The following is a 110,636-nucleotide window of genomic DNA, read 5'->3' as shown; positions in this document are numbered from 1 at the left end:
CTTGGCGGCCAGGAGGTCGGCGGAAATGTCTTCCTGCAGCTCCATGACGTAGCGGCGGCGTTCCTCCCGCACCTCGTCCGGCAGGGCGCCGGGCAGGTCGTTGGCGGTGGCACCGTCCACCGGGGAGTAGGCGAAGCAGCCGACCCGGTCCAGACGGGCCTCTTCCAGGAACTGCAGCAGTTCCTCGAATTCGGCCTCGGTCTCGCCGGGGAAGCCGGCGATGAAGGTGGAACGGATGGTGATGTCCGGGCAGATGGCGCGCCAGGCACGGATCCGCTCCAGGTTGTTCTCGGCGCTGGCCGGGCGTTTCATGGCCTTGAGGATGCGCGGGCTGGCGTGCTGGAAGGGCACGTCCAGATAAGGCAGAATCTTGCCCTCGGCCATCAGGGGAATCAGGTCGTCCACGCTGGGATAGGGATAGACGTAGTGCAGGCGCACCCAGATGCCGAACTCGGCCAGGGCCTCGCACAGCTCCTTGAGCCGGGTCTTGACCGGGCGGCCGCCGACGAAGCCGGTGCGGTATTTCAGATCCACGCCGTAGGCGCTGGTGTCCTGGGAAATGACCAGCAGTTCCTTCACCCCGGCCTCGGCCAGGGCCTTGGCTTCCTGCAGCACGTCGCCGATGGGGCGGGAGACCAGGGGGCCGCGCAGGCTGGGAATGATGCAGAAGGTGCAACTGTGGTTGCAGCCTTCGGAAATCTTCAGGTAGGCGAAATGCTGGGGCGTCAGGCGGATGCCGGCCTCCGGCACCAGGTCCATGAAGGGGTCGTGGGGCTTGGGCAGGTGGCTGTGCACATGGCCCATCACCTCCTCCGCCGCATGGGGGCCGGTGACGGCCAGCACGGACGGGTGGGTGCTTTGGACGATGTCGCCCTTGGCGCCCAGGCAACCGGTGACGATGACCTTGCCGTTTTCGGTGAGGGCCTCGCCGATGGCGTCCAGGGATTCCTCCACCGCGGCGTCGATGAAGCCGCAGGTATTGACGATGACCAGGTCGGCGCCGTCGTAGGAGGAGGAGATTTCATAGCCTTCTGCCCGCAGCTGGGTCAGGATGCGCTCCGCATCGGAAGAGGCTTTGGGGCAACCCAGACTGACGAAGCCGACAGTCGGGGTTTGCAGGGGGCTACGGGTGGGAGTATTGCCGGATGACACTTAAGCTTGCTTTCCTTGATCGATTCACTCGCCCTTCCGGTCGTCCGGCTGGGCGCCGGGGAACTGGAAGCCGGTGAACATGTTGCGGGTCTGGCTCTGCAGTTGGTCCTGCATCTGCTGGAACATCTTTTTGCTCTGGTCCACATAGGCGGACATCATGCTTTGCATGGCCGGCCCCTGGAAATTCAGGAACTGGGCCCACAGGTCCGTCTGGGCCTGAACCTGGTTGGCTTCGCCGTAGAGGGAGCGGGACTGCTCCTGCAGCTTGGCCTGCACGTCGGCGAAGGCCTTGATGTTGGTTTCCAGGTACTTGCCCAGCATGCCCTGCATGGCATTGCCGTAGTAACGAATGATCTGGGCCAGCAATTCGGAGGAGAACAGGGGCATGCCGCCGGATTCCTCTTCCAGGATGATCTGCAGCAGGATGCTGCGGGTCAGGTCCTCGCCGCTCTTGGCATCCACCACCTTGAAGTCTTCGAAGCGCAGCACCAGTTCCTTCACATCCGCCAGGGTGATGTAGGCACTGGTTTTGGTGTCGTAGAGTCGGCGGTTGGGATACTTCTTGATGAGGCGGGCTGGTTCCGTCATGGGGCGGGCTCCGGTGCGTTGAGTGCCAAAAAGAGGTCTGGCCGATATTTTTATATTCAACCCGGGCGTCCCGGATCGGCTATCTGGCGGATTATACAGAAAAAACAAGCCCCGCCGGGGCGGGGCTCCAGGTGCAGCCTTGCGGCCAGACGATTACTGGTAGTACAGGCCACCGTTGATGTTGAGGGTGGCACCGGTGACGAAGCCGGCCAGTTCGGAGGTCAGGTACACCACGGCGGCGCCGATTTCCTCGGGCTTGGCCAGGCGCTTCATGGGCACGGAGTCGATGATGCCCTTGAGGATGTCCTCGCGGATGGCGGTCACCATCTTGGTGGCCACGTAGCCCGGGGCGATGGCGTTCACGGTGACGCCCTTGGCGGCGAATTCCTGGGCCAGGGCCTTGGTGAAGCCGATGACGCCGGCCTTGGCGGCGGAATAGTTGGTCTGGCCAGCCTGACCCTTGACGCCATTCACGGAGGAAATGTTCACGATGCGACCCCAGCCCCGCTCGCCCATCTTGGCGGCGACGTGGTGGGTGACGTTGAACAGGCTGTTCAGGTTGGTGTTGATGACCGCATCCCACTGGCCCTTGTCCATCTTGACGAAGAACTTGTCGCGGGTAATGCCGGCGTTGTTCACCAGGATGTCGATGGGGCCGGCCTTGGCTTCGGCTTCGGCGATCATGGCCTTGGCGGACTCATAATCGGAAACGTCGCCCGGCACCAGGACGAAGTCCTTGAAACCGGCTGCTTCCTGCTCGGCCAGCCACTCTTCCTTTTTGTCGAATTCGGGGTGGTAGGCGGCAACGACCTTGTAGCCTTCCTTGGCCAGGGCCTGGCTGATGGCGGTACCCAGGCCGCCCAGGGCGCCGGTGACGAGTGCAACTTTGCTCATAGCTCATCCTTCCTTGTAGTCATGGGGTAAAAGTTGTCAGGACGGGAGCCCCCTCCCCCGCCCCGCTGCATTTCTTGCGGTTGTATCAGATGTAGGTGTCAGGCCGCCTCAGACGGCCTTTTCCTTGACGTAACGGCCGGGGGCCGGTTCCAGCGGCTTGTAGCGGGCATTGCCCAGTTTGCTGCGGGCCGCCACCTCGCCGCCGGCGAACTGCTGCAGCCAGGCGCTCCAGTCGGACCACCAGCTGCCCTTGTGTTCGGTGGCGGCGGCCAGCCAGGAATCTGCATCCAGCTTCTGGTCGCTGCCGCTCCAGAAACTGCGCTTGTTCTTGGCGGCCGGATTGACGACGCCGGCGATATGGCCGGAGGCGCCGAGAACGAAGCGGGACGGGCCGCCCAGCAGGCGGGTGGATTGGTAGGCGGTCTGCCAGGGCACGATGTGGTCTTCCCGGGCTGCCAGGATGTAGCTGGGCATGACCACCCGGCCCAGATCCACGCGCACGCCGCACATTTCCAGCTTGCCCGGGATGCGCAGGCTGTTGTTCTGGTACAGGTTGCGCATGTACCAGCAGGCGAAGGGACCCGGCAGATTGGTGCTGTCGCAGTTCCAGTACAGCAGGTCGAAGGCGTCCGGCTTCTTGCCCTTCAGGTAGTTGTTGGCGACGTAGTTCCACACCAGGTCGTTGGCGCGCAGGGCGGAGAAGGTGGAGGACAGCTCCTTGGCCGACAGCAGGCCGCCCTGGCCGATCTGGCTTTCCTTCAGGGCGAGGAAGTTGTCGTCGATGAGCAGGCCGATCTCGCCCGTGTCGGAAAAATCCAGCAGGGTGGTGAGCAGGGTCAGGCTGGCCACCGGGTCCTCGCCGCGGGCGGCCAGCACCGCCAGGGCGCTGGAGAGGATGGTGCCGCCGACGCAGAAGCCGAGGGCGTTGATCTGATCCACCTTGCAGACGCTGCGCACGACCTCGATGGCGGTGATGGCGGCCTTCTCCAGGTAGTCCTCCCAGGTGTATTTCTCCAGGTCGGCCTTGGGGTTGCGCCAGGAAACGAGGAACACCGTGTTGCCCTGCTCCACCGCATAGCGGACCAGGGAATTCTCCGGCTGCAGGTCGAGGATGTAGAACTTGTTGATGCAGGGCGGCACGATCAGCAGGGGCCGCTTGGCCACCTTGGGCGTCAGGGGCTCGTACTGGATCAGCTGCATCAGCTCGTTTTCAAAGATCACCTGGCCGGCGCTGGTGGCAATGTTCTTGCCGACTTCGAAGACGCTTTCGTCGGTCATGGAGATACGGCCCTTCTCCATGTCGGCGATCAGGTTCTGGATGCCGGCGGTGATGCTCTGGCCCTTGCTTTCCACGGCCTGCTTGATGAATTCCGGATTGGTGGCGGCGAAATTGGCGGGAGAGAGGGCGTCGATGTACTGGCGGGCCATGAAGCGCAGGCGGTTCTTGGCCTTGTCGTCCTCCTCCGGCACCGCTTCGACCACCTGGCGCAGGAAGCTGGAATTGAGCAGGTAGGCCTGGCGGATGTAATCGAACATCGGCGTTTCCGACCACTCGGGGGCATTGAAGCGGCGGTCGCCCGGCTGCGGCTGGACGGCGAAGCCGGGTTCCTGGCCCTGGCGTTTGGCCAGCATGGCGGCCCACAGGGCGGCATGCTGCTTCAGGTATTCCTGGTGCAGGGCCTGCATTTCCTCGGGGCTGGGCAGCTTGAGGGGCGGCAGGGTGCCGGCGGGCGGCGGCGTCATGCCGGGTTGTTTCGCCAGGAAGGCGAAGAAATTCTGGGCCAGGGTCTGTCCGGCAGAAACGAAATTTTGCATCGCAGGAAGGAGGTTTTCCGGCTGGCTGACCATCTTGTATGAAACTCCTGAGGGGCGCGGAATGGCTCGGCGCGCGGAGGACGGGGAAGGAGCGTTTGATTCTGCTTGGCTGCCTGATCCCTGTCAATGACCAGGGGATAGCGAGGATCGCGGGAGGGCTTCCGGGAGAAGTTAAGCCCCCGCGCTGACAGGCGACTTACAGACAGATGAAGGATTGGTTGCAGCGGGCCGGGAAGCGATGGCCGGGCCCGCTATAATGGCGCCCATGTACATCATCGCCATTGGCTGGCTCTACGTCATTTTCATGATGGCCCTCACCGAGGCCAGCATCGTGGCGGGAGTCGCAACCTTCTTTTTCTACGGGCTGCTGCCCACCGCCCTCATCCTCTATCTGGGCGGCTCCAAGGTCAGGCGGCAGCGCCGGGCCTGGCAGGAGTTGCAGGAGGCAAAGCGCCAGGAGGCCCTGGCCGGGCAGCCGTCCGCCTCAGGCGTGGCCGGCGATCAGCTCCCGGGCCAGCCAGATGGAAAGGATGCCCAGGCCGATCAGTGACACCTGCTGCAGGGTGGCCTTGAGTTCGGGCCGCTTGTGCAGGCCGGGAATGAGGTCGGCCACGGCCACATAGAGCATGCTGGCAGCAGCCAGGCCGAGCAGGGACGGCACCCACTCCTGCAGGGACGACAGGGCGAAGTAGGCCAGCAGGGCCCCCACCAGGGTGGCCAGGCTGGACAGCAGGTTGAAGGCCAGGGCCTTGGCCCGGGAATAGCCGGAATGCAGCAGCACCAGGAAATCACCCAGCTCCTGGGGAATTTCGTGGGCGATGATGGCCAGGGCGGTGACGATGCCCAGCTGGGTGTCTTCCAGGAAGGCGGCGGCGATGAGGATGCCGTCCACGAAATTGTGGAAGGTGTCGCCGATCAGGATCAGCAGGCCGGAACGGCCGTGGTCGTGGGCCGGCGGATGGGCGTCGTGGGCTTCGCAGTGATGGTCGTGGCAGTGGCGCCACAGCACCAGTTTTTCCAGGACGAAGAAAATCAGGATGCCGCCCAGGATGGTGGCCGCCATGGTGTGGGGATCGCCATGTTCCAGGGCATGGGGCAGGATTTCCAGGAACACCGCCCCCAGCAGGGCGCCGATGGCGTAGGAAATCAGGTGGGAGACGCTGCCTGCCCCCAGGGTGAAGGTCACCAGACCGGCGGCAATGACGCTGAGGGCGCCGCCGAGGAAGCTGGCGGTGATGATCCAGCCAAGGGTACTCATGGTTTTCCAGGCAAGGGAAGAAGGTGGGGAAAATTCGGGGAGGGGCGGATTATACGCCCTCCCCTCCGCCGAATCTTATTGATACCCCAGATATCGGGGAATGCCGGTGGCCAGTTCGGGAACAAAGGTCACCAGCAGCAGGGCCGAGAGCATGGCGCCCACCATCCACAGCACCCAGGGCACCGTATCCTCGATGCGGATGCCGGCAATGCGGCTGGTGACCATCAGGTTGATGGCCATGGGCGGCGTGAACTGGCCGATGGCCACGTTCATGGTGAGGATGACGCCGAACCACACCGGGTCCCAGCCAAAGTGCAGGATCACCGGCAGCAGGAAGGGCATGAAAATGAAGAGGATGGAAACGGCGTCGAGGAACATGCCGGCGATCAGCAACAACAGGGTCACCGCCAGCAGGATGGCCGTCTCGTTGCCGGAAAGCCCCACCAGCCAGCCGCCCAGGGCCTCGAAGGTGCCCAGGGTGCTGCCGGCCCAGGCGAAGACGCTGGCCAGGGCGATGATGAGCATGACCACGGCGGAAACCTCCGCCGACTCCACCAGCACTTCGTAGATGTTCTTCCAGTTGAGGGTGCGGTAGATCACCAGGCCGACGAACAGGCCGTAGAACACCGCCACAACCGCCGCTTCCGTCGGCGTGAAGGCGCCGGAACGCATGCCGCCGAGAATGATCACCGGGGCCAGCAGGCCCCAGCTGGCCTCCTTCAGGGCCGACCAGAAGGACTGGCGCGCCTCTCCGTCCTGCAGGCCGGCGACGCCGAAGCCGTGGCGCACCGACAGCCACCAGGCCGGCAGCATCAGGGCCAGGCCGGCCAGGAGGCCCGGGATCAGGCCGGCGGCGAAGAGGGCCGGCACCGAGGCCTGGGGCACCAGGACGCTGTAGAGGATGAAGACGATGGAAGGCGGGATGAGAATGGCCGTGGAGCCGGCCGCAGCAATGACGCTGGCGGAAAAGGCGGCCGGGTAGCCGGCCCGGGCCATGCTGGGAATCATCACCGTGGCCACCGCCGCCGCATCCGCCGGGCCGGAGCCGGAAATGCCGCCCAGCACCATGCACACCAGAATGGCGGCCAGGGCCAGGCCGCCGCGCCGCTGGCCCACCAGGGCCACGGCAAAACGCACCAGGCGCAGGGCCACGCCGGAGCGCTCGAAAATCATCCCGGCCAGCACGAAGACCGGAATGGCCAGCAGCGGATATTTGGCGATGCCGGTATAGACGCTGGTGGGCAGGGACATCAGGCCCAGGTCGCCGAAGAACACCACCGCCAGGCCCGCCAGGCCCATGGCCGTGCCCAGGGGCACGCCCAGGAGCATCAGGGCGAAGAAGGAAAGAAAGAGCAGCCAGCTCATGCCCGCCCTCCCCGCCGGCGCCACAGCAATAGGAACAGGCGCAGCACGATCAGGGCCGACAGCAGGGGCAGCCAGGCGCTGTACCACCACTGGGGCAGGCCCAGGCCGGGAGAGGTGACCTCGAATTCGAAATCGTCGTAGGCCATGCCGTAACCCAGCCAGGCCAGGAGGCCGAACATGGCCACATTGGCCAGCCACTCCAGGGCCGAACAAAGCCGGCGTCCGTTGGCGGAAAGTCTGTCCACCAGCAGGGTGATGCGGATGTGGCGGCCGTCGGCGAAGGCGCCGGCCGAACCGAGCAGGGTCAGAACCAGCAGCAGGAAAACGGAAAACTCCTCGGTGAAGGCGAAGGAGGCGTTGGTCAGGTAGCGCACCAGCACATTGGCGAAGGTGATCAGGCACAGCAGGGCCATGCAGCCCGCCGCCAGGGCCCGTTCGATGCGGGCAGTGGGGCGGGAGGGGGGATTCTGTTGGTCATCCATCTTGTTGTTCTCGTCAAAAACAAGATCGCCGGCCCGGGCCGGCGATCTTGCAGGCACAGGGGAAAAGGACCTACTTGCCGGCAGCGATGGCGGCCTCGGCCTTTTTCACCAGATCCTTGCCCACGGTTTCGGCCCACTTGTCGTACACCGGACGGGTCAGGTCCTTGAAGGCCTTGCGCTGCTCGGCCGTCAGCCGGGTGATGGTGACGCCGTTCTTCTCGATGTCCTTGAGCAGGGCATCGTCGCCGGGGCTGACGCCCTTGCGCGCCGCCACCAGGTTCTCCGCCGCCGCCTGTTCCGCCGCCTCGCGCACCGCCTTGCGGTCCGCTTCGCTCCAGTTGTTCCAGACGTTGCGGTTCACCACGAAAATCAGGGGATCCGTCATGTAGCCCCACAGGGTCAGGTGTTGCTGGCCCAGGGTGTGCAGCTTGGCCGCATTGAACACGGAGAGGGGATTTTCCTGGCCGTCCACGGCCTTGGTGGCCAGGGCCGGCTGGGCATCGGCCCAGCTCATCTGGGTGGGATTGGCGCCGAGGGCGGAGAAGGCATCGATGAAAATGGGGGAACCGACGACGCGGATCTTCATGCCCTTCAGGTCCGCCGGGGTACGGATGGGGTGCCGGGAATTGGAAAGCTCGCGGAAGCCATTCTCGCCGTAGGCCAGGGGCACCACGCCCTGCTTTTCCAGCACGGCGAAGAGGTCCTTGCCCACCGGCCCCTTGATCAGGGCATCCAGGCTCTTTTCATCGGGCGTGAGGAACGGCAGGGAGAACAGGTTGAGCTGCTTCACCTGGGGCGACCAGTTGATGGAGGAGCCGATGGCCAGGTCGATGACCCCCTGGCGGATGGCGGAAAACTCCCGGGTCTGGTCGCCGCCCACCAGGCTGGTGCCCGGGTAGAGCTTGATGTTGATGCGGCCTTCGGTCTTCTGCTTGACCAGTTCGGCCCAGCGTTCGCCGGCCTTGCCCCAGGGAAAGGCGGGACCGAGGACGGTGGACAGGCGGTATTCGGACTTGTAATCGGCGGCGTGGGCGACGCTGTGCCCCAGGGGCAGCAGGGCCAGGGCCAGGGATGCGGCGGCGACGAGTTTTTTCATTGTTCCTCCGGTAGTTTTTATGATGATGCAGCGGAGGCAGTGTAGGGAGCGTTGTTCGCCACGGTCAAGGTGCAACGCACCAAGGCCCCCGGCTCAGGGCTCCAGCCAGATGAGGGAGGCCATGCGGCCGCAGACCCGGTCGCGACGGTAGGAAAAGTAGCTGGCGGCGTCGCCGACCGTGCACAGGCCGCCGCCGTGGATCTCACGGACGCCGGCTGCCTGCAGGCGCAGGCGGGCCAGAGCGTAGATGTCGGCCAGATACTTGCCGGTGGAGGCGCCGGGGACGAAGGCCTGGGACGCCCGTGGATCGGCCTTCTCGAAGGCATCCCTCACCTCAGGCCCGACTTCAAAGGCTTGGGGGCCGATGGCCGGCCCGAGCCAGGCCAGGAGCCGCTCCGGGGCCACCCCCATGGCAGCCACCGTGTTTTCCAGGACACCGGCCGCCAGGCCGCGCCAGCCGGCATGGGCAGCGCCCACCACGGTACCGTCCCGGTCGCAGAGCAATACCGGCAGGCAGTCGGCAGTCATGATGGCGCAGACGCTGCCGGGGCGCCGGGCCACCACCCCGTCGGCCTCCCGCCCGGTGGTGGCGCTATCGGCGTCGGCCACCCGGTTGCCGTGCACCTGCTGCAGCCACAGGGGCTCGCCCGGCAGGCCGGCCCGCAGCAGGGCCCGGTTGGCCGCCACATGGGCCGGCGCATCGCCCACGTGATCCCCCAGATTGAGGCTGGCATAGGGAGCCGGACTGACGCCGCCGCTGCGGGTGGTCTGCAGGCTGCGCACCCGGGGCGGGGCTGGCCAGTCGGGAGCGAAGCCGGGCAGGCTATTCGTCGGCTTCGTCATCGAAGTCTTCGTCTTCCAGGAGTTCGGCGCCCTCTGCTTCCAGCACCTCGACCTCCTCCTCGTCCTCCCAGTCGTCGCCCCACTCCTCCGCCCAGGCTTCTTCCTGGCGCTGGCGGCGCAGGGTCTTGATCTCGTCCCATTCGCTGCGCAGCGTCTTGAGCAGGGCTGCCATGTCGTCGGGCACCGGGGCGTCCCACTGCATGGGTTCCCGGGTCAGGGGGTGGATCAGGCCGAGGCGGTAGGCATGGAGCGCCTGGCGGGGGAAACGGACCCCGGCGGTCTTGCCCTTGTTGTAAACCGCATCGCCCACCAGGGGGAAACCCAGGGCCGCCATGTGCACCCGGATCTGGTGGGTGCGGCCCGTCTCCAGGCGGCACTGCACCAGGGTGCAACGCTCGAAATGCTCCAGCACCGTGTAATGGGTGCGGGCCTCCCGGCCATTGTGCTGGACCACGGCCATCTTGGTGCGCTGGGTGGGATGGCGGCCGATGGGCGCATCCACCGTGCCGTTGCGGTTGAGATAGCCGACCAGCAGGGCCCGGTATTCCCGCTTCACGGTGCGGGCCTGGAGCTGGCGCACCAGGTCGGTCTGGGCCTCCAGGGTCTTGGCCACCACCATGAGGCCGGAGGTGTCCTTGTCCAGGCGGTGCACGATGCCGGCCCGGGGCACCTGGGCCAGCTGGGGCGTGTGGTGCAGCAAGGCGTTGAGCAGGGTGCCGCTCCAGTTGCCGCTGCCCGGATGCACCACCAGGCCGGCCGGCTTGTTGATGATGAGGATGGCTTCATCCTCGTACACCACAGGAAAAGGAATGTCTTCCGGCGTCTCGGCCGCCAGCTTCTCGTCCTGGACTTCCTCCAGGTTGAGGAACTCGCCGCCCAGCAGCTTGTGCTTGGGCTCCTGCACCGGCTGCCCGTTGAGGGAGACCCGGCCTTCCCGGATCCAGGTTTGCAGGCGATTGCGCGAATACTGGGGCAGCAGTTCGGCCAGCACCTGGTCCAGGCGGCGGCCGCCGGCATCGAGGGGCACGAATATGGGCGACCCGGCGCCGCAAGCGGGGGATGGAGACGGAGATGACATGGGCTTTGCGCTATAATCGGCCGCACTCATTTCGGCGGGCGCCTCACTTCGGCGCGCCTTGGCTTTCGTTTTTGGACTGTTCATCATGCGTAGTTTACCGGCTTTAGCTCTGATTTTCGCCGCTTTGCTCTCCCTTTCCGGTTGCGGCCTGCTGCCGGAACAAAAGGACGAGACCGCCGGCTGGTCCGCCAACAAGCTCTACACCCAGGCCAAGGAGGCCATGAGCGAGGGGTCGTGGGACAAGGCCGTGAAGTATTTCGAGAAGCTGGAATCCCGCTATCCCTACGGCCGCTACGCCCAGCAGGCCCAGATCGAAGTGGCCTACGCCTACTTCAAGTCCGGCGAAACGGCCTCCGCCATCGCCGCCTGCGACCGCTTCGTCAAGCTGCATCCGGACCACCCCAATGTGGATTACATCTACTACCTGAAAGGCCTGGTCACCTTCAACGAGGACCTGGGCATGATGGGCCACGTCAGCATGCAGGACCAGACGGAGCGCGACCCCAAGGGCATGCGCGAGTCCTTCGACGCCTTCAAGACCCTCTCCAGCCGCTTCCCCGACAGCAAATACACCCCCGATGCGGTGCAGCGCATGAAGTACCTGGTCAGCGCCATGGCCGCCAACGAGGTGCATGTGGCCCGCTACTACATGAAGCGCAAGGCCTATGTGGCCGCTGCCAACCGGGCCCAGAGCGCCATCAAGAACTACCCGGACGCCCCGGCCATCGAGGAGGCCCTCTTCATCATGGTCAAGGCCTACGACGAAATGGGCATGATCGACCTGCGCGACGATGCGGAGCGGGTGATGCGCAAGAACTACCCCAACAGCGTCTATTACACCCGGGGCCTGAACCGGGTCGAACCCTGGTGGAAGCTCTGGTAAGCCATGGCTGAAAACGAAAAGGCCGGGAATTCCCGGCCTTTTTTATTGCCATCCGGGGGGCGCCCCCTTAAATGGACTGCTTGATCGCCAGCAGGGCCTGGTTGCGCAGGGTGCGCAGCAGGGACAGCTCCTTTTCCGGGATGACGATGTCTCCGGCACCGTCCTTGTCGGCATAGATCATGGCCACCGGATTGCCCTTGATGGTCAGGGGGAAGAGGACGAAGGTTTCCGAGGTCAGCACCTTGCGGAACCAGTCCGGGATGCGGGGCTTGATCTTGGGGTCGTTGGTGTCGCTGATGAGGATGTCCACACCCTTGGAAATGGCGGCGTGGAAGATGTCCGGCGAAAAGCTCAGGGGAAAGCGGAACTGCCGGGCGATCTCCGTGGCGTCCGGACCGAAGCCGAAACGGCCCTGCATGGTGTTGTGGCGGGCATCCTTGATGCACAGGATGACCCGCTTGAAGCCCATGGCCCGGTACATGGTTTCCAGGATGATGCGCAGGATGTCGTTCAGCTTGTATTCCTCCACCAGGGTGTTGGAAATGTCCTGAATGCCGGCGGTGAGGATGGCCTGGGCCGTCGCCGAATCCGGCGCCTGCCCCTCGCCCACCACCGCGGCGGGCAGCAGCTCGCCGCCCAGCTGTTCGCTGAGGATGGTGCCGGCCATGCTGGAATCGTCCTCGCCGGCGGCCGAGGCGGCCGGCTTCTCCCCCATCCATTCCCGCAGTTGCCGGCCGAAGGCGGTCTGCTGCAGGTTGAGGCGGATGATGCTGGCGAATTCCTTGACCTGTTCGATGGACTTCTCGATGGTGCTGCGCAGGTCCCGCTCTTCCACCTTGACGCTGTCGCCGAAGCGGGCCGCCAGCTTCTTCAGTTCCCGGGCCCGCTCATCGGGGCCGGCCTGGGCGATGATCAGGCACAGCTCGTTGGCATAGGCCGCCAGCACCCGCAGCTTGTCCTCCGGGGTGCTGGGCAGGCGCACATTGCCGCCAGGCAGCTTGCGCATGCTGTTGACGATCAGGGGCGGGAAGCCCCAGGTACGGGCGACGCCGATGCCCAGTTCCTCGTAGGACATGCCCAGCACCTGCAGGGAGGCGGCCTCCTCGCCGATCTCCTTCTGCCCCATGAGCTTCTTCACTTCCTCGCTTTCCTCGGGGAAGTAGTACTGGCACAGCAGGCGGCCCAGGTTGTGGAACATGGCGCAGATGAAGGCCTGCTCCACATCCCGGGTGCTGGTCAGGGTGCCGATGTCCTTGGCCAGGATGCCGGCCAGATTGGCCCGCAGGAACTCGTCCTTGAGCTGGGCCGCATTGGACTTGTTCTGCAGGTGCTCGAAGAGGAGCACGGTGATGGCAATATTGCGCACCGCATCGAAGCCGAGCACGATCACCGCCCGGGACACGGTGCTAATGTTGCCGCCGCCGGCCTGCCGGTAATAGGCCGAATTGACCAGGCGCAGGATCTTGTTGGTGAGGGCGAAGTCCTTGAGGATGGTCATGGACAGCCGGGCGATGCTCTCCGTCTCGGAAGTGGCGATCTTGTTGATGGCGCTGACCGATTCGGAGAGGGCGGGGAAATCGCTCTTGTGCCGCATGCGCCGCAGCAGGAAATCCAGGGTGCTCTGCTTGCCGCCAGTGGCGGCGCCCTCCTCCTCCACCGGGTCCAGGTAGCTATCCAGGGCCTGCAGGAACTGGGCGACGGATTCGTAGCGGTTGAGGGGATTGCGCGCCGTGGCCTTGTACAGCACGTCCACGATGCGCTCATCCAGGCTGACCTCGCTTGGCAGGCGCAGATCCTCCTGGGTGATGCGCCGCATCACCTGGAAGGGATCGCTGCCCTGGATGGCGCGGCGGCCGGTCAGCAGCTCGTAGAGCACCAGGCCGGCGGCGAAGATGTCGCCCCGCACTCCCACCGTACGCGATTCGATGTACTCGGGCGCCATGTAGGCCGGGGTGCCGGTGAAGTCGCCCTGCTTGCTGTCCAGGTCCTCGATGCGGGCGGCAATGCCGAAGTCCATGACCTGGGGAATGCCGTCCTCGTCCAGGAGGATGTTGGAAGGCTTCAGGTCCCGGTGGATGATGCCCTGTTCGTGGGCACAGGCCACCGCCTCCAGGATGGAGCGCATCAGGGTGACGGCCTTGACCGGAGAGAGGGCCCCCGCATCCTTCAGGTACTGGGCCAGGTTCTTGCCGGGTACATACTGGAAAACCAGGTAAAGATCGCCGTCTTCTTCGCCCGCCTCGAAGATCGGTACGATATTGGCATGTCGCAGCTGGCTGACGGTACGCGCCTCCGCCAGCAGGGCGGCATTCTGGGCCGCGTCGGGGCGGGAAAAGTGCAAGGTTTTGATGGCGATCTCGCGCTCCAGCTGCGGGTCATACGCCAGGTAAACCACACTTTGGGCTCCCCTACCCAGTTCGCGCCGGATTTCGAAACGTCCGATCTTTTGCAGTGCCATGTCGGCCCCCTTGATATTTGTCGGCCATTCTAGCCGCTCCGTTGCCTCCCGGACATGGACTAATTCACTGCGGCGCCCAGCCCGGTCATCCAACTGACGGATTTTTCATTAGAATCCGGCCATGTCCGGGAATTCCCGGTACGACAATAATCATAGGTTACGCCCCCCATGCTCTACGACCTGCACGAATTCCAGCACTCCCTGCTGACCCCCCTGCGCCTGTGGGCCGAAACCACCCAGCAGCTCTTCGCCAACCCCTTCTCCGCCCTCTCCTATCTGCCGGAAAGCGCCCGCATCGCCGCCGGTTCCGAGCTGATGGCGCGCCTCATCCGCCGCTACGACAAGCCCGCCTTCGGCCTCGACCGCACCACGGTGGAGGGCCGGGAGGCGGCCGTCAGCGAAGCGGTGGCCGTGCACAAGCCCTTCTGCAATCTGCTCCATTTCGTCCGCCAGAGCGGCCAGGCGGCGCCCAGGGTGCTGCTCTGCGCGCCCCTTTCCGGCCATTACGCCACCCTGCTGCGGGACACGGTGCGGGCCCTGCTGCCGGACCACGACGTCTATGTCACCGACTGGATCGACGCCCGCCAGGTCTCCCTGGCCCACGGCCCCTTCCGCTTCGACGACTACGTCAGCTATATCCAGGACTTCATCCGCCACCTGGGGCCGGAGGTCCATGTCATCTCCGTCTGCCAGCCCACCGTGCCGGTGCTGGCGGCCATTTCCCTGCTGGCGGCCGACGACGATCCCTGCCAGCCCCGCTCCATGACCATGATGGGCGGCCCCATCGACACCAGCATCAATCCCACGGCGGTGAACGACTACGCCAAGAAGCACACCCGGCTGTGGTTCGAGACCAAGGTCATCACCCGGGTGCCGACCAAGTACCCGGGCGCCCTGCGCCGGGTCTATCCGGGCTTCCTGCAGCACGCCGGCTTCGTTTCCATGAACCAGGACCGGCACGTGGACGCCCACCTGGACTTCTACAACCACCTGATCGAGGGCGACGGCGATTCGGCCGAGGCCCACCGCAAGTTCTACGACGAATACAACGCGGTGATGGACCTGCCGGCCGAGTACTACCTGGAAACCCTGGAACGGGTCTTCCTCAACCACTACCTGCCGGAAGGCCGCCTGGTGGTGCACGGCCGGACGGTGGACCCGGCGGCCATCCGCCGTACCGCCCTGATGACCGTGGAGGGGGAACTGGACGACATTTCCGCCCCCGGCCAGACCCATGCCGCCCACGACCTGTGCGCCTCCCTGGAGGCGGCCCAGCGGGCCCACTTCCTCTGCCCCGGCGTCGGCCACTACGGCATTTTCAGCGGCCGCCGCTGGCGCGAAGTGATCTATCCCCAGGTGCGCGACTTCATCCGCCGCCACCAGGGCTGAGCCAGCCTAGCCCGCCGCTCCGGGCGGGGCCACCTCCCGGCACCACAGCAGTTCCGGGGTGGTGTCCGGGGTGCCGGCATCGCCTTGGGCAACGCCGAACAGGACGGCGTTCTGGCCCATGTGGCGCCCCAGGGCCAGGGCCAGTTCCCGGTCCAAGACCGGCGCCGTGACGAAAAAGCCGGCTTCCGCCGGCCATTGGCCATCGTCGGCCAGGTTTTCCGCCGCCAGGGCCGGCAGGCCCAGGCTGTGCAGCAGCCCGGCCAGGGCCCGCTGCCGGGCCAGATTGGCAGCCTCGCCGAGGGGCTCGGAGGCCGGATTGCTGGCAGTCACCACCATCCAGGCCCGTCCGCCCCGGGCCGCCACATAGGCCGCCAGGGCGGGGCACGCCTCGCCCACCCGCAGATCCACGGCCCCCTCGGGCAGCCAAACCCGGTAGGTGGTGGCCCGATAGGCGGCCTCCAAGGCAGCAGGGACGGGGCTTTCGGCCATGCCTGCCCTACTCCTGGCTATCCTCGGACACTTCCAGGCTCTCCAGCCCGGAAAGCAGGCCGGACGCCTCTCCCGAAGGCAGGGCCTCCACGCTCTTCAATTTGCGCTCGATCTGGCGGGTACGCACTTCGGCGGCGCCGATGCTGTTGGTGGCCTGCTCCAGCTTCTTCTTGGTGGCCGCCAGGGCCTCGCCGAACTTGCCGAACTCGGTCTTCACCGCCCCCAGCACCGACCACACCTCGGAGGAGCGCTTTTCGATGGCCAGGGTGCGGAAGCCCATCTGCAGGCTGTTGAGCATGGCCGTCAGGGTGGTGGGGCCGGAGAGGGAAACCCGGTATTCCCGCTGCAGCATCTCCGCCAGGCCCGGCCGGCGCAGGGCCTCGGCGTAGAGGCCTTCGATGGGCAGGTAGAGCAGGGCGAAATCCGTGGTGTGGGGCGGCTCCACGTATTTCTCGCGGATGCTCTTGGCCTCCAGCTTGAGGCGGTTTTCCAGGGCCTTGGCGGCCTCCTCCACCCCGGCCGCGTCGGCCCGCTCCTGGGCGTCCTGCAGCTTCTGGTAATCCTCGATGGGGAACTTGGCGTCGATGGGCAGCCACACCGGCGCATCGGCCAGACCGTCGCCCTTGCCCGGCAGGCGGATGGCGAACTCCACCCGGTCGTTGCTGCGGGGCCGGGTGATGACGTTGGTGGCGTACTGCTCCGGCGTCAGGATCTGCTCCAGCAGGTTGGACAGCTGCACTTCGCCCCAGGAGCCCCGGGTCTTGACGTTGGTCAGCACCTTTTTCAGGTCGCCGACGCCGGCGGCCAGGGTCTGCATTTCCCCCAGGCCCCGATGCACCTGCTCCAGCCGGTCCGAAACCAGCTTGAAGGATTCGCCCAGGCGCTGTTCCAGGGTGGCGTGGAGCTTTTCGTCCACGGTCTTGCGCATCTCCTCCAGCTTGCCGGCGTTGTCCGCCTGCAGGGCCACCAGCCGCGCTTCCACCACCTGGCGCAGCTGCTCGAAGCGCTGGTCCAGGGCCTGGGAAACCTGGGCCAGCTGCTGGGCGAAGGCTTCCAGGTGCTGGCCCTGGGTCTGGCCGAACTGGCCCACCTGGGCGTTGAGGGATTCGGCCAGGCGGGCCAGGCCCTGGGCCTGGGCCTCCCGCCCCTGGTGGGATTCGGCGGCGGCCTCCTGGCGGCTGCGGGCCAGCTGCTGGGCGAACACTTCCAGCTGCTGGGCCTGCAACTGGCCCAGCTGGCCGACCTGGCTGCCCAGGGCCTGGGTCAGGCGCACCAGGGCCTCGCTCTGTTCCTCCCGGCCACGCCGGGCTTCCAGGGCAGATTCCTGGCGGATGGCCGCCAGTTCCTCGCGCAGGGCCCGCTCCTGCCGGGCCAGGGCACCGTCCACGGCGGCGAACTGGGGCGCCAGGGCCAGGGCGGCATCCTGCCGCTCGCGGCTGCGCAGGAGAAGAAGCACCAGACCGCCGAGAATCAGCAGGGCGAGGACGGTAAGAATCAGCAACAGGGTGTCGGTCATGAAGGTTCCGAAAAAATGCAGACAGGCGGGAATCGCCATTTTACTCGGCCCGGGACCTGGTTCGGGACGAACGTGACGGAATGCGCCCCCCGGAAGCAGGCCAAAGGGATAAAATGCACCACTGATTCCACTCACCCGCCCGGGCCGTACAAAAACAATATGAAAACCCTTGTCGTCGAGGACGCCAAAACCTCACTGGCTGTGGTTTGCCACCATCTGGAAAGACTCGGCAACATTCCGGTTCCGGCGTCCTGCGGCGCCCAGGCCATCGAACTGTTCCAGTCCGAACGCCCCGACCTGGTGCTGCTCGACGTGGTCCTGCCGGACATGGACGGCTACACCGTGGCCCGGCGCATCCGGGACCTGGAAAAGCCGGGCGAATGGACCCCCATCATCTTCCTCACCGCCATGAGCGGCGACGCCGACCTGGAAAAGGGCATCGCCGCCGGCGGTGACGACTACCTGCAGAAGCCGGTCAGCGACGTGGTGCTGCGGGCCAAGATCCGCGCCATGCAGCGCATCGTGCAGATGCGCCACTCCCTGCTGGTGCTGACGCGCAAGCTGGATGCGGCCAACCAGGAGCTGAAGCGCCTCTCCGCCGTGGACGGCCTCACCGGTGTGGCCAACCGCCGCATGTTCGACGAGGCTCTGGAACGGGAATGGCGCCGCTCCATGCGCCAGGGCACGGAGCTGGCCATCGTCATGTGCGACGTGGATTTCTTCAAGAAATTCAACGACACCTACGGCCACCAGGCCGGTGACGAATGCCTGAAGAAGGTGGCTTCGGCCATGGCCAAGGCCATGGAGCGGGGCGGCGACCTCCTGGCCCGCTACGGCGGCGAGGAATTTTCCATCATCCTGCCGGACACCAAGCTGGGCGGCGCCGCCTTCGTCGCCGAGCGCATGCGCCACAGCGTGGCCCAGCTGAAGATGCCCCATGCCGGTTCCCATCACGGCCAGGTGACCATCAGCTGCGGCGTCTCGGCCTTCGTCGCCAGCCCCGAAACCAGCCCGGAAGCCCTGCTCCTGGCTGCCGACCAGGCCCTCTACCAAGCCAAGCAGGCCGGCCGCAACCAGGTCTGCCGCATGTCCACCGCCCCTGCTCCCTGCCCAGCTCCATGAGTCAGCGTCACCCGAAAATTCTCATCGTTGATGACAACGATGTCATGCGCGCCCTGCTGCGCGGCATCCTGCGCAACGAGGACTACCAGGTGGTGGGCGAGGCCCGCAACGGCATCCAGGCCCTGGAAATGGTGGAGCGCATGACGCCCGACGTGGTCTGCCTCGACGTCATCATGCCGGAAATGAATGGCCTGGAAACCCTGAAGACAATCAAGCGGGACTTCCCCCAGGTGTCGGTGATCATGATCACCGGCAACGCCAGCAAGGAAAACGTCCAGGAAGCCCTGGAACTGGGCGCCAACGGCTTCGTGGTCAAGCCCTTCAACGCCGCCAAGGTGCTCGAGGCCCTCAGCCGGGCCTGACCTCCCCCTGACCTGCCGCCGCCCGGCGCAGGGTCAGAAGTGGTTCTTCCACTCCCGCAGGGCGGCAAACACCGCCACTTCATCCGTCAGCGCGTGGCCCGCCTGCCTTTCGGCACTGGCCCGCACTTCCGCCTCGCCGCAGCGCAGGAAGGGATTGGTCGCCAGTTCCTCCGCCAGACAGAGGGGCACGGTGGCCTGCCCGGCCTGGCGCATGGCGGCCACCTTCCGCACCCGCTCGGCCAGGGCCCGGTTGCCCGGTTCCACCGCCAGGGCGAAATCCAGGTTGGCTGCCGTGTATTCGTGGGCGCAGTAGACCGCAGTCTGGGGCGGCAGCACCGCCAGGAGGTCCAGGGAATGGGCCATCTGGGCCGGGGTGCCCTCGAACAGCCGCCCACAGCCGGCGCCGAAGAGGGTGTCGCCACAAAAGAGTACTGGCGCCCCTTCCCACTGGCCGTAATAGGCCAGGTGACCCCGGGTATGACCCGGCACGGCGAGCACCTGCAACTGCAGGCCCAGGTCGGCGAACTCCAGGCGCTCCCCACCCCGCAGCGGCTCGCCGACGCCTGTGATAGACTCCGCCGCCGGTCCCAGGACCCGCACCCCGTCGCCCGCCAGGGCGGCAACGCCGCCGCTGTGGTCGGCATGGTGGTGGGTGAGCAGGATGGCTTCCAGCCGGAGTCCTTCCCGGGCCAGGAATGCCTGCACCGGTGCGGCATCGCCCGGGTCCACCACCAGGGCCCGGTCGCCGCGCTGCAGCAGCCAGATGTAGTTGTCCTTGAAGGCCGGAATGGCCGAGATGCCCCGCAGGGGCGCGCAAGCAGGTAGACTAGTTTCCATACACGCACTATTGGCGGACCGCGTTCCCATGTCAATTCCCGGACTCGATGCCTGGCTGCAATCCCCCCAGGGGAGCTACGTACTCGAATGGGAGCAGACCAAGATCGATGCCCTGGTGGCGGACATCTTCGGCTTCCACGCCCTGCAGCTGGGCCTGCCCCAGGTGGACTACCTGCGGGACAACCGCATTCCCCTGCGCCTGAAGGCCGGCGAGTCCGGCCTGGTGGATGTGCGCTGCGACCTGCGCCAGCTGCCCTTCGCCAGCGCCTCCCTCGATCTGGTGGTTTTGCCCCATGTCCTGGAATTCCTGCCGGACCCGCACCAGATGCTGCGGGAAGTGGAGCGGGTGCTGATTCCCGAAGGGCAGGTGGTCATCGCCGGTTTCAACCCCCTTTCCCTGTGGGGCCTGCGCCGCTACCTGCCGGGCCAGCGGGAGGGTCTCTTCCCCTGGAACGGCAACTATCTCTCGGTGCTGCGCCTGAAGGACTGGCTGGCCCTGCTGGGCTTCGAGGTGGACCGGGGCAATTTCGGCTGCTACGCCCCGCCCTTCGAACAAAGCAAATGGCTGCAGCGCTGCCACTTCATGGAGCCGGCCGGCGACCGCTGGTGGGGCTTTGCTGGCGGCACCTACCTGCTGCGGGCGGTGAAGCGGGTGCCGGGCATGCGCCTGGTGCTGCCGGCCTGGAAAGAACGCAAGGCGCGGGCCAAGGCCCTGGCGCCCATCACTCAGAAGGAAGCGAACGACAATGGCCAATGAGGCAACTGTGGAAATCTATGCCGACGGCGCCTGCAAGGGCAATCCGGGGCCGGGCGGCTGGGGCGTCTTCATGCGCGCCGGCGCCCACGAGAAGGAACTGTGGGGCGGCGAACGGGATACCACCAACAACCGCATGGAGCTGACTGCCGTCATCCGCGCCCTGGAAGCCCTGAAGCGGCCGGTGCCGGTGAAGCTGTACACCGACTCCAAGTACGTGCAGCAGGGCATCAGCGCCTGGATCCACAACTGGAAGCGCAACGGCTGGCGCACCGCCGACAAGAAGCCGGTGAAGAACGCGGACCTGTGGCAGGAGCTGGACGTGCTGGCCAGACAGTTCCAGGTGGAGTGGACCTGGGTAAAGGGCCATGCCGGCAATCCGGGCAACGAACGGGCCGACGAGCTGGCCAACCGGGGCATCGAGGATCTCCGCCAGAGCGCCTGAAGCCCCTTATTCAACGGATTTGATCTAGGCGGCAGATAAACCGGCCGCCCTTGCCTAACATCGGAAACGTCATGCGTCAGATATTTCTAGATACGGAAACCACGGGCCTGGAGCACAAGCAGGGGCACCGCATCATCGAAGTGGCCGGTGTGGAGATGGTCAACCGCCGTCTCACCAACCGCCATTTCCACAAGTACATCAACCCGGAACGGGCCATCGACGAAGGCGCCCAGGCGGTGCACGGCATCAGCCTGGAATTCCTGGCAGACAAGCCCAAGTTCGCCGCCATCGCCGCTGACTTCCTCGACTTCATCCGCGGCGCCGAACTGGTGATCCACAACGCGGCCTTCGACGTGGGCTTCCTCAATGCCGAGCTGGCCCGCCTCAAGCTGCCGCCCGTCGGCGAGGTCTGCTCCGGGGTGGTGGACACCCTGAAGATGGCCAAGGAGATGCACCCGGGCAAGAAGAACAACCTCAACGCCCTGTGCGACCGCTACGAGGTGGACAACTCCCACCGCACCCTGCACGGCGCCTTGCTCGATGCGGAGATTCTGGCCGAAGTCTATGTAGCCATGACCCGGGGTCAGGAAAGCCTGATGATCGACCTGGGCCAGGCACCGGCCGCCGCCGCGGAAATCGCCATGAGCACGGGCCAGCGCCGCCCCACCCGGGTCCTGCGGGCCAGCATCGAAGAACTGGCCGCCCACGAGCAGGTGCTGGCCGGCATCAACAAGGAAAGCAAGGGCAAGTGCCTGTGGGCGCCGCCCCCGGCCGAGCCTCCCGCCGCATGAGATTTCTCCGCCGTTGTCCCTGCCTGTGGCTGGCCGCGCTGCTGCTGGCCGCCACGACCGCGACGGCGGCTCCGCTCCCTCCCCTGCAACCCTGGATCGACGCCACTCCCGCCGGTGGCGTCCTGGTGCCGCCACCGGGCGTCTATGCCGGGCCGGTACGCATCGACAAGCCCCTGCATGTGGATGGGCAGGGCAAGGTGACCATCGACAATGGCGGCCACGGCACCATCCTCAGTCTCAGGGCCAGCGGCGCCAGCCTCAAGGGGTTGCGCCTGGTGGGCAGCGGCGATTCCCACGACCAGCTGGATGCAGCCATCAGCATCGAAGGCCACGGCAACCTGATCGAAGGCAACGTGATCGAGGCCAGCCTCTTCGGCATTTCCCTCAAGCAGTCGGACCACAACATCCTGCGCCGCAACCGCATCCGCTCCTTCAACGTGGATTCGGCCGACCGGGGCGATGCCCTGCGCCTGTGGTATAGCGCCGGCAACCTGATCGAGGATAACGACATCGCCCAGACCCGGGACCTGACCATCACCAACGCCCCGCGCAACCACTTCCGCCGCAACACCATACGGGACAGCCGGCGCGGCATGAACTTCCTCTTCGCCAACCGCAGCCGCATCGAGGACAACGTGCTGGAGCGCAACTCCACCGGCATCGTCATCATGAATTCGGAAGGCGCCATCCTGCGCCGCAACCGGGTCCTGCACGCCATGGACGCCTCCGGCGCCGGCATCGCCCTGAAGGAGACGGCGGCCATCCTGGTGGAAGACAACGACATCATCCATTGCGCCGTCGGCATCATGGCCGACTCCCCTTCCCATCCCCTCAACCGCATCGTCCTGCACCGCAACCGCCTGGCCCACAACGTCACCGGGGTCAATTTCTACGGCGAACGGGGCGGCCACATCGCCATCGCCAACCGCTTCGAGAACAATCTGTGGCAGGTCATGGCCAGCAATGCGGGGGACCAGCAGAACGACTTCTGGCTGGGCAACTACTGGGACGACTATCAGGGTTTCGACCGCAACGGCGACGGCTGGGGCGACACGCCCCACGAGATTTACGCCTACGCCGACCGCATCTGGATGGATACGCCGGCGGCCCGCTTCTTCCGCAATTCGCCGGTGCTGGAGATGCTGGACTTCCTGGAAAGGCTGGCGCCCTTCTCCCACCCCACCCTGATCCTGCAGGACCCGAAACCGCGCATCCTGCGCGGCAAGAGCTGAGGCGCCCTAGAACAGGCTCGCCACCACGTCCTGGTCCCGCTTGGCCAGGCGCTCCAGGCCGTTCAGGACCTCCTTCGAGGCGCCATGGTCCCGGGCGTGGGCGAGAAAGCTCTGCACCGCCTTTTCCAGAGGGTAATCGGAAGTCTGCCAGTCATGGTTGAACTGGCTGGCCAGGAGCCGCTGGGCCGTCAGCTTGCCGCTGCGCATGGGCACCAGGGTCACCTGCTGGCCGTCGTGGCGAATCACCACGGCCATGGTCAGGGCCTGATTGGTGACGATCAATTGAGGTCTTCCTTTTTCGGCAGGGGCAGGCGGAAGACACCGATCCCCTCCTCCTCCAGTTCGGCGAATTCCTCGTCCGAAGCCTGGCCCCGGATGGAGCGCCGGGGTGCTTCCTCGTTGTGCATCTTGCGGGCCTCCTCGGCAAAGGCCGAGCCCACATCGTCGCTGACGCTCATGAGGAAATCCACCACCTGGCGATAGGCAGTCAGAGGCGAAAGGGAGGTCTCCACGGTCGCAGGCGGAGCCTCAGCCGCCGGCGCCGCCACTTCACCGCCCTGGGCCAGGTGGATGCCGGCCGGGATCTTGCGGATCTGGTGGGAATTGCAGTGGGGACAGGTGACCAGGCCCCGTTCCTGCTGGGACTGATAGTCCTCGGCGGATCGGAACCAGCCTTCAAAGCGGTGCTCCTGCTCGCAGGAGAGTTCAAAGATGATCAATTGGGTGCCAGGCGTCGTGGTGCCCGGGACGGGACTTGAACCCGTAAGCCTTGCGGCGGCGGATTTTAAGTCCGCTGTGTATACCAATTTCACCACCCGGGCGGATGCGAAAGGCAGGATTATAGCGGCTTCCCGCCGGGCAGGGCAGCCAGAACGCCAAACGGCGAGGCTTTCAGGCCTGGGTATCGATGATCCTGCCGGTCACCTGCCCTTGCCCGTTGACGACGGGGGACGGCGCTTGGGCCGGGTTCTGACTGCCGCCCTTGTCGCCGGCGACCGGTGCCGCGGGCTGGGACTGCAATCCCAATCTGGCGGCCAGATTGGTGCGCGCCACGATGGCGAACATATTGCCGTTGCTGATCGGTTTGATGCCCATGGGAGACTCCCGCCGACGCGTCTACCTAACTGTAGATGATGCAACGGGAAAGTGCGGGAAGAGAATCGGCACGGGGAGAAGCTGCGGCGGAAGCCTGAATGCAAAAAGGGCAGTGCTTGCGCACTGCCCTTTTCAATTTGGAGCGGGAAAAGAGTCTCGAACTCTCGACCTCAACCTTGGCAAGGTTGCGCTCTACCAACTGAGCTATTCCCGCATGAAGCTTTTTACTGCCGGCCGGACATCAATCCGGCCTTGGTGAAACTGGAGCGGGAGAAGAGTCTCGAACTCTCGACCTCAACCTTGGCAAGGTTGCGCTCTACCAACTGAGCTACTCCCGCGTATTACTTTTCAACCTGGAGGCGCGAGCCGGAGTCGAACCGACCTACACGGATTTGCAATCCGGTGCATAACCGCTTTGCTATCGCGCCAGAAACATTCTTACTGCTGCTGAAGAAAGCGGTCAGCTCTCTCCTGGAATTCTGGAGCGGGAAAAGAGTCTCGAACTCTCGACCTCAACCTTGGCAAGGTTGCGCTCTACCAACTGAGCTATTCCCGCGTCGTGTTGATCAGTGCTGCAATCAACGAGGTCCGCATTATAAGGCCTTTCGCGGGCCTGTCAACAGTTCTGCGACGGCAATTATTTTTCCGCGTGCTGGACGATTTGCGGCCAGGCCATGCGCATGTAGTAACCCATGGACCACAGGGTCAGCACGGCGGCGATATAAATCAACCACGTACCGGCGGCCATGACGTCGATGCCGGCCACCGGCTCCTGCAGCAACAGCAGGGGAATAGCGGCCATCTGGGCGGTGGTCTTGATCTTGCCGATCATGGACACGGCCACGCTTTTCGAGGCGCCGATCTGGGCCATCCACTCGCGCAGGGCGGAAATGGTGATTTCCCGGCCGATGATGACGGCGGCGATGACCGCGTTGGTGCGATCCAGCTGCACCAGCATGATGAGGGCCGTGGCCACCATCAGCTTGTCCGCCACCGGATCGAGAAAGGCGCCGAAGGCCGAAGTCTGGTTGAGGGCCCGGGCCAGGTAGCCGTCGAACCAGTCGGTGAGGCCGGCCACGACGAAGACCAGGGTGGCGATCAGGTTGCGCTCCTGCAGGCTGGCCCAGGATTCGGGCACGTAGTAGATGCCGATCAGCAGGGGGATCAGGACGATGCGCAACCAGGTGAGAAGGATAGGTATGTTGAAGGGCATTCAGTGCAACGCCGAATAGATTCGTTCCGCCAGATCCCGACTGATGCCAGGCACTTCGGCCAGCCGGTCCACGCTTGCGCCGGCGATGCCCTGGAGTCCGCCGAAATGGGCGATCAGGGCCTTGCGCCGGGTCGGGCCGACCCCGGGGATTTCCTCCAGGGTCGAAGTCCTGCGGGCCTTGCCGCGCTGGGCGCGGTGTCCGGAAACGGCGAAACGGTGGGACTCGTCGCGGATTTCCTGGATCAGGTGCAAGGCCGGGTGTGTCGAGGGCAATTGTAACGGCTTTCGCCCGTCGGGAAAGATCAGTTGTTCCAGCCCGACCTTGCGCTCCACGCCTTTGGCGACGCCGATCATGGGCACATGGGCCAGCCCCAGTTCCTCCAGGGCGCTGTAGGCGACGCCGACCTGGCCCTTGCCGCCGTCGATGAGGATCAGGTCCGGGCAGACACCCTCCCCCACCGCCACCTTGTCGTAGCGCCGGGAGACGGCCTGGCGCATGGCGGCGTAGTCGTCGCCCTTCTGGATGTCACGGATGTTGTAGCGGCGGTATTCGGACTTGCGCATGCCGTTGCCCTGGTACACCACACAGGAGGCCACGGTGGCTTCGCCCTGGGTGTGGCTGATATCAAAGCACTCGATGCGCTGCGGCAGCTCCGCCAGGCCCAGGGCTTCCTGCAGGGCTTCCAGGCGCTGCCCCTGCATGGACAGGGTGGCCCGGCGCGAGGCGATGGCGATGCGGGCGTTCTGCACCGCCATTTCCACCCACATGCGGTGAGCCGTCTGGCGCGGCTCCTGGATCGGCACCGGCCGCTCGGCCAGGGCCGCCAGGCTCTCGGCCGCCTCTTCGTCCGCCGGCGGCACATTGACCAGGATGCGGGCGGGAATGGGATGCTCCCGGTAATGCTGGTCGAGGAAGGCGGCGATAGCCTCGGCCGGCTCGCAATCCGCCGCATTCTTGGGAAACAGGGGCTTGTCGCCCAGGTGCTGGCCGCCGCGGATCATGGCCAGGTTGAGACAGAGCATGCCCGACTCCTGCACCGCCACCACCACGTCCGCATCCTCGTCGCGACCGCTGTCCACGTACTGTTTTTCCTGGATGCGGCGCAGGCCCTGGATGCGGTCCCGCAGCACGGCGGCCTGTTCGAAGGCCAGGGCCATGGAGGCCTGTTCCATGGCTTCGGTCAGGCGCTGGATCACCTCGTGCTGCTTGCCCTTGAGGAACATGGCGGCCAGCTGCACGTCCTTGGCGTAATCCTCGGCGGAGATAAGGCCGACACAGGGACCGCTGCAGCGGTGGATCTGGTACAGCAGACATGGCCGGGAGCGGTTGGCGAAGACCGAATCCTCGCAGGTGCGCAGGTGGAAGGTCTTCTGCAGCAGGTGGATGGAGTCCCGCACCACCGAGGCTGCCGGGAAGGGGCCGTAGTAGTCGGCCTTGCGGTCCGGGGCGCCGCGGAAGAAGGCCAAGCGCGGGAATTGATCCCGGGTCAGCTGTACATAGGGGTAAGACTTGTCGTCCCGGAAGAGGATGTTGAAGGGCGGGTCCAGGCTCTTGATGAGGTTGTTTTCCAGCAGCAGGGCCTCTGCCTCGGAGCGGGTCACGGTGGTATCGATGCCGCAGATGCGGCTCACCATGAGGGCGATGCGGGGGCTGGAAACGGTGCGCTGGAAATAGGACGAAACGCGCTTCTTCAGGTTCTTCGCCTTGCCGACATAGAGCACCTTGCCCTCGGCGTCGAGCATGCGATAGACCCCCGGCAGGTCCGTCAGGGTCGCCAGGAAGGTCTTGGCGTCGAAGGCCGGCGCTGCCGGCCCGGCCGCCGGGGCCGTTGCTTCCGGAGACTCGCTCATGGCGTCCTCAGCCGAGCCGGTCCAGCTTGTCGCGGATGGCGCCCACCACGGCCTCGAAACCCTCGGTGGTGAGGCGCCCGGTGCGGGTGTTGTAACCGCTGCAGTGGTAGCTGGTGAACGTCTCCACGCCGCCGGGCAATACATGGCGCACGGCATGGCCGAAGGGGTAGTCCTTCACCTTCAGGCCGAAGGTGCGCAGCACCGCCTGGTGGGCCACGGCGCCCAGGATGAGGATGGCCTGCAGGTTGGGCATGCTGGCGATTTCCTGGCCCAGGTAGTCGTTGCACTGGCGGATTTCCACCGGCAGGGGCTTGTTCTGGGGCGGCAGGCAGCGCACCGCGTTGGTGATGCGGCAGTCCTTCAGCTCCAGGCCCGTATTGGCCCACCCTTCCGCATTGAGGGGCCAGGCCTCGGTGGCGAAGCCGAACTTGTGCAGGGAGGGATAGAGCAGCTCCCCGGCGATGTCGCCGGTAAACGGCCGACCGGTGCGGTTGGCACCCCGTTCCCCGGGGCCCAGGCCCACCACCAGCAGGCGGGATTCCAGGCTGCCGAAGGACGGCACCGGGCGGGCATGCCAGTCCGGGTCCCGCTGGCGGATGGCGGCCAGATGGGCGGCCAGGCGGGGACAATCGGTACAGTCGGTGGAAAAGGTCTGGGGCGGGGCAAGCATGGGGAAAAGGGTCCGTGACAACGAGGCGGAAAGGCTGAAATGGTACCATGCGGCCCCATGGAAGCCCCCGCCCCGGCGCCTCTGGCGCCCGCCCGCCCCAGCCTGTCCTGGGATATTTTCTGCACCGTCGTGGACAACTACGGCGACATCGGCGTCTGCTGGCGCCTGGCCCGGCAACTGGCGGCGGAGCACGGCTTTGCCGTGCGCCTGTGGGTGGACGACCTGGCCAGTTTCGCCCGCCTCTGCCCAGAGCTGCAGGTGGAACGGGATTGCCAGACGGTGGCCGGCGTCACCGTGCAGCGCTGGGCCGGCGATTTCGCCCAGGTGGCGGCAGCCCAGGTGGTGGTGGAAGCCTTCGCCTGCGAACTGCCGGAAAACTACCTGGCCGCCATGGCCCGGGCGCCCCGGCCGCCGGTGTGGATCAACCTGGAATACCTGACGGCGGAGGACTGGGCCAGCCACTGCCACGGCCTGGCCTCGCCCCACCCGCGCCTGCCCCTGCTCAAGTACTTCTTCTTCCCCGGTTTCGACGTCCGTACCGGCGGCCTGCTGCGGGAACGGGCGCTGATCGGCCAGCGGCAGGACTTCCAGGCCGATCCCCTGGCCCGAAAGGCGCTCTGGCAGCGCCTCGGCGCCACCCCCACGGCGGCGGAACGGGTGGTGTCCCTCTTCTGCTACGGCCACCTCCCCGTGGCAAGCCTGCTGGACGCCTGGGCCCAGACCCCCTCCCCGACCCTGTGCTTCATGCCCCTTGGGCCGGCCCTGCCGGAAGTGACCGCCTGGAGCGGCGGCCGGCTGACCCGGGCCGGAGACCGGCTGCAGGTGGGCGCCCTGCGCCTGGTGCTGATGGACTTCCTGCCCCAGGCCGACTACGACCGGCTGCTGTGGGCCTGCGACCTCAACTTCGTCCGCGGCGAGGATTCCTTCGTCCGCGCCCAATGGGCCACCCGGCCCCTGGTATGGCAGATCTATCCCCAGGAGGAAAACGCCCACGAGCCCAAGCTGGAGGCCTTCCTCGAAGCCTACAGCGAGGGCCTGGAGACGGCCGCGGCCCAGGCCCTGCGCACCTTCTGGCGCGCCTGGAACGGTCTCGACCCCGCCCAACCCGGAGCCTGCTGGCCCGCATTCGAGCGGCAGCTGCCGGCCTTGCTGGCCCATGGCTGCCAATGGAGCGATTTGCAGGAAAATCGCCCTGACCTGGCGGAATCCTTGGCGCGTTTTTGCCGAAACAAGCTATAATCACGCGCTTTATTTTTGGCTTGGGCTTTCGGGTCGCGTTTTAACTTCTTGCGCCCCCTCGCTTCCTTGGCCAGACCCTCAAATTATTTTCCGCAGGATTGACGATGAAGACCGCCCAAGAACTCCGCTCCGGCAACGTGATCATGGTGGGCCCCGAAGCCCTGGTGATCCAGAAGACCGAATACAACAAGTCCGGCCGCAACGCTGCCGTGGTCAAGATGAAGATGAAGAACCTGCTGACCGGCGCCGCCAGCGAAGCAGTGTACAAGGCCGACGAAAAGTTCGAAGTGGTCCAGCTGGATCGCAAGGAAGTGACCTACTCCTACTTCGCCGATCCCATGTACGTCTTCATGGATGCCGACTACAACCAGTTCGACATCGAAGCCGACAACATGACCGACGCCCTGAAGTACCTGGAAGACGGCCTGGCCTGTGAAGTGGTGTTCTACAACGAGAAGGCCATCTCCGTCGAACTGCCCAACTCCGTGGTGCGCGAAGTGACCTACACCGAACCCGCCGTCAAGGGCGACACCTCCGGCAAGGTGCTGAAGCCCGCCAAGATCGGCACCGGCTTCGAGCTGATGGTTCCCGCCTTCGTGGAAATCGGCGACAAGATCGAAATCGACACCCGCACCGACGAGTACAAGAACCGCGTGAAGTAATCCTTCCCCGGGTTCCAGCAAAAAGGGCTGCCGCGGCAGCCCTTTTTCTTTGCCCTCCGGTTGCGGCCATTTCCCCATGCCGGCCCGGGGCGCCTATTCCAAGCCGCTCTCCGACATGGCATCGCCGCAGCCCCCGCCCCGCCTGCCTGTCAGCCCACCCGGCCTTCAGAAATCCTGCCGCACCCGCCAGTAGCTGGCAAAACGGGGCAGGCCCGTAGCTGTCAGTTCCCGATAGCGGTAGGTAATCAGGGCCCCCACGGGCGGCGGCTGACGCCGCTCTGCGGCGGAAAAGCCGGTGCCCAGGCTGAACCGGCGGCCATCGGGCATCTCCACCCGCAGCGCCCCCAGCATGCCGGCGTAGCGGCCCTTGCCCGGCAAATGGGCCACCACTCGGGCCTCCGCATCGAGCCAGGGTTTCACCTTGAGCAGCACCTCGCTGCGGCCGGTGACATAGGGCGCATCGGCCCGATGCAGCATCAGGCCTTCGCCGCCGCCCCGCCGCACTTCCTCCAGCCGGGCCAGCAACTGAGCCCTGTTCGCCAGGCGGAACTGCTCCACCGTCTGCAGCCAGGGCACCCGGGCGCCGGCCACCAGCGCTTGCAGGCGCTGCAACCGCTCGCTGAAAGCGCCCTCCCCGCCCGGCAGTTCGAACACCATGTAGCGCACCTGCCGCCATTCGGCATCGTCCGGCAGTTCCCGCCGCACCGTGGCCGAGAGCCGCTCGAAATGGCCGCGCCCGGCCCACAATTCCCCATCCAGGGGCGTGGCCGGCAGTGCCGCGACAAACCAGGCCGGCGCCGCCACCGGGCGGCCGCTGCGAAAGCGCAGCACCTGGCCGTCCCAGACCGCCCTGACCCCGTCCAGCTTTTCACTGACCCAGTAGGCGGCCACGTCCTCCTGGCCGGTGTAGGTTTCGGCCAGGAGCAGGGGCGGCGGCGGAACGGTGGGGGACTGGGCCCACAGCGGGCTCCAGCCAAGGGAGAGAAGCAGGAGCAGCAGGCGGCGGATCATGGTGAATGCTCCCGCCTGGCTGCCCGGTTTCAGGCGAGGCGCCCGGCGGCGGCTACGCCGCGCTGGTAGACCGGATCGGCCTGGAGGTCGGCCCAATCCGGAGCAGGCTTTTGAGGCAGCAGGCGCTGCACCCGGGCGGCCCGGACCGGGTCCAGGGACGGCTGCCAGCGCTCCAGCAACTGGCCCACCGCTTCCGGCGCATTGCACACCAGCAGCATGTCGCAGCCGGCGCTCCAGGCGGCCTGGGCCCGGGCCACCACATCACCGGCGACGGAGGCCCCTTCCATGGACAGGTCGTCGCTAAAAACGACGCCGTCAAACTTCAAGTTGTTTCTCAGATAATTAATCCAGTAATTTGAAAAACCTGCGGATTTTTGATCAACTACCGGGTAAATCACGTGGGCCGGCATGACCGCATCCAGGGCCAGGCGACGGAAGGGTTCCATGTCGGCCAGGAGCTTGTCCCAGTCCCGCTCATCCACCGGAATGGCCACGTGGGAGTCGGCCTGGACCCAGCCGTGGCCGGGGAAGTGCTTGCCGCAGCAACCCATGCCGGCCAGTTGGAGACCCTGGATCAGGGCGCCGGCCAGTTGCACCACGGCTTCCGGCTGGCGGTGGAAGGAACGGCTGCCGATCACCGTGCTGCGGCCGTAGTCCAGGTCCAGCACCGGAGTGAAGGAGAAATCCACGCCCCGGGCCCGCAGCTCGGCGGCCAGCACATAGCCCAGGTCCTGGGCCGCAGCGATGGCCTCGCCAGGCGCCGCATCCCACAAGGCGCCCAGCTTGCCCATGGCGGGAATGGCCGTGAATCCTGGCCGACAGCGCTGCACCCGGCCGCCTTCGTGGTCGATGGCAATCAGCAACTGGGGACTGCGCAGGGCCTTGACCTCGGCGCAGAGGGCACTGAGCTGCTCCGGGCTTTCGTAATTGCGGCTGAACAGGATGAGGCCGCCCACCAGGGGGTGGGTCAGGCGTTCCCGGTCCAGATCGGTCAGGGCCAGGCCCTGGATGTCGATCATCACCGGGCCCGGGGGCAGTTGTCGGGGAGCGTTCATGGCTGGGTCTGTTCCAGAATGACGAAGGCGACGGCGTAGTCCTGCTCGTCGCTGAGGGAAAGATGGGCCACCAGCCGGCGCTCGGCCAGCAGGGCGGCAACGGCCGGGGCCAGTTCCAGGACCGGCTTGCCCAGGGCATCGTGGCCGACGCCGATGGCCGGCAGCAGCACCGGGGCCCGGATGCCGGTACCCAGGGCCTTGCCGAAGGCTTCCTTGGCGGCGAAGCGCTTGGCCAGGAAACGGGTCTGGCCGGCCTCGGGCAGACGGGCGAATTCCTCCCGCTCCGCCGGAGTCAGCAGTTTGTCCAGACTGCGCTCCCCGTGGCGGGCGTAGAACTCGCCGAGACGGGAGACAGCGACGATGTCGGTGCCGATGCCGTGGATCATGTATTTTTAGCCACAGAGGACACAGAGATCACCGAGAAAAACGAAAGCACATAGTTTATTGACCTGAATGCTGAGACCTGAGCGATGAGTCGTCCCGCCGGGTTTGCGCCGGAGACGGTTCACCCTCTGTGTTCTCTGTGCCCTCTGTGGCTTCGCCTTTACCGCCCCGCCGCACCGAGCAGCAGCTGCTTCATCTCCCGCACCGCTTCCCGCAGGCCGACGAAGACGGCGCGGCTGACGATGGCGTGGCCGATGTGCAGCTCCTTGATGCCTGGCAGGGCGGCGATGGGCTGGACGTTGTAGTAGTTGAGGGCGTGGCCGGCGTTGAAGCGCATGCCGAGGCCCCGGATGGCTTCGCCGGCCGCCCGCACCTTGGCCAGCTCGGCCAGCACGGCCGGGCTTTCCTCGTCCCGCCCCTGGTTGTAGAAGGCGTGGGCGTAGGGGCCGGTGTGGATTTCGCAGACCTTGGCGCCGATGCGGGCGGCCGCTTCCACCTGGGGCAGTTCGGCATCGATGAAGACGCTGGTGACGATGCCGGCATCGGCCAGGCGGGCCACCACGTCCTTCAGGCGGGCTTCCTGGCCGGCCACATCGAGACCGCCTTCGGTGGTCACCTCGTGGCGGCCTTCGGGCACCAGCATGGCCATTTCGGGCTTGAGGCGGCAGGCGATGCCCACCATTTCGTCGGTGGCCGCCATTTCCAGGTTGAGCTTGATCTGGGTGGTGAGCTTGAGGCGCTCCACGTCCTGGTCGCAGATGTGGCGGCGGTCTTCCCGCAGGTGCACGGTGATGCCGTCGGCCCCGCCCAGCTGGGCTTCCACGGCGGCCCACACCGGGTCCGGTTCGTAGGTGCGGCGGGCCTGGCGGATGGTGGCCACGTGGTCGATATTGACGCCGAGTTCGATGCTCATGGTGTTAAACCTCAATATTCCTGCTGCAAAGTGTCGACTTCAGGGTAGCCGCCGAGAAGCGTCTGCCTCAGAGTTCCTGCAACTCCCGGAAAATCTTCCGGGTCTCCAACTGCTTGCCGTCCAGGTAATGGGCCATCAAAGCCCGCATCAGCTGCTTGGCCTCGGCCAGGGAACGGGTATCGGAAAAATCCTCGTGGGCCAGGTCCAGCAGGGTCTTGCCCGACACCGAGAGGGTCGAATCCCCGGGCCGGGACAACCGTACCGGCCCCCGCTCGATCTGGTAGGCATAGTGGCCGGCGCTTTCCACCGCCCTGCCCTCCGCATCCGTGGCCAGGGTCAGGCCATAGCCCAGTTCCTGCAACAGGGATTTTTCGAAGCGGCGCAGGTCCGCCTCCTGCACGCCGTCGGCAAAGCAGCGCAGGGTTTCGGCATAGGCGGCGTAGAGGGCTTCGTGGGCGTCTTCCCGGGGCAGCAGGTGCAGCAGCAGCTCGTTCAGATAATAGCCGCAAAAAAGGGCGTGGCCGGCCAGCAGCGGCTGGCCGCCCTGCCATTCGGCCTTCATCAGGGTCAGCACTTCGCCCTTGCCTGCCCAGGAGACCTCCAGGGGCTGGAAACCCAGCAGCAGGCCGCGGATGGCGGAACGAGGCCGTCGGGCGCCCCGGGCCAGCAGGGCCACCCGGCCGAAATCCCGGGTGAAGGCCTCGACGATGAGGCTGGTTTCCCGAAAGGGATAGGTATGGAGGACGTAGGCGGGCTGGCCGTCTACCTTTTGCCGTTGCATGGCGAAAGCCCGAAGGGGAGGAAAAGACGCTTACTCGTAGCCCAGGCTGCGCAGCAGGCGCTCGTCGTCGTTCCAGCCGGACTTCACCTTGACCCACACTTCCAGGTAGACCTTGCCGTCGAACAGCTTTTCCATGTCCTGGCGGGCCTCGGTGGCGATGCGCTTGATGGTCTCGCCACCTTTGCCAATGACGATGGCCTTGTGGCCGTCCCGGTCCACCACGATGGCGGCGTAGATGCGGCGCAGGTTGCCCTCCACCTCGAACTTCTCGATTTCCACCGTGGTGGAATACGGCAGTTCGTCGCCCAGCAGGCGGAACAGCTTTTCCCGGATGTATTCGGAAGCCAGGAACCGCTCGCTGCGGTCGGTCAGCTCATCCTCGGCAAACAGCAGTTCTTCATGGGGCAGATACTGGCGGGCTTCGGCCAGCAGTTGCTCCAGCTGCTTGCCCTTGGTGGCGGAAACCGGCACCACGGCGGTGAAACTGCGCTCGGCGGTGACTGCGGCCAGGAAAGGCAGCAGCTTTTCCTTCTCGGCGATCTTGTCCACCTTGTTCACCACCAGGATCACCGGCCTGTCTTCCGGCAGCAGCTTGAGCACAGCCTTGTCCTTGGCGTCGAAACGGCCGGCCTCGACCACGAACAGCACCACGTCCACATCCGCCAGGGTCTGGGTCACGCCCCGGTTCATGGCCCGGTTGAGGGCGTTGGTGTGTTCGGTCTGGAAGCCCGGGGTGTCGACGAAGACGAACTGGGCATCGTCGTTGGTGAGGATGCCGGTGATGCGGTGGCGGGTGGTCTGGGCCTTGCGGGAGACGATGGAAATCTTCTCCCCCACCAGGCGGTTGAGCAGGGTGGACTTGCCCACGTTGGGGCGGCCGACAATGGCCACGTAGCCGGAACGGATTTGCTTTTCGGTATTCATGCTTTGAGTTTCTCCAGAGCCCGCGAGGCGGCCTCCTGTTCGGCAGCGCGGCGACTGCTGCCCTGACCTTCGGTTTGCAGGGCGGCAGAGGCAACCTCGCACAGCACCCTGAACTGCTGCAGGTGGGCCTGGCCGTCGGTGGCCGCCAGGGTATAGACCGGCAAGGGCTGGCGCCGCGCCTGCAGGTATTCCTGCAGACGGGTCTTGGGGTCCTTGATCGGCTGATCGGGAGCGATGGCGTCCAGCTTGGCCGTAAACAGGTTGCCCACCACGACCTTGGCACGGTCGAAGCCCGCATCCAGGTAAACGGCGCCAAACAGGGCTTCCAGGGCATCGGCCAGGATCGACGGGCGGGTATGGCCGCCGCTCTTCAACTCCCCTTCTCCGAGCCGCAACTGTTCCCCCAGATCCAGCCCCAGGGCCAGTTCGTGGAGGGTATCCTTCTTCACCAGATTGGCCCGCAGCCGGGACAGGTCGCCCTCGGGCAACAGGGGGAAACGCTCGAACAGGAGGTGGGCGACGACGCAGTTGAGGATGCTGTCGCCGAGGAATTCCAGGCGCTCGTTATGGGGCGAACTGTGGCTGCGGTGGGTCAGCGCCGTGCGCAGCAGGGAGGGATCGGCAAATTCATGGCCCAGGCGACGGGAAAACGCGGCCTGGGGAGCCGTCAAACGGATTTTTTCAGCCACCCTTGCCCTTGCTGCTGCCCTGAAAATCGATATACAAGCTCACCGGACCTGCCAGGGGGATTTTTTTGGCATAGGCGAAGGAAATGACGAGATCGCTGCCGTCCTTGCTGATGTCGAGATCGGATCCTTTGATGACGTCGATGTAGCCGACCTCGGCCCGCTTGTCGAAAGCCTTGCGGATATCGCTCACCGTGGCGCCGGCCAGCTGGCTGTCGGCGGTCATCGCCTTGATGTTCTTGACGATCGACACATACTCGATCACCGGCGGCACCACCTTCATGCCGGTGATCAGGACGAGAACGATGATCACACTCCACATCAGCAACCCGGAAAGACTCACCCCCCGTTGATGCTTACTCAGCATTGCGCTCTCCCGTAACTCAGTTGAAACGGCCGATGCGGCTCAGGTCGTTGAAATTGAACCAGATGAAAAAAGCCTTGCCGACGATGTTCTCGTCGGGGACGAAACCCCAGGCCCGGCTATCCCGGCTGTTGTCCCGGTTGTCGCCCATGACGAAGTAGTGTCCCGGCGGCACCGTACAGATAACGCCCGCGTTATTGTAAATACAATTCTCCCGGCCCGGAAACTGGGAGGCGTCGCGGATGAAGGCCGGCGCATCGTCGTCGTTGAGGAAGCGGTGGTCCACGGCCCCCAGGACTTCGCTGTACTGCTTGGAGTAGTACAGCCGCTCCGAATGCAGGAAATCGTCCTGGGGCTGGATGTCCAGGGGCTTGCCGTTGATGGACAGGCGCTTGTTCTGATAAGCCACCTTGTCGCCCGGCACCCCGACCACCCGCTTGATGTAATCCAGGGACGGATCCTCAGGGAAACGGAACACCATGACTTCGCCGCGCTGGGGCTGGCTTACCTCGATGATCTTCTTGTTGATCACCGGCAGGCGGATGCCGTAGGTGTATTTGTTCACCAGGATGAAATCGCCCACCAGCAGGGTCGGAATCATGGAGCCCGAGGGAATCTTGAAGGGCTCGACCACGAAGGAGCGCAGGCCGAACACCACCAGGATCACCGGGAAAAAGCCGGCACCGTATTCCACCCACCAGGGGTCCTTGGCTCCGGCCGGGCGCCGCTTGGCCAGCCACAGGGAATCCACGGCCCAGATGGCGCCGCTGGCCAGCAGCAGCAGGAAGAGGATCAGAGCGAAATTCAAGACGATGTCCTTTACTTGCTATCGACGCGCAGCACGGCGAGGAAGGCTTCCTGGGGAATCTCCACGCTGCCCACCTGCTTCATGCGCTTCTTGCCGGCCTTCTGCTTCTCCAGCAGCTTCTTCTTCCGCGTGATGTCGCCGCCGTAACACTTGGCCAGCACGTCCTTGCGCATGGCCTTGACGTTTTCCCGGGCAATGATGTTGGAGCCGATGGCGGCCTGGATGGCCACTTCGTACATCTGGCGCGGAATCAGCTCGCGCATCTTGGCTGCCAGTTCCCGGCCCCGGTAGGGGGCGTTGGCCCGGTGCACGATGATGGACAGGGCATCCACCTTTTCGCTGTTGATGAGGATGTCCACCTTGACCACGTCGGCAGCCCGGTATTCCTTGAACTCGTAGTCCAGGGAGGCATAACCCCGGGAGACGGACTTCAGCTTGTCGAAGAAATCCATCACCACTTCGGCCATGGGCATTTCATAGACCAGCTTCACCTGGCGGCCGTGGTAGTGCATGTCCACCTGGTTGCCGCGCTTGGCGTTGCACAGGGTGATGACGCTGCCCAGATAGTCCTGGGGCACAAAAATGGTGGCCGTGATGATGGGTTCGCGGATTTCATCGAACTTGCCCACTTCCGGCAGCTTGGAGGGGTTCTCCACCTGGACCACGGAACCGTCCCGCATCACCACTTCATAAACCACGGTGGGCGCGGTGGTGATCAGGTCCTGGTCGAATTCCCGCTCCAGGCGCTCCTGCACGATTTCCATGTGCAGCAGGCCGAGGAAGCCGCAGCGGAAGCCGAAGCCCAGGGCCTGGGAGACTTCCGGCTCAAACTGCAGGGAAGCATCGTTGAGGCGCAGCTTCTCCAGGGAGTCGCGCAACTGGTCGTACTGGTTGGATTCCACCGGGTAGAGGCCGGCAAACACCTGGGGCTTGATTTCCTTGAAGCCGGGCAGCGCCTCGGCGGCGGGACGCTCCACCAGGGTGACCGTATCGCCCACCTTGGCGGCATGCAGCTCCTTGATGCCGGAAATGATGAAACCCACCTGCCCTGCCCGCAATTCGTTGCGCGCCAGGGACTTGGGGGTGAACACGCCGACCTGTTCGCACAGATGCACGGCACCGGTAGACATCAGGCGAATCTTGTCCTTGGGCTTGAGCACCCCGTCCACGACACGGACCAGCATCACCACGCCGACGTAGTTGTCGAACCAGGAGTCGATCAGCAGGGCCTTCAGCGGCGCCTCGGGGTCGCCGACGGGAGGCGGGATCTTGGCGATCACCGCTTCCAGGATATCCTCCACCCCCAGGCCGGTCTTGGCCGAAGCCAGGACGGCGTCCGTGGCGTCGATGCCGATAACGTCCTCGATTTCCTGGCGGGCACCATCCGGGTTGGCCGACGGCAGGTCGATCTTGTTCAGCACCGGCACCACCTCCACCCCCAGGTCCAGGGCCGTATAGCAGTTGGCCACGGTCTGGGCTTCCACGCCCTGGGAGGCATCCACCACCAGCAGGGCGCCTTCGCAGGCGGAGAGGGAGCGGGAGACTTCATAGGAGAAGTCCACGTGCCCCGGGGTGTCGATCAGGTTCAGGTTATAGACCTGGCCGTCCCGCGCCTTGTAACTGAGGGCGGCCGTCTGGGCCTTGATGGTGATGCCACGCTCCCGCTCCAAGTCCATGGAGTCGAGCACCTGGGCTTCCATTTCCCGGTCGGAAAGGCCGCCACAGAGGTGGATGATGCGGTCGGCCAGGGTGGATTTGCCGTGGTCGATGTGGGCGATGATGGAAAAATTGCGGATGTGTTGCATATGGTAAAAAGGGTGCTGTGCAGCACCCTTTTGAATTTGGCCGGAAAGCGCGGATTCTAGCGGATTTTGGCCAAAACTTCACGGACTGCTGCCTCGTCCAGGAAGTAGTGGCAAATCTCTTCGCCGCCATGCAGCAACACGGGCACCAGTTCGCCCCAGCGCTGCTCCAGGGACTCGTCCTCGTCCACATCGATCACCTCGACGGCGGCGCCGTATTCATCGGCAATCGGTGCCAGGGCCGCCTCCATGTCATGGCACAGATGGCAATAGACCCGCCCCAGGAGCTGCAGGACAGGCCTGGTCTGCAGCATCGGCTCAGTTGCCACCATTGAGCCCCTTGACCGTGACGAAGGTCTGCATGTCGCCCCGGCGGATGAGCAAGGTCACGTTGGCACCCTTGTCGAACTGGGCCAACAGCCGGTTGAACTGCTCCGTCGAACGCAGTTCGCTGGTAACTCCCTTGCTGATGACGGCCAGGATGATGTCCCCGGGCCGCAGCTCGGAGCGGGCCGCAGCACCCCGCACGTCCTCGACCAGCAGGCCGCCGGCCACCTTCAGCTCACGCCGCTGCTCGGCCGACAGCTCGGACACCACCAGACCCAGGCGATTCACCTGGGGCTCGACAGCCTTGCCTTTCTTGGCCGCCTTGCCATCGGCTTTGTCGTCCGCCGGCATTTCGGCCACGGTCAAGGTCAGGTCCCGGGCTGCGCCCTTGCGCCAGACCTGCAGGGACACCCGGGAACCGGGTCGGGTGGCGCCCACCAATCGCGGCAGGTCGCTGGAAGCGCCCACGGCCTTGCCGTCGAAACGGAGGATCACATCGCCCGCCTCGACCCCGGCCTTTTCCGCCGGACCACCCGGTTCCACCGCATTGACGATGGCGCCGGCGGGCTTGGCCAGGCCGAAGGAATCGGCCAGTTCCTTGGTCACTTCCTGGATCACCACACCGATACGCCCCCGGCTGACCTTGCCCGAAGCCCGCAGCTGGCCCTGGATGTCCATGGCCACATCGATGGGAATGGCGAAGGCAATTCCCTGGTAACCGCCGGAGCGGCTGTAGATCTGGGAATTGATGCCCACCACCTCGCCCTTCATGTTGAACAGGGGGCCGCCCGAATTGCCGGGATTGATGGCCACGTCGGTCTGGATGAAGGGAACGTAGTTCTCCTGGGGCAGGGAGCGCCCCTTGGCGCTGACGATGCCGGCCGTCACCGAATTGTCAAAGCCGAAAGGGGAACCGATGGCCACCACCCACTCCCCTACCCTCAGCCCGGCCGGATCACCGAAGCGGACCGCGGGCAGGTTGCTGGCCTCGATCTTGATCAGGGCCACGTCGGTGCGCTTGTCGGCGCCGATCACCTTGGCCCGGAATTCCCGCTTGTCGGTCAGGCGCACGGTGATTTCGTCGGCCTGATCCACCACATGGGCATTGGTCAGCACGTAGCCGTCGCCGCTGATGATGAAGCCGGAACCCAGGGACTTGCTCTCGAATTCCCGGGGCACGGCGCCGCCGGGCTGCCCCTGGCCGAAGGGGCCGGAAGGACCGAAGCGGCGGAAGAAATCGAACAGGGGGTCGTCCTCGTCGAAGGGGAACGGCATGGCTCCCCGCTTCTGCCGCACTACCTGGGTGGTGCTGATATTGACCACCGTATTGCCGTACTTTTCCACCAGGTCGGCGAAGTCCGGCAAGCCGCGGCTATCGGCGGCCTGGGCGACTGCTGCAAGGCAGCAGAGATACAGGAGGACGACAAGACGTTTCATGGCAGAGCGGCTCCTGGACATGGGGATACCTCAGAGACGTTGGCGGATGACTGGCTGAAAACGGGGAGACTGGGCATCCCTGGCCTGCAGGCGACGCGCCAGGAACCAGGCCAGGAACCCTCCGAACAGGGCGCCTGCGGCAGCAGCCGCGTCCCGGGCCCCGGGCATGAGCGCGGCGCCGGCCACGGCGCCGAGCACCAGCAACGCCAGGGGCAGCAGGTAGAGCACCAGGACGCTGTGGGAGACGGCACCGTCCGGCACCCCCACCACGACCTTCTCGCCCACCTTCACGCCCAGCGGATTGAGTACGCGAAAGTGGCGCGGCCCGTGACAGAAAAGCTGGGAGGCATTGTTGCCGCCGCAACCGCCCTGCTCATGGCAGCGCCCGCAACCGCCCTGACTGGCCTCCACCAGGGCATAGTCGCCTTCCAGCGCAGTCACGGTTGCTTGGGTTTCAATCATGGGGAAAGCTCAAACATGTGGGAAAAGGAATTTTGCCCGCCTTTGCACCAGGCCATCACGGCTGACGAAGTCCCGGACCGGAGAAGGAATCCGGCGGCGGCAGCGCGACAGCCTACCAGCGCCGGTCGGGAGTGGTGTCGAGCAGGGGACGCAGCTTGGTCGCCACCGCCTCCCGGGCCCGGAAGATGCGGGAACGGATGGTGCCGATGGGACAATCCATGATCTTGGCGATTTCTTCGTAGCTCAGGCCTTCAAGCTCCCGCAGCATGATGGCGGTACGCAATTCTTCCGGCAGGGCATCCATGGCCGCATTCACCGTCTCGCCGATCTGCTTGGAGAGCAGCAGGTTCTCCGGCGTGTTGATGTCCCGCAGCTGCTCGCCGTCATCGAAGGTTTCCGCCTCTTCGGAGTCGAACTCGGTGGAAGTGGGCGCCCGGCGGCCCTGGGCCACCAGATAGTTCTTGGCCGTATTGATGCCGATACGGTACAGCCAGGTGTAGAACGCGCTGTCGCCGCGGAAGGAAGGCAAGGCCCGGTAAGCCTTGATGAAGGCTTCCTGGGCCACGTCTTCCACCTCGGCCGGGTCACGGATGAATCGGGACAGGAGGCGGCCCAGCTTGCGCTGGTACTTGGCCACCAGCAGCTCGAAGGCCTTTTTGTCGCCGGATTGCGCCCGCTCGACCAGCTTTTGGTCAATCTCGCGTTCGCTCATGCTGTATGAATACCTTTGTAAGGATTAGGGGTGATGGCGGAAAAGCACCTCATCGCGCTCCATCGCACACCACAGGCAGCCGAAGTATAACGCAAGCCACGCCGGGCCACGACCCACCCGCCCCGTGGGGAAATCCCGTAAGCCGCCGCGAGCCGCCAGCCCGGATGCGGCAACGGCCGGCCTACAAGCCCCGGCGCCCCTCTCGTGCTATAGTTGTCAGCCCTACGGTCCCCGCGGTCCAGTTCGGTCGCGGATGCAAGCCGCACACCAAGAAAGCGCATCGTGGTCCAGCATTTTGACGTACTCATCATCGGCAGCGGCCTGGCAGGACAGTCCGCCGCCCTTCGCCTGGCGGACACCCACAAGGTCGGCCTCATCAGCAAGCGCAGCCTGGAAGACAGTGCCAGCGCCTGGGCCCAGGGCGGCATTGCCGCCGTGCTGGACAGCCAGGATTCCATCGAAGCCCACATCCGCGACACCTTCGAAGCCGGCGGCCACCTCAACGGCGCCAAGGCCACCCGCTACGTCGTCGAAAACGGGCGGCGGGCCATCGACTGGCTGATCGAGCAGGGCGTCCCCTTCACCAAGGACGAAAAGGGCTACCACCTGACCCGGGAAGGCGGCCACAGCACCCGCCGGGTCATCCACGTGGCCGATGCCACCGGCCTGGCGGTACAGGACACCCTGACGCGCAAGGTGCGCCAGCATCCCAACATCACGGTGCTGGAACAGCACATCGCCATCGACCTCATCACCGGCGCCAAGCTGGGCCTGGCTGAGCAGCGCTGCTACGGCGCCTATGCCCTGGACACCCGCAGCGGCGAAGTCAGCACCATCGGCGCCCAGGCCACCATGATTGCCACCGGCGGCGCCGGCAAGGTCTACCTCTACACCACCAATCCGGACACCTCCACCGGCGACGGCATTGCCATGGCCTGGCGGGCCGGATGCCGGGTGGCCAACATGGAATTCATCCAGTTCCATCCCACCTGCCTTTACCACCCTCAGGCCAAATCCTTCCTCATTTCCGAGGCGGTACGGGGCGAGGGCGGCATTCTGCGCCTGCCGGACGGCACCCGCTTCATGCCCGACCATGACCCGCGGGCGGAACTGGCGCCGCGGGACGTGGTGGCCCGGGCCATCGACTTCGAGATGAAAAAGCGGGGCCTGGATTGCGTTTTCCTGGACATTTCCCACAAGCCCAAGGAATTCCTGCTGGAGCACTTCCCCAACATCCACGCCCGTTGCCTGGAACTGGGCATCGACATCAGCAAGGACCCGATCCCGGTGGTGCCGGCCGCCCACTACACCTGCGGCGGCATCATCACCGACCTCAAGGCCCGCACCGACATCGCCGGCCTCTACGCCGCCGGCGAAGCCTCCTGCTCCGGCCTGCACGGCGCAAACCGTCTCGCCTCCAACTCCCTGCTGGAATGCGTGGTCTTCTCCGAAGCGGCCGTGGCCGACATCAAGGCCCAGCCCAAGGTCGCCATCCCTGCCCTGCCCCAGTGGGATGAAAGCCGGGTTTCCGACCCGGATGAGGAAATCGTCATTTCCCACAACTGGGATGAACTGCGCCGCTTCATGTGGGACTACGTCGGCATCGTGCGCACCACCAAGCGCCTGCAGCGGGCCCAGCACCGCATCCGCCTGCTGATGCGGGAAATCAACGAGTTCTACACCCACTTCCGGGTCAGCCACGACCTCATTGAACTGCGCAATCTGGTGGTGACGGCCGACCTGATCGTCCGCTGCGCCCTCAAACGTAAGGAAAGCCGCGGCCTGCACTTCAGCCGCGACTACCCCGGACTGCTGCCCAAGCCGCGCAACACCATCCTCAGAAAATCCCGTCGTCCCTGATTTTGGCCCGCCAGCCCAGCCACACCCGCAACTGGCGGAACGACGCCTCGTCGGCCAGGCTGTCCGCCAGCAGGCACACGGCATGGGGACGGGACCAGGTCCCGTCCTCCTGCTCCAGGCGATAGCGCAGCACTACCAGATGACGCCAGCAAGTCCCCGGCAGCAACCGCAGCCGGGGACTTTCCTTTTCCCCCTGACCCCAGGCCAGCTCCCCCTTCTGCCCCAGGCGTACCCAGGCCGGATGCCGCCCATAGTGGCGCCGCAGGGCGAAGGCCAGGGAAACGAGCAGCAAGGCCAGCAGGCCAAGCGTCGCCCATATATTCCAGCCCAAAATGAAAACGCCGCCAGAAGCGGCGGCGTGCAAGGCAACGAGCAGCATTGCCAGGCGGCGGGAGGGTTGTAGTTGCAGAAGCAGCGGCAACCTCATCCCGTTGGTCTCGCTCAGATGCGCTTGAACACCAGGGAACCGTTGGTGCCGCCGAAGCCGAAGTTGTTCTTCAGGGCCACGTCGATCTTCATTTCCCGAGCCGTGTTGGCACAGTAGTCCAGATCACATTCCGGATCCTGCTCGAAAATGTTGATGGTGGGCGGGGAAACCTGGTGATGGACCGCCAGGACGCTGAAGATGGACTCGATGCCGCCGGCGCCGCCCAGCAGGTGGCCGGTCATGGACTTGGTGGAATTCACCACCAGGCCCTTGGCGGCATCGCCGAAGGCCAGCTTGATGGCATCGGTTTCGTTCTTGTCGCCCAGGGGCGTGGAAGTACCATGGGCATTCAGGTACTGCACCTGGTCAGGGTTCACGCCGGCATTGCGCAGGGCATTGAGCATGGAACGCTTCGGACCATCAGTGCTGGGAGCGGTCATGTGGTAAGCATCGCCGCTCATGCCGTAGCCTGCCAGCTCCGCATAAATGCGGGCGCCCCGGGCCTTGGCGTGCTCATACTCTTCCAGCACCATGGCGCCGCCACCCTCGCCCAGCACGAAGCCGTCACGATCCTTGTCCCAGGGCCGGCTGGCGGTGGTGGGATCGTCATTGCGGGTGGACAGGGCCCGGGCAGCGCAGAAGCCACCCATGCCCAGGGGGGTCACGGTGGACTCGGCACCGCCGGCAATCATCACGTCGGCATCGCCGTACTCGATGAGGCGGGCAGCTTCGCCGATGTTGTGGGTGCCGGTGGTGCAGGCGGTCACCACGGCGATATTGGGACCCTTGTAGCCATACAGGATGGACAGGTTGCCGGAGATCATGTTGATGATCGAACCGGGAACGAAGAAGGGGGAAATCTTGCGCACACCGCCGGCGATGTAATCGTCCTTGGTGTTCTCGATCAGGGGCAGGCCACCGATGCCGGAACCGATCGCCACGCCGATGCGCTCCGCATCGACCGGATTGGCTTCAAGCCCGGCATCCTTGATGGCCTGGATGCCGGCCGCCATGCCGTAATGGATGAAGGTATCCATGCGGCGGGCGTCCTTGGCGGAAATGTAGGTGCCGATATCGAAGTTCTTCACTTCCCCGGCAATGCGGGTGGGGAAAGTGGATGCATCGAACTTGGTGATGGCAGTAATACCGGAGCGACCGGCCAGGAGGTTTTGCCAAGCTTCTTCAACGCTGTTACCGACCGGGGAAACAAGCCCCAGCCCGGTGATGACGACGCGACGACGTGCCAACTTTAGCTCCGGAAAGAATGAGGGGAGAGGTGATACAGAATACTGCAGAAGGGCGGGCTCCCTGCATCAATGCTGGACCGGCGCCACGAAGGCGCCGGTTGGCAGGGAAGTCCCGTACCCGGGTGATTACTTCTTGTGGGACAGAACGTAATCGATGGCTTGTTGCACGGTGGTGATCTTCTCGGCGTCTTCGTCGGGGATCTCGGTCTCGAATTCTTCTTCGAGGGCCATCACCAGCTCGACGGTATCCAGAGAGTCGGCACCCAGGTCATCCACAAAGGAGGACTCGGTCTTGATGTCGGCTTCGTTGACGCCCAGTTGCTCGGCAACGATCTTCTTAACGCGCTGTTCCAGGTTTTCCATTCAGGACTCCTTCCCTGTTATCGGGTATCAGACAAACTTGCTTATTTTACCAAAACGCCCCGCGCTTACAAAACGCGGGATCCTCAGGCGGAAAACCGCCATTAATCCATATACATACCGCCGTTGACATGGATGGTGCTGCCGGTCACGTAGCCTGCGGCCGGGGAGGCCAGGAAGGCTACGGCGGCGGCGATGTCCTCCGGGCTGCCGAGGCGGCCCAGGGGAATGTTACCCAGCAAACCTTCTTTCTGCTTGTCGTCCAGAGCCTTGGTCATGTCGGTATCGATGAAGCCAGGCGCGACGCAGTTGACCGTGATGTTGCGGCTGCCCAGCTCCCGGGCCAGGGAACGGGTCATGCCGGAAACGCCGGCCTTGGCCGCGCAGTAATTGGCCTGCCCCGGATTGCCGGCATGGCCGACCACGGAAGTGATATTGATGATGCGGCCGGCGCGGGCCTTCATCATGCCGCGCATGACGGCCTTGGAAAGGCGGAAGACGGCCTTCAGGTTGGTGTCGATGACCGCATCCCACTCGTCGTCCTTCATGCGCATGGCCAGGTTGTCCCGGGTGATGCCGGCATTGTTGACGAGAATGGAGACTGCGCCGAACTCCTTTTCCAGAGCGGCGATCAGGGCGTCCACCTGGGCTTGGTCACGCACTTCGAGGAGCGCACCGCGCCCCTTGGCGCCGGCCTCGGCAAGGTAGGCGGAAATCTTGCCAGCACCGTCGTCGCTGGTGGCGGTGCCAACCACGGTGGCGCCCAGGCGGGCCAGTTCCAGAGCCACTGCCTTGCCGATACCCCGGGAAGCGCCGGTAACGAGGGCAATTTGTCCTTGCAGCATGGTTTTACTCCAGGTTGATATTGGCTTCGATGGCAGCCAGGTCGGCCAGGGCCACACCATTGACGCCATCGGCACAGCGCTTGGTCAGGCCGGCCAGCACCTTGCCGGGACCGCATTCTGCCACCACGGTGACGCCCATGGCAGCCATTTTCTGGATCGTCTCGACCCAGCGCACCGGATTATAGGCCTGACGCACCAGGGCATCGCGAATACGGGCCGGATCGCTTTCCACGGCCACATCCACGTTATTGACCACGGGAATACGGGGCGCCTGCAATTCCAGTTCAGCCAGACGCAGGGCCAGCTTGTCAGCCGCCGGGCGGATCAGGGAGGAATGGAACGGGGCGGACACCGGCAGGGCCACGGCGCGCTTGGCGCCCTTGGTCTTGCACACTTCCATGGCCCGTTCCACGGCGGCCTTGTGGCCGGCGATGACGGTCTGGCCGGCAGCGTTGAAATTCACCGGCTCCACCACCTCGCCCTGGGCCGCTTCGGCACAGGCGGCGCGGATGCCGTCGTCGTCCAGGCCGAGAATGGCGGCCATGGCGCCGGTGCCAAGAGGCACGGCCTCCTGCATGGCAGCAGCCCGCAGCCGCACCAGGGGCACGGCGTCCTTGAACTGCAGGACGCCGGCAGCCACCAGGGCGGAATACTCACCCAGACTGTGGCCGGCGACAACGGCCGGCATCTTGCCACCCTTGTCCAGCCACAGGCGCCAGGCAGCGATGCCGGCGGTCAGCATGACAGGCTGGGTATTCACCGTCTGGGACAGCACTTCGGCCGGACCTTCGGCCACCATCTGCCACAGGTCTTCGCCCAAGGCGGCGGATGCTTCATCGAACGTGGCACGGACCACGGCGGAGTCGCCGTAGGCCGCCATCATGCCGACTGCCTGGGAACCTTGACCGGGAAATACGAACGCAAAAGCCATGGGAATTAACCTCTGAGAGCTTGAATGCAGTTAGAACTGGAACAGCACGGCGCCCCAGGTGAAGCCGCCGCCGACGCCTTCCAGCAGCACCTTCTGTCCGCGCTGGATGCGTCCGTCGCGCACTGCCGTATCCAGCGCCAGGGGTACGGATGCAGCGGAAGTATTGCCGTGGCGGTCCACGGTCACCACCACCTTGTCGCTGGGGATGCCCAGCTTCTTGCCGGTGGAATCGATGATGCGCAGATTGGCCTGGTGCGGCACCAGCCAATCCACATCGGAAGTCGCCACCCCGGCGGCCGCGCAGGTCTCGGCCGCCACGTCGGCAAGGACGCGCACGGCGAACTTGAACACGGCCTGGCCATCCATGCGCAGGAAGGGATCGCCGATCACCGCACCGCCGGCCACATTGCCGGGCACCGAAAGAATGCCATGGTGGCTGCCGTCCGCATGCAGGGCGGTGGCAAGGATGCCGGGTGCATCGGAGGCTTCCAGCACCACGGCACCGGCGCCGTCGCCGAAGAGCACGCAGGTACCCCGGTCGTTCCAGTCCAGGATGCGGGAGAAAACTTCGGCGCCAACCACCAGTGCCTTCTTGTGGGAGCCCGAACGGACGAACTTTTCCGCAATGCTCAGTGCATAGACAAAGCCGGCGCAGACGGCCTGCACGTCGAAGCAGGTTGCCCCCTTGTTGCCCAGTTTGCTCTGCAGCAGACAGGCGGTGCTGGGGAAGATGAAATCGGGAGTGGAGGTGGCGACGATGATCAGGTCCAACTCGGCGGCATCCACGCCGGCCATCTCCAGGGCCCGGCGAGCCGCTTCGAAGCCGAGATCGCTGGAGGTCTGGCCGGGTTCCGCCAGGTGCCGATTACGAATACCGGTACGGGTGGCAATCCATTCGTCGCTGGTATCGACCCCGCGGGCCACCAGATCGTCGTTGCTCACGGCCTGGGCCGGCAGATAGCTGCCGACCCCGGTAATCTTGGCATACATATTAGGCAGACTCCTGGGCCGCTACGGCAGCCGCTTGAGAGGAACTGGAAACGTGACGGGCAACCTGGTCGGCAATGCGGCTCAACACCTGCCCCCTTGCTTCCTCGGCAGCCCGTTCGATGGCGTGGCGGAAACCGTAGGCATCGGCCGAGCCATGGCTCTTGACGACGATGCCCTTGAGCCCGAGCAGGCTGGCGCCGTTGTAGCGACGATGATCGACGCGGCGCTTGAAGCCCTTGAGCACCGGTAGCGCCAGAAGGGCAACCAGCTTGGTAAAGAGGTTGCGCCCAAACTCCTGACGCAGGAAGGTGGACAACATCTGGGCCAGACCTTCGGACGTCTTGAGGGCCACGTTACCGACAAAGCCGTCACAAACCACGACTTCGGCCTCGCCCTTGTACACGCCATCACCTTCGACGTTACCGATGAAGTTGAGACCCGAATTGCGCAGCAACTCGGCGGCCTGCTTGACCACCTCATTGCCCTTGATGTCTTCTTCGCCGATGTTGAGAATGCCCACCGTCGGCTGCTCGCGGTGATCCACGGCGGCCACCAGCATGGCCCCCATGATGCCGAACTGCAGCAGGTGCTCCGGCGAGCAGTCCACGTTGGCCCCCATGTCCAACACATGGACATGGCCCTTGACCGTGGGCAGCACGGCGCAGATGGCCGGCCGGTCGATACCGGGCAACATTTTCAGGACGAAACGGGAAATGGCCATCAGGGCCCCCGTATTGCCGGCGGAAATACAGGCGTCCGCCTCCCCCTCCTTGACCAGGTTGATGGCAACCCGCATGGAAGAGTCTTTTTTGTTGCGCAGGGCCAGGGCCGGCGGCTCGTCCATGGCCACCACTTCGGATGCGTGGCGGATGGCGACCCGTTCCGGCACGGGAGCAGGCAGGATCGCCCGGAGTTTTTCCTCCAGGCCGACCAAAATGACACGGGCGTCCGCGTTGCGGCTCAAGAAGTCGAGCGCAGCCGGCACGGTGACGTTGGGACCGTGGTCCCCGCCCATGCAATCGATAGCAATGGTGATTCCCATCCGAGGACTCGAATTGGGTAAAAGAAAAGGCAGGCAGTCCTCCCCTCGCGGGGAACTGCCTGCCTCGTCTAAGGGGATTACTCGCCCTTAGCCTTGGTGACCTTCTTGCCGCGGTAGAAACCGTTGGGGCTGATGTGGTGACGCAGGTGCACTTCGCCGGTGGTGGGTTCAACGGCGGTAGCGGGGGTGGTCAGGAAGTCGTGGGAACGATGCATGCCACGCTTGGACGGGGACTTTTTGTTCTGTTGAACGGCCATAACTAGCTCCTAAAAAATCATTAAGCCTTACCCTTGAGGCCGGCAAGCACGGCGAAGGGAGATTCCTTCACCGATTTCTCGCCGCCTCCGGGGAGGCTGCAACTATCGTGACGCGGCACCACCGGCAGGGCGAGAATGACCTCGTCCTCGATCAGCGCCAGTACATCGAGTTTCTTTTCCGCCGGGAGAAAGTCCCTGGAATCATCTTCCAGATCCTCCTGGGTCAGATCGGCCTCACTTTCCACCAACTCGAGTACGGACTCGACGTGAAGCGGAAAATCCAGGCGCTCCATGCAGCGCTGACAACGCAGCGGCACGAAGCCATCCAACTGCAGCAGCAACTGGGACTTGCCCAGCGCGCCGATCCGGCCGGTAAGCCGGTAGTGCACACTACCGCTGACTTCCGTCAGCAGATCATGCACCCGGGGCATGTCGGCCATGGCGAGATCACCTTCCAAACGACGGGCGTCACGCGCAAAAGCCAGACTATCGATCACAACCTGTTGCGACATAAGGCGCGGATGATATTATTTTCGGCTTTGCATGTCAAAGAAAAACGCGGGCCGAAATTAGGGTTTCAACAACAAAGGCAAAGACTTATCCGCGTTTTCTACCGCACCGCCTCATTCCCCCTCATGGGCAGCGCTCTTCTGCCCGAATTCACCTCTCCATTTCTAATGCCCACTCTGCCCCAGCCCGCCCTGATTCTGGCTTCCACCTCCCCTTTTCGCCGGGAACTCCTGGCCCGCCTGCGCCTGCCCTTTGCCACGGAAAACCCAGCAGTAGACGAAACCCCGCTCGCAGGCGAGAGCCCGGAGCAGACCGCACTGCGCCTTTCCGAAGCCAAGGCCAGGGCCGTGGCTGCCCAACACCCCGATGCACTGATCATCGGCAGCGACCAGGTGGCCTGCCTGGATGGGCAGGTTTTCGGAAAACCGGGCAACCATGAGCGTGCCGTGGCACAACTGCAGCAGATGCGGGGACGCACGGTTAATTTCTATACCGGCCTGTGCCTCTACAACAGCAGCACCGGTCGCACCCAGATCCGGGGCATCCCGACCCTGGTCACCTTCCGCCAGCTGAGCGACGGCGAGATCGAGCGCTACCTGCGCGCCGAGACTCCCTACAACTGCGCCGGCAGCGCCAAGGCCGAAGGGCTGGGCATCAGCCTCATCGCCAAAATGGAGGGGGACGATCCCAACGCCCTCATCGGACTGCCCCTGATCGCCCTCTGCGACATGCTGAGAGCCGAAGCCTTCCCTATTCTTTAAGGACGCATCGCCATGAGCGCCCCCCAGCCCCTCCCTCGCGGCACCCTCTTCCTAATTCCGGTACCTCTGGGTCCCACCCCTCCCGCTGCGGTTCTGCCCACCCCCGTCTGCGAACAGGCCAGGCAGTTGCGGCACTTCATTGCCGAGAACGCCAAAAGTGCCCGGGCATTTCTCAAAAGCCTGGAGATTTCGGTCCCCCTGCAGGAAATCCAGATTCAGGAATTGAACGAGCACACCCGGGCCAATGCCCTGGAAGGGCTGCTGCAACCATTACGCCAGGGATTTGACGTGGGCCTGGTATCGGAAGCGGGGTGCCCGGGCGTTGCCGACCCGGGCGCCGACCTGATTCGCCTGGCCCAGCAGGAAGGCATCACCGTCGTGCCGCTGATCGGCCCCTCTTCCCTGCTGTTGGCCCTGATGGGGTCCGGCCTGTGCGGCCAGCGCTTCGCCTTTCACGGCTACCTGCCGGCCAAGGAAGATGAGCGCAGCAAGCGCCTCAAGGCGCTGGAGCAGGAATCCCGGCGCCAGAACCAGACCCAGATGTTCATCGAGACGCCCTATCGCAACACCCAGATGCTCAACAGCCTGCTGCAACACCTGGCGCCCTCCACCCTGCTCTGCCTGGCCAGCAGCCTGACCCTGCCCCAACAGCGCCTACGCACCCTGAGCGTGGCCCAGTGGCGCAAGGAAGAAGATCCCGTCGCCAAGGAGCCGACGGTTTTCCTCTTCCTTTCCGTCTAGGATCGGTACTTAACGGGCCTGGGGCTGGCTGGCCTGCCCCAGGGCCTTGACCGCCCCTTGCACCATGTCGGCACCAAAACGTTTGGCAAAGCGCTCGGCGATGTTTTCCTTCTGGGTGTAGTCCATCACCTTTTCGGCCTTGATTACATCCCTGGCCACACTGCTCACCGTGCCAAAGTCGTCAGCCAGACCCAGCTCGATGCTGCGGGCACCGGTCCACACCAGGCCGGAGAACATGTCCGGGGTTTCCTTGAGACGCTGGCCACGCCCCTTCTTGACCACATCGATGAACTGCTTGTGGATTTCGCCGAGCATGGTCTGGGCCATCAGCTTCTGCTTCGGGTCCTGGGGCGAGAAGGGATCGAGGAAGCCCTTGTTTTCGCCGGCAGTCAGCAGGCGCCGCTCCACGCCAAGCTTGTCCATGGTCCCGGTAAAACCGAAACCGTCCATCAACACGCCGATGGAACCCACCAGACTGGCCTTGTCCACGAAAATCTTGTCGGCCGCGGCAGCCACGTAATAGCCGCCGGAAGCACAAACATCCTCAACCACGACGTACAGGGGAATATCCGGGTACTTGCCGCGCAGGCGGCGGATTTCATCGTTGATGATGCCGGACTGGACCGGACTACCGCCGGGGCTGTTGATGCGCAGGATGACGCCGGCCGTACCCTTGTCCTCGAAAGCAGAGCGCAAGGCGGAATTGATCTTGTCCGCGCTGGCCTCGCCACTGGAATCAATGACCCCCTTCAGTTGCACCAGAGCGGTATGGCGGCCATCAGCCAGTTTTTCCGTATCACCCCAGTCAAACGCCAGCGCCAGGACTACCGTCAGATAAGCGAAACCCAGCAGCTTGAAGAAGATGCCCCAGCGACGCCGGGTCTTCTGCTCGGCCAGGGAGGCAAACGCCAGCTTTTCCAGGGTCTTCCGCTCCCAGGCTGCATCATTGCCGTGCTTGGGGCCAAAATCGGGAGGGGGCAAGGTCGGGGTATCCACGTTGGGTCAATCCGATTCAAGAAAATAAACAAGGCCATCCTGCTCAGTCACGGCCACCGGCGTCAGCCCCCGGCCATTGCAACGGCCGCCAAGGCAGGCGCCGGATTCCGGCGCGTAAAGAGCGCCATGGGTGGCGCAAACCAAGTATAGCTTCGAGTGATCGAAAAATTCGCCCGGCTGCCAATCCAGCTCGATGGGCACATGGGCGCAGCGGTTGAGATAGGCCCGCACCACACCGTCAAAGCGCACCGCAAATGCAGGAACATCACCGCCCGCGCGCGGCACGCTGAAACGCACGCCGGCGCCACCTTCGAGCAGATCGCCGGAGGCGCAAATCAGGCGTGGTGACGTAGCCATGCCGCCAGGTCTTCCAGCCGGGAGAAGGTTTCCAGGGGGCCATGGGCCAGCAGCACCTCGGGCTCATGGGCACCATAGCTGACCGCCAGGGCATCCACTCCCGCATTGCGCGCCATCTGCAAGTCATGGGTGGTGTCGCCGATCATGACCGTGCGCTCCGGGGCGACGGCCAGTTCCGCCATCAATTCTTCCAGCATCTGGGGATGGGGCTTGGAGAAGCACTCGTCGGCACAGCGGCTGGAGTGGAAATGGGGGCCCAGGCCACTGACCTTGAGGGCACGATCCAGCCCCAGCCGGCTCTTGCCGGTTGCCACGGCCAGCAGATGCCCGGCCGCCTCCAGTTCCCGCACCAGTTCCACGGCACCGGCAAACAGGGCCAGTTCGTGGTCCCGGGACAGATAATGATGGCGGTAGCGCTCCACCATCAGCGGATACTGGGCCGGTTCCAGGTCCGGCACGGCGCTGCGCAAGGCGTCCGACAGGCCCAGGCCGATCACATGGCGCGCCTGGGCATCGCTGGGCACCGGCAGCCCCAGATCGACACAGGCCGCCTGGACGGCGCTGACGATGGCTGCGGCGGAGTCGAGCAGGGTGCCATCCCAGTCGAAGACAACTAGATCAAAACGCTTCGCCATAATCCTGAACTTCACTTTCGGACAGATGATGCAGGAAACTGGCCAGGGCCGGCGGCAAGGGCGCCTCCAGGCTCATGGCTTCCTTGGTCAGGGGATGGGGAAAGCGCATTCTCCAGGCGTGAAGGAACATGCGTTTCAACCCTTCCCGCTGCAATTCCCGGTTCAGGGCGAAATCCCCATATTTGTCATCACCCAGGATGGGATATCCCAGGTGCGCCAGATGCACCCGTATCTGATGGGTGCGACCGCTCTTCAGTTCCGCTTCGAGCAGACTGAAACGCTGCCATCGGGCCACCAGGCGAAAAACCGTATGGGACGGCTTGCCCTCCGGATCGACCCGCACCCGGCGCTCGCCGTTGTCCAACAGATATTTGTGAAGCGCCTGCCGGCAATGGCGCAGCGGGTCCATCCAGCGCCCCTGCACCGCCACCAGATAGCGCTTGTCGGCGCCCCGCCCTGCCCCGCCTTCACGGAACATGTCGTGCAGGGCCGTCAGGGCCGAGCGCTTCTTCGCCACCAGGAGTATCCCGGAGGTTTCCCGGTCGAGACGGTGGGCCAGCTCCAGCAACTTGGCCTGGGGCCGCTGATGGCGCAGGGCCTCGATGACGCCGAAGGACACACCGCTCCCCCCATGGACCGCGATGCCGGCCGGCTTGTTTACAGCCAACAGGGCATCATCCTCATACAAAAGGGGCAAATCGGCCTTCACCGCCTGGCCGGCCACTTCGGCGGCCGCCACCTCATCCGGCCGGGCAGCAACCCGGATCGGCGGAATGCGCAGGATGTCGCCAGCCTGGATGCGATAGGCCGCATCGGCACGCTTGCTGTTAACGCGGACCTCGCCACTGCGGAGAATGCGGTAGATGTGGCTCTTGGGAACCCCCTTGCACACCCGCAGGAGGTAGTTGTCCAGGCGCTGGCCCTGCTCGTCTTCGCCGATGGTGGCCCGTGTTACGGAATTTTTGCTAACGTCGGGCATTTTGAATATACTGAAACGGATTTTCGTCTCGGCCTGAAAGAGGCGCTGCGCCGTGAGACCAGAAGGTTTTTCCCAGCCGCAACATGATTGCGCGGCATGCAAAATGGGAAACCATGAAATCCGGCAGGCCTTAAGCGGCCTCAACCCGTACCAACCTGTATGGGATCAAGCCAACGCAAATCGGAACTGGTTAAGTTCGCTCACCAAAAGTAGCGATACTACTTGATTTGCGCGCCCTAAGCACGCATCGGTACCCCCGAGCAGATTTCCCGGCCCCGGTTATTTCCGGGCCCGCCGAAAGATTTTTCAGCGAATTCAGGAACACATTTTCCTTTCACCATTAGTTGCACGCCCACAATGCGGACTCAAAAAGTACAACCCAACTAATCGTGTCGCTGCCTGCGCCGGGACTCCGTTCGTGCGAAAAGTGCGGGAGCCCAATAAATGAAACGCATGCTTTTCAATGCGACACAGGCTGAAGAACTCCGTGTCGCCATTGTCGATGGCCAGAAACTGATTGACCTCGACATTGAGTCAGCCGCCAAGGAACAACGCAAGAGCAACATCTACAAGGGTGTCATCACCCGCATCGAACCCAGCCTCGAGGCCTGTTTCGTCAATTACGGCGAAGAGCGTCACGGCTTTCTCCCGTTCAAGGAAGTTTCCCGCTCCTATTTCCAGCCCGGCGTAGACAATCGCGCCAGCATCAAGGAAGCCCTCAAGGAAGGCCAGGAAGTCATCGTCCAGGTCGAGAAGGACGAGCGCGGCAACAAGGGCGCCGCCCTTACCACCTTCGTATCCCTGGCCGGCCGCTACCTGGTCCTGATGCCCAACAATCCCCGCGGCGGCGGCGTCTCCCGCCGTGTCGAAGGTGACGAACGGGCCGAACTGCGCGACGTTATGGACCAGTTGCAGGTCCCCGGCGGCATGAGCCTCATCGCCCGTACCGCCGCCATCGGCCGCAACGCCGAAGAACTGCAGTGGGACCTCAACTACCTGCTGAAGCTGTGGGAAGCCATCGAAGGCGCCGCCACCAGCCAGTCCGGCCCCTTCCTGATCTACCTGGAAGGCAGCCTGGTCATCCGCGCCATCCGCGACTATTTCCAGCCCGACATCGGTGAAATCCTCATCGATACGGACGAGATTTTCGAGCAGGCCCGTTCCTTCATGGGCACGGTCATGCCGGCCAACGAGAACCGGGTCAAGCTGTACCGGGACGACGTCCCCCTCTTCTCCCGCTTCCAGATCGAACACCAGATCGAATCGGCCTACTCCCGTCAGGTGAACCTGCCGTCCGGCGGCGCCATCGTCATCGACCACACCGAAGCCCTGGTGTCAGTGGACGTGAACTCCGGCCGCTCCACCCGCGGCCAGGACATTGAGGAAACCGCGCTCAAGACCAACCAGGAAGCGGCCGACGAAATCGCCCGCCAACTGCGCCTGCGCGACCTGGGCGGCCTCATTGTCATCGACTTCATCGACATGGAGAGCCAGAAAAACCAGCGCGAGGTGGAAAACCGCCTGCGCGACGCCCTCCGCCATGACCGGGCCCGGGTGCAGATGGGCAAGATCAGCCGCTTCGGCCTGATGGAACTGTCCCGCCAGCGCCTGCGTCCCGCCCTGGCCGAGACCAGCTACATCCCCTGCCCCCGCTGTACCGGCACCGGCCACATCCGCTCCACCGAATCGGCCGCCCTGCACATCCTGCGTATTCTCGAAGAGGAAGCGATGAAGGACAACACCGCCGCCGTGCATACCCAGGTGCCGGTGGACGTGGCCACCTTCCTGCTCAACGAGAAGCGCCCCGACATCCAGGCCATCGAGTTGCGCCACAAGGTCACCATCCTGCTGATCCCCAATGTGCACCTGGAAACTCCGGCCCACACCATTCAGCGCCTGCGCCACGACGACCTCAACAACGAGGACGTACAACAGCCGTCCTACCGCATGATGGAAATGCCGGCGGAAGAAGTGAAGCAACTGGCCAATGCCCAGAGCGAAGCCCGCCAGCCGCGCCAGGAAGCCGCCATCAAGCACATCACACCGGAGCAGCCCGCTCCCGTGGTGGCCGAGAAGCCGGCTGCCGCCCCTGTCGCCAAGAGTGAAGGCATCATCGGCAAGATTTTCTCCTGGTTCCGCGGCAACAAGACCGTCGAGCCCACTCCCGAACCGGCAGCCACCCCGCGCAAGGGCCGTGGCCAGCGCAGTGAAGGCCAGGGCCGCGGCGAGCAGCGCGGCCGTGGTCGTGGCGAACAGCGTGGCCGTGGCCGCGGTGAAGGCGCCGAAGGCCGCAACGGCGGCGAGCGGGGCGAACGCCCCACCCGCGGCGAAACCCAGGGCGACAATGCCCGCGAGCAGCAGCCTCGCGAAGGCCGTCGCCAACGGGGCGACCGGGGTGACCGCAACGGCGAGCGCAACAATGCCGTCCAGGCCGACAACGAGCGCGGCGAACAGCAGAACGAGCAGCGCAAGGAACGGCGCGAACGCCAGCCCCGCCGCGAACGCAACAGCGAGGACAAGGCCCAGCAGGCAGTAGCCGCCCAGGCCGATGCACTCAACACCCAGGCTGCCGGCACTGCTCCAGAGCAAGCTGCGCCCCAGGGTGATGAAGAGGGTGGTCGCGGTCGTCGCGGTCGTCGCAACAACCGTCGTGACCGGGGCGAGCGCCGCCAGGAAAATGGCGCTGAAGGCGAAGTGCAGCAAAATGCTGTCACCGAGGTAAGCCAAGAACAGGCGCCGGTCATCGCCGCCGCCGTTGTGGAAGTGGCAAACCCGGTCGAGCCCGTGGCAGTCGCCGCGGTGGAAGCTGTGGCGCCGACCGTTGCCGTGGTTGAGTCTGCAGCGGAAGTCGCGCCGGCAGTAGAGGAAGCCCCGGCAGCTGCAGTTGAAGCAGCAATCCCCGAAGCCGCCCCGGTCGTGGCCGTCGAAGAGGTCGTTGCACCGGTGGAGGAGCAGGTTATTCCGACCCCGCCCCGCGCCGTCGAACCCATTGCCGTGCCTCCGGCCGAAATCAAGCCCGTGGTCGCCAACATCGACCAGGCCCTGGAAGCCAGCGGCCTGGTGATGGTGGAAACCAGCGCGGATAAGGCCCGTCAGGTCCAGGCTGCAGTGGTGGAGAACGAAGTTCCCCGCCCCCGGCGTACCCGGCCGGCACCGGTGGTGATCAGCGACGAGCCTCTGGTGCTGGTGGAAACCCGCAACAAGTAAGGTAAGGCGTCAGCGCCAGGAAAAAGCCAGCTCCGTGGAGCTGGCTTTTTTTCGCCCTGAATTCGGGCAGGCACGATCCCAGGGGAAGTCAGGCCCGCTCAACGCTCCGCATACCGCCCCTGCCGGTGCCAAGCGGTTCTTCGCAGCCCAGTTCGCGCTTGAGGGATTCGATGAGGCCGAGGGAGGCATCCTCCACCATGTCCAGCACCACATCGAAACCGTAGCCGAGTCCATAGTAGGGATCCGGCACCTCGTCCTCGTCGAAATTGCGGGCGTAGTGCATGAACAGCTTGAGACGGTGCTGACGCTCCGGCGGGCAGATAGCCCGCAGGCCTTCCAGATTGCGCCGGTCCATGGCCAGGATCAGGTCGAAATATTCCATGTCGTCGGGCGCCACTTTGCGCGCCCGCAGTTCGGACAGGTCGTACCCCCGCTCGGCAGCTGCCCGCTGGGTACGGGGATCCGGCGATTCGCCGACGTGGTAGCCGTGGGTGCCGGCCGAATCCACCTGGACCCGGGACTCCAGATTGTGCAGCTGCAGGTGCTTGCGGAAAACGCCTTCTGCCGTGGGGGAGCGGCAGATATTGCCCATGCAGACGAAAAGAACCTTGATCATGTCTCATCCCTGTCATGCACTGCCGCCCCGAAGGCCTGCTGCTTGAGGCGGAACAATTCATCCCGGGCCGCCGCTGCCTTTTCGAACTCCAGGTTCTTGGCTGACTCGAGCATCTGTTTTTCCAGCCGCTTGATTTCCTTGGCCAGATTCTTTTCGGACATTGTTTCATAAACCGCCTGTTGCTGGGCAGCCTTCAGTTCCTTCTGCGCCGCGTCGGGGTCGTAGACGCCGTCGATGATGTCCTTGATGCGCTTGGAGACCCCCTTGGGCGTGATGCCGTGGGCCTCGTTATGGGCCATCTGCTTGGCCCGGCGCCGCTCGGTCTCGTCCATGGCACGCCGCATGGAGTCCGTCACCCGGTCGGCATAGAGAATGGCTGTCCCGTTGAGGTGACGGGCGGCCCGGCCGATGGTCTGGATCAGGGAACGCTCCGAACGCAGGAAGCCCTCCTTGTCCGCATCGAGAATGGCCACCAGGGATACCTCGGGGATGTCCAAACCTTCCCGCAGCAGGTTGATGCCCACCAGCACGTCGAATTCCCCCAGGCGCAGGTCGCGGATGATCTCCACCCGCTCCACGGTGTCGATATCCGAGTGCACATAGCGCACCTTGATGCCGTTTTCCCTTAAGTAATCGGTCAGGTCCTCGGCCATGCGTTTGGTCAGGGTGGTTACCAGCACCCGCTCGGAAACGGCGATGCGCTTGCGGATTTCGGAGAGCAGGTCGTCCACCTGGGTCATGGCCGGACGCACCAGCACCACCGGGTCGATCAGGCCAGTGGGGCGCACCACCTGCTCCACCACCTGGCCCTGGTGCTGCTTTTCATAATCAGAAGGCGTGGCCGAAACGAAGATGGTCTGGCGCATCAGGCGCTCGAATTCCTCGAACTTGAGGGGGCGGTTGTCCAGGGCCGACGGAAGGCGGAAACCGTAATCCACCAGGTTTTCCTTACGCGAACGGTCACCCTTGTACATGGCGCCCACCTGGCCGATGGCCACGTGGGATTCGTCGATGAACATCAGGGCGTCGGGCGGCAGGTAATCCAGCAGGGTTGGCGGTGCTTCGCCTGGCTTGCGTCCGGACAGGTGGCGCGAGTAGTTTTCGATGCCTTTGCAAAAGCCCAGTTCGTTGAGCATCTCCAGATCGAAGCGGGTGCGCTGCTCAATGCGCTGGGCTTCCACCAGCCGCTGTTCCTTGTGGAAGAACTCCAGCCGCTTGCGCAACTCCTCCTTGATGCCCTCCACGGCCCGCAGCACCGTGGCCCGGGGTGTGACGTAATGACTGGAGGGATAGATGGTGAAACGGGGCAGCTTGTGCAGCAGGTGGCCGGTCAGGGGATCGAACAGTTGCAGGGTCTCGATCTCGTCGTCGAAAAGGCAGACCCGGATGGCGTGTTCCGCGTGCTCCGCGGGGAAGATGTCGATGACGTCGCCGCGGACACGGAAGGTGCCGCGCTGGAAATCCACCTCGTTGCGCTCGTACTGCATTTCCGAGAGGCGCTTGATGATGTCCCGCTGGCCGGCTTTGTCGCCCTGGCGCAGGTGCAGGATCATGTTGTGATAGTCGTCCTTGTCGCCGATACCGTAGATGCAGGAGACGGTGGCCACGATCACCACATCACGCCGCTCCAGCAGGCTTTTGGTGGCTGACAGCCGCATCTGCTCGATGTGGTCGTTGATGGACGAATCCTTCTCGATGAACAGGTCCCGGGAGGGCACGTAGGCCTCGGGCTGGTAGTAATCGTAGTAGGAGACGAAATACTCCACCGCGTTCTCCGGCAGGAATTCCCGGAACTCGGCGTAGAGCTGGGCCGCCAGGGTCTTGTTGGGCGCCAGGATGAGGGCCGGCCGGCCGGTGCGGGCAATGACGTTGGCCATGGTGTAAGTCTTGCCGGAGCCGGTCACGCCGAGCAGGGTCTGATAGGACAGACCGTCTTCCAGGCCCTCCACCAGCAGGCGGATGGCCTCCGGCTGATCCCCCGCGGGAGGGAACGGCTGGTGCAGGCGATAGGGACTGCCGGGAAAGGTGACGACTTCCGCGGTTTGCGGGCTGCTGGGGGATGTGCTCATGTTAGAATTATCCGTTGCGCCTGTTGCTTCTGCTTTCGCTGCAGTGAATCATCGGCAGAACAACTTGTAAGCGCACATTATTCACCAACTCGCGGCATGGCGCATGGCGCAGCGCCGCATGACTGGCACAACAGGAGCAACGCATGAGTTCGTCGATCTTTGCTTCCGTGGAGATGGCTCCGCGGGACCCGATTCTTGGTCTGACCGAGGCGTTCAACGCCGACACCCGCGCTACCAAGGTTAACCTGGGCGTTGGCGTCTATTACGACGACAACGGCAAGATTCCCCTCCTCGCTGCCGTCAAGGCCGCCGAGAAGGCCCGCCTGGAAACCATGCCGCCCCGCGGCTACCAGCCCATCGAGGGCCTCAACGCCTACAACCAGGCCGTGCAGAACCTGCTCTTCGGTGCCGGTTCCGAGCTGCTGGCCGCCGGCCGCGTCATCACCGCCGAAGCCCTGGGTGGCACCGGCGCGCTGAAGATCGGCGCCGATTTCCTCAAGCGCATCTCCCCCAACGCCAAGGTTTACATCAGCGATCCCTCCTGGGAAAACCACCGGGCCCTGTTCGAGTCCGCCGGTTTCGTGGTGGAAAACTATCCCTACTACGACGCCGCCACCCGCGGTGTGAACTTCGCCGGCATGAAGTCCTTCCTGGAAGGCCTGGCTGCCGGTTCCATCATCATCCTGCACGCCTGTTGCCACAACCCCACCGGTGCCGACCTCTCCGACGCCCAGTGGCAGGAAGTGGTGGACGTGTGCAAGGCCAAGGGTCTGGTGCCCTTCCTGGACATGGCCTACCAGGGCTTCGCCGACGGCATCGACGCCGATGCCGTGGCCGTGCGCGCCTTCTCCGCCTCCGGCCTGCAGTTCTTCGTTTCCAGCTCCTTCTCCAAGAGCTTCTCCCTCTATGGCGAGCGCGTCGGCGCCCTGTCCGTCGTCACCGCCAGCAAGGAAGAGTCCGCCCGCGTCCTGTCCCAGGTGAAGCGCGTCATCCGCACCAACTACTCCAACCCGCCCACCCATGGCGGTGCCGTGGTGGCCGCGGTGCTGTCCACTCCCGAACTGCGCCAGATGTGGGAAGACGAACTGGCCGGCATGCGCGACCGTATCCGCGCCATGCGCGTGGCCCTGGTGGACAAGCTGAAGGCCAAGGGCGTGGCCCAGGACTTCTCCTTCGTGGTGAAGCAGCGCGGCATGTTCTCCTACACCGGCCTCACCTCCGCCCAGGTGGATGTGCTGCGCAACGAGTTCGGCATCTACGCCGTGGGTACCGGCCGCATCTGTCTGGCCGCCCTCAACAGCAAGAACATCGACGCCGTGGTCGATGCCATTGCCGCCGTGCTGAAGGCCTGACAGCCGGCTGCAACTGCAACTGCATGAAAAAGGGCGAGGTTTCCACCTCGCCCTTTTTTTCGCCCTATCTCTCGATTCAGCGGCGCCCGCCGCGCAACACCGGAGCCTCCAGGGTACCGCCCAGGGTCAGGGGCATGCGCAGCACGTTACCCTTGCCACCCACCTGGACATCCAGGCTGCCTCCCAGGCTGCCATCGACATTCACCGCAGCGACACCGGAAGCACGCAGCAGGCCGGCAGTCAGCTGCAGGTCGTAGAAGCGCTTGCCCTGCAGGTCCACCCGGACCTTGCCGCCCAGTTGTTCAAAGCGGGTCTCACCGCCGCGCAGCGGCTCGCTCGATGCCCGCCGCACGGCCTCTGCCAGATCCACCGGCAGCAGCCCCCGGTTCACCACAAAACTGCCCTCTCCCTGGGCCAGGCTCAGGGGACGCGACCAGTCGGCCGCCCGGCCGCTCAGGCGCAGGGAGGCATCGACCTGCCCCTCGCCCTTCGCCCCTCCCAGCAGCAGTTGATTAAGCCGGGCCAGGGAAAGATGCTTGAGCACCAGATCCGTTTCCAGGCGCACTCCGCCGTTCCAGTTGAGGGAAAGGGAGCCGCTCACCTGCCCCTCCAGGGTTCGGCTATCGATACTGGACAGGCGCAGCCCGTCCCGGGTCAGAAGCCCCTGGGCATTGAGGGAATCAAAACGGAGATGACTGTCCTTCACCGGCTCCCAGCCCAGTCCTTCCAGGCTCAACTGCATGCCCCCCGGGGCCTGGGTCAGGTCCAGGGACAAGGTGCGGGCCTCGTCATGCAAGGACAGGCGCAGGGGCATGGCAGCCCCTTCCGGCACCAGGGTACCAGCGAGGGGACCAAGGGACTGGCCGCCCAACTGGAGCGTGATCTCCCCCAGTTCGATGGCGGGGAAAACCACCGCCGCCGCCCGCGCCCCCTGGACCCATTCAGAGACGCTGGCGAGGACCGGCAGAGGCAGGCTCACGCCACGCACCTCCACCTGCTTCAGGGTCCGCCAATGTCCCAATTGGGGCAGGAAACGCACGCTGCCGATGGCAATCCCCTCCCCCTGGCCCACGTGCACGCCTTCCAGCACCAGCCCGGGATGGGGCAGGAAGGTGGCGTGCAGCCGGGCCGCCTTCACCGGCTGCTGCAGCATGCGGGTCAGCACCGCCTCCACCTCCGGCCGATGGTTGTCATAGGGATACAGCAGCAGCGCCGCAAGAGCCAGCCCCAGGGCTGCGCACACACCCCACAGCGCCTTGCCCAACGGCCCCAGGGGAGCACGTCCCCCGCGACGGATGGGACGGATGCCCGTCTCTTCGCCTGCAGGCGTCTTCTTCGGCCGCGACGCCTTGCCGCCCTCGGCCGACGCTTCCGTCTGGGTGGACCAGCCGGCCAGCCAGGCGACCGTGGGCGGCTTGTCAGCAGGTGCCGAGCCAGCCTGTGGCGCCGTCTCGGCCGGGGACGCCACCGGTGCCACAGCCTCCTGCGCTGCCGGTGCGACCTGGACCTCTTCCTGGCGGGAATTGCCGCCGAAGGCGGAAAGCTGGCCCAGGGCCACTTCCTTGACCTTCTGCACCACCGCCGTGCCCTTGTCCCAGACCGACGGCTGCTCCAGCACGGGGGCGATAAAGCCGTCCTTTTCCAGTTCGCTGAGGGCGCTCTCCACCAGCTGCTCGTTGCCCACCTTTTCCCCCAGGTCGGCAACGCTGGTTCGTCCGTCCACCAGGATCAACACCATGCGCAAATGACGCTGCACGAGGCGGGTGCGTTGACGCATTGCCTCCTCACCCGCGGCGGTCTTTTCGTAGATCAGATTCGTATCCATATTTTTTTAATGATCCGATTGACGACGTTAATTTTGAAAACTATAATTCGCGCCTCTTCTGTTCCCCGATAGCTCAGTTGGTAGAGCGCCGGACTGTTAATCCGTAGGTCCCTGGTTCGAGCCCAGGTCGGGGAGCCAAGAATTCAGAAGGCAGCCGCAGGGCTGTTTTGCAGCAAGGTTAGTTGTAGTAGTTCCTCGATAGCTCAGTCGGTAGAGCGCCGGACTGTTAATCCGTAGGTCCCTGGTTCGAGCCCAGGTCGGGGAGCCAAATTCAAGCGGCCCGCATTCGTGCGGGCCGTTTCCGTTTACCGCAGCGACACCACCTTCCCAGCCGGCCCGGACAGGCCGCACCCCCACTCTACGCGCAAGCGACGGCGCCCGCCAAGGGGCCAATATCACAGCAGGTCCCCGGTCACCGCCGCGTGCCGCAGGCGGCGGGCATGGGCATGGCGGGCCTGCAGGCGGGGATCGTTCACCACCTGCCCCACGGTTTCCCCCAGAACCATCACCACACCGAGCAGGGGCAACACCAGCATGAGACCGGAGATGCCCGCCACGGCACCGCCGACGAAAATCATGATCACCGTCAGCAGCGGATGCAGGTGCAGACTGCGCCCCACCGTCATGGGCATGAAGAAGAAATCGTCGAGCAGGCGCACCAGGATGAAGAGGCCGATGGCACCGTAGGCCATGCCCGGATTGCCGGGAAAATCGGTGGCCGCCACCAGCACCACCAACGCGCAGCCGAGGATGGAGCCCACATAGGGAACCCAGGCCAGGACGGCAGTCACCAGCCCCAGCAGGAAGGGGGCCGAAATCCCCAGGGCCCACAACCCCAGAGCCAGGGTCAGGGTGTCGAGCAGGGTCAGCTTGAGCAGGCCGGTGAAGTACATGCGGGCGGTGCGATCCACTTCGTCCAGCAGGTACAGGGTGCGCTCGAGAAAGGCATTGGGCACGGCATGGATGATGAATTTCTTGAAACGCCGCCCGTCCCGCAGGAAAAAGAAGGCCAGGAAAGGCGCCAGCAGCAGGGAGGGCAGCCAGGCCGCCGCCAGCATCACCGCGCCGGCCAGGTTGCGGGAGACGAAATTGGCGGAAAAATCGGAGATGCCCTTGCGCACGCTGTCCGTGAGATGGGCCTGGGCCAGGAATTCAAAGCTGTTTTCCAGGGAGGACAGACTCCCCAGGACGAAGCCCACGCCGCCGGCAAGATAGCGCCCGCCCCACTCGTTCCAGCTCACCGCATGGGCGGCAATCCAGGGGGCCGCCAGGCCCAGGGCGCCGCCCAGGAGAAGGAAGGCACCAAAGCAAACCAACGAGGCGCCGGCAGTGACGGAATAGCCCGCCAGCACCAGTCGCAAGACAGCGGGCAGGAGGGCGTAATAGATGATCAGGGCCAGGATGAAGGGCACCACCAGCCACAGGATTTTCTGGAAGAGGAACAGCAGCAGACAGGTCGTGCCGAGGATGCAGGCCCACACCAGGGGGCCCGCCGCACGGGGCTGGCGGGGGAAGGGGCGGACCACAGGGCTCACGCCACCACCTCCTGGGGCTGAGGCTGGGGCAGGCTGATGCTGCGCAACCGCTGCCCCAGATGGCGGGCCAGCTGCAGGGAAATCTTGGAGGCGATGAGGGCATGGGTCTGCAACAGGCCGACAAACTCGCCGCGGAACATCACCGCCAGGGTGCTGTCGTCCAGGGCCCGGGCCTGGGCCATGCGGGGGCTGTCGTCGAGCAGGGCCAGTTCGCCGAAAAAGCTGCCGCCCCCCAGTTCGGCCAGGGGCGTATTGCTGTGGCCCGGATGGAAGATGCCGATGCGGCCGTCCAGGGCGAAATAGATGCCCTGCCCGTCCTCCCCCGCATCGAAGACCACCTCGCCGGCCAGATAGCGGCGTTCATGCAGCAGCAGGTCCACAATCACCAGCTCCCGGACGCTGAGGTCCTGGAACAGGGAAATGGAGCGAAGGCGCTTGAGCCGGGGCGATTCCTTGGTGGCGAAGCGGAACATGGCAGACGAACCGGGCTGTGGAGATAGGGCATCATAAGCCATGTATGACGTATGGCACACCCCGGAGGTAAAACCACCGACAGCCTTGGCGACGAAAAACGGATTTGACCCATATCATGGGCGCCCCGGATAAAACCAATGAAGCTCGATCTGGTCCAACCGCCATCCCCGACAGCCAAGTAATCATGCAGAACGACAGCCTGCCGCCCCGCTCCGGCCTCCTCGCCTTCCCCCCGGACAATGCCGCAGCCATTGCCCTGCCGCCGGGCGCCGGCCCGCTGCAGGACGGCCACGGGCGCCGCATCAGCTATCTCCGCCTGTCCCTCACCGACCGCTGCGACTTCCGCTGTACCTACTGCATGGCCGAGGACATGACCTTCCTGCCCCGGCACCAGGTGATGAGCCTGGAGGAGTCCCTGCGCCTGTCCCGCCTTTTCGTCGGCCTGGGCGTCACCAAGCTGCGCATCACCGGCGGCGAACCCCTGGTCCGGCGGGACGCCCTGTGGCTGCTGGAGCGGCTGGCCGCCCTGGAGGGCCTGAAGGAACTGGTGCTGACCACCAACGGCTCCCAGCTGGAACGCTTTGCCGCGCCCCTGGCCCGGGCCGGCGTACAGCGCCTCAACATCAGCCTGGACAGCCTGCGCCCGGAGCGTTTCCGCGCCATCACCCGCATCGGCGACCTGCACCAGGTGCTGCGCGGCATCGCCGCGGCCCAGGCCGCCGGCTTCCGGCGCATCAAGCTGAACACGGTGATGATGCGCGGCACCAACGACGATGAACTGGCGGACCTGGTGGCCTACTGCATGGCCGAAGGGCTGGACATCGCCTTCATCGAGGAAATGCCCCTGGGAGACCTGGGCCACGGTCGCAGCGGCACCTACTTCTCCTCCGACGAAGCCCTGCTGCGCCTGCAGGAACGCTTCCCCCTGCAGGCCAGCGACGAGAGCAGCGGCGGCCCGGCCCGCTACTGGCGCATTGCCGGCAGCGAGACCCGGGTCGGCTTCATCTCGCCCCACTCCCACAATTTCTGCGACACCTGCAACCGGGTGCGGGTCACCGCCACCGGCGAGCTTTATCCCTGCCTCGGGCAGAACGACGCCACCCCCCTGTTGCCCCTGCTGCGCCGCCACCCCGAAGACGACGAACCGGCGCGCCAGGCCATCCTGCGCACCCTGGGCATGAAGGCCCTGGGCCACGATTTCACCCGCCAGCTGGATGCGCCCCAGGTGGTGCGCTTCATGTCCGCCACCGGCGGCTAGACAGCGCCCTCCGCCTCAGCCCAGGCTGGCCAGCTGGGAGGCCGCCAGCAGGGGAATGAGGGCGCCGCCGGAAGCGCTGTCGCCGATGAAGGCCTGGGGCACCAGGCTGCCCAGCCGGCCCCGGGCCGGATGCACCTCGGCCGCGCTGACGGAGCGGATGTCCAGCACCCGGTCCACGCCCAGGGCGGTGCGCTGGCCCGAGTCATTGAGGATCAGGGCCAGGGGCCGCTTCAAAGTAGGCACCAGGGCAATGACCGTATCGAACAGCGCCAGCAGTTCCGCCAGCACGCCCTGCCGGGCCGCCTCCAGGGCTGCCAGGGCCTCCTCCCGCCGACCGGCCGCCACCTGGCCGAGCAGCACTTCGGCCAGGCCATGGACCACGGCGTGGGGATGCTCGAACTGGGACAGCAGCAGGGCCAGCCGCCGATCCTCGGTGCGGAAGGCGTAGAACCACTGGCCGAAGGCGCACTCCCGGGGACTGTGGGCCTTGGTGAAAGGAATGTCGTGGCGCAGGGACTGCTCCAGGGCTGCCATCCAGTCCAGATGGTCCTGCCGCCGCCGGGGCAGGGTCTGGGCCAGCTCGTCGAATTCGCGGAACACGCTGGGCTCCCCCAGGGGGTCCCACAGCGGCCGCCAGGGAATGGCCTGGCCCTGGAACAGGATCATGCCGCCCTCGGCGGAAATGCCCTGCCGCCCCTCCTCGCCGCCGAGGGAAAGGATGTGTTCCACCTCCTGCAATGGCAGGGCCAGGGTTATCCTGCCGACCTGAAATATGACCAGCGACTGCTCATCGGCCATGGGGTTGCTCCTTTAACTTGCCTTGTCCGGATGCAGAATAAGCCAAAAGTAGTAGATAGGGATGGCAAGATGGCGCCAGACGCTCTAACCTTGACGATACTGCGGCCGCCCGCCGCCGGAAAACCGTTCCGGCCGGCGGGGCGCTCCGCCCAACCCGGCCCAGACCGTAGACCAGACTGAGTCCATGCCCCAGATCCTGCCCCTCATCCTCGGCACCGCCGACAGCACCCCGCCCCAGGGCGTCGGGCTGCACCGCAGCTGGCACTCCTGGCCGCCCCTGCTGTTGCTGGCCGCCTGCATCAGCGCCGGCCTGGCGGCGGTGTATGTGGAGCAGCCCTGGCTGTCCTGGCTCACCTTCCTCGCCTGCGGCGTTGCCGCCGTCTGCAGCGTGCGGGAAATCGTCATCCTGCGCCGTGCCGCCCGGGCCTACGAACTGGCCATGGAAGGGGCCCACGACGGCATGTGGACCTGGAACCCCCTGAGCAAGGAGCTGACGGCCGGCCAGCGCCTTCACGCCATTCTCGGCTACGGCGAAAACTTTCTGATGGATACCCACGCCTGGCTGACCCTGGTGCATCCGGAAGACACGGCCCGCTACAACCGGGCAGTGTCCGAGCACCTCAAGGGGCTGACGCCCCACTTCTATTGCGAGTACCGGGTGCGGGCCAAGAGCGGCGAATACCGCTGGATCGCCTCCCGCGGCATCGCCGTGCGGGACGCCCGGGGCGTTGCCACCCTGATGGCCGGCTCCGTCACCGACATCACCGAGCGCAAGCTGCACGAGGAGCGCATGCGCTACCTGGCCCACCACGACCAGCTGACGGGCCTGCCCAACCGGCTGCTGCTGGCGGACCGCCTGCCCCAGGCCCTGACCCGGGCCAAACGCCAGCAGAGCCGGGCCGCCGTGCTGTTCGTGGACCTGGACCGTTTCAAGAACATCAACGACTCCCTCGGCCACAATCAGGGCGACCGGCTGCTGCAGAGCGTGGCCCGCCGCCTGCAGGAATGCCTGCGCCAGTCCGACACCATCGTGCGCCAGGGCGGCGACGAATTCATCGTCATCCTGGAAGACCTGCAGCTGCCGGAACAGGCCGGCCAGATCGGCGCCAAGCTGCTGGAAACCCTCGCCAGCCCCTACCGGGAGGATGGCTACGACTTCTTCCTCACCGCCAGCATCGGCATCGCCCTCTATCCCGACGACGGCGACGACGCCGACACCCTGCTGCGCAACGCCGACACCGCCATGTACGAGGGCAAGTCCAGCGGCGGCAACACCGTGCGCTTCTACACCGGCCGCATGAACGAGCGCCTGCAGTCCCGGGTCAGCCTGGAGAACGGCCTGCGCCGGGCCCTGGAGCGCGACGAGCTGCAGCTCTACTACCAGCCCCAGATCGACCTGGCCAGCGGCCGCCTGCTGGGGGCCGAAGCCCTGCTGCGCTGGAACGACGGCGGCCGCCTGATCCCGCCGGACCAGTTCATCCCGGTGGCCGAGGAAACCGGCCTCATCGTTCCCATCGGCCTCTGGGTGCTGGACACGGCCATCGCCCGGGCTGCCGCCTGGCGCCGCCACTGGCAGCTGCGGCAAGGCATGGGGGCCACGCCGCCGCGCATCGCCATCAATCTCTCGGCGCGCCAGTTCTGGGGCGGCGGCATCGCCGAGCACGTGCTGCTGCGCCTGGAACGGGAGGGCCTGCCGCCCTCCACCATCGAACTGGAAGTGACCGAATCCGTGCTGCTGCGGCAGGAGGCCGACTGCCTGGAGGAACTGCGGCGCCTGCGGGAGGCCGGCGTCGGCCTGGCCCTGGACGACTTCGGCACCGGCTATTCCTCCCTCTCCTACCTGCGCCTGCTGCCCATCGACACCCTGAAGATCGACAAGTCCTTCATCTTCCCCCTGGACGAGGACCAGGACGGGGAAGCGGCCGCCATCGTGCGCGCCATCCTGGCCATGGCCCACACCCTGGGGCACAAGGTGGTGGCCGAGGGCGTGGAGCGGCAGACCCAGCTGGAATTGCTGCGGACCATGGGCTGCGACAGTTTCCAGGGCTACTTGGAAAGCCGCCCCCTGCCACCAGAGGCCTTTCTCCAGCGCTATTGCCCCTGAGGGGCCGGTACGGGCATTGACCAGACTTCCGGACGGAAGTCAGTAATAGACGCGGCAGAAGCCGCTGGCGGTGACAGGCTTGGCGACGGTGCCGAGCCAGAAGAAGAAAAGACAAAGGGCGGCCACGAAGACCGCCCAGCGCACCGCCCGCCGGTGCCGGGCAAGGAATGCGCGACAGGGCAGGCAGCGGTTCAGCATGAGGCTCAGGCGTCGGAACGGGCCGCGCGCTTGCGGTCGTTCTCGGAGAGGTGACGCTTGCGGATGCGGATGGACTTGGGCGTGATTTCCACCAGTTCGTCGTCGTCGATGAATTCGACGGCGGATTCCAGGGTCAGCTTGATCGGGGTGGTCAGACGCACGGCCTCGTCGGTGCCGGAGGCACGCACGTTGGTCAGCTTCTTGCCCTTGATGGGGTTCACCACCAGATCGTTTTCCCGGCTGTGGATGCCGATGATCATGCCTTCGTACAGCTTGTCGCCGGGGCTGACGAACATGCGGCCCCGATCTTCCAGGTTCCACAGGGCGTAGGCCACGGCCTCGCCGTTTTCCTGGGAGATCAGCACGCCGTTGTGGCGGCCGGGCAGGTCCGGCTTGACGGGCTTGTAGTCGTCGAAGATGTGGCTCATCAGACCAGTGCCGCGGGTCATGGTCATGAAGTCGGACTGGAAGCCGATCAGGCCCCGGGCGGGAATGTGGTATTCCAGGCGGGTGCGGCCCTGGCCGTCGGATTCCATATTGGTCAGCTCGCCGCGGCGACGGCCCAGTTCTTCCATGACGGCGCCCTGGTGGGAATCTTCCAGGTCGATGGTCAGGTTTTCGTAGGGTTCGCACTTCTCGCCGTCGATGTCCTTGAAGACGACGCGGGGCTTGGCCACGGCGATTTCAAAACCTTCGCGGCGCATGTTTTCCAGCAGGATGGTCAGGTGCAGCTCGCCCCGGCCGGAGACGCGGAAGACGTCGGAGTCGGCGGTGTCTTCGACGCGCAGGGCCACGTTGGTCAGCAGTTCCTTGGTCAGGCGGTCGCGGATCTGGCGGCTGGTGACGAACTTGCCTTCGGTGCCGGCCAGGGGGGAGGAGTTCACCATGAAGTCCATGGTCAGGGTGGGCTCATCCACGGTCAGCATGGGCAGACCGACGGGGTTGTCCTTGTCGGCGATGGTCAGGCCGATACCGATTTCCTCGATGCCGGAGATGATGACGATGTCGCCGGCCTCGGCCAGTTCCACCGGCACCCGGTCCAGGCCCTGGAAGCCCAGCACCTGGTTGATGCGGCCGGAAGCCACCTGGTCGCCGTGGTTCATCACGGCCACGGCCTGGCCGGGCTTGATGCGGCCGTTGAGCACGCGACCGACGCCGAGACGGCCGGTATAGGTGGAGTAGTCCAGGGCGGCAATCTGCAGCTGCAGGGGAGCCTCGGGATCGCCGGCGGGGGTAGGCACGTGGGACAGCACGGTCTCGAACAGGGGACGCATGTCGCTGGACTCTTCTTCCAGGGACAGCTTGGCGAAGCCGTTGAGGCCGGAGGCGTAGATGATGGGGAAGTCCAGCTGCTCGTCGGTGGCGCCCAGCTTGTCGAACAGGTCGAAGGTCTGGTCCACCACCCAGTCGGGACGGGCACCGGGACGGTCCACCTTGTTGATCACGACGATGGGACGCAGACCCAGGCCCAGGGCCTTCTTGGTGACGAAGCGGGTTTGCGGCATGGGGCCTTCGACGGCATCCACCAGCAGCACCACGCCATCCACCATGCCCAGCACCCGTTCCACTTCGCCGCCGAAGTCGGCGTGCCCCGGGGTGTCCACGATGTTGATGTGGGTGCCTTCGTATTCGATGGCGGTGTTCTTGGCCAGAATGGTGATGCCCCGTTCCTTTTCCAGGTCGTTGGAGTCCATCACCCGCTCGTCCACCTGCTGGTTTTCGCGGAAGGTGCCGGATTGGCGGAGGAGCTGGTCCACGAGGGTGGTCTTGCCGTGGTCCACGTGGGCAATGATGGCGATGTTACGGATCGGACGGGACATGAAGATTCGCTAAAAAAAGAATTCGGTGGGGAAGATGGGGCGTTGGCGGTCGACAGCGGCCAACCCTTTTTTGGAAGGCCGTGATGATAGCACAATCAGCCCCTTGTTTTTGCAGCGCAATATGGTTTTTTACGGGCCATCACGGACAGGGGCGCCAGTACTGCCCCTCCGCCCAGGCCATGCCGGAAGGCCCGTCCCGCCTGCCCCGGCGGGCAGACACCGGGCGCCGGGAGGCCCCGGCACCCCGGCGATGCTGCCGGCGGGGACGCCCTAGCCTTCCCGGTTGCGCATGAAATCGGCGGTGTTGTAGAAATTGACGCCCAGCTTGAGGCGCAGGGCTTCCTCCACCCCCACCTCCTCCATGGCCCGCACCATGCACTTGACCCACTGGTCCCGGGACTCGGTGCCGATGGAAAAGGGCATGTGCCGGGCCCGCAGCCGCGGATGGCCGAACTGCTGCACGAACAGGTCGGGGCCGCCGAGCCAGCCGGAGAGGAACATGAACAGCTTGTCCCGGGAGCCGTCCAGGGTGGGCGGATGCATGGCCCGCAGTTCTGCGAACTCGGGCTCCAGGTCCATCAGGTCATAAAACCGGTCCACCAGTTCCCGCAGGGATTGGGGGCCGCCCAGCATTTCATAGGGGGTACGCTCTTGCATATGACTTTTGGTCTAGAATGTTGAGAACTTTGTCCAGGAACTTCATTTTGAACAGTTATTGCATCCCGACCATCATTGGCGAGTCGGGATATGCCGAAATAATCGCCGCCCTGGAGCCGGCGCAAAACGGGGAGCCTGCCGGCAGCCGCATCGGCCGTTTCGGCGATGTGGCCATTTCCAGCCATTTCCAGCCCATTTTCAGCCTTTCCCACCGGCGCATCGTCGGCCACGAGGCCCTGATGCGCGGCCACGGCCCGGGGCAGACGCCCATCTCCCCCCTGGACCTGCTGGGGCGGGCGAACCGGGATTATCCCACGTTGTTGCACCTGGACCGTCTGGCCCGGGCCACCCACCTGCACAATTTCGCGGCCCAGCCGGAAGCCGACGGCTGGCTGTTCATCAACATGTCGCCGGAGGTCTTCCTCAACGGCCCCAACCTCAAGGCCGACGAACTGGTCAGCGCCCTGCTGCGGGACACGGGCCTGGCGCCCCAGCGCCTGGTGATCGAGGTGCTGGAGGAGGCGGTGCAGGACAACAGCCGCTTCCAGGCCGCCGTGGAGTTCTTCCGCAGCCTGGGCTTCCTCATCGCCCTGGACGACTTCGGCGCCGGCCATTCCAACTTCGACCGGGTGTGGAGCATCCGCCCCGAAATCGTCAAGCTGGACCGTTCCATCATCGTCCAGGCCGCCGCCGACCCCAAGATCCGCCGCACCCTGCCCCAGATCGTCTCCCTCTTGCACGAAGCCGGGGCCATGGTGCTGATGGAGGGGGTGGAGACCGCCGACGAAGCCTACATCGCCCTGGAATCCGACGTTGATTTCGTCCAGGGCTACTATTTCGGCCGCCCTGCCCCCCGGGTCAGCACCGACGCCAGCGCCGGCCTTGCGGTGAACGACCTGTGGCAGACCTTTGATGCCCGCTGGCTGCGGGACAAGCGCAGCTACCACGAGAACATCGCGCCCTATTTCAACGCCCTGGGCTACGCCTCGGTGCTGCTCTCCGCCGGCCGCTCCCTGGAGGAGGCCTGCGCCTCCTTCCTGGAACTGGAAAATGCCGCCTTCTGCTACCTGCTCGACGCCCAGGGCCAGCAGATCGGCACCAACCTGTGGAGCAGCGACGCCTCGCCCAACCAGGACGCCCGCTTCGCCCCCCTGGCCAAGACCAAGGGCGCCCGCTGGGCCCGCCGGCCCTACTTCCGCCGGGCCGTGGAGAATTTCGGCAAGGTCCAGGTGACCCGGCCCTACCTCTCCATCTCCAGCGCCAGCCTGTGCGTCACCCTCTCCTGCAGCTTCAAGGTGAACGGGGAACTGCAGGTTATTTGCGGCGACGTCCGCTGGGAGCAGCGCTAGGCTTGGCTCCCGGACGGGGCGTGCCGCGAGGGCCCGCCCCTTCTGCCTGACGCCGTGCCTGGCATGAAGAGCCGCGTCCTGCCTGCCCCCCAGCCTTGCCTGCTGCCGGCTTCCGATTGCCGCCCTGGGGCCGGCCCGCAGCGCCGTCCCGCGCCTCCCGGGCGTCCCGCCGCACCATGGCCTCGGCCTTCATGCCGGTGCCCGGGGGCTGGAAGATGGGAATCAGGTGCCGCTTGCCGTTGCCGATGAGGTCGGAGCGGCCCATCTCCTTCAGGGCCTCCCGCAGCAGGGGCCAGTTCTCCGGATCGTGGTAGCGCAGGAAAGCCTTGTGCAGCTTGCGCTGGCGTCCGGCCCGGGCCGTCTCCACCACTTCCGAGCCGCGCCCCACCTTCTTCAGCGGATTCCTGCGGCTGTGCCACATGGTCGTCGCCAGGGCCATGGGCGTGGGCAGGAAGGTCTGCACCTGGTCCAGGCGGAAGTTGTTGTGCTTCAGCCACAGGGCCAGGTTGAGCATGTCCTCGTCGGTGGTGCCCGGGTGGGCGGCGATGAAGTAGGGAATCAGGTACTGCTCCTTGCCCGCCTCCTTCGAGAACTTCTCGAACATCTGCTTGAAGCGTTCGTAGGTGCCGATGCCCGGCTTCATCATCTTGTTGAGGGGCCCCTCCTCCGTGTGCTCCGGCGCGATCTTCAGGTAGCCGCCGACGTGGTGGGTCACCAGTTCCTTGACGTACTCGGGGGACTGCACCGCCAGGTCGTAGCGCAGGCCCGAACCGATGAGCACCCTTTTGACCCCGGGAATGGCCCGGGCCTTGCGGTACAGGCTGATCAGGTGGGAATGGTCGGTGCCCAGGTTCTCGCAGATGCCGGGAAAGACACAGGAGAGGCGGCGACAGGAAGACTCGATCTTCTTGTCCTTGCAGGCCAGGCGGTACATGTTGGCGGTGGGGCCGCCCAGGTCCGAGATGGTGCCGGTGAAGCCCGGGGTCTTGTCCCGGATTTCCTCGATCTCGTGCAGGATGGAATCTTCCGAACGGCTCTGGATGATGCGCCCTTCGTGCTCGGTGATGGAGCAGAAGGTGCAGCCGCCGAAGCAGCCGCGCATGATGTTGATGGAGAAGCGGATCATCTCCCAGGCCGGGATTTTGGCCTCGCCGTAGGACGGGTGCGGCGCCCGGGCGTAGGGCAGGCCGTAGACGTGGTCCATCTCCGGCGTGGTCAGGGGAATGGGCGGCGGGTTGAGCCACACATCCCGCTCGCCGTGGGCCTGGACCAGGGCCCGGGCGTTGCCGGGGTTGGATTCCAGGTGGAAGGTGCGGGAGGCGTGGGCGTACAGCACCGGGTCCTCCACCACCTGCTCGTAGGAAGGCAGGCGCACCACGGTCTTGGCCCGCTGCTCCTTGCGCGCCGCCACCCGTTCGGCGGCGGGGACGAACTTGAGGGGCAGCACCGCCACCTCGCCGCCCTGCTCCGCCGCCTGGGCCTGGGCGGCAAAGGGCGGGGCGCTGCGGGGGCCGCTGTCACCCATTGAATAAGGATCGGGATGGGCATCCACCTTGCCGGGAATGTCCACGCTGGTGGAATCCACCGCGCCCCAATCCTCGCCGGGCAGCCAGCCCTTGGGCACCATGAAGGCGGTGCCGCGCAGATCGCGGATGTCGCCGATTTTCTCGCCCCGGGCCAGGCGGTGGGTCAGCTCCACCAGGGCCCGTTCCGCATTGCCGAAAATCAGCAGGTCGGCCTTGGAGTCGGGCAGCACGGAACGCCGCACCTTGTCGCTCCAGTAGTCGTAATGGGCGATGCGGCGCAGGGAGGCCTCGATGGAGCCGAGCACCACCGGCGTCCCCGGATAGGCTTCCTTGGCCCGCTGGGCATAGACGGTGACGGCCCGGTCGGGGCGCTTGTTGGGCTCGGCGTTGGGGGTGTAGGCGTCGTCGGAGCGGATTTTCCGGTCCGAGGTGTAGCGGTTCACCATGGAATCCATGTTGCCGGCGGTGATGCCGAAGAACAGGTTGGGCTTGCCCAGGCGCTTGAAGTCTTGCGCCGAATGCCAGTCCGGCTGGCTGATGATGCCGACGCGGAAGCCCTGGGCCTCCAGCAGGCGGCCGACCAGGGCCATGCCGAAGCTGGGATGGTCGATGTAGGCATCGCCGGTGACCAGGATCACGTCGCAGGAATCCCAGCCCAGCTTGTCCATCTCCTCCCGGCTCATGGGCAGGAAGGGGGCGGAGCCGAAGCGCTGGGCCCAATATTTGCGGTAGGAGGTAAGAGGCTTAGGCGATTCCATGGTGGCGACGAGAGGGGCTAATGAGGGCCAAGGCCCGCCGCCGCCCGCGGGCAACGGCAAATGAAAGGGGCCGGGGCGCCGCCAGGGCTCCCCGGAACATCAGATTGCTTCGGCTCCGGCAGCCAGCAACTCGGGCACCTGGAGCGCCGGCACCGGCCGGCTGCAGAGGAAGCCCTGGAATTCGTGACACTGGTGCAGCCGCAGGAAGTCGAGCTGCTCGTTGGTTTCCACGCCTTCGGCAATGACCTTGCGTTCAAGTTCCCCGGCCATGGCGATGACCATGCGCACGATGGCCGCGTCGCCCTGGCTGCTCACCACATCGCGGATGAAGGAGCGGTCGATCTTGATCTTGTCGATGGGGAAACGCTTGAGATAGGAGAGGCTGGAGTAGCCGGTGCCGAAGTCGTCGATGGAAAGCCGCACGCCCAGGCACTTCAGCTCTTCCAGGATGCCCACCATGCGCTCCGGCTCCTGCATGATGACGCTCTCGGTGATCTCCAGCTCCAGCCAGCGGGGCGCCAGGCCGGAGGTCATGAGGGCGGCGGAAACCATGGCCACCAGGTCGCTTTCCTGGAACTGCAGGGCGGAAAGGTTGACCGCCACCACCATGGGCGGCAGGCCCTGGTCCTGCCACTGGCGGTTCTGCCGGCAGGCCTCCTTCAGGACCCAGGCGCCGATGGGCAGGATCAGCCGGGTTTCCTCCGCCAGGGGGATGAAGTCCGCCGGCGAGACCATGCCCAGTTCCGGATGATTCCAGCGCAGCAGGGCCTCGAAGCCGTTGATCTGGCCGCTGCCGATCTCCACCTGGGGCTGGTAGTGCAGTTCCAGCTGGTCCAGCTGCAGGGCCAGGCGCAGTTCGCTTTCCAGGCGCAGGCGCTCCACCACCCGCTGGTTCATTTCCGGCGCAAAGAAGTGGTAGGAATTGAGGTTGCTGTTCTTGGCGTGGTGCATGGCCGTATCCACGTTGCGCAGCAGCAGGGCCACATCGTTGCCGTCCTGGGGGAACAGGGTGATGCCGGCGCAGGCGGTGGTCACCACGTCGCTGCCCTGCATCTGGATCGGATGGGCCAGGATGTCCAGCAGATGGCGCACCACGGTGGCCACGGAACGGCTGTCGTCGCGGCCGTCGATGAGGATGCCAAACTGGTCGCCCCCCAGGCGCCCCAGGATGTCGTGGGGCCGCAGGCCCTTGCGCAGCCGCTCGCCCACCCGGCGCAGCAGCTCGTCGCCGGCGGCGTGGCCGAAGGCGTCGTTCACCCGGCTCAGCTGGTCCAGGTCCAGCAGCACCAGGGCGCCCTGGCAGCCCTCCTGCAGCCACTCGCCGAGGATGCGGGAGAACCACTGCCGGTTGGGCAGGGTGGTCAGCTGATCCACGTTGGAGAGGGTTTCGATCTGTGCCTGGGCCGCCTTCTTTTCCGACAGGTCGGTGACGAAGGCCACCTTGTTCACGATGGCCCCCTGCTCATTGACGATGGCGCCGATGTTGCACCACACCGGGCAGTCGCTGCCGTCCTTGCGCCGGGCGATGGCCTCGCCCAGCCAGTTCTCGCCCCGGTCCAGGGTGGCGCGGATCTGGGCGCGGAAGTCGGGTTCGTTGCAGGGCGAGGCGAGGAAATCCGGCTGCTGGCCGGCGCTCTCCTCCACCGTATAGCCGGACAGCTCGGCAAAGGCGTTGTTGAAGGTGACGATATGGCCGGTGGCATCCAGGATCAGGATGGCCTCGATGCTGTGGTCGAAAACGTGGGTGATGAGGCGGCGCCGCTCCTCGGCCTCGTAGCGGGAGGAAATGTCCCAGGCGACACCCGCCAGGGCCCGCACCTGGCCGGCGGCGTCGAACACCGGCGCCCGCAGGAACTCGAAGGGCACCCGGCCCCGGGGCAGGTCCAGCCACACCTCTTCCCGCATGGGGCTGCGGGCCTCGATCACCCGCAGGCTGCCTTCCGTCATGCGGCGGGTTTCCTCCTCCGAGAACAGGTCTTCCACCCTGTGGCCGATGACCTCTTCCATGGGGCGGCCGGCATAGCGGCAGAAGGCCTCGTTCACCGACAGATAGGTGCCTTGCGTATCCAGCAGCCAGGCCGGATCGGGAATGGCGTCAAGCAGGGCCAGGCTTTCCCGGTTCTTCTCCTCCGCCGCCCGGCTCATGCGCTGGGCCAGGGCCGTGGCCGCCGAGAAGCGCCGGTGCCAGACCAGCACGGTGAAGGCCAGGGCCACGGTCAGCACCAGGCCGAGGCAGGCATAGATCAGGGCCCGATGCCGCCAGGAGGCGAGGACGTCGTCGATGGCATAGCCGACGGTGACGAGGAAATCGTGCTCCGGCAGGGCGCGGAAGACGAACAGGCGGTCCATGCCGTCCAGCTCGCCGGTGCGGATGAAGGAGCCGCTGGTCTCACCCCGCTGCAGGAAGTCCTGGGTCGGGCTGTTCGCCACCGGCTGCCCCATGCGCGCTTCCAGGTGGGGCCAGCGGGCCATCAGGCGCATGTCCCGGGTCCACAGGGCGATGGTGTCCCGGGGGCCCAGGTTGAGGGTGCCGAACAGGGATTCGAAATACTTCACCCGCAGGGAGGCCAGCACCACGCCCTGGAAAGTGCCCCCTTCATCCTGCAGGCGGCGGGCCGCCACCAGCACCCAGTCGCCGGTGACCCGGGACTGCATCGGCCCCGACACCACCAGGCCGGCACCGGGCTGGTCCTGGAGCAGGCGGAAATAATCCCGGTCGGCGATATTGACGTTGCTGGCCAGGACGCCGGAAGCGTCGTAGATGTAGCGCCCCTGGGTGTCGGCGACGCGGAAACTGAGGGCCTCGGGGAACATGCCGAGGGAGCGGTTCAGTTCCGGCTCCAGCTCCTCCCGGGGGCGTCCTGCCGCCACCGCATATTGATGGCGGCGGACGAACTCCTGCAGCCGCAGGTCCACCTTCTGGATGGAGCCCTGCAGGCTGCTCTCCAGCACCCGGGCGAGGGCCTCGCCCTGGCGCCGGGCCGCATCCATGGCCATTTCCCGGGATTGCAGCACGTCCATGGAAATCCATACGACCAGCCCCAACCAGAGCAGCCCGACCAGCGTCGCCAGCAGATAGGTGGAGCGCCGCAAGGGCATCCGGAGTTCCTTGAAAAATAGGGAGTTTGAAGCGGGGATTGTACGCCGCAGGCCGCGGCGAACCAAGCAGGACGGGGCTTCGGGCCGACCCGAAGCCCCCGCGGGGATTGGCGTTCCGCCCGCCCCCGTTTAGCCCCGGTTGCCCAGGGTCACCGTGTGTTCCCGGGTGGCGTGGAACTGCACGCTGGGGTAGCGCTCCTGGGTCAGATCCAGATTGACCCGGGTCGGCGCCAGATAGGCCAGGCTGCCGGAGGCATCCGTGGCCAGGTTGCCCATGTTCTCCCGCTCGAAGCGGTTGAAGTCCTCGGCCTTGTCGCAGGTCACCCAGCGGGCGCCGAAGAGGGACTTGTTCTCCAGCAGGATTTCCACCCCGTACTCGGCGGCCAGGCGGTGGGCCACCACCTCGAACTGCAGCACGCCCACGGCCCCCAGCACCACTTCGTAGCCGGAAAGGGGCTTGAACACCTGGATGGCGCCCTCCTCCCCCAGCTGCTCCAGGCCTTTCTGGAACTGCTTGATCTTGGAAGGGTTCTTGGGCCGGGCGGCGCGGAACATTTCCGGCGCAAAGTAAGGAATGCCGGTGAAGTGCAGGTTCTCGCCCTCGGTGAAGGAATCGCCGATTTCGATGCTGCCGTGGTTGAACATGCCGATGATGTCGCCCGGGTAGGCGTCGTCAATGGTGGCGCGGCGCTGGGAGAGGAAGGCCACCACCTGGGTCGCCCGGATTTCCTTGCCGGTACGCACCTGCCACAGCTTCATGCCCCGCTCGAAACGGCCGGAACAGACCCGCAGGAAGGCCACCCGGTCCCGGTGGGCCGGGTCCATGTTGGCCTGGATCTTGAAGATGAAGCCGGAGAACTTGCCCTCTTCCGGCGCCACGGCCCGCTCGGCCGACTCCCGGGTCTTGGGCGGCGGCGCGTTGGCCACCAGGGCATCCAGGATTTCCCGCACGCCGAAGTTGTTGATGGCGGAACCGAAGAACACCGGCGTCAGCTTGCCGGAGAGGAAAGGCTCGGCCTCGAACTGGTGGGCGGCCGCCAGCAGCTCCAGGTCTTCCTTGAGCTTGGCGATTTCCATGGAGAAGCCGGCCAGGGACGGATGATCCAGGCCCTTCACCACTTCCGCATCCTTGCCTTCGCCCGGGGTGAACAGGGCCACGGAATCGCTGGCCAGGTGATACACGCCGCGGAAGGTCTTGCCCATGCCGATGGGCCAGGTCACCGGCGCGCACTGGATCTTCAGCACCGATTCCACCTCATCCAGCAGCTCGAAGGGGTCGCGCACTTCCCGGTCCAGCTTGTTGATGAAGGTGAGAATTGGCGTGTCGCGCATACGGCACACGTCCAGCAGCTTGATGGTCTGGGGCTCCACGCCCTTGGCCCCGTCGATTACCATGAGGGCCGAGTCCACGGCGGAAAGCACGCGATACGTATCTTCCGAAAAGTCCTGGTGGCCCGGGGTGTCGAGCAGGTTGATGACGCAGTCCCGGTAGTCGAACTGCATCACCGAGCTGGCCACGGAAATGCCCCGCTGCTTTTCGATCTCCATCCAGTCGGAAGTGGCATGGCGGCCGCTCTTGCGGGCCTTCACCGTACCGGCCGCCTGAATGGCGCCGCCGAACAGCAGCAGCTTTTCGGTCAGGGTCGTCTTACCCGCATCCGGGTGCGAAATGATGGCAAAGGTCCGCCGCCGCTGGGCTTCCGCGGCAATGGCCTGGAGTTCTGCGCTCATGGAAAAAACTTTCAGGGGAATTCAGGGACAGCGGCGGGCGGGGAGGCCCCCCGACCGGCTGGTCAAGGGGCGGGATTGTACCACTGAGGGGAAGACAGGCAGGAGCGGGACCAGAGTGCCAGGCTAGGGCTGGGCCACCCCGTACTTGGTACGGCCACACTGAGCGCACCGAAGGACGGTTTTCTTTGACAAACCAATCATATGGAAGAGCCCGAATGCAACCAGTCCACCGACGATGGCAACGAATCAAAGGCCTCGATCAGTAAAGAGAAAAAGGCTCAGGAAGCCGAATACGCAGACACCGACAATCACGACACCGACGACGTCCAGGGGGTTGGGGCGCGACCGCTCGACTTGCTGGAGAGCAGAGCCGCAATGGTCACATATAAGTGAAAGCGTCACCGAGGATACCGTTTGACGTGAAGGGCAATCGGAGCCGTCAGCACAGGAAATGGTTAGTCATTCCGGCGAACCAAGTGTGTAGACAAAATCAATTCAACTATTCGATACATATCCATCGGAACAACTTTCTCCCGACCAATAGCGCCTTTTAGTTCTTTGGAGGACTTAGCCATATCGCCATACACACTAAGGATTACGAGCTTAATTTTCAATTTCCGCTTCGATTAGCTGGGAAAGTCTGTCCCAAATAACCTCTTGCTCTGATTCATTCATACCATAAACCGGCTTTTCTGGTGAATTTAGCGCCTGAAATCTAGACAAATTTGCATCGCGTGAAAATCTACATGGTTTAAGTATCACTGGAACGATCTTTGTTCCATCAAGTTGCGCCTTTTCTAATATTGGAGGAAGTTCGTTATCAATAATAAAATCTGATGCGAGAAAATCTGCACTCACAATCAGGACTGCTATTGCAGCTTGATGTAGGGCAGTATCTATTTCCTTCTTCCAGTGATCTCCCACTTTTATTTTTGTGTCATCCCAAACATCTACAACCCCTAGCTTCTCTAATGGTTTCAAATGAACTCTAAGGCGCTCTAGATGTGCAGAATCTTTATGCGAATAGCTAATGAAAACCTTTTTATATTTATTTGCTGTTACATATTCTACTTTACTACTCTTAGCTTCTATTGACTCAATTTTCCGTAGAAAAACTCTACCTCCGGTTCCAATCGTAGACTTCCACACGCCATCAATATTTGAGGCGTCATGGAACTTTCCATTCACAGTTACGATTCCGTGAGCAGATGCCGGGTCTAACTTAACGGTCACAGTCTGACCATTAACGTTGAGAGTTTGATAATTCGGTTTATCGAAAAAATTCATGTCTGGATGGAGCTCTGCTTGGAGCGTTTCCCCTGCGACTGATCCCGAGACGGTGTAAACGGCAGTGCCGTTTACCGGATCATTAATCCGTGCACTTCCGCTTATTTGAACGCCATGTTGTGTAAACTCAACAAACACATTTGCATTGTTTGTCCCAGCGATATGGCCGGACCAATCTCCAGATACATCAATCATTCTTAATCCTTATATTTGAGGCAACGTTCTTTTGGCGAGAAATGAGTAGAAAATGACAAATAGGTCAAATAAACCGGCGAGGTATCCAATAAGCCGGAAGAGCGAGCAGACGGCAAAGGAGCCACCATGCGGCATTCCACTTCCTTATTATTTATTTGCATAATTCTCCCCGCCTACAAACCGGACATCCCTGACGAACAATCATACGTCATACCCAGCGTACTCCCCAAGCCACCTCATCCCCCTGCCCTCAAAGCATCCATCGGCGGCACCCGCAGCAGGCGGGAGGCTGCGAGCCAGCCGGCCAGGGTCACGGCCAAAGCAGCGCCGACGATGGCCGCCGGGAAGACCCACGGCGCAAACTGATACTCCAGATTGAAGACTTTGGCGGCCAGGAGCCAGCCGACGCCCTGGCTGCCGGCGGCGGCGATCAGGCCCGACAGAGCGCCGACGGCGGCGAATTCGGCCAGGAGGGCGCCCCGCAGTTGCTGGCGACCGGCGCCCAGGGCGCGCAGCACCGAGAGTTCGTAGCGCCGCTCGTCGTGGGAGGCGGCCAGGGCGCCGTAGAGGACGATGACGCCGGCAGCCAGGGTGAACAGGAAGACGAACTGCACGGCCCGGGAGACCTGATCCAGCACCGATTGCAGCTGGCGCACGATGGCCGCCACGTCCACCACCGTCAGGTTGGGGAAGCGCTTGACCAGTTCCCCCACCCGGTTGGCGGCATCGTCGGGCAGGTGGAAGCTGGTGATATAGCTGGCCGGGTACGGTTCCAGCACGCCGGGCGGAGCCAGGACGAAGAAATTGACCCGCATGGAATCCCAGTTGAGCTTGCGCAGGCTGGTGACGGTGAGTTGCACCGGTTCGCCGGCCACGGTAAAGGTCAGCTCGTCTCCCACCTTCACGCCCAGGGTTTCGGCCAGGCCCTTTTCCACCGAGGCGCTGCCTTTGCCATCCTTCCCCTGTTCGCCGGGGGCGAACCAGCGGCCCTGGGTGATGCTGTTGCCGGGAGGCAGGTCGGCGGCCCAGGAAAGGTTGAATTCCCGCTCCACCAGGCGCTTGGCCCGGTCGTCCTCATAGTCAGCCGGGGTCGCGGGGCGGCCGTCGATGCCGGTGAGGCGGCCCCGCACCATGGGCAGGAGTTCAGCGCGGATGCCCATGCGCCCCAGGGCTTCCCCCACTTCCTGGCGCTGCTCGGGCTGGATGTTGATGACGAAGCGGTTGGGCGCGTCCGGCGGCGAGGCCTGGCGCCAGGCCTGCATCAGGTCGCCCCGGGTAACGGTGAGCAGCAGCAGGGCCATCAGGCCCAGGGACAGGGCGACGATCTGGGCCACGCTGGACAGGGAGCGTCGCTCCAGGCCGGCCAAGCCGTAGCGCCAGCCAAAGCCCACCGCCGGCCCGACCCGGCGCAGGGGCTTGAGCAGGGCCAGGGCCAGACGGGCGATCAGGGCGGTGAGGCCCAGGGCGGCGGTGAAGCCGCCGGCGGCGTAGGCCCCCAGCTTGGGCTCGCCGGCGGCCCAGAAAAGCAGGCCGGCCAGGGCCGCCAGGCCAATGCCGTAGGTGGCGAGGATGGAGGCGTCCGGCTCCCCCAGTTCCCGCCGCAGCACCCGCAGGGTGGGCACCTTGCGCAGTTGCAGGAGGGGCGGCAGGGCGAAGCCGAAGAGCAGCACCAGTCCGGCCACCAGCCCCTGCAGGGCGGGCCACAGGCTGGGTGCCGGCAGGGGCGCGGCCAGCAGGTTGGCCAGCCAGGCGTGGAGAACGAAATGGGCGCCGAAGCCGATGGCCAGCCCCACTGCCGAAGCGGCCAGGCCGAGAATGAGGAACTGGCCCAGGTACAGCCCCAGCACCTGGCCCTGGGGCGCCCCCAGGCAGCGCATCACGGCGCAGGGATCGAGATGACGCTGCAGGTAGCGACGGATGGCCAGGGCCACCCCGGCGGCGGCCAGCACCACGGCCAGCAGGGCGGAAAGGCCGAGGAACTGCTGGGCCCGGTCCACCGCGGTGCGGATTTCCGGGCGGGCATTGCTGGCGTCCTCCACCCGCTCGCCCCGGGTCAGGCGGGGCTCGGCCCAGCGGCGGTAGTCGGCCACCGCCCGGTCCGGGCCGGCCAGCAGCAGGCGGTAGGCGACCCGGCTGCCAGGCTGGATCAGCCGGGTGGCGGGCAGATCGGCCAGGTTCATCATCAGGCGGGGGGCGACGCTGAAGAAATTGACGCCCCGGTCCGGCTCCAGGGTCAGCACCCCGGCCACGGTGAAGCGGGCCTGGCCCAGGTTGAGGCTCTGCCCCGGCCCGCTGCCGAACTGGGTGGCGAGGCGCTCGTCCAGCCATACCGTGCCGGCCTGGGGCCCGCCCTGGATCTCGCTGTCGGGCGCCCCCAGGCCAGGAGCCAGGCGCAGCTTGCCCCGCAGGGGATAGTCGCTGGAGACGGCCTTGATATCTGCCAGCTGGGCCCCCTCCTCCCCCGTCACCATGCTCGGGAAAACCTGGGTCTGGGCCATCTGCAGGCCCCGCCGCGCCGCCTCGGCGGCAAATTCCGGGGCCAGGGGATGGTCGGAGGTCAGCAGCAGGTCCGCCCCCAGCAGCTGGCGGGACTCCCGCTCCAGGGCCTGGCGCACCCGGTCGGTGAAAAATCCGACGGAACTGATGCTGGCCACCGCCACCACCAGGGCCAGGGCCAGCAGGCGCAATTCACCGGCCGAGAAATCCCGGCGCAGGAGGCGGAATGCGAGTGAAAACATGGACAACTCCGGCGAAACGAGACGCAACGGCACCGGACAACCCCACGGAGAGCCGCGCCAGGCTTGAATCTACAAAAAAAGGTAAAGAAACGTTCAAGTCATTGAAAAAAATGACGTAATGGCAGATAGAGCGAGAAATGCGACCGCCAATATATTTCGGAGACTATCATGCCCAACGACATCGCCGCCCCCCAGGGGCCCAGCCAGCAGACTGCCAGCGCCAACAGCGGCAATTCCCGTGTTTATCCCCAGGAAGAGCATCGGGCGTTGAAGGTCGATACGGCCACCAAGCAGTTCAAGGTCGGCATTCTGGAATCCGCCCTGCAGGTTTCGATCCAGGCCGGCAACGACTCCCAGGCCCTGCTCTTCCGCACCGCCATCGACCGCATCAACGAGGTGCTGGGCATTTCCGAGGGCCCCGACGCGCTGCAGAAGGCCGCCAGCCAGGACAACTCGCCGGAGGCCACCGCCGCCCGCATCCTCTCCTTCACCACCGGTCTTTACGCCGCCTATGCCGCCAAGCGGCCCGACGACGATCCGGAACAGGTGGCATCCGACTTCGTGGACGTGATCCGCAGCGGCTTTGAGAAGGGTTTCAACGAAGCCAAGGACATCCTCAAGGGCCTCAACGTTCTCAACGGCGAGGTGGAAGCCGGTATCAACAAGACCTACCAGCTGGTGCAGAAGGGCATGGACGACTTCCTCGCCCAGTTGCGCAAGCCGAAGGAAGAAACCCCGGCAGCGACGGTAACCACGCCCAGCGCCACAGCCTGAACCCGGCGGCCACGCCGCCCTCCCCATGCAAAACGGCGGCCCCTGGCCGCCGTTTTCTTTGTAGCGTCAGCGGGCGCCGTACCCCAGCACCCTGGGCCCGCCCTACTCCCAGTCCCGCAGCCGCTCCACCGCCTGTTCGATGCGGCTCACCGCCACCACTTCCAGCCCGGGAAGGGGCTGGCGCGGCTTGTTGGCCTCGGGTACCAGGGCCCGGGTGAAGCCCAGCTTGGCCGCTTCCTTGAGTCGTTCCTGGCCCCGGGGCGCCGGGCGGATCTCGCCGGCCAGGCCCACTTCGCCGAAGACCACCAGCTTTTCCGGCAGGGGCCGGTTCTTCAGGGAGGAAATGATGGCCAGCAGCACCGGCAGATCCGCTGCCGGTTCGCTGATCTTGACCCCGCCCACCGCATTGACGAAGACGTCCTGGTCGAAACAGCCGATGCCGGCGTGGCGGTGCAGCACCGCCAGCAGCATGGCCAGCCGGTTCTGCTCCAGGCCGACGGAAAGGCGCCGCGGGCTGCCGCCCATGGTGGTATCCACCAGGGCCTGGATTTCCACCAGCAGGGGCCGGGTGCCTTCCTGGGTCACCAGGACGCAGGAGCCGGCCACCTCCTGGCCGTGCTGGGAAAGAAACAGGGCCGAAGGGTTGGAGACGCCCTTGAGCCCCTTGTCGGTCATGCCGAAGACGCCCAGTTCATTGACCGCGCCGTAGCGGTTCTTCACCGCCCGGATGAGGCGGAAGGAGGAATGGGTGTCGCCTTCGAAATACAGCACCGTGTCCACGATGTGTTCCAGCACCCGGGGCCCGGCCAGGGCCCCTTCCTTGGTCACGTGGCCCACCAGGATCACGGTGACGCCGGTCTGCTTGGCCAGCCGGGTCAGCTGGGCGGCGCATTCGCGCACCTGGGCCACGGAGCCGGGGGCCGAGGTGAGCTGGTCGGACCACAGGGTCTGGATGGAGTCGATCACCGCCACCTGGGGCTTTTCCGTCTGCACCACGCCGAGGATGCGTTCCAGGTTGATTTCCGCCAGCAGGGGCAGGCGCTCCACGTCCAGCTGCAGGCGCCGGGCCCGCAGGGCCACCTGCTGCCCCGACTCTTCGCCGCTGACGTAGAGCACCTTGTGCTGGGGCGCCAGGGCGGCCAGGGCCTGCAGCAGCAGGGTGCTCTTGCCGATGCCCGGGTCGCCGCCGATGAGCACCACGCCGCCGGCCACCAGGCCGCCGCCCAGGGCCCGGTCGAATTCGGACAGCCCCGTGGGCAGGCGCGCCGCTTCCCGGGTCTCGATCTCGGAGAGGGCCTGCAGCCTGGGCGTGCCGGGGGCCAGGGATTCGAAACGGTGGCCGCTGCCCTTGCCGCCGGCCTCGGCCACGGTTTCCACCAGGGTGTTCCAGGCATTGCAGGCGGAACACTGGCCCTGCCATTTGGGGGACTGGGCACCGCATTCGGTGCAGGTATAGATGCTTTTCGTCTTCGCCATGATGGGCGGGAGGATACACCAGGGCGGCGGCGATCAGGATTCCGGGGCCGGCTGGGGCGGCCGGGCCAGCACCCAGCGGTTCTTGCCGGCCCGCTTGGCCTCGTACATGGCGCCGTCGGCGGCCTGCACCAGCATGTCGGGGCTGGCGTAGGCCTGGTGGAACAGGGCCACGCCGATGCTGGCGCTGACCTGGCAGCGCTGGCCCAGGATGTCGAAGGGCTGCACCAGGGCCTCCAGCACCTTGTTGGCGGCAGTCACCGCATCCTCGTCCTGGCGCACCCCGTGCAGCAGCACGGTGAATTCGTCGCCGCCCATGCGCGCCGCCGTGTCGGACTGGCGCAGGGTCTGTTTAAGGCGGTAGGCGAAGGCCGCCAGCAGCAGGTCGCCGGCCTGGTGGCCCTGGCTGTCGTTCACCGCCTTGAAGCCGTCCAGATCCAGCACCAGCACCGCCAGGCCTTCCTGGTAGCGCTGGGCGCGGAAGAAGGCCTGCTGCAGGCGGTCGAAGAACAGGGTGCGGTTGGGCAGGTCGGTGAGCAGGTCGAAGTGGGCCAGGTGTTCCAGGCGCTGCTCGATGCGCTTGCGTTCGGAAATGTCGTGCTTGATGGCGACGTAGCGCACCACGGCGCCCTGCTCGTTCTTCACCGGGGCGATGGTGAGCAGCTCGTGGTAGAGCATGCCGTCCTTGCGCCGGTTCACCACCTCGCCGCGCCAGGGGTTGCCCGAGGTGATGGTGCCCCACAGCTGGCGGTAGAAATCCGCATCATGCACGCCGCTCTTGAAGCGGGAAGTGCGCTGGCCGAGGACCTCCTCCAGGCTGTAGCCGGTCATGTCGCAGAAGGCCGGGTTGGCGTATTCCACCACGCCGTTGGCGTCGGTGATGATGACCCCCTCCGCCGCCGCATCCACGGCCACGCTGCGGGACTGCAGTTCCTGGCGCAGTTTGCGCTCGGCGGTGATGTCCCGGGTGATGCCGAGCAGGCCGGTGAGGTGCCCCTCGTCGTCCCGCAGCACATTGACGATGGCGTCGGTCCATACGGTGGAGCCGTCCTTGCAGGGCTGTTCCAACTCCCAGTGGTGCTTCAGCACCTGGCCGGTGCGCAGCAGGTAAGCGAAGCCCTCCGCCGCCTGGGACATGGAATCCGGCGTCAGGGCCTCGGCCATGGACTGTTGCAGCACCTCCTCCGGGGTGTAGCCCCGCAGCCGTTCCACCGACGGGCTGATGTAGGTGAAGCGGCCGTTGAGGTCCATGGTCCAGATGACGTCGTAAGCCGACTCGGCCAGTGTGCGGAAACGCTGCTCGCTCTGGCCCAGGGCCATCTCCGTGCGCTTGCGCTGGGTGATGTCGTGGAAGGAGAGGACGATGGCCTCCCGCCCCTCGAAGTCGATGCAGGCAGCCGACATCAGCACCCACACCGGCTTGCCCTCCAGTCCCTGCAGTTGCACCTCGAAGCCCAGCCAGCGGCCGCCGCGGCGGTGCAGCTCGTCCACCATCTGCTGGCGCTGTTCCGGGTTGCGCCAGAAGCCCTGGGCCGGCCGGCCGACGACGTCGTGACGGGAGACGCCGTAGTACTCCTCGGCGCAGCGGTTGATGTAGAGCAGTTCGCCGTCGGCTTCGGGACGGGTCACCGCCACCGGGAAAGGCGCCTCCTCCATCAGTCCCAGGCAGTTCCTGGCGCTGCGGCGCAGGCGGCGCATGTAGCGGCGCACCAGCACCACCACCAGGGCGACGGCGACCAGGGCCCCCATGCCGGCGACGAACCACAGGCTGGACTGGCTACCGCTGCCAGCGTTGCCACCCTCGCCCGCGTAGAGCAGGTCATCCAGGGACAGGTCCCGGGGCAGCAATCCCAGGTCGGCGTAGGTGTCGGCCATGTGGCGCCAGCGGCCAACATGGAAATAGCCCGGCTCCACCAGCTGGGCCTGGACCAGGGGCACCATCTGCTCCGCCTCGAAGGCCAGGTGGTCCCGGCTGTGGCGCCGGCCGTAGTGCTTGAGGATGTAGTCGATGACCTCCTGGGGATGGGCCATGGCATAGCTCCAGCCCTTGAGGCTGGCGGCGCGGAAGGCCTTGAGCCGCTCCGGATGCTGGCGCAGTTCAGCCTGGGTGGAGAACAGGTTGTCGCCGTAGAAATCCAGGCCGCTCGATTCTGGCGTGAACACCACCACCCGCTCGCCCTGCTTGCGCAGTTCGTAGAGTTCGTCGGTGCGGTAGATGGAAAGGGCGTCCACCCGGCCGTCCAGCAGGTCCTGCACGGTCTGGCTGTGGGGCTCCAGGGCCAGGCTGTCCGTATCCACCCGCTCCCGGCCCAGGTAGCCGAGCAGTTCGTTGGCCCCCGGCTCGATCATCACCTTCTTGCCGTTGAGGTCGTGGATGTTGCGGATGCCGGCGGCCCGGCGGGCGGCGATGGCCAGGGGCGAATGCTGGAAGATCACCGCCAGCACCAGCACCGGGGCGCCCCGGTGGTAATGCACCAGCAGGTCGCTGGTGCCGACGCCGTACTGGGCCTTGCCCTCCAGCACCGCCTGCACCGCATCCTGGCCCGGCTCCGCCTCCCGGATATCCACCGCCAGGCCCGCCTCCCGGTAGTAGCCCTGCATCTGGGCGGCGTAGTAGCCGGCGAACTGGAACTGGTGGCGCCAGCGCAGTTGCAGCGTCACATTCTCCAGGGCCTGGGCCGGCGCGGCCGGCAGGATGAGGAGCAGAAACGTCAGACAGGCGGAAAGATGCCGGCATAGCGGCAAGAGCGGACGGCTGGACGGCGAATGGCGCAAGACGGCTCCCCAGGGGCGGGCCGGAAAAAAGGGCCCGGATCAACCTCAAATTCTAGGCTGGGAGCGGAAAAATGAGCGTGACGCAGGTCGCACCGGGGCAAAAAAGCCGCCGGCGCTTGCCTGGCCTAGTTGCCGATCCAGCGCACCGGCACCCGGGGCGCCAGGGCGCAGAAAAGCTCGTAGCTGATGGTACCGGCGGCGGCGGCCACCGCGTCCGCCGGCATGCCCTTGCCCCACAGGGTGACGGGGGAGCCGACACCGGCCTGGGGCAGATCGGTGAGATCGCAGAACAGCATGTCCATGGAAACCCGCCCCGCCGTCACCGTGGGCCGGCCATCCACCAGGATCGGCGTGCCGGGCGGCGCATGGCGCGGGTAGCCGTCGGCATAGCCGCAGGCGACGATGCCGATGCGGCTGGGCCGGGTCGCCTCGAAGATGCCGCCGTAGCCCACCCGCTCCCCGGGGGCCACGTCCTGCACCGCCAGGATTTCGCTTTCCAGGGTCATCACCGGCTTCAGGCCCAGTTCCTCGGCGCTGACCTCGGCAAAGGGACTGCCGCCGTAGAGCAGGATGCCGGGGCGGGCCCAGCCCTGCACCGCCTCCTTGTGCCGCAGCAGGGCCGCCGAATTGGCCAGGGACACCTCGCCCTGCCAGCCGGCGGTCCAGGCGCGGAAGCGTTCCAGCTGCCAATCCACGCCCCGGGCCCCGTCGGCCTCGGCGAAGTGGGTCATGTAGGTCACCGGGCCGATGGCCCTGCTGCGGGCGAGAAAGGCCTGGGCAGCCGGCCAGGTCTGGGCGGTGAAGCCGAGGCGGTGCATGCCGGTATTGAACTTGATGAACACCGGCAGCTTCACCGGCAGGCCGGCGGCCTCGATGGCTTCCAGCTGCTCCAGGCGGTGCACCGCGGGAATGATGCCCAGCTCCGCTACCGCCTCCAGGTCTTCCGGCTGGAAGAAGCCTTCCAGCAGCAGGATCGGTTCCCGGATGCCGGCTTCCCGCAATTTCGCCGCCTCGCTCAGGTCCAGCAGGGCAAAGCCGTCGGTGAGACCGGCCAGGGCCTGGGCCACCGGCAGCATGCCGTGGCCGTAGGCATTGGCCTTGATCACGGCGAACAGGCGGGCGGGACCGGCAACACCCTGATCGGCATGTTGGCGGGCCACGGCGAGATTGTGCTTGAGCGCCCCCAGATCGATGGTGGCGCAGATGGGACGGGGCATGGGCGGGAACGGTGATGGATGAAGAAGATGGCGCGCCGCGGGCGGGCGCAGGCGGCCATATTACGCCAAGGCGGCGCCGGAGGGAAAAGACGCCGCCGGGCGCCCCCCTGCCGGCACCGCCTCAGGCGGCGTATTCCTGCAGCTTGCGGCGGGCGAAATCGACGAAGGAAGTGACCAGCTTGGAGCGGAACTTCTCCTTCGGCGTCACCAGGGACAGGGGCCGGGTCAGCCGGGGCAAGAGGGGAATGGCCACCAGATGCTGCAGCTGCAGCTCCTTGTGGAAACTGGCCCGGGAGACGATGGCCACGCCCAGGCCGGTGCTGACCACGCCCTTGAGGGCCTCGGGGCTGCCCAGTTCCATCAGCACCTTGAGGCTGGCCGGGTCCACCCCGGCCTGACGGAAGTAGTTGTCGGTCACCTCCCGGGTGCCCGAACCCGGTTCCCGGGCGATGAAGGCGTGGTCCCGCAGCATGGCCGGGGTGATGGCCGACTCCCGGGCCAGGGGATGACTGGGGGAGCAGATCACCTGCAACTCGTCGTCGCAACAGGTTTCCGCCTGCAACTGGGGCAGATGCTCGATGGCCTCGGTGATGCCCAGGTCCAGGGAATGTTCGGCCACCCGGTTCTCGATGGTTTCCGAATTGCCCACCACCAGCCGGGCCCGCACATGGGGATAGAGGGCATTGAACTCCCCCAGCACCCGGGGCAGCATGAATTCAGCGATGGTGATGCTGGCTCCCACCAGCAGGGGGCCCCGCATCTGGCCGGTCATTTCCGCCAGGCGGGCCTCCAGGTCGGCGTATTCGCCGAGGATGCGGTCGGCGTACTCCAGGGCCAGCTCACCGGCTGGGGTGAGGGAAATGCGGCCGTGGCCCCGGTCGAAGAGGCGGGTGTTGAAGTGCTCTTCCAGCTGCTTGATCTGGAAGGTGACCGCGGGCTGGGTCATGTAAAGGGTCTCCGCCGCCTTGGTAAAGCTCAGTTGCTTGGCAACGGCATGGAACACCTGCAGGCGGCGATCGGCCATAAGTGGGGAACCTCCCTGAATTTATGGGGGTTATTCAAACATAAAGCCCGTTCCGGCGGAAGCCGCCAAAGGCCCGCCCCACGGGCATTCACCCCACTTTCATCACAAAGTTAAGCCTTTCGTGGTATAAACCTTCGCCCAACAAGACCTATTCGACGCGAGACACTCCATCGCCCGCTGCCCGGGGCGACCTACCTGATGCAGATCGGCTTTTACATCATCATGGCGGCGCAGTTTTTCTCTGCGCTGGCCGACAATGCCCTGCTCATCACCGCCATCTACGCCCTGCGGGAGATGCAGGCGCCTGAGGCCTATGCGCCGTTGCTGAAGCTGTTTTTCACCGTTTCCTACGTCCTCCTGGCGGCCTTCGTCGGCGCCTTCGCCGACTCCATGCCCAAGTGGCGGGTGATGTTCATCAGCAACGGCATCAAGATCTTCGGCTGCGCCCTCATGTTCTTCCACGTCCATCCCCTGGCGGCCTACGCCGTGGTGGGCCTGGGCGCCGCCGCCTACTCGCCGGCCAAGTACGGCATCCTCACCGAGTACCTGCCCCACCGCCTGCTGGTCCTGGCCAACGGCTGGATCGAAGGCCTCACCGTGGGCGCCATCATCCTCGGCACGGTCCTCGGCGGCGCCCTGATCCAGCCCAAGATATCGGCCATGCTGCTCGGCTTCGACCTGCCCTTCGTCGATACCCCCATCGACACGGTGGTGGAAATGGCCCTCTGCGTGGTGGGCCTGCTCTACCTGATCGCCGCCGTCTTCAATCTCTACATCCCGGACACCGGGGTCGATCACAAGCCCCTGAAAAAGAATCCCTGGTACCTGCTGCACGAGTTCGGCCACTGTCTGGCCCTCTTGTGGCGGGACCGCCTGGGGCAGATTTCCCTGGCCGTCACCACCCTCTTCTGGGGCGCCGGCGCCACCCTGCAATTCATCGTCATCAAGTGGGCCGAGGCGGCCCTGCACCTGGACCTGTCCAAGTCCTCCATGCTGCAGGGCGTGGTGGCCCTGGGCGTGGCCGTGGGCGCCGCCGTGGCCGCCAAGTTCATCACCCTGCGCAAGTCGATCCGGGTCATTCCCCTGGGCATCGCCATGGGCATCATCGTCATCGGCATGAATTTCGTGCGGGACTTCTGGGTCGCCGTACCCCTGCTGATCCTCATCGGCGCCCTCTCCGGCTTCTTCGTGGTGCCCATGAACGCCCTGCTGCAGCACCGGGGCCATATCCTCATGGGGGCCGGCCATTCAATCGCCGTGCAGAACTTCAACGAGAACCTCTCCATCCTCATCATGACCGGCCTCTACGCCGCCATGATCAAGGCCGACTTCTCCATCTACACCGTCATCACCCTGTTCGGCCTCTTCGTCGCCGCCGCCATGTGGCTGGTGCGCCGGCGCCACCAGGCCAACCAGCGGGAACGGGACGACGTCATCCACCTGGACAACTGCAACGCCCACTGACCCCGGGCGCGGGCCTCAGAGCATCAGGGGCGCGTCAGGCAGTTCGTTGGGATTGGCCTGCAGGGCCGGGAAGTGCCGTTGCAGCACCGCCGTGATGTCGTCGATGGCCGCCAGACAGCCGGCCTCGAATTCTCCCCGGGCGAAAGCCGCCTCCATCCTGCGGCACACCTCCTCCCAGAAATGGGCCTCCACCCGGGCATTAATGCCCCGGTCGGCGACGATTTCCACCTGCCGGTCGAGCAGGTCCAGGTAGATCAGCACGCCGCTGTTATGCACCGTGTCCCACACCCGCAGGTCGGAAAAGAGGGCCAGGGCGCGGGCCCTGCAGCCCTCGGGCCGCAGGGCATAGCCCAGGGGCAGGCAGCCTTCCAGGACGAAGCGCAGTTCGCCCTCGTGGCGCTGTTCGGAGGCAGCAATGGCGGCCTCGATACGGACCAGGGACTCCCGCGGGAAAGGACGCCGGGCCAGCCATTCGGGCACCAGCAGATAGCGCAGGAAGCGCCCCAGATCGGATGCTTGCATCACCATCTCCCGGAGGCACCACCGCCTCCAAAACCGCCGCCACCGCCGGAGAATCCCCCGCCGCCGCTCCAGCCCCCACCTCCGCCGCCGCCGACAAAGCCGCTGCCGCCGACGAGGATGAAGAGGAACACCACGATGCCGATGCCGGCCACGCCGAACAGGCTGGCGCCCATGAAGCCGGCCACCACGGCCGCCACGCCGCCGCAGGCGCCGGCCGCCAGCAGACGCCCGAAGAGGGCCCGCAGCACATTGCCGGCCACCACGGCGACCATGAAAATGGGGAAGAGCAGGTCTACGTTGAGGTCGCCGCCGCCATGGTCGGCCATTGGCGCCGGCAGGGGCTCGCCGCCGATCACCGCCAGCAGGCGCTCCACCCCGGCCCCGATGCCGCCGGCCATGTCGCCGGCCCGGAAGCGGGGCACGATGGTCTCTTCGATGATGCGCTTGGCCACCACGTCCGGCACCGCGCCTTCCAGGCCGTAACCCACCTCGATGCGCACTTCCCGGTCGTTCTTGGCCACCAGCAGGATGAGGCCGTCGTCCACACCCTTGCGCCCCAGTTTCCAGGTTTCAGCGACGCGGATGCCGTACTGCTCGATGCTCTCCGGCCGCACCGTGGGCACCAGCAAGACGCCGACCTGGGCGCCCTTTTCCCGCTCGAAGGCGGCCAGGCGGTTTTCCAGGGACTGGCGCTGGGCTTCGCTGAGGGTGCCGGTGAGGTCGGTCACCCGGGCCTTCAGGGCCGGCACCGGCACCTGGGCCCAGGCCGCCGTCAGGCCGCCCAGGCAAAGGAGCAGCAGCAACCGGCAAAACCAGCGCAGGAAGGCCATGAGCGGAGCGGCTTACTTGGCCGGGGCGGCGCCGAAATCCACCTTGGGCGCGGTGGAGATGGCCTGTTCGTTTTCCACCGAGAAATTGGCCTTGGGCTGGTAGCCGAAAGCCATGGCGGTGAGGTTGTTGGGGAAGCTGCGCACCGCCACGTTGTACTCCTGGATGGCCTTGATGTAGCGGTTGCGGGCCACGGCGATGCGGTTCTCGGTGCCTTCCAGCTGGGCCTGGAGGTCGCGGAAACCGGCATCGGCCTTCAGCTGGGGATAGTTCTCGCTGACCACCAGCAGGCGCGACAGGGCCGAGGACAGTTCCCCCTGGGCCTGCTGGAAGCGGGCCAGGGCCTGGGGATCGTTGGCCAGTTCCGGCGTCGCCTGGATGCTGCCCACCTTGGCCCGGGCGGCGGTGACTTCGGTCAGCACCTTTTCCTCGTGGGCGGCGTAGCCCTTCACCGTATTCACCAGGTTGGGCACCAGGTCGGCGCGGCGCTGGTACTGGTTGAGCACTTCGGACCAGGCGGCCTTGGACTGCTCGTCCAGGGACTGGAAGGTGTTGTAGCCGCAACCGCTGAGCAGGGCGGCGACCAGGGAAAAGAGGGCTAGCAGGGGCAGGGACATGGGGACTCTCCTCGATTTGGCGGGATCAGCGCATGAAGATGGGGCATGGTAACGCAAAGTACAAGGGCATGGCCGCCGCAGCCGACGTAACGGCGAGGCGCAACGGGCATGCCCTGGAAGGCAGAAGGGACGCACATCTCCAGCATGCCATGGCGGAGAATGGCGCCCCTATTGGCTCCCGGACCACCCCGGAACGGAATCAGCCTCCGGCCTGGCGCCGGGCGTCGGCCAGCAGGCGCCGGGCGAAGCACAGGTCTTCCCAGGCCCGGGCCTTGTCCGTGAGATTGCGCAGCAGATAGGCCGGATGGTAGGTCACCACCACCGGGATCGGCCGGCCGTTGAGCAGGTATTCGTGGGGCCGGCCCCGCAGGGAAGCCAGGGGCCGCTCCTGGGCCAGCACGCTGTGCACCGCAGCGCGGCCGAGTAGAACGATCAGCTTGGGTTGCAGCAGCTCGATCTGGCGCTGCAGGTAGGGACGGCAGGTATCCATCTCCGCCGCCTCCGGCGTGCGGTTGCCCGGCGGCCGGCATTTCACCGCATTGCCGATGTAGACGCCCCGGCCCCGCTGCAGGTCGATGGCGGCCAGCATGGCATCGAGCAGCTTGCCGGCCTGGCCGACGAAGGGCTCGCCCTGCTCGTCCTCGTCCGCACCGGGGCCTTCGCCAATGAACATCCAGTCCGGCTGCTGCCGATCGCCGACGCCGAGCACCGCCTGCTTGCGCTGCTGGCACAGGGCGCAGGCCTGACAGGCGGCGACCGCGTCCTGCAACTCATCCCAGCCCATATTGCCCAGGCTGCCGGCCGGCAGGGGCGTCCGGGGCGCCGGCACCGCACCGGAGAAGGCCGCGGCAGCGGCCGGCGGCAAAATCAGGGACGGCCGCGGCGAACGGGGAGCTTCGGCCACAGGTGCTGCGGCAGCGGCGGACTCGGGCAGGGCGACGGCATCCATCGCCTCAGCCCCCTCCTCCGCCTGGCCGCGCAGGACCCACAGGGGGGTCAGCCCCATTTCATGCAGGATTTCCAGATTGCCCATGGCCCCCTCGCCGTTATGGTTCATGCCGCGATCTCCCCCAGCTCCCGGCGCAGCACCAGGGCATCCTCCCGCCCCTCGACGGCCGGGTAATAACCCTTGCGCCGGCCGATCACCTGGAAACCGTAGTTTTCATAGAGGGCCAGGGCCTTGGCGTTGGAGGGACGCACCTCCAGCAGCATGGTGACGGCGCCGCCGTGGCGCGACACCTCCATGGCGAAGCGCAGCAGCCGGGCGCCGTAGCCCCGGCCCTGGCGCTCGGCGGCGACGCTGATGTTGAGCAGGTGGGTCTCGTCCAGGGACGGCATGAGCACCATGTAGCCCACCAGGGCGCCGCCCTCCCGGGCCACCCAGCAGCTGTAGCCGGCCTTCATGGAGTCGGCGAAATTGCCCTGGGTCCAGGGATGGGAATAGACCCGGTTTTCGATTTCCATGATCTGGGCCAGGTCCTTGCCGTTCATGGGTAGGAACTCCAGGGGAGCCAGTTCGGCGGCCAGGGCGGAAAGGGAGCGCATGGGTCAGGCCCTGCCGCCCTGGGCCAGGCGCTCGGCCACGGTCAGGGCGACCTTGTCGCGGATGTAGAGGGGAGCCGCCAGGGCCGGGTCCAGGCCTTCGCCCCGGGCCAGCCGGGGCGCCGCCAGCCGGGCCACCGCCGCTGCCGTCGGCACCCGTTGCCCGCCCAGGGGCCAGGCAGCCAGGCGTTGGCTCAGGGCCGGGTAGGCCGGTACACCGTTGCCGCATACCGCCCAGTCTCCGGCAGCAGGCAGGGGCGCCTCCGCCGGCGGGCAGACGGTGATGGCGCCCTGCAGTTCCAGGACTTCGCCCACCCGGCGGTAGGCGCCGCAATAGACTTCGTTCATGCGGGCATCCAGATAGACCGCCACCTGGGGGCTGCCGTCGGCATAGGCCATGGCCTCCAGGGTCACCACCGGCAGCACCGGCCGGTCGAGGGCCACCGCCAGGCCCTGGGCCACGCCGCAGGCCACCCGCAGGCCGGTGAAGGCGCCCGGGCCGGCACCGAAGGCGATGCCGTCCAGGTCCGCCATGGCCAGGCCGGCTTCGGCCATCATGGCGCGCACCAGGGGCAAGAGGGTGAGAGAGCTTTGCTCACCGGCGGGACATTCCCGGGAGAGGAGGACGCCGTCGCGCCAGAGGGCGACGGACCCCTGGTCGGTGGCGGTTTCGAGGGCCAGCAGATTCATGGGGAGCGATTTTAACCCAGGCCCGGCCCTTCCCCGCCCCGGCATTGGGGTCGGCAAAAAAAAGGCAAAAAAAAGCGTGTCAAGACTTGACTTATGCACAAACAGCCCGCCCCTTGGCCCGGGGAGCCGCTTTCCGGCCACGATGACAGGCGGGAGCCAGCGCCAACGTTGTATCTATTTGTTTTTATTGAAATTACCGGCAAAGCCGTTTTTTTGGGCAGAGTAAGAAAAATCCTTATCCCCGGGCTACTTAGGCCATCTGTCCGGCAATAACCCACAAAGTTATCCACAGCTTGTGTGAACAAGTCCGCAAGTACCGGGTGGATCAGGATTTTTTATCGACGACGGGCTCACAACCCGTCCCGCGGCCGGATGGCCGCTCAGGGATGGCGGGGAGAGCGGGGCGCCGGCGGCAGCCCTTCCGGGTACAGGGGACGGCGCTCTTCCCGGGGGTAGAACTCCCGGCCGGCCTCGTGCACATCCCGCCGCAGGCGCTGCCGCTCTTCCGGCGACAGGCGCCGCCGCTCCTCGCCCGGCGCAAAACCGGGAGGCCCCTCCTCCCGCTCGGCCTGGCGGGAATTGAGCCACTGGCGCCGGGCTTCCCGCCGCTCTTCCTTGCTCAGACGGGCGTGGGGGTCCTCCGCCCGCTCCATGCGCAGGCCGCCTTCGGCCTGGGCCAGCAGGCGCGGCTCCTCCGGCCGGGCCCAGAGGGAGGCGGCAGAGAGCAGCAGGAGAGCGGAGAGGAACAGTCGTTTCATATGCACCATGGAATCACTACAACCGGCAACGTCGCCGTCACGGCGGGAAAGCCCGCGCAACCCCGGAGCCCGGGCCGGCGACGGCGCACAGTGTGCCCAAATTGCCGGGCCGCTTCCAGAGCGGCAGCCACGACGCCATCCTAACGCCTGGATGCAAGCCCGGCCCCGTCTGGATGTAAGGCCGGCCCACGGCTTTGTAAATAATTGTTTCCCCAGCCCCGGTCAGCAACGCGGCGTAACGACTTGGCCCCCGCCGGGCCCGGCGGAGCCCTGTTGCCGGGGCACGGAACCGGTTAGCATTGCCAGCCATGAGCGAAAACAAACAACGCATTCTCGTCGTGGACGACGACCAGCGCCTGCGGGACCTGCTGCTGCGCTACCTGGGCGAACAGGGTTTCGTCGTCAAGACGGCGGAAAACGCCCCGGCCATGGACAAGCTGCTGGCCCGGGAGACCTTCGACCTGCTGGTGCTGGACCTGATGCTGCCCGGCGAGGACGGCCTCTCCATCTGTCGCCGCCTGCGGGCCGCCGACCCGCACCAGGCGGTGCTCATGCTCACCGCCAAGGGCGACGAGATCGACCGCATCGTCGGCCTGGAAATGGGCGCCGACGACTACCTGCCCAAGCCCTTCAACCCCCGCGAGCTGGTGGCCCGCATCCACGCGGTGCTGCGCCGCCGCGCCCTGCCGCCGCCGGGCTCCCCGGTGGAGGCCGAAGGCACGGTGCAGGTGGGCGAGATCAGCATCGACCTGGCCACCCGCCGCCTCACCCGGGGCGCCGAGGGCGAGGCGGTGATGCTCACCACCGGTGAATTCGCCGTGCTCAAGGTGCTGCTGCAGCACCCGCGCCAGCCCCTTTCCCGGGACCGCCTGATGAGCCTGGCCCGGGGCCGGGAACAGGGCCCCTTCGACCGGGCCATTGACGTGCAGATTTCCCGCCTGCGCAAGCTGATCGAGCCGGACCCCCAGACCCCGCGCTATATCCAGACCGTCTGGGGCTTCGGCTACGTGTTCGTGCCGGACGGCCAGGGCACCACCGCCTGAGCCCCCGCCGGCCATGAAACTGCCGCGCCCCCTGCAGCGCCTGCTGCCCCGCACCCTGCTGGTGCGGGCCTTCATCCTGGTGGCGGTGCTGCTGCTGGTGTCCGTCTCGGTCTGGGTCGCCCTGTTCCGGGCTGCCGAGCGGGAACCCCGGGCCCGCCAGCTGGCCCAGCTAACCGCCAGCGTCGCCAACATCACCCGGGCCGCCCTGCTCAGCGCCGACCCGGTGCTGCGCCGCGATCTGCTGCGGGAATTGTCGGAACGGGAAGGCCTGCGCCTCTACCCGGCGGAAGAGCAGGACCGGGTCACGCCCCTGCCCGACCGGGAGTTCTTCACCATCTTCCAGCGGGAAGCCTTCCAGCTGATGGGACCCCAGGCCAGCTTTGCCATCGCCGTGAACGACCAGCCCGGCTTCTGGATCCGCTTTTCCATGGAGGAAGGGGACGATTACTGGCTGGTGCTGCCGCGGGAGCGCACCGAGCGCAACCCGACCTGGCAGTGGCTGGGCTGGGGCGCCGTCTCCCTGGTGCTGTCCCTGGTGGTGGCCTGGCTCATCGTCGCCCGCATCGCCCGCCCCCTGAAAATCATGGCCCGGGCCGCCCGGGCCGTGGGCCGTGGCGAGCGGCCGCCCACCCTGGCCGAAGAAGGGGCCGAGGAAGTGCGCCTGCTGGCCCGGGCCATGAACCAGATGTCCGCCGACCTGGCCCGCCTGGAAAGCGAACGGGCCCTGGTGCTGGCCGGCATCTCCCACGATCTGCGCACCCCCCTGGCGCGCATGCGCCTGGCGGCGGAAATGGGGGTGGAGGACGAAAGCCTGCGGGCCGGCATGAACGACGACATCACCCAGATGGACGGCATCATCGGCCAGTTCCTCGATTACGCCCGGGGCGAGGAGCAGGAGCCGGAAGAAAGTGCCGATCCCAACCAGCTGCTGGCCACCCTGGCCCGCCGCTGCCAGGAGCGCCAGGAACCGGTGCAACTGCAGACATCGCCCCTGCCGCCCCTGCGGCTGCGCCCCCGGGCCCTGGAACGGGCCCTGACCAATCTCATCGGCAACGCCCGCAAATACGGCGGCGGCGACATCACCCTGGCCTCCGGCATCGCCGACGGACAGGCCTTCCTCGCCGTGCTGGACCGGGGACCGGGCATCCCCCCCGCCGAAGTGGAGCGGCTGAAGCGCCCCTTCACCCGCCTCGAGGCCGCCCGCAGCGACACCACCGGTACCGGCCTGGGCCTGGCCATCGTCGAACGCATCGCCCGCCTGCACGGCGGCCGCCTGGAGTTGTCGCCCCGGGAGGGCGGCGGCCTGGCCGCCCGCCTGCTGCTGCCCCTGCCCCCCGCCTGAGTCCATGGGACGCCTTTCTCCACGGCCCCAGGCCGGGCGCGCCCTGGGCACGGCCCTCTTCGGCATGGCCTGCCTGACAGCCTTGTGGTTGCTGGCCCCCCGGGGCATCCCGGCCTGGGACCGGGCCCTGCTCGACCTTTTCGCCCAGATCCGCAGCCCCCTGCTGGACCGGGCCATGGGCAGCCTCACCTGGCTCGGCTCCCTCTGGCTGCTGCTGCCGGCCAGCCTGTTGCTGGGACTCCTGGCGCACCGCCGTCGGCCCCGGGCCTGGCTGCCGGCCGCCGCCCTAAGCGTTGCCATCGGCATCGGCCACCTGGCCAAGAGCCTCATCCAGCGCCCCCGGCCCGACCTCCACTCGGCCCTGGATGGCCTCGCCACCCACGCCTCCTTCCCCAGCCTGCACAGCGCCCAGGCCCTGGCCTTCGGCATCGCCCTCGGCCTCCTGCTGCAACGCTCCTGGGTCCTGGCGGCGGCAGCCGTGCTGGGGCTGGCAGTGGGCATCTCCCGCCTCTACCTGCAGGTGCATTTCCCCAGCGACGTGCTGGCCGGCGCCCTCCTCGGCGGCCTCACCGCCCTGGTCCTGGACCGGCTGTGGCACCCGGCAGCGGCGCCGACGACCCGCGCCGGAGAAGACGACGGCATACAAATCCGGTAGCCTGCAGGCCTGCGGGAACGCCCGTTCCCTCACCGATCAAGTTTTTGCAGGAGCTTGCCCCGATGTACAACGACGAGGATCTGGCGGCCGCCGTGCGCGACGGCGTGCTCAGCCAGGAGGCGGTGGATGCCTTCCATGCCTATATGGTGCAGGGCCGGCCCCTGCCGGTGGTGGATGAGGAGCACTTCCGCCTGGTCAGCGGCTTCAACGACATTTTCGTGGTCATCGCCTGCCTGCTGCTCCTGGCCGCCCTCGGCTGGCTCGGCAGCCGCGTCCATGACGGCGCCGGCCCCCTGCTGGTGGCCGCCACGGCCTGGGGCCTGGCCGAGTTCTTCACCCGCCAGCGGCGCCTGGCCCTGCCCTCCATCGTGCTTCTGCTGGCTTTCGTCGGCGGCCTGGTGGGCATGACCGTGGCCGTGCTGCGGCCCCTGGACAGCGTTTCCCTGCCCCTGGCGGGGCTCCTCGGCGGCCTCGGCGCCTGGCTGCACTGGCGGCGTTTCCGCGTGCCCATCACCGTCGCTGCCGGCGCCGCCGCGGTGGCCGGCACCCTGCTGGCCATGCTCTTCCTCAGATCAACGCTGGCCCGGGAATGGTATGCCCCCATCACCTTCGTCGCCGGCACGGCGGTGTTCGCCCTGGCCATGGCCTGGGACACGGCCGATCCGCAGCGCAAGACCCGCCGCGCCGACGTGGCCTTCTGGCTGCACCTGCTGGCGGCGCCCCTGCTGGTCCATCCCATTTTCACGTCGCTGCAGATGTTCTCCCGGGAGGCCACCCTGGTTCAGGCCGCCGCGGCGCTTCTCATCTACGCCCTGCTGGGACTGCTGTCCCTGGCCATCGACCGGCGCGCCCTGATGGTGTCGGCCCTGGCCTATCTGCTCTACGCCTTCACCGCCCTGCTGAAGAACCTGGGCATGGTCAGCCTCAGCTTCGCCTTCACCGCCCTCTGCATCGGCGCCGCCCTGCTCCTGCTCTCGGCCTTCTGGCACACCTGCCGCAGCCGCGTCGTCAGCGTCCTGCCAGCCCCCTGGCAAGAGCGTCTGCCGCCGCTGCACTGAGGGCGGCCTGAGTGGCGGCTGCGGCCTACAGATCGCAGCCGTGGGGGCAGACGTAGCCCGCCAGCTGCTCCACGTCCTTCACCTGCAGGCGGTTGCCCTCCTGGGTGATGAGGCCCCGTTCGGTCAGGTCCCGCAGGGCCCGGGAGAGATGGGTCTGGCTGATGCTGAGGCGGGAGGCCAGGTTCTTCTTCGGCACCGGGATGGCCAGGCTGAGGGAATCCTTGAGGGTCAGGCGGGAGGTCTCGAAGCCGCAGATCAGGTAGCAGGCCAGGCGCTGCACGGCGGTCTTGGAATAGAAGGTGACCACGTCGGCGTAGAGCAGGCAGATGCGCTCGGACACCAGTTCCAGGAAGCGCTGGGCGAAAGGCCAGGATTCGTCCATCCAGGCCAGCACCTCGGCCGGGGGAATGCGCAGCATCACCGTCGGTGTCAGGCTGCGAGCCCAGTAGTTGATGGCTTTCTGGTCGCTGACGGTTTCTTCCGCCAGGGTTTCCCCCGACTTGATGAAGTGCAGCACCTTCTCTTCCCCTTCGGCGTTGCAGAAGAAGATTTCGACGGAGCCGTGCACCAGAATGTAGAGGCCCGGGGAACGGGTACCCCGCTCCAGGAAGCAGCAGTCTTCCGGCACCTGCACCCGGTTCTCGGGACGGCTCAGGATGTCGTTGAAGCGCTCGCTTTCCTCCAGGCCGGCAAAGAGGCGGGAGGACTTGAGCAGGGCGATTTCATGGGGAGTGAAGGACACAGGGGAGTCCAGACCGACGGTGGGTGACTCCCCTAAGCTACGCCGCCCCCGGCGGCGAATCCTTGATTTTGGCTAAACCCGGGGGCATAAGCGCCCCAGGTGCGGCGACCCTTCAGATGTTGAGGGCGGTGCACACATCCTCGAACCGGTCTTCCACCGTCGCCAGCATCTGCTTGAAACGGCCCCAGTCGATGCCGAGCCGGTTCCAGGCTACGGCGGAGAGGGGCGGCACCAGTTCATCCTCCCGGGGGCACAGGTCCAGGGCATGGGCCATGACGTCGGCCACATGGACGACGCCGGCCAGAGAATCGGCGGTGGCCTCCTCCGGCGCGTGGTGATGGGCCACCGCCGCCTGGATGGAAGGGGCGAAGTGCCAGCGTTCGGCCAGGGCCTGGCCCACCTGGGCATGGTCCAGGCCCAGCACGTCCCGCTCGGCGGTGAGGAGGAAGCAGTCGTGCTTCTTCTGGTAGGCCAGGGCCTCCCGGTACTCGTCGGGGAAACAGGTGACCAGCACCAGGCGACCGATGTCGTGCAGCAGGCCGGCGGTGAAGGCACCGTCCTCGGAGACGCCGGCCTCCGCCGCCAGGGTGCGGGCGCACAGGGCGACGCCGACGCAGTGCTGCCAGAACAGGCGCTGGTCGAACCAGCTGTGGCGGGACTGGGCAAAGGCGCCGGTGACGGCGGCGGCGGCCACCAGGGAGCGGATCTGGCGCAGACCCAGGATCACCGTGGCGTCCTGGATGCTGGCCACCTTGCTCTGCAGGCCGTAGAAGGGGGAATTGGCCACCTTCAGGGCCTTGGCCGCCAGGGCCTGGTCCAGGGCGATCTTGTTGGCCAGCTCGTCCGCATTGACGTCGTCCTTGTCGGCCGACTGCAGCAGTTCGATCACCACCGCCGGCAGGGACGGCAGCTGACGCACCGCCTCCACCACCTGTTGCGCTTGCAGGGTCTTCATTGGGGGCGCTCCTGGCGGTATTCCAGCATCAGGCGCAGCAACTCCTGGGAGGCCGGGTCGCCGGCCTGGCGGAACAGGTGCTGCAGGCGCAGCCGGGAAGCCTCCCGGCGGGCCATGAGGGCGCCCTCGTCCACCGGCGCCTCGATGCGGATGGTCAGGGTTTCGATGCCGCGCCGGGCCAGGGAGCGCAGGCTGGACTCGGCCAGTTCGGAGCCCCTGGGCAGCAGGACCTGACCGGCGGCATCCCGCAGGTCGTCCCCCAGCAGCATGCCCGGCTGGGCTTCCTCCAGGGGTATTTGTTTGATGGTGCTCATTGTTTCTTTTCCATGGGTGCTACAGGGGCAACAGCAACAGCAGGTGTCCCCGGGTCTTGGCATCGTTGCCGAAAGGCTGGCACAGGGCGCGGCAACGGCCGCCCTGGTTCAAGGTGATTTCCCGGCTGCCGCCGCCCGCCTGCAGCAGCGCCAGCAGCTCCGGCGGCAGCAGGTCGGCGCTCTCGTTGCCGATCAGACCGCAGGCCGGCCACAACCGTTCCGCCGCCGCATTGGCGTAGGCCACCATGCCGCTGGCGTCCACCCCCAGCACCGCCGCCGGCAGCTCCTGCAGCACCTCGTGGGCGATACCGGTGGCCTGCTGGGGCCGTATTTCCTGACGGGCGTGGCTGGCCAGGAGGGACTCCAGTTCCTGGCCGAGGCGGGACAGCTCCAGGCCAGCGCTGTGGACCTCCTGGGTCAGGCGCTGGTTCTCCAGCAGCAGACTGTGCTGGCGCAGGGCTTCGAGGACGCCGGCGACCAGCACTTCCGTGCCCACGTCCCGGGACAAGAGATGGCCCGCCAGATGGGGCGGCAGTTCGGCGGCGGCCGCCGCCATGTTGTCGGCGGAGGACAGCAGCAGGAAGCCGGCCTCCGGCTGCAACTGGCCCGCCCGTTCGAGGAAGGCCTGGCCGGCACTGTCGGTGAGCCCGGCATCGGCGACGATGGCGTCCACCCGCTGGCAGGCCAGGGCCGCCAGCCCCTCTTCGCCGCCACCGGCCAGCAGCACCCGCAGGTTGGCCTCCTCCAGGGCCCGGCCGAGGGTCAGGCGCAGGGCCGGCGCCGTCAGCACCAGCAGGACCGTCGGCACCTGTACCCCCCGGGCCCGCAGGCGGCCCGGCAGCACCCGCCCCTTGTCGAGCAGGGCCAGGGCCTCCGGCGCCGGCACCGGACGGCTGAAGTAGTAGCCCTGCATCTCGTCGCAGTGGTTGGCCACCAGCAGGGCGATCTGGCCCTCGGTCTCCACCCCTTCGGCCACCACCTTGAGGCGCAGGTTGTGGGCCATGGTGATGACGGCCCGGGTGATGGAGGCATCCCCCGGATCGGCGGTGATGTCCTGGACGAAGGCCCGGTCCACCTTGACCGTATCCAGGGGCAGGCGCTTCAGATAGGCCAGGCTGGAATAGCCGGTGCCGAAATCGTCCACCGACAGCTGCACACCCATGGCCTTGAGCCGGTTGAGCAACGCGATGTTGTCCTCGACGTGGCTCATCAGCAGGCTCTCGGTCAGTTCCAGCTCCAGGGCCTGGGGCGGCAGGCCGGAATCTTCCAGGGCCTGGCGCACGTCCTGCACCAGGGCCTCGGACTGCAGCTGGCGGGCCGACAGGTTCACCGCCACCGTCAGCTGCCCGTGACCGGCCAGGTGCCATGCCGCCGCCTGCTGACAGGCCTGCTGCAGCACCCAGGTGCCGACGGGCACGATGAGCCCGGTTTCTTCCAGCAGGGGAATGAATTCCATGGGCGAGACCAGACCCCGCACCGGATGCTGCCAGCGCAGCAGGGCCTCGAAGCCGGTGATACCGCCGTGACTGCAGCTGACCTTGGGCTGGAAGTGGAGGATGAATTCCTGGCGCTGCACCGCCCGCCGCAGGTCCGTCTCCAGTTGCAGCTGTTCCTTGACCCGGGCGTTCATGGCGGCGGTGAAGAACTGGAAGTTGTTGCGGCCCAGCTCCTTGGCCCGGTACATGGCCGTGTCGGCGTTGCGGATGAGCTTTTCCAGGTCGTCGCAATCGTCCGGGTAGAGGGTGATGCCGATGGAAGCGGAGACGAACAGCTCCTGCCCTTCCAGGGTGATGGGCTGGGCCAGGGTGTCCACCAGGCGGCGGGCCACCACGGTGACGTCGTACTCCCGCTCCGGGTCCGGCACCAGCACGGCGAACTCGTCGCCGCCCAGGCGCCCCACCGTGTCGCTGGCCCGCAGGCAGCCGCCGATGCGGGCGGCCACCTGCTGCAACAGGGCGTCGCCGGCCAGGTGGCCCAGGGTGTCGTTGACCACCTTGAAACGGTCCAGGTCGATGAACATCACCGCCAGCCGGCCGCCCTGGCGCTGCACCATGGCCAGGGCCGCCTTCAGGCGCTCGCGGAAGAGCAGGCGGTTGGGCAGGCCGGTGAGGCTGTCGAAGTGGGCCAGATGGGTCAGGCGCTGCTGGGCTTCCACCGTCTCGGTGACGTTGAGGTGCATCACCACCGCGCCCCGGTTGCCCCGGGCTTCCAGGGGCGTCACCAGAACGCGGAACCAGCGCTTCTCGGTGGGCGAATGACAGGCATAGACCAGGGAAAACTCGTGCTGCAGACCGTCGATCACGGCACGGATGCCGACGGCGATGTCCTGGGCCTCTTCCGCCGATTCGCCCCAGGACCTCTCGCAGACCCGGATGTAGTTGCAGCCCACGCCGGCGCTGCTCGGATCATGGCTGTTCTCGGCGGCGAAACGACTCCAGGGCTCGTTCACCGCGACGATGATGCCCTCGGCGTCGAGGATCGCGATATGGGCCGGCAGGGCGTCCAGCACGCCCTTCTGCACCGCCTCGCTGGCCCGCAGGGCTTCCCGTTGCAGCACCAGGTCGGTGATGTCGGTGCCGACGCCGCCGACGCTGTGGGCATTGCCCTGCTCGTCCTTCATGTCGAAGCTGCGGATGTGCAGCCAGCGCTCGCCACCGTTGGGATGGACGATGCGCACCACCTCGTTGACCCCGCCCCGGGGATTGCGCCGCACCGCCTCGCGCATGCGGTCCAGGTCGTCCGGGTGGATGAAGCGCAGCCAGTCGAAGCGGTTGCGGTAGAGGTCTTCCACCGAGCCGCCCCAGTGGGTGGCGTAGGCCGGATTGGCATAGACCACGCGGCGGGCGGCGATGTCGATCAGCCAGAAGCTTTCCGGGATGTTGTCCGCCAGCTGGACGAAGCGGTTCTCGCCCTGCCGCAGGCGGGTCAGCACATTCTCGATGCCGCGGGTTTCGCGGGGAGCGGGCGGTGGCTTGGGCATGCTTCAGGAAAGGAAACGATTGACGTCGATGCCCCACTTCAGGGGGGATTCATGGGTGACGATGCGGTCGCCGCCGCCATGGCCAAAGGGCCGGGAGAGGTCCACATCCTGGGGCGGCAGATAGTACTGGCGCTTGGCATCGTAGATGACCCGCACCAGGGGCTGCAGCAGATTTTTCTCCCGCTGTTCCACCACCACGCCAAGGCGCTCGCTCTCCAGGCGCACCAGGGTGCCCACCGGGTAGATGCCGATGCTCTTGACGAAGATCTGGAACAGGGCCGGATCAAAGTGGTACTTGCTCCAGTCGAAAAGCTTGCGCATGGCTTCCCCCGGATTGACGCCCCGATGATAAACCCGGTCGGTGGTGATGGCGTCATACACATCGACGATGGCCGCCATGCGTCCCACCTGGGAAATCTCCTCGCCCTTGAGGCCCCGGGGATAGCCGCTGCCGTCGAAACGCTCGTGGTGGTGCTCCATGATGTCGAAGGCCAGCTGGGGAATGCCCGCCGTCTGGTGCAGGATGTCGGAACCCTGGACCACGTGGGATTTCACGTGCAGGTATTCCTCGTCGGTCAGCTTGCCCGGCTTGGCCAGGATCTCGGCATGGATGCGCACATAGCCGATGTCGTGCAGCAGGCCACCCAGGGCCACCTGGTGGATGGTCGCCAGGTCCATGTCCATGGCCTTGGCGAAGGCCGCCAGCATGGCGCAGACGCCCACCGAGTGCTGGTAGGTGTAGTCGTCCCGCTGCTGCAGGCGGCGCAGGGTGAACATGGCGTTGCTGTTGCGGATGACGGAGTTGGTGATCTTCTCCACCGCCAGCTTCACCGATTCCATCTCGATCTGGCGCCCCAGGCGGGCGTTGTCCATGACGCTGCGCACCAGGCGGGCCCCCTCGTTGAAGGCCCCCTTGGCCTTGGCCAGCTCCTCCGCCAGGCTGGTGCGGGGCGGCGGCGCCTTGTTTTCCGGCGCCTCGGCCATCCTTTCCAGGTCCTGCTGGCTGCTCCGGGCCGCCTCCTGGGCCGTGGGCACGTCGTCTACATCCAGGCCCTTGGCGGTGTCGATGAACACCTCCCGGATGCCGGCACGGCGGATTTTCAGCACCTGTTCCTGGTCTTCCAGCAGCAGGCTGTTGCGCAGGAAGGGATGATCCATCCAGCCCGCATTGACGTCGCTGACATACATGCCGACCCGGATCTGGGCCACGGGAATCTTCTTGATCATGCCGAGCCCTCCACCGGCCAGCGGGCCAGGGTCTCGTAGGCGGCACCGCCGGCATGGCGGCGGGAGCGCAGCAGGGCGAAATCCGTGGCGCGCCAGGCCAGGGGCAAAGCCTCCTCCCGGCAGGGTGGCGCCACGGGGGCCCGGCGCACCAGGGTCACGTGGGGCACGAAGGGACGGGGTTCCAGGGCAAAGCCCCGCTCACCCACGGCCGCCGCCAGGGCGTCAGCGAGGCCGTGCAGGGCAGCGACGGGAGCGCGGCAGCCGATCCAGGCGAGGTGGTTGTGCTGCCAGTAGCCAAAATGATCCAGGGAAAACTCCAGGGGGAATACGTGGTGCATGACTTGTTGCCGGGCCACAATGCGGCCGGCTTCCTGCAGGGCCGGCAGGGTTGCGAGGGGAACGTCACCGAGAAAGGCCAGGGTCAGGTGCAGGGTCTCCCGGGCCATGGCGCGGCCGCCCACGGCCGCCGCCTGGGCTTCGGCCAGGGCCGCCAGGCGCTCAGCCAGGGCCGCCTCGGGCCAGAGGGCGAAAAACACCCGGGCCCGTTCTGGGGACGCTGTCTGACCGGACAAAGTCACTCCCGTTCAATGAGGACGGCGGCCTGGGCTTCCATGCCCTCCTCCCGACCGGCAAAACCGAGCCGTTCGCAGGTCTTGGCCTTGACGTTGACCCGCTCGGCGGCCAGCCCCAGATCGGCGGCGATATTGGCCACCATGGCCGGAATGTGGGCCGCCAGTTTGGGCCGCTGGGCCACCACCGTGGCGTCCACATTGACCACGCGCCAGCCCGCCTGCTGCAGCAGGCTGAGGGTGTGGCGCAGCAGCACCCGGCTGTCGGCCCCCTTCCAGCGCGGATCGGAATCGGGGAAATGGCGGCCGATATCGCCCAGGGCCGCCGCGCCGAGCAGGGCGTCGGTAATGGCGTGCAGCAGGGCGTCGGCATCGGAATGGCCGAGCAGCCCCAGTTCGTGGGGAATGGTGACGCCGCCCAGGATCAGGGCCCGTCCCGGCACCAGAGCATGCACATCCCAGCCCTGGCCGACGCGAATTTCCTTGTGACTCATGCCAATGCTCCGAGGGCGGCCCGGGGGCCGAGGCGGCTGCGCAGGATGGCCTCCGCCAGGGACAGGTCCGCCGGATAGGTAACCTTGAGATTGCTGGCGTCGCCCTTCACCAGCCGGGGCTTGAGGCCCAGGGCCTCGATGGCACCGGCCTCGTCGGTGACGTCCGGGCTGGCCGCCAGGGCCCGGCACAGGGTGCCATAGCGGAACATCTGGGGCGTCTGGGCCTGCCACAGGCCGTCCCGGGGCACGGTGGCCGCGGCCCGCTGCTGCACATCGGCCCGCTTCAGGGTGTCGGCCACGGGCACCGCCAGGATGCCGCCCACCGGATCGTCCGCCAGTTCTGCCACCAGGGCGTCGATCATGGCGGCGGCCAGGCAGGGCCGGGCCGCATCGTGCACCAGCACCCAGTCGTCCTCGGCGGCCGCCATCTGGGCTGCCCTGAGGCCGCTGGCCACGCTCTGGGCCCGGGTGGCGCCGCCGTGGAAGACGGTTTCCAGCTTGGGCCCCAGGGCGCTCCAGTCGTATTCCCGCCACCACTCGTCCCCCGGCGACAGCACCACCCATACCCGGTCGATGGCCGGATGGCGGCACAGGGCCGCCAGGGTGTGGTGGATGAGGGGTTGTCCCGCCAGGGGAAGATACTGTTTGGGAGTGTCGCTGCCGAAGCGGGAACCGCTGCCGGCAGCGGGAACGATTGCGTAGTGTCGGGCCATGCATTAATTTTAACAGGAGGGGCCTCGTCATAACCGGCCGGCCGGGGGACTTTTCCGCCATTTTTGCCCCCCATCAAAAAC

General features: G+C 65.8%; 106 protein-coding genes and 7 tRNA genes (1 of these 113 cut by a window edge). 28 read left to right on the top strand and 85 right to left on the bottom strand.

Features of this window, described 5'->3' with window-relative positions; all coding sequences use genetic code 11:
* The 4 genes from rimO to phaC form a co-directional block, all read right to left on the bottom strand.
* Positions 1-1,152, bottom strand: partial view of a 30S ribosomal protein S12 methylthiotransferase RimO gene (gene rimO / locus AC3QLZ_RS01865; RefSeq protein WP_014237574.1) — the 5' portion only. 192 nt of this gene lie to the left of the window's left edge; only the first 1,152 of its 1,344 coding nucleotides appear in the window; the start codon lies at positions 1,150-1,152; its stop codon lies beyond the left edge, outside the window.
* Between the two features lie 24 nt (positions 1,153-1,176).
* Positions 1,177-1,740: a polyhydroxyalkanoate synthesis repressor PhaR gene (gene phaR, locus AC3QLZ_RS01860; RefSeq protein WP_014237573.1), complete on the bottom strand. Its 564-nt coding sequence runs from the start codon at positions 1,738-1,740 to the stop codon at positions 1,177-1,179.
* 153 nt (positions 1,741-1,893) lie between these two features.
* Positions 1,894-2,634: a beta-ketoacyl-ACP reductase gene (locus tag AC3QLZ_RS01855; protein WP_014237572.1), complete on the bottom strand. Its 741-nt coding sequence runs from the start codon at positions 2,632-2,634 to the stop codon at positions 1,894-1,896.
* A gap of 108 nt (positions 2,635-2,742) precedes the next feature.
* Positions 2,743-4,482, bottom strand: a complete 1,740-nt coding sequence (gene phaC, locus AC3QLZ_RS01850) for a class I poly(R)-hydroxyalkanoic acid synthase (protein ID WP_014237571.1) — start codon at positions 4,480-4,482, stop codon at positions 2,743-2,745.
* A gap of 223 nt (positions 4,483-4,705) precedes the next feature.
* Between phaC and AC3QLZ_RS01845 the strand changes: the two genes are divergently transcribed.
* On the top strand, positions 4,706-4,999 hold the full coding sequence (locus AC3QLZ_RS01845; protein ID WP_202946033.1) for a hypothetical protein: 294 nt from the start codon (positions 4,706-4,708) through the stop codon (positions 4,997-4,999).
* Here AC3QLZ_RS01845 and AC3QLZ_RS01840 read toward each other — a convergent pair.
* From AC3QLZ_RS01840 to rluD, 6 genes are all read right to left on the bottom strand, one after another.
* Positions 4,934-5,707 carry a ZIP family metal transporter gene (locus tag AC3QLZ_RS01840; RefSeq protein WP_014237569.1) on the bottom strand — a complete coding sequence of 258 codons (774 nt, stop codon included), beginning with the start codon at positions 5,705-5,707 and terminating at the stop codon, positions 4,934-4,936. The two genes, AC3QLZ_RS01845 and AC3QLZ_RS01840, sit on opposite strands and share 66 nt — an antisense overlap.
* A 75-nt stretch (positions 5,708-5,782) precedes the next feature.
* Positions 5,783-7,072 (bottom strand): TRAP transporter large permease, encoded by a 1,290-nt coding sequence (locus AC3QLZ_RS01835; RefSeq protein WP_014237568.1) that lies wholly within the window; start codon positions 7,070-7,072, stop codon positions 5,783-5,785.
* Positions 7,069-7,554 carry a TRAP transporter small permease gene (locus AC3QLZ_RS01830; protein ID WP_014237567.1) on the bottom strand — a complete coding sequence of 162 codons (486 nt, stop codon included), beginning with the start codon at positions 7,552-7,554 and terminating at the stop codon, positions 7,069-7,071. The genes AC3QLZ_RS01835 and AC3QLZ_RS01830 overlap by 4 nt, the downstream gene beginning before the upstream one ends.
* Positions 7,555-7,624: 70 nt before the next feature.
* Positions 7,625-8,650: a DctP family TRAP transporter solute-binding subunit gene (locus AC3QLZ_RS01825; RefSeq protein WP_014237566.1), complete on the bottom strand. Its 1,026-nt coding sequence runs from the start codon at positions 8,648-8,650 to the stop codon at positions 7,625-7,627.
* Between the two features lie 93 nt (positions 8,651-8,743).
* Positions 8,744-9,493, bottom strand: coding sequence for a peptidoglycan editing factor PgeF (pgeF, locus tag AC3QLZ_RS01820; protein WP_014237565.1), 750 nt, complete (start codon positions 9,491-9,493; stop codon positions 8,744-8,746).
* The gene (gene rluD, locus AC3QLZ_RS01815) at positions 9,474-10,520 is read right to left on the bottom strand and encodes a 23S rRNA pseudouridine(1911/1915/1917) synthase RluD (protein ID WP_412784070.1); all 1,047 of its coding nucleotides are present in this window, start codon (positions 10,518-10,520) and stop codon (positions 9,474-9,476) included. Before rluD ends, pgeF begins: the two co-directional genes overlap by 20 nt.
* A gap of 136 nt (positions 10,521-10,656) precedes the next feature.
* On the opposite strand from rluD, the gene AC3QLZ_RS01810 reads away from it, so the two are divergent.
* The gene (locus AC3QLZ_RS01810) at positions 10,657-11,454 is read left to right on the top strand and encodes an outer membrane protein assembly factor BamD (RefSeq protein ID WP_014237563.1); all 798 of its coding nucleotides are present in this window, start codon (positions 10,657-10,659) and stop codon (positions 11,452-11,454) included.
* Between the two features lie 67 nt (positions 11,455-11,521).
* Here the strand turns inward: AC3QLZ_RS01810 and AC3QLZ_RS01805 are convergent, their stop codons facing one another.
* Positions 11,522-13,912 (bottom strand): serine/threonine protein kinase, encoded by a 2,391-nt coding sequence (locus AC3QLZ_RS01805; RefSeq protein WP_287875851.1) that lies wholly within the window; start codon positions 13,910-13,912, stop codon positions 11,522-11,524.
* 168 nt (positions 13,913-14,080) lie between these two features.
* Here AC3QLZ_RS01805 and AC3QLZ_RS01800 point away from each other — a divergent pair, with 168 nt between their 5' ends.
* Positions 14,081-15,301, top strand: coding sequence for a polyhydroxyalkanoate depolymerase (locus AC3QLZ_RS01800; protein WP_014237536.1), 1,221 nt, complete (start codon positions 14,081-14,083; stop codon positions 15,299-15,301).
* Positions 15,302-15,307: 6 nt separating this feature from the next.
* Here the strand turns inward: AC3QLZ_RS01800 and AC3QLZ_RS01795 are convergent, their stop codons facing one another.
* Complete coding sequence (locus tag AC3QLZ_RS01795; protein WP_014237535.1) at positions 15,308-15,790, bottom strand: DUF3293 domain-containing protein; 483 nt, start codon at positions 15,788-15,790, stop codon at positions 15,308-15,310.
* Positions 15,791-15,797: 7 nt separating this feature from the next.
* Positions 15,798-17,306, bottom strand: a complete 1,509-nt coding sequence (locus AC3QLZ_RS01790; RefSeq protein ID WP_014237534.1) for a DNA recombination protein RmuC — start codon at positions 17,304-17,306, stop codon at positions 15,798-15,800.
* Between the two features lie 159 nt (positions 17,307-17,465).
* Here AC3QLZ_RS01790 and AC3QLZ_RS01785 point away from each other — a divergent pair, with 159 nt between their 5' ends.
* Entirely contained in the window at positions 17,466-18,428 is a 963-nt protein-coding gene (locus AC3QLZ_RS01785) for a diguanylate cyclase domain-containing protein (protein ID WP_014237533.1), read from the top strand.
* Positions 18,425-18,790, top strand: a complete 366-nt coding sequence (locus AC3QLZ_RS01780; protein WP_014237532.1) for a response regulator transcription factor — start codon at positions 18,425-18,427, stop codon at positions 18,788-18,790. Before AC3QLZ_RS01785 ends, AC3QLZ_RS01780 begins: the two co-directional genes overlap by 4 nt.
* Positions 18,791-18,823: 33 nt before the next feature.
* Here AC3QLZ_RS01780 and gloB read toward each other — a convergent pair whose 3' ends face one another.
* The gene (gene gloB / locus AC3QLZ_RS01775; RefSeq protein WP_014237531.1) at positions 18,824-19,627 is read right to left on the bottom strand and encodes a hydroxyacylglutathione hydrolase; all 804 of its coding nucleotides are present in this window, start codon (positions 19,625-19,627) and stop codon (positions 18,824-18,826) included.
* Positions 19,628-19,655: 28 nt separating this feature from the next.
* Between gloB and AC3QLZ_RS01770 the strand changes: the two genes are divergently transcribed.
* The 4 genes from AC3QLZ_RS01770 (at position 19,656) to nosD (ending at position 22,849) form a co-directional block, all read left to right on the top strand.
* On the top strand, positions 19,656-20,384 hold the full coding sequence (locus AC3QLZ_RS01770; RefSeq protein WP_014237530.1) for a class I SAM-dependent methyltransferase: 729 nt from the start codon (positions 19,656-19,658) through the stop codon (positions 20,382-20,384).
* Positions 20,374-20,826, top strand: coding sequence for a ribonuclease HI (gene rnhA, locus AC3QLZ_RS01765; protein WP_014237529.1), 453 nt, complete (start codon positions 20,374-20,376; stop codon positions 20,824-20,826). The genes AC3QLZ_RS01770 and rnhA overlap by 11 nt, the downstream gene beginning before the upstream one ends.
* Positions 20,827-20,897: 71 nt before the next feature.
* A complete protein-coding gene (dnaQ, locus tag AC3QLZ_RS01760; RefSeq protein ID WP_014237528.1) occupies positions 20,898-21,617 on the top strand; it encodes a DNA polymerase III subunit epsilon in 720 nt (239 codons plus the stop codon).
* Positions 21,614-22,849 (top strand): nitrous oxide reductase family maturation protein NosD, encoded by a 1,236-nt coding sequence (gene nosD / locus AC3QLZ_RS01755; RefSeq protein WP_014237527.1) that lies wholly within the window; start codon positions 21,614-21,616, stop codon positions 22,847-22,849. The genes dnaQ and nosD overlap by 4 nt, the downstream gene beginning before the upstream one ends.
* 6 nt (positions 22,850-22,855) lie before the next feature.
* Here the strand turns inward: nosD and AC3QLZ_RS01750 are convergent, their stop codons facing one another.
* The 11 genes from AC3QLZ_RS01750 to AC3QLZ_RS01700 all read right to left on the bottom strand — a co-directional run bounded on the left by AC3QLZ_RS01750 (position 22,856) and on the right by AC3QLZ_RS01700 (position 27,678).
* The gene (locus AC3QLZ_RS01750) at positions 22,856-23,131 is read right to left on the bottom strand and encodes a DUF2795 domain-containing protein (protein WP_014237526.1); all 276 of its coding nucleotides are present in this window, start codon (positions 23,129-23,131) and stop codon (positions 22,856-22,858) included.
* Entirely contained in the window at positions 23,128-23,568 is a 441-nt protein-coding gene (locus tag AC3QLZ_RS01745) for a DUF1178 family protein (RefSeq protein WP_014237525.1), read from the bottom strand. The genes AC3QLZ_RS01750 and AC3QLZ_RS01745 overlap by 4 nt, the downstream gene beginning before the upstream one ends.
* A gap of 17 nt (positions 23,569-23,585) precedes the next feature.
* Positions 23,586-23,670 (bottom strand) — tRNA-Leu (locus tag AC3QLZ_RS01740).
* Positions 23,671-23,740: 70 nt separating this feature from the next.
* Positions 23,741-23,944 carry a hypothetical protein gene (locus AC3QLZ_RS01735; protein ID WP_014237524.1) on the bottom strand — a complete coding sequence of 68 codons (204 nt, stop codon included), beginning with the start codon at positions 23,942-23,944 and terminating at the stop codon, positions 23,741-23,743.
* 138 nt (positions 23,945-24,082) lie between these two features.
* Positions 24,083-24,158 (bottom strand) — tRNA-Gly (locus tag AC3QLZ_RS01730).
* A 48-nt stretch (positions 24,159-24,206) separates the two neighbouring features.
* Positions 24,207-24,282 (bottom strand) — tRNA-Gly (locus AC3QLZ_RS01725).
* 16 nt (positions 24,283-24,298) lie between these two features.
* A tRNA-Cys gene (locus AC3QLZ_RS01720) sits at positions 24,299-24,372 on the bottom strand.
* A gap of 52 nt (positions 24,373-24,424) precedes the next feature.
* Positions 24,425-24,500, bottom strand: a tRNA-Gly gene (locus AC3QLZ_RS01715).
* A gap of 81 nt (positions 24,501-24,581) precedes the next feature.
* Positions 24,582-25,157 (bottom strand): CDP-diacylglycerol--glycerol-3-phosphate 3-phosphatidyltransferase, encoded by a 576-nt coding sequence (gene pgsA / locus AC3QLZ_RS01710; RefSeq protein WP_014237523.1) that lies wholly within the window; start codon positions 25,155-25,157, stop codon positions 24,582-24,584.
* Positions 25,158-27,008 carry an excinuclease ABC subunit UvrC gene (gene uvrC / locus AC3QLZ_RS01705; RefSeq protein WP_014237522.1) on the bottom strand — a complete coding sequence of 617 codons (1,851 nt, stop codon included), beginning with the start codon at positions 27,006-27,008 and terminating at the stop codon, positions 25,158-25,160.
* Positions 27,009-27,015: 7 nt separating this feature from the next.
* Positions 27,016-27,678 (bottom strand): uracil-DNA glycosylase, encoded by a 663-nt coding sequence (locus AC3QLZ_RS01700; RefSeq protein WP_014237521.1) that lies wholly within the window; start codon positions 27,676-27,678, stop codon positions 27,016-27,018.
* 57 nt (positions 27,679-27,735) lie between these two features.
* Here AC3QLZ_RS01700 and earP point away from each other — a divergent pair, with 57 nt between their 5' ends.
* Positions 27,736-28,917, top strand: coding sequence for an elongation factor P maturation arginine rhamnosyltransferase EarP (earP, locus tag AC3QLZ_RS01695; RefSeq protein WP_492783298.1), 1,182 nt, complete (start codon positions 27,736-27,738; stop codon positions 28,915-28,917).
* Positions 28,918-29,021: 104 nt separating this feature from the next.
* Positions 29,022-29,579, top strand: coding sequence for an elongation factor P (efp, locus tag AC3QLZ_RS01690; RefSeq protein ID WP_014237519.1), 558 nt, complete (start codon positions 29,022-29,024; stop codon positions 29,577-29,579).
* Positions 29,580-29,744: 165 nt separating this feature from the next.
* Here efp and AC3QLZ_RS01685 read toward each other — a convergent pair whose 3' ends face one another.
* The 14 genes from AC3QLZ_RS01685 to rpoE all read right to left on the bottom strand — a co-directional run bounded on the left by AC3QLZ_RS01685 (position 29,745) and on the right by rpoE (position 41,245).
* On the bottom strand, positions 29,745-30,590 hold the full coding sequence (locus AC3QLZ_RS01685; RefSeq protein ID WP_014237518.1) for a DNA ligase: 846 nt from the start codon (positions 30,588-30,590) through the stop codon (positions 29,745-29,747).
* Positions 30,591-30,619: 29 nt separating this feature from the next.
* Positions 30,620-31,645, bottom strand: a complete 1,026-nt coding sequence (gene nagZ, locus AC3QLZ_RS01680) for a beta-N-acetylhexosaminidase (RefSeq protein ID WP_014237517.1) — start codon at positions 31,643-31,645, stop codon at positions 30,620-30,622.
* Positions 31,642-32,031 (bottom strand): holo-ACP synthase, encoded by a 390-nt coding sequence (gene acpS / locus AC3QLZ_RS01675; RefSeq protein ID WP_014237516.1) that lies wholly within the window; start codon positions 32,029-32,031, stop codon positions 31,642-31,644. Before acpS ends, nagZ begins: the two co-directional genes overlap by 4 nt.
* Before the next feature lie 158 nt (positions 32,032-32,189).
* Positions 32,190-32,942 (bottom strand): pyridoxine 5'-phosphate synthase, encoded by a 753-nt coding sequence (locus AC3QLZ_RS01670; RefSeq protein WP_014237515.1) that lies wholly within the window; start codon positions 32,940-32,942, stop codon positions 32,190-32,192.
* Between the two features lie 67 nt (positions 32,943-33,009).
* The gene (gene recO, locus AC3QLZ_RS01665) at positions 33,010-33,723 is read right to left on the bottom strand and encodes a DNA repair protein RecO (RefSeq protein ID WP_014237514.1); all 714 of its coding nucleotides are present in this window, start codon (positions 33,721-33,723) and stop codon (positions 33,010-33,012) included.
* Between the two features lie 30 nt (positions 33,724-33,753).
* Entirely contained in the window at positions 33,754-34,647 is an 894-nt protein-coding gene (gene era / locus AC3QLZ_RS01660) for a GTPase Era (protein WP_014237513.1), read from the bottom strand.
* Positions 34,644-35,336 (bottom strand): ribonuclease III, encoded by a 693-nt coding sequence (rnc, locus tag AC3QLZ_RS01655; RefSeq protein ID WP_014237512.1) that lies wholly within the window; start codon positions 35,334-35,336, stop codon positions 34,644-34,646. The genes era and rnc overlap by 4 nt, the downstream gene beginning before the upstream one ends.
* Positions 35,329-35,700, bottom strand: coding sequence for a DUF4845 domain-containing protein (locus AC3QLZ_RS01650; protein WP_014237511.1), 372 nt, complete (start codon positions 35,698-35,700; stop codon positions 35,329-35,331). The genes rnc and AC3QLZ_RS01650 overlap by 8 nt, the downstream gene beginning before the upstream one ends.
* Before the next feature lie 16 nt (positions 35,701-35,716).
* On the bottom strand, positions 35,717-36,505 hold the full coding sequence (gene lepB, locus AC3QLZ_RS01645) for a signal peptidase I (RefSeq protein WP_014237510.1): 789 nt from the start codon (positions 36,503-36,505) through the stop codon (positions 35,717-35,719).
* A gap of 11 nt (positions 36,506-36,516) precedes the next feature.
* Positions 36,517-38,310 (bottom strand): translation elongation factor 4, encoded by a 1,794-nt coding sequence (lepA, locus tag AC3QLZ_RS01640; RefSeq protein ID WP_014237509.1) that lies wholly within the window; start codon positions 38,308-38,310, stop codon positions 36,517-36,519.
* A 56-nt stretch (positions 38,311-38,366) separates the two neighbouring features.
* On the bottom strand, positions 38,367-38,621 hold the full coding sequence (locus AC3QLZ_RS01635) for a glutaredoxin family protein (RefSeq protein ID WP_043798165.1): 255 nt from the start codon (positions 38,619-38,621) through the stop codon (positions 38,367-38,369).
* Between the two features lie 4 nt (positions 38,622-38,625).
* Positions 38,626-40,071, bottom strand: coding sequence for a DegQ family serine endoprotease (locus AC3QLZ_RS01630; protein ID WP_014237507.1), 1,446 nt, complete (start codon positions 40,069-40,071; stop codon positions 38,626-38,628).
* 30 nt (positions 40,072-40,101) lie between these two features.
* Complete coding sequence (locus AC3QLZ_RS01625; RefSeq protein ID WP_014237506.1) at positions 40,102-40,533, bottom strand: SoxR reducing system RseC family protein; 432 nt, start codon at positions 40,531-40,533, stop codon at positions 40,102-40,104.
* Between the two features lie 112 nt (positions 40,534-40,645).
* A complete protein-coding gene (gene rpoE / locus AC3QLZ_RS01620) occupies positions 40,646-41,245 on the bottom strand; it encodes an RNA polymerase sigma factor RpoE (RefSeq protein ID WP_014237505.1) in 600 nt (199 codons plus the stop codon).
* A 282-nt stretch (positions 41,246-41,527) separates the two neighbouring features.
* Here rpoE and nadB point away from each other — a divergent pair, with 282 nt between their 5' ends.
* Complete coding sequence (gene nadB, locus AC3QLZ_RS01615; RefSeq protein WP_014237504.1) at positions 41,528-43,105, top strand: L-aspartate oxidase; 1,578 nt, start codon at positions 41,528-41,530, stop codon at positions 43,103-43,105.
* On the opposite strand, the gene AC3QLZ_RS01610 is transcribed toward nadB, so the two are convergent.
* The 9 genes from AC3QLZ_RS01610 to AC3QLZ_RS01570 form a co-directional block, all read right to left on the bottom strand.
* Positions 43,083-43,532, bottom strand: a complete 450-nt coding sequence (locus tag AC3QLZ_RS01610; RefSeq protein WP_043798162.1) for a protein YgfX — start codon at positions 43,530-43,532, stop codon at positions 43,083-43,085. The genes nadB and AC3QLZ_RS01610 overlap by 23 nt on opposite strands.
* A 14-nt stretch (positions 43,533-43,546) precedes the next feature.
* On the bottom strand, positions 43,547-44,779 hold the full coding sequence (gene fabF / locus AC3QLZ_RS01605) for a beta-ketoacyl-ACP synthase II (protein ID WP_014237502.1): 1,233 nt from the start codon (positions 44,777-44,779) through the stop codon (positions 43,547-43,549).
* Between the two features lie 126 nt (positions 44,780-44,905).
* Positions 44,906-45,142 carry an acyl carrier protein gene (acpP, locus tag AC3QLZ_RS01600; protein ID WP_014237501.1) on the bottom strand — a complete coding sequence of 79 codons (237 nt, stop codon included), beginning with the start codon at positions 45,140-45,142 and terminating at the stop codon, positions 44,906-44,908.
* A gap of 101 nt (positions 45,143-45,243) precedes the next feature.
* Positions 45,244-45,984 (bottom strand): 3-oxoacyl-ACP reductase FabG, encoded by a 741-nt coding sequence (fabG, locus tag AC3QLZ_RS01595; RefSeq protein WP_014237500.1) that lies wholly within the window; start codon positions 45,982-45,984, stop codon positions 45,244-45,246.
* Positions 45,985-45,988: 4 nt separating this feature from the next.
* Entirely contained in the window at positions 45,989-46,915 is a 927-nt protein-coding gene (fabD, locus tag AC3QLZ_RS01590) for an ACP S-malonyltransferase (protein WP_014237499.1), read from the bottom strand.
* Between the two features lie 30 nt (positions 46,916-46,945).
* The gene (locus AC3QLZ_RS01585; RefSeq protein WP_014237498.1) at positions 46,946-47,905 is read right to left on the bottom strand and encodes a beta-ketoacyl-ACP synthase III; all 960 of its coding nucleotides are present in this window, start codon (positions 47,903-47,905) and stop codon (positions 46,946-46,948) included.
* A gap of 1 nt (position 47,906) precedes the next feature.
* Positions 47,907-48,947, bottom strand: a complete 1,041-nt coding sequence (gene plsX / locus AC3QLZ_RS01580) for a phosphate acyltransferase PlsX (RefSeq protein WP_130458480.1) — start codon at positions 48,945-48,947, stop codon at positions 47,907-47,909.
* 77 nt (positions 48,948-49,024) lie between these two features.
* Positions 49,025-49,204, bottom strand: a complete 180-nt coding sequence (rpmF, locus tag AC3QLZ_RS01575; RefSeq protein WP_014237496.1) for a 50S ribosomal protein L32 — start codon at positions 49,202-49,204, stop codon at positions 49,025-49,027.
* A 20-nt stretch (positions 49,205-49,224) separates the two neighbouring features.
* Positions 49,225-49,701, bottom strand: coding sequence for a YceD family protein (locus AC3QLZ_RS01570; protein WP_197739048.1), 477 nt, complete (start codon positions 49,699-49,701; stop codon positions 49,225-49,227).
* A gap of 180 nt (positions 49,702-49,881) precedes the next feature.
* On the opposite strand from AC3QLZ_RS01570, the gene AC3QLZ_RS01565 reads away from it, so the two are divergent.
* Positions 49,882-50,475 carry a Maf family nucleotide pyrophosphatase gene (locus tag AC3QLZ_RS01565; protein WP_014237494.1) on the top strand — a complete coding sequence of 198 codons (594 nt, stop codon included), beginning with the start codon at positions 49,882-49,884 and terminating at the stop codon, positions 50,473-50,475.
* Positions 50,476-50,487: 12 nt separating this feature from the next.
* Positions 50,488-51,216, top strand: coding sequence for an SAM-dependent methyltransferase (locus tag AC3QLZ_RS01560; protein ID WP_014237493.1), 729 nt, complete (start codon positions 50,488-50,490; stop codon positions 51,214-51,216).
* A 9-nt stretch (positions 51,217-51,225) separates the two neighbouring features.
* On the opposite strand, the gene AC3QLZ_RS01555 is transcribed toward AC3QLZ_RS01560, so the two are convergent.
* The 4 genes from AC3QLZ_RS01555 to AC3QLZ_RS01540 are packed head-to-tail and all read right to left on the bottom strand — an operon-like array spanning position 51,226 to position 54,183.
* Positions 51,226-52,212 (bottom strand): S49 family peptidase, encoded by a 987-nt coding sequence (locus AC3QLZ_RS01555; RefSeq protein WP_014237492.1) that lies wholly within the window; start codon positions 52,210-52,212, stop codon positions 51,226-51,228.
* Positions 52,213-52,218: 6 nt separating this feature from the next.
* Positions 52,219-52,569 carry a Rieske (2Fe-2S) protein gene (locus AC3QLZ_RS01550; RefSeq protein ID WP_014237491.1) on the bottom strand — a complete coding sequence of 117 codons (351 nt, stop codon included), beginning with the start codon at positions 52,567-52,569 and terminating at the stop codon, positions 52,219-52,221.
* Entirely contained in the window at positions 52,548-53,204 is a 657-nt protein-coding gene (locus tag AC3QLZ_RS01545; protein WP_014237490.1) for an HAD-IA family hydrolase, read from the bottom strand. Before AC3QLZ_RS01545 ends, AC3QLZ_RS01550 begins: the two co-directional genes overlap by 22 nt.
* Positions 53,188-54,183, bottom strand: a complete 996-nt coding sequence (locus AC3QLZ_RS01540; protein ID WP_014237489.1) for an RluA family pseudouridine synthase — start codon at positions 54,181-54,183, stop codon at positions 53,188-53,190. The genes AC3QLZ_RS01545 and AC3QLZ_RS01540 overlap by 17 nt, the downstream gene beginning before the upstream one ends.
* Before the next feature lie 444 nt (positions 54,184-54,627).
* Between AC3QLZ_RS01540 and AC3QLZ_RS01535 the strand changes: the two genes are divergently transcribed.
* On the top strand, positions 54,628-57,390 hold the full coding sequence (locus AC3QLZ_RS01535) for an Rne/Rng family ribonuclease (protein WP_014237488.1): 2,763 nt from the start codon (positions 54,628-54,630) through the stop codon (positions 57,388-57,390).
* A gap of 88 nt (positions 57,391-57,478) precedes the next feature.
* On the opposite strand, the gene AC3QLZ_RS01530 is transcribed toward AC3QLZ_RS01535, so the two are convergent.
* Both AC3QLZ_RS01530 and uvrB read right to left on the bottom strand, forming a co-directional pair.
* Entirely contained in the window at positions 57,479-58,006 is a 528-nt protein-coding gene (locus AC3QLZ_RS01530) for a low molecular weight protein-tyrosine-phosphatase (protein WP_014237487.1), read from the bottom strand.
* On the bottom strand, positions 58,003-60,075 hold the full coding sequence (gene uvrB / locus AC3QLZ_RS01525; RefSeq protein ID WP_014237486.1) for an excinuclease ABC subunit UvrB: 2,073 nt from the start codon (positions 60,073-60,075) through the stop codon (positions 58,003-58,005). The genes AC3QLZ_RS01530 and uvrB overlap by 4 nt, the downstream gene beginning before the upstream one ends.
* A 143-nt stretch (positions 60,076-60,218) precedes the next feature.
* On the opposite strand from uvrB, the gene AC3QLZ_RS01520 reads away from it, so the two are divergent.
* Positions 60,219-61,427: an amino acid aminotransferase gene (locus AC3QLZ_RS01520; protein ID WP_014237485.1), complete on the top strand. Its 1,209-nt coding sequence runs from the start codon at positions 60,219-60,221 to the stop codon at positions 61,425-61,427.
* Between the two features lie 76 nt (positions 61,428-61,503).
* Here the strand turns inward: AC3QLZ_RS01520 and AC3QLZ_RS01515 are convergent, their stop codons facing one another.
* Positions 61,504-63,252, bottom strand: a complete 1,749-nt coding sequence (locus AC3QLZ_RS01515) for a hypothetical protein (RefSeq protein WP_014237484.1) — start codon at positions 63,250-63,252, stop codon at positions 61,504-61,506.
* Positions 63,253-63,314: 62 nt separating this feature from the next.
* On the opposite strand from AC3QLZ_RS01515, the gene AC3QLZ_RS01510 reads away from it, so the two are divergent.
* Positions 63,315-63,390, top strand: a tRNA-Asn gene (locus AC3QLZ_RS01510).
* A 54-nt stretch (positions 63,391-63,444) separates the two neighbouring features.
* Positions 63,445-63,520, top strand: a tRNA-Asn gene (locus AC3QLZ_RS01505).
* Positions 63,521-63,647: 127 nt separating this feature from the next.
* Here the strand turns inward: AC3QLZ_RS01505 and AC3QLZ_RS01500 are convergent.
* The gene (locus tag AC3QLZ_RS01500) at positions 63,648-64,787 is read right to left on the bottom strand and encodes an AI-2E family transporter (RefSeq protein ID WP_014237483.1); all 1,140 of its coding nucleotides are present in this window, start codon (positions 64,785-64,787) and stop codon (positions 63,648-63,650) included.
* Positions 64,784-65,260 (bottom strand): cyclic nucleotide-binding domain-containing protein, encoded by a 477-nt coding sequence (locus AC3QLZ_RS01495; RefSeq protein ID WP_014237482.1) that lies wholly within the window; start codon positions 65,258-65,260, stop codon positions 64,784-64,786. The genes AC3QLZ_RS01500 and AC3QLZ_RS01495 overlap by 4 nt, the downstream gene beginning before the upstream one ends.
* 185 nt (positions 65,261-65,445) lie before the next feature.
* On the opposite strand from AC3QLZ_RS01495, the gene moaA reads away from it, so the two are divergent.
* Positions 65,446-66,519, top strand: a complete 1,074-nt coding sequence (moaA, locus tag AC3QLZ_RS01490) for a GTP 3',8-cyclase MoaA (RefSeq protein WP_205230006.1) — start codon at positions 65,446-65,448, stop codon at positions 66,517-66,519.
* A 15-nt stretch (positions 66,520-66,534) separates the two neighbouring features.
* On the opposite strand, the gene AC3QLZ_RS01485 is transcribed toward moaA, so the two are convergent.
* A complete protein-coding gene (locus AC3QLZ_RS01485; RefSeq protein WP_014237480.1) occupies positions 66,535-67,317 on the bottom strand; it encodes a CZB domain-containing protein in 783 nt (260 codons plus the stop codon).
* 184 nt (positions 67,318-67,501) lie between these two features.
* Here AC3QLZ_RS01485 and AC3QLZ_RS01480 point away from each other — a divergent pair, with 184 nt between their 5' ends.
* Positions 67,502-69,421 carry a putative bifunctional diguanylate cyclase/phosphodiesterase gene (locus tag AC3QLZ_RS01480; protein ID WP_014237479.1) on the top strand — a complete coding sequence of 640 codons (1,920 nt, stop codon included), beginning with the start codon at positions 67,502-67,504 and terminating at the stop codon, positions 69,419-69,421.
* Between the two features lie 39 nt (positions 69,422-69,460).
* Here AC3QLZ_RS01480 and AC3QLZ_RS01475 read toward each other — a convergent pair whose 3' ends face one another.
* The 3 genes from AC3QLZ_RS01475 to AC3QLZ_RS01465 all read right to left on the bottom strand — a co-directional run bounded on the left by AC3QLZ_RS01475 (position 69,461) and on the right by AC3QLZ_RS01465 (position 72,096).
* Entirely contained in the window at positions 69,461-69,619 is a 159-nt protein-coding gene (locus AC3QLZ_RS01475; RefSeq protein ID WP_014237478.1) for a hypothetical protein, read from the bottom strand.
* Positions 69,620-69,624: 5 nt separating this feature from the next.
* On the bottom strand, positions 69,625-71,439 hold the full coding sequence (typA, locus tag AC3QLZ_RS01470; RefSeq protein ID WP_014237477.1) for a translational GTPase TypA: 1,815 nt from the start codon (positions 71,437-71,439) through the stop codon (positions 69,625-69,627).
* A 270-nt stretch (positions 71,440-71,709) separates the two neighbouring features.
* Positions 71,710-72,096 (bottom strand): group II truncated hemoglobin, encoded by a 387-nt coding sequence (locus AC3QLZ_RS01465; protein ID WP_014237476.1) that lies wholly within the window; start codon positions 72,094-72,096, stop codon positions 71,710-71,712.
* Between the two features lie 47 nt (positions 72,097-72,143).
* Between AC3QLZ_RS01465 and AC3QLZ_RS01460 the strand changes: the two genes are divergently transcribed.
* Positions 72,144-73,445 (top strand): sensor domain-containing phosphodiesterase, encoded by a 1,302-nt coding sequence (locus tag AC3QLZ_RS01460; RefSeq protein ID WP_014237475.1) that lies wholly within the window; start codon positions 72,144-72,146, stop codon positions 73,443-73,445.
* On the opposite strand, the gene AC3QLZ_RS01455 is transcribed toward AC3QLZ_RS01460, so the two are convergent.
* The 3 genes from AC3QLZ_RS01455 to AC3QLZ_RS01445 all read right to left on the bottom strand — a co-directional run bounded on the left by AC3QLZ_RS01455 (position 73,411) and on the right by AC3QLZ_RS01445 (position 80,559).
* Positions 73,411-75,654 carry a YgiQ family radical SAM protein gene (locus AC3QLZ_RS01455; RefSeq protein WP_238526380.1) on the bottom strand — a complete coding sequence of 748 codons (2,244 nt, stop codon included), beginning with the start codon at positions 75,652-75,654 and terminating at the stop codon, positions 73,411-73,413. The two genes, AC3QLZ_RS01460 and AC3QLZ_RS01455, sit on opposite strands and share 35 nt — an antisense overlap.
* 174 nt (positions 75,655-75,828) lie before the next feature.
* A complete protein-coding gene (locus tag AC3QLZ_RS01450) occupies positions 75,829-78,828 on the bottom strand; it encodes a bifunctional diguanylate cyclase/phosphodiesterase (RefSeq protein WP_014237473.1) in 3,000 nt (999 codons plus the stop codon).
* A 129-nt stretch (positions 78,829-78,957) separates the two neighbouring features.
* Complete coding sequence (locus AC3QLZ_RS01445) at positions 78,958-80,559, bottom strand: peptide chain release factor 3 (RefSeq protein ID WP_014237472.1); 1,602 nt, start codon at positions 80,557-80,559, stop codon at positions 78,958-78,960.
* Between the two features lie 201 nt (positions 80,560-80,760).
* On the opposite strand from AC3QLZ_RS01445, the gene AC3QLZ_RS01440 reads away from it, so the two are divergent.
* Complete coding sequence (locus AC3QLZ_RS01440; RefSeq protein ID WP_014237471.1) at positions 80,761-80,952, top strand: hypothetical protein; 192 nt, start codon at positions 80,761-80,763, stop codon at positions 80,950-80,952.
* A 210-nt stretch (positions 80,953-81,162) separates the two neighbouring features.
* Here the strand turns inward: AC3QLZ_RS01440 and AC3QLZ_RS01435 are convergent, their stop codons facing one another.
* On the bottom strand, positions 81,163-82,041 hold the full coding sequence (locus AC3QLZ_RS01435) for a toll/interleukin-1 receptor domain-containing protein (protein ID WP_014237470.1): 879 nt from the start codon (positions 82,039-82,041) through the stop codon (positions 81,163-81,165).
* Positions 82,042-82,277: 236 nt separating this feature from the next.
* Positions 82,278-84,779: an ABC transporter permease gene (locus tag AC3QLZ_RS01430; protein ID WP_014237469.1), complete on the bottom strand. Its 2,502-nt coding sequence runs from the start codon at positions 84,777-84,779 to the stop codon at positions 82,278-82,280.
* Between the two features lie 168 nt (positions 84,780-84,947).
* On the opposite strand from AC3QLZ_RS01430, the gene AC3QLZ_RS01425 reads away from it, so the two are divergent.
* On the top strand, positions 84,948-85,553 hold the full coding sequence (locus tag AC3QLZ_RS01425) for a DUF5610 domain-containing protein (RefSeq protein WP_014237468.1): 606 nt from the start codon (positions 84,948-84,950) through the stop codon (positions 85,551-85,553).
* Positions 85,554-85,655: 102 nt separating this feature from the next.
* On the opposite strand, the gene radA is transcribed toward AC3QLZ_RS01425, so the two are convergent.
* The 4 genes from radA to AC3QLZ_RS01405 all read right to left on the bottom strand — a co-directional run bounded on the left by radA (position 85,656) and on the right by AC3QLZ_RS01405 (position 92,042).
* Complete coding sequence (gene radA / locus AC3QLZ_RS01420) at positions 85,656-87,029, bottom strand: DNA repair protein RadA (RefSeq protein WP_014237467.1); 1,374 nt, start codon at positions 87,027-87,029, stop codon at positions 85,656-85,658.
* 33 nt (positions 87,030-87,062) lie between these two features.
* Positions 87,063-89,687 carry a PAS domain S-box protein gene (locus AC3QLZ_RS01415; protein WP_157870623.1) on the bottom strand — a complete coding sequence of 875 codons (2,625 nt, stop codon included), beginning with the start codon at positions 89,685-89,687 and terminating at the stop codon, positions 87,063-87,065.
* A 239-nt stretch (positions 89,688-89,926) separates the two neighbouring features.
* On the bottom strand, positions 89,927-91,018 hold the full coding sequence (alr, locus tag AC3QLZ_RS01410) for an alanine racemase (protein WP_416242560.1): 1,092 nt from the start codon (positions 91,016-91,018) through the stop codon (positions 89,927-89,929).
* Positions 91,019-91,139: 121 nt separating this feature from the next.
* Positions 91,140-92,042 carry a LysR family transcriptional regulator gene (locus AC3QLZ_RS01405; protein ID WP_014237464.1) on the bottom strand — a complete coding sequence of 301 codons (903 nt, stop codon included), beginning with the start codon at positions 92,040-92,042 and terminating at the stop codon, positions 91,140-91,142.
* Between the two features lie 198 nt (positions 92,043-92,240).
* Between AC3QLZ_RS01405 and lplT the strand changes: the two genes are divergently transcribed.
* Entirely contained in the window at positions 92,241-93,506 is a 1,266-nt protein-coding gene (gene lplT, locus AC3QLZ_RS01400) for a lysophospholipid transporter LplT (protein WP_014237463.1), read from the top strand.
* A gap of 15 nt (positions 93,507-93,521) precedes the next feature.
* Here the strand turns inward: lplT and AC3QLZ_RS01395 are convergent, their stop codons facing one another.
* The 7 genes from AC3QLZ_RS01395 to AC3QLZ_RS01365 form a co-directional block, all read right to left on the bottom strand.
* On the bottom strand, positions 93,522-94,028 hold the full coding sequence (locus tag AC3QLZ_RS01395) for a TPM domain-containing protein (RefSeq protein ID WP_014237462.1): 507 nt from the start codon (positions 94,026-94,028) through the stop codon (positions 93,522-93,524).
* Entirely contained in the window at positions 94,028-94,831 is an 804-nt protein-coding gene (locus AC3QLZ_RS01390; RefSeq protein ID WP_238526302.1) for a TPM domain-containing protein, read from the bottom strand. Before AC3QLZ_RS01390 ends, AC3QLZ_RS01395 begins: the two co-directional genes overlap by 1 nt.
* Before the next feature lie 39 nt (positions 94,832-94,870).
* Entirely contained in the window at positions 94,871-95,473 is a 603-nt protein-coding gene (locus tag AC3QLZ_RS01385) for a LemA family protein (protein WP_014237460.1), read from the bottom strand.
* Positions 95,474-95,672: 199 nt separating this feature from the next.
* The gene (locus tag AC3QLZ_RS01380; RefSeq protein ID WP_014237459.1) at positions 95,673-96,530 is read right to left on the bottom strand and encodes a uracil-DNA glycosylase; all 858 of its coding nucleotides are present in this window, start codon (positions 96,528-96,530) and stop codon (positions 95,673-95,675) included.
* Positions 96,527-97,018, bottom strand: a complete 492-nt coding sequence (gene rimI, locus AC3QLZ_RS01375; protein ID WP_014237458.1) for a ribosomal protein S18-alanine N-acetyltransferase — start codon at positions 97,016-97,018, stop codon at positions 96,527-96,529. Before rimI ends, AC3QLZ_RS01380 begins: the two co-directional genes overlap by 4 nt.
* Before the next feature lie 3 nt (positions 97,019-97,021).
* Positions 97,022-97,705, bottom strand: a complete 684-nt coding sequence (tsaB, locus tag AC3QLZ_RS01370; RefSeq protein WP_014237457.1) for a tRNA (adenosine(37)-N6)-threonylcarbamoyltransferase complex dimerization subunit type 1 TsaB — start codon at positions 97,703-97,705, stop codon at positions 97,022-97,024.
* A gap of 380 nt (positions 97,706-98,085) precedes the next feature.
* Positions 98,086-98,463: a hypothetical protein gene (locus AC3QLZ_RS01365; RefSeq protein WP_043798145.1), complete on the bottom strand. Its 378-nt coding sequence runs from the start codon at positions 98,461-98,463 to the stop codon at positions 98,086-98,088.
* A gap of 308 nt (positions 98,464-98,771) precedes the next feature.
* Between AC3QLZ_RS01365 and ompR the strand changes: the two genes are divergently transcribed.
* The 4 genes from ompR (at position 98,772) to AC3QLZ_RS01345 (ending at position 102,561) form a co-directional block, all read left to right on the top strand.
* Positions 98,772-99,506, top strand: a complete 735-nt coding sequence (ompR, locus tag AC3QLZ_RS01360) for an osmolarity response regulator transcription factor OmpR (protein WP_014237455.1) — start codon at positions 98,772-98,774, stop codon at positions 99,504-99,506.
* A 13-nt stretch (positions 99,507-99,519) separates the two neighbouring features.
* A complete protein-coding gene (locus AC3QLZ_RS01355; protein WP_014237454.1) occupies positions 99,520-100,848 on the top strand; it encodes an ATP-binding protein in 1,329 nt (442 codons plus the stop codon).
* 4 nt (positions 100,849-100,852) lie between these two features.
* The gene (locus AC3QLZ_RS01350; protein WP_014237453.1) at positions 100,853-101,503 is read left to right on the top strand and encodes a phosphatase PAP2 family protein; all 651 of its coding nucleotides are present in this window, start codon (positions 100,853-100,855) and stop codon (positions 101,501-101,503) included.
* 62 nt (positions 101,504-101,565) lie between these two features.
* Positions 101,566-102,561, top strand: a complete 996-nt coding sequence (locus tag AC3QLZ_RS01345; RefSeq protein WP_014237452.1) for a hypothetical protein — start codon at positions 101,566-101,568, stop codon at positions 102,559-102,561.
* 25 nt (positions 102,562-102,586) lie between these two features.
* Here AC3QLZ_RS01345 and AC3QLZ_RS01340 read toward each other — a convergent pair whose 3' ends face one another.
* The 8 genes from AC3QLZ_RS01340 to ispD form a co-directional block, all read right to left on the bottom strand.
* A complete protein-coding gene (locus tag AC3QLZ_RS01340) occupies positions 102,587-103,303 on the bottom strand; it encodes a Crp/Fnr family transcriptional regulator (protein ID WP_014237451.1) in 717 nt (238 codons plus the stop codon).
* A gap of 112 nt (positions 103,304-103,415) precedes the next feature.
* Positions 103,416-104,258 carry an HDOD domain-containing protein gene (locus tag AC3QLZ_RS01335; RefSeq protein WP_014237450.1) on the bottom strand — a complete coding sequence of 281 codons (843 nt, stop codon included), beginning with the start codon at positions 104,256-104,258 and terminating at the stop codon, positions 103,416-103,418.
* Entirely contained in the window at positions 104,255-104,572 is a 318-nt protein-coding gene (locus AC3QLZ_RS01330; RefSeq protein ID WP_014237449.1) for a hypothetical protein, read from the bottom strand. Before AC3QLZ_RS01330 ends, AC3QLZ_RS01335 begins: the two co-directional genes overlap by 4 nt.
* Positions 104,573-104,591: 19 nt before the next feature.
* Entirely contained in the window at positions 104,592-107,552 is a 2,961-nt protein-coding gene (locus tag AC3QLZ_RS01325) for an EAL domain-containing protein (protein ID WP_014237448.1), read from the bottom strand.
* Between the two features lie 3 nt (positions 107,553-107,555).
* Positions 107,556-108,779, bottom strand: a complete 1,224-nt coding sequence (locus AC3QLZ_RS01320) for an HD-GYP domain-containing protein (RefSeq protein ID WP_014237447.1) — start codon at positions 108,777-108,779, stop codon at positions 107,556-107,558.
* Positions 108,776-109,315, bottom strand: a complete 540-nt coding sequence (gene thpR, locus AC3QLZ_RS01315) for an RNA 2',3'-cyclic phosphodiesterase (protein ID WP_050804302.1) — start codon at positions 109,313-109,315, stop codon at positions 108,776-108,778. Before thpR ends, AC3QLZ_RS01320 begins: the two co-directional genes overlap by 4 nt.
* A gap of 38 nt (positions 109,316-109,353) precedes the next feature.
* Entirely contained in the window at positions 109,354-109,842 is a 489-nt protein-coding gene (gene ispF / locus AC3QLZ_RS01310) for a 2-C-methyl-D-erythritol 2,4-cyclodiphosphate synthase (protein ID WP_014237445.1), read from the bottom strand.
* Complete coding sequence (gene ispD / locus AC3QLZ_RS01305; protein WP_014237444.1) at positions 109,839-110,555, bottom strand: 2-C-methyl-D-erythritol 4-phosphate cytidylyltransferase; 717 nt, start codon at positions 110,553-110,555, stop codon at positions 109,839-109,841. The genes ispF and ispD overlap by 4 nt, the downstream gene beginning before the upstream one ends.
* Between the last annotated feature and the right edge of the window lie 81 nt (positions 110,556-110,636).

Source organism: Azospira sp. MPR-LB4 (assembly GCF_058809525.1).
Note: the sequence above shows the minus strand (reverse complement) of the source record. Positions and strands in the feature narration are given on the sequence as shown.

Coding starts and splice junctions, on each gene's coding strand:
- AC3QLZ_RS01325 (WP_014237448.1), bottom strand. CDS start 107,552: ATGCCCAAGCCACCGCCCGCTCCCCGCGAAACCCGCGGCATCGAGAAT.
- tsaB (WP_014237457.1), bottom strand. CDS start 97,705: ATGAATCTGCTGGCCCTCGAAACCGCCACCGACCAGGGGTCCGTCGCC.
- phaR (WP_014237573.1), bottom strand. CDS start 1,740: ATGACGGAACCAGCCCGCCTCATCAAGAAGTATCCCAACCGCCGACTC.
- AC3QLZ_RS01805 (WP_287875851.1), bottom strand. CDS start 13,912: ATGGCACTGCAAAAGATCGGACGTTTCGAAATCCGGCGCGAACTGGGT.
- pgsA (WP_014237523.1), bottom strand. CDS start 25,157: ATGCCCTTCAACATACCTATCCTTCTCACCTGGTTGCGCATCGTCCTG.
- AC3QLZ_RS01430 (WP_014237469.1), bottom strand. CDS start 84,779: ATGTTTTCACTCGCATTCCGCCTCCTGCGCCGGGATTTCTCGGCCGGT.
- AC3QLZ_RS01830 (WP_014237567.1), bottom strand. CDS start 7,554: ATGGATGACCAACAGAATCCCCCCTCCCGCCCCACTGCCCGCATCGAA.
- lepA (WP_014237509.1), bottom strand. CDS start 38,310: ATGCAACACATCCGCAATTTTTCCATCATCGCCCACATCGACCACGGC.
- AC3QLZ_RS01845 (WP_202946033.1), top strand. CDS start 4,706: ATGGCGCCCATGTACATCATCGCCATTGGCTGGCTCTACGTCATTTTC.
- rpmF (WP_014237496.1), bottom strand. CDS start 49,204: ATGGCCGTTCAACAGAACAAAAAGTCCCCGTCCAAGCGTGGCATGCAT.
- AC3QLZ_RS01515 (WP_014237484.1), bottom strand. CDS start 63,252: ATGGATACGAATCTGATCTACGAAAAGACCGCCGCGGGTGAGGAGGCA.
- rimI (WP_014237458.1), bottom strand. CDS start 97,018: ATGCGCTCCCTTTCCGCCCTGGCCGCCGAACTGGCTCCCCTGGAGTTC.
- AC3QLZ_RS01800 (WP_014237536.1), top strand. CDS start 14,081: ATGCTCTACGACCTGCACGAATTCCAGCACTCCCTGCTGACCCCCCTG.
- rpoE (WP_014237505.1), bottom strand. CDS start 41,245: ATGAGCGAACGCGAGATTGACCAAAAGCTGGTCGAGCGGGCGCAATCC.
- AC3QLZ_RS01345 (WP_014237452.1), top strand. CDS start 101,566: ATGTACAACGACGAGGATCTGGCGGCCGCCGTGCGCGACGGCGTGCTC.
- AC3QLZ_RS01450 (WP_014237473.1), bottom strand. CDS start 78,828: ATGCCCTTGCGGCGCTCCACCTATCTGCTGGCGACGCTGGTCGGGCTG.
- AC3QLZ_RS01540 (WP_014237489.1), bottom strand. CDS start 54,183: ATGCCCGACGTTAGCAAAAATTCCGTAACACGGGCCACCATCGGCGAA.
- AC3QLZ_RS01840 (WP_014237569.1), bottom strand. CDS start 5,707: ATGAGTACCCTTGGCTGGATCATCACCGCCAGCTTCCTCGGCGGCGCC.
- AC3QLZ_RS01350 (WP_014237453.1), top strand. CDS start 100,853: ATGGGACGCCTTTCTCCACGGCCCCAGGCCGGGCGCGCCCTGGGCACG.
- AC3QLZ_RS01670 (WP_014237515.1), bottom strand. CDS start 32,942: ATGAGCATCGAACTCGGCGTCAATATCGACCACGTGGCCACCATCCGC.
- acpP (WP_014237501.1), bottom strand. CDS start 45,142: ATGGAAAACCTGGAACAGCGCGTTAAGAAGATCGTTGCCGAGCAACTG.
- plsX (WP_130458480.1), bottom strand. CDS start 48,947: ATGGGAATCACCATTGCTATCGATTGCATGGGCGGGGACCACGGTCCC.
- dnaQ (WP_014237528.1), top strand. CDS start 20,898: ATGCGTCAGATATTTCTAGATACGGAAACCACGGGCCTGGAGCACAAG.
- AC3QLZ_RS01810 (WP_014237563.1), top strand. CDS start 10,657: ATGCGTAGTTTACCGGCTTTAGCTCTGATTTTCGCCGCTTTGCTCTCC.
- lplT (WP_014237463.1), top strand. CDS start 92,241: ATGCAGATCGGCTTTTACATCATCATGGCGGCGCAGTTTTTCTCTGCG.
- AC3QLZ_RS01380 (WP_014237459.1), bottom strand. CDS start 96,530: ATGAACCATAACGGCGAGGGGGCCATGGGCAATCTGGAAATCCTGCAT.
- acpS (WP_014237516.1), bottom strand. CDS start 32,031: ATGATCCACGGCATCGGCACCGACATCGTCGCTGTCTCCCGTCTCGGC.
- AC3QLZ_RS01825 (WP_014237566.1), bottom strand. CDS start 8,650: ATGAAAAAACTCGTCGCCGCCGCATCCCTGGCCCTGGCCCTGCTGCCC.
- AC3QLZ_RS01445 (WP_014237472.1), bottom strand. CDS start 80,559: ATGAGCGCAGAACTCCAGGCCATTGCCGCGGAAGCCCAGCGGCGGCGG.
- AC3QLZ_RS01530 (WP_014237487.1), bottom strand. CDS start 58,006: ATGATCAAGGTTCTTTTCGTCTGCATGGGCAATATCTGCCGCTCCCCC.
- AC3QLZ_RS01625 (WP_014237506.1), bottom strand. CDS start 40,533: ATGATTGAAACCCAAGCAACCGTGACTGCGCTGGAAGGCGACTATGCC.
- moaA (WP_205230006.1), top strand. CDS start 65,446: ATGCAGAACGACAGCCTGCCGCCCCGCTCCGGCCTCCTCGCCTTCCCC.
- rnhA (WP_014237529.1), top strand. CDS start 20,374: ATGGCCAATGAGGCAACTGTGGAAATCTATGCCGACGGCGCCTGCAAG.
- AC3QLZ_RS01685 (WP_014237518.1), bottom strand. CDS start 30,590: ATGATCCGCCGCCTGCTGCTCCTGCTTCTCTCCCTTGGCTGGAGCCCG.
- era (WP_014237513.1), bottom strand. CDS start 34,647: ATGAATACCGAAAAGCAAATCCGTTCCGGCTACGTGGCCATTGTCGGC.
- radA (WP_014237467.1), bottom strand. CDS start 87,029: ATGGCGAAGACGAAAAGCATCTATACCTGCACCGAATGCGGTGCCCAG.
- uvrB (WP_014237486.1), bottom strand. CDS start 60,075: ATGAGCACATCCCCCAGCAGCCCGCAAACCGCGGAAGTCGTCACCTTT.
- AC3QLZ_RS01495 (WP_014237482.1), bottom strand. CDS start 65,260: ATGTTCCGCTTCGCCACCAAGGAATCGCCCCGGCTCAAGCGCCTTCGC.
- AC3QLZ_RS01320 (WP_014237447.1), bottom strand. CDS start 108,779: ATGATCAAGAAGATTCCCGTGGCCCAGATCCGGGTCGGCATGTATGTC.
- AC3QLZ_RS01520 (WP_014237485.1), top strand. CDS start 60,219: ATGAGTTCGTCGATCTTTGCTTCCGTGGAGATGGCTCCGCGGGACCCG.
- AC3QLZ_RS01780 (WP_014237532.1), top strand. CDS start 18,425: ATGAGTCAGCGTCACCCGAAAATTCTCATCGTTGATGACAACGATGTC.
- fabD (WP_014237499.1), bottom strand. CDS start 46,915: ATGGCTTTTGCGTTCGTATTTCCCGGTCAAGGTTCCCAGGCAGTCGGC.
- AC3QLZ_RS01330 (WP_014237449.1), bottom strand. CDS start 104,572: ATGAGCACCATCAAACAAATACCCCTGGAGGAAGCCCAGCCGGGCATG.
- nosD (WP_014237527.1), top strand. CDS start 21,614: ATGAGATTTCTCCGCCGTTGTCCCTGCCTGTGGCTGGCCGCGCTGCTG.
- uvrC (WP_014237522.1), bottom strand. CDS start 27,008: ATGAGCGAGTCTCCGGAAGCAACGGCCCCGGCGGCCGGGCCGGCAGCG.
- AC3QLZ_RS01700 (WP_014237521.1), bottom strand. CDS start 27,678: ATGCTTGCCCCGCCCCAGACCTTTTCCACCGACTGTACCGATTGTCCC.
- AC3QLZ_RS01475 (WP_014237478.1), bottom strand. CDS start 69,619: ATGCTGAACCGCTGCCTGCCCTGTCGCGCATTCCTTGCCCGGCACCGG.
- AC3QLZ_RS01550 (WP_014237491.1), bottom strand. CDS start 52,569: ATGGCTACGTCACCACGCCTGATTTGCGCCTCCGGCGATCTGCTCGAA.
- AC3QLZ_RS01650 (WP_014237511.1), bottom strand. CDS start 35,700: ATGCTGAGTAAGCATCAACGGGGGGTGAGTCTTTCCGGGTTGCTGATG.
- recO (WP_014237514.1), bottom strand. CDS start 33,723: ATGCAACGGCAAAAGGTAGACGGCCAGCCCGCCTACGTCCTCCATACC.
- AC3QLZ_RS01435 (WP_014237470.1), bottom strand. CDS start 82,041: ATGATTGATGTATCTGGAGATTGGTCCGGCCATATCGCTGGGACAAAC.
- AC3QLZ_RS01785 (WP_014237533.1), top strand. CDS start 17,466: ATGAAAACCCTTGTCGTCGAGGACGCCAAAACCTCACTGGCTGTGGTT.
- AC3QLZ_RS01395 (WP_014237462.1), bottom strand. CDS start 94,028: ATGCAAGCATCCGATCTGGGGCGCTTCCTGCGCTATCTGCTGGTGCCC.
- AC3QLZ_RS01485 (WP_014237480.1), bottom strand. CDS start 67,317: ATGGCCGATGAGCAGTCGCTGGTCATATTTCAGGTCGGCAGGATAACC.
- AC3QLZ_RS01425 (WP_014237468.1), top strand. CDS start 84,948: ATGCCCAACGACATCGCCGCCCCCCAGGGGCCCAGCCAGCAGACTGCC.
- fabG (WP_014237500.1), bottom strand. CDS start 45,984: ATGCTGCAAGGACAAATTGCCCTCGTTACCGGCGCTTCCCGGGGTATC.
- AC3QLZ_RS01630 (WP_014237507.1), bottom strand. CDS start 40,071: ATGAAACGTCTTGTCGTCCTCCTGTATCTCTGCTGCCTTGCAGCAGTC.
- ispD (WP_014237444.1), bottom strand. CDS start 110,555: ATGGCCCGACACTACGCAATCGTTCCCGCTGCCGGCAGCGGTTCCCGC.
- AC3QLZ_RS01735 (WP_014237524.1), bottom strand. CDS start 23,944: ATGGGCATCAAACCGATCAGCAACGGCAATATGTTCGCCATCGTGGCG.
- AC3QLZ_RS01455 (WP_238526380.1), bottom strand. CDS start 75,654: ATGAGCCGGGAGGAGATGGACAAGCTGGGCTGGGATTCCTGCGACGTG.
- AC3QLZ_RS01440 (WP_014237471.1), top strand. CDS start 80,761: ATGGAAGAGCCCGAATGCAACCAGTCCACCGACGATGGCAACGAATCA.
- AC3QLZ_RS01770 (WP_014237530.1), top strand. CDS start 19,656: ATGTCAATTCCCGGACTCGATGCCTGGCTGCAATCCCCCCAGGGGAGC.
- AC3QLZ_RS01835 (WP_014237568.1), bottom strand. CDS start 7,072: ATGAGCTGGCTGCTCTTTCTTTCCTTCTTCGCCCTGATGCTCCTGGGC.
- earP (WP_492783298.1), top strand. CDS start 27,736: ATGGAAGCCCCCGCCCCGGCGCCTCTGGCGCCCGCCCGCCCCAGCCTG.
- AC3QLZ_RS01405 (WP_014237464.1), bottom strand. CDS start 92,042: ATGGCCGATCGCCGCCTGCAGGTGTTCCATGCCGTTGCCAAGCAACTG.
- AC3QLZ_RS01535 (WP_014237488.1), top strand. CDS start 54,628: ATGAAACGCATGCTTTTCAATGCGACACAGGCTGAAGAACTCCGTGTC.
- AC3QLZ_RS01560 (WP_014237493.1), top strand. CDS start 50,488: ATGAGCGCCCCCCAGCCCCTCCCTCGCGGCACCCTCTTCCTAATTCCG.
- AC3QLZ_RS01335 (WP_014237450.1), bottom strand. CDS start 104,258: ATGAAGACCCTGCAAGCGCAACAGGTGGTGGAGGCGGTGCGTCAGCTG.
- AC3QLZ_RS01790 (WP_014237534.1), bottom strand. CDS start 17,306: ATGACCGACACCCTGTTGCTGATTCTTACCGTCCTCGCCCTGCTGATT.
- gloB (WP_014237531.1), bottom strand. CDS start 19,627: ATGGAAACTAGTCTACCTGCTTGCGCGCCCCTGCGGGGCATCTCGGCC.
- AC3QLZ_RS01545 (WP_014237490.1), bottom strand. CDS start 53,204: ATGGCGAAGCGTTTTGATCTAGTTGTCTTCGACTGGGATGGCACCCTG.
- ispF (WP_014237445.1), bottom strand. CDS start 109,842: ATGAGTCACAAGGAAATTCGCGTCGGCCAGGGCTGGGATGTGCATGCT.
- AC3QLZ_RS01365 (WP_043798145.1), bottom strand. CDS start 98,463: ATGAAACGACTGTTCCTCTCCGCTCTCCTGCTGCTCTCTGCCGCCTCC.
- AC3QLZ_RS01565 (WP_014237494.1), top strand. CDS start 49,882: ATGCCCACTCTGCCCCAGCCCGCCCTGATTCTGGCTTCCACCTCCCCT.
- AC3QLZ_RS01635 (WP_043798165.1), bottom strand. CDS start 38,621: ATGCTGCAGACCAGGCCTGTCCTGCAGCTCCTGGGGCGGGTCTATTGC.
- efp (WP_014237519.1), top strand. CDS start 29,022: ATGAAGACCGCCCAAGAACTCCGCTCCGGCAACGTGATCATGGTGGGC.
- nagZ (WP_014237517.1), bottom strand. CDS start 31,645: ATGAACGCTCCCCGACAACTGCCCCCGGGCCCGGTGATGATCGACATC.
- AC3QLZ_RS01610 (WP_043798162.1), bottom strand. CDS start 43,532: ATGAGGTTGCCGCTGCTTCTGCAACTACAACCCTCCCGCCGCCTGGCA.
- AC3QLZ_RS01855 (WP_014237572.1), bottom strand. CDS start 2,634: ATGAGCAAAGTTGCACTCGTCACCGGCGCCCTGGGCGGCCTGGGTACC.
- AC3QLZ_RS01355 (WP_014237454.1), top strand. CDS start 99,520: ATGAAACTGCCGCGCCCCCTGCAGCGCCTGCTGCCCCGCACCCTGCTG.
- AC3QLZ_RS01385 (WP_014237460.1), bottom strand. CDS start 95,473: ATGTCCCTGCCCCTGCTAGCCCTCTTTTCCCTGGTCGCCGCCCTGCTC.
- AC3QLZ_RS01465 (WP_014237476.1), bottom strand. CDS start 72,096: ATGCAAGAGCGTACCCCCTATGAAATGCTGGGCGGCCCCCAATCCCTG.
- phaC (WP_014237571.1), bottom strand. CDS start 4,482: ATGGTCAGCCAGCCGGAAAACCTCCTTCCTGCGATGCAAAATTTCGTT.
- AC3QLZ_RS01585 (WP_014237498.1), bottom strand. CDS start 47,905: ATGTATGCCAAGATTACCGGGGTCGGCAGCTATCTGCCGGCCCAGGCC.
- pgeF (WP_014237565.1), bottom strand. CDS start 9,493: ATGACGAAGCCGACGAATAGCCTGCCCGGCTTCGCTCCCGACTGGCCA.
- ompR (WP_014237455.1), top strand. CDS start 98,772: ATGAGCGAAAACAAACAACGCATTCTCGTCGTGGACGACGACCAGCGC.
- typA (WP_014237477.1), bottom strand. CDS start 71,439: ATGTCCCGTCCGATCCGTAACATCGCCATCATTGCCCACGTGGACCAC.
- AC3QLZ_RS01795 (WP_014237535.1), bottom strand. CDS start 15,790: ATGGCCGAAAGCCCCGTCCCTGCTGCCTTGGAGGCCGCCTATCGGGCC.
- AC3QLZ_RS01480 (WP_014237479.1), top strand. CDS start 67,502: ATGCCCCAGATCCTGCCCCTCATCCTCGGCACCGCCGACAGCACCCCG.
- alr (WP_416242560.1), bottom strand. CDS start 91,018: ATGCCCCGTCCCATCTGCGCCACCATCGATCTGGGGGCGCTCAAGCAC.